This is a genomic window from Janthinobacterium sp. SUN137 (genome assembly GCF_030587265.1).
In the GTDB taxonomy this organism is placed as follows: Bacteria; Pseudomonadota; Gammaproteobacteria; order Burkholderiales; family Burkholderiaceae_D; genus Janthinobacterium; species Janthinobacterium kumbetense.
This window is the reverse complement of record NZ_JAPWHZ010000001.1, coordinates 1,652,136-1,766,804: the sequence shown is the minus strand read 5'-3', so window position 1 is coordinate 1,766,804 and position 114,669 is coordinate 1,652,136. Positions and strand designations below refer to the sequence as shown.

The 114,669-nt window shown below is 62.8% G+C and carries 103 protein-coding genes (2 of these 103 running past the window's edge); 67 read left to right on the top strand and 36 right to left on the bottom strand.

Annotation, left to right across the window (positions count from 1 at the left end; genetic code table 11):
• Positions 1-1,077, top strand: the 3' portion of a protein-coding gene (locus O3298_RS08040) for a long-chain fatty acid--CoA ligase (protein ID WP_099666194.1). Its footprint begins 606 nt before the window's first position; 1,077 of the gene's 1,683 nt are visible here — the last part of the coding sequence; the start codon falls outside the window, past its left edge; its stop codon occupies positions 1,075-1,077.
• A 55-nt stretch (positions 1,078-1,132) separates the two neighbouring features.
• Positions 1,133-2,815 carry a long-chain fatty acid--CoA ligase gene (locus O3298_RS08035; protein ID WP_305058949.1) on the top strand — a complete coding sequence of 561 codons (1,683 nt, stop codon included), beginning with the start codon at positions 1,133-1,135 and terminating at the stop codon, positions 2,813-2,815.
• Here O3298_RS08035 and O3298_RS08030 read toward each other — a convergent pair.
• Positions 2,812-3,984, bottom strand: coding sequence for an acyltransferase family protein (locus tag O3298_RS08030; protein WP_305058948.1), 1,173 nt, complete (start codon positions 3,982-3,984; stop codon positions 2,812-2,814). The genes O3298_RS08035 and O3298_RS08030 overlap by 4 nt on opposite strands.
• A gap of 158 nt (positions 3,985-4,142) precedes the next feature.
• On the opposite strand from O3298_RS08030, the gene O3298_RS08025 reads away from it, so the two are divergent.
• Positions 4,143-5,009: a LytTR family DNA-binding domain-containing protein gene (locus O3298_RS08025; protein WP_305058947.1), complete on the top strand. Its 867-nt coding sequence runs from the start codon at positions 4,143-4,145 to the stop codon at positions 5,007-5,009.
• Here the strand turns inward: O3298_RS08025 and O3298_RS08020 are convergent.
• Both O3298_RS08020 and O3298_RS08015 read right to left on the bottom strand, forming a co-directional pair.
• The gene (locus O3298_RS08020) at positions 5,006-6,598 is read right to left on the bottom strand and encodes an alkaline phosphatase (protein WP_305058946.1); all 1,593 of its coding nucleotides are present in this window, start codon (positions 6,596-6,598) and stop codon (positions 5,006-5,008) included. The two genes, O3298_RS08025 and O3298_RS08020, sit on opposite strands and share 4 nt — an antisense overlap.
• 42 nt (positions 6,599-6,640) lie before the next feature.
• Entirely contained in the window at positions 6,641-7,081 is a 441-nt protein-coding gene (locus tag O3298_RS08015; RefSeq protein WP_052139932.1) for an acyl-CoA thioesterase, read from the bottom strand.
• A gap of 61 nt (positions 7,082-7,142) precedes the next feature.
• On the opposite strand from O3298_RS08015, the gene O3298_RS08010 reads away from it, so the two are divergent.
• From O3298_RS08010 to O3298_RS07960, 11 genes are all read left to right on the top strand, one after another.
• Positions 7,143-8,993, top strand: a complete 1,851-nt coding sequence (locus tag O3298_RS08010) for an ABC transporter ATP-binding protein/permease (protein WP_289912668.1) — start codon at positions 7,143-7,145, stop codon at positions 8,991-8,993.
• A gap of 195 nt (positions 8,994-9,188) precedes the next feature.
• Complete coding sequence (locus tag O3298_RS08005) at positions 9,189-10,145, top strand: amino acid ABC transporter substrate-binding protein (protein WP_099666199.1); 957 nt, start codon at positions 9,189-9,191, stop codon at positions 10,143-10,145.
• A 99-nt stretch (positions 10,146-10,244) separates the two neighbouring features.
• On the top strand, positions 10,245-10,994 hold the full coding sequence (locus tag O3298_RS08000) for an amino acid ABC transporter permease (RefSeq protein ID WP_077409318.1): 750 nt from the start codon (positions 10,245-10,247) through the stop codon (positions 10,992-10,994).
• 1 nt (position 10,995) lies between these two features.
• A complete protein-coding gene (locus tag O3298_RS07995) occupies positions 10,996-11,688 on the top strand; it encodes an amino acid ABC transporter permease (RefSeq protein ID WP_152254769.1) in 693 nt (230 codons plus the stop codon).
• 19 nt (positions 11,689-11,707) lie between these two features.
• Complete coding sequence (locus tag O3298_RS07990) at positions 11,708-12,433, top strand: amino acid ABC transporter ATP-binding protein (protein ID WP_099666201.1); 726 nt, start codon at positions 11,708-11,710, stop codon at positions 12,431-12,433.
• Positions 12,434-12,463: 30 nt separating this feature from the next.
• Positions 12,464-13,912 carry an amidohydrolase family protein gene (locus O3298_RS07985; RefSeq protein WP_305058945.1) on the top strand — a complete coding sequence of 483 codons (1,449 nt, stop codon included), beginning with the start codon at positions 12,464-12,466 and terminating at the stop codon, positions 13,910-13,912.
• Between the two features lie 150 nt (positions 13,913-14,062).
• Entirely contained in the window at positions 14,063-15,115 is a 1,053-nt protein-coding gene (pyrC, locus tag O3298_RS07980; RefSeq protein WP_099666203.1) for a dihydroorotase, read from the top strand.
• A gap of 7 nt (positions 15,116-15,122) precedes the next feature.
• Entirely contained in the window at positions 15,123-15,941 is an 819-nt protein-coding gene (locus O3298_RS07975) for a DUF3025 domain-containing protein (protein ID WP_305058944.1), read from the top strand.
• Position 15,942: 1 nt separating this feature from the next.
• Positions 15,943-16,932: a Gfo/Idh/MocA family protein gene (locus tag O3298_RS07970; protein WP_289912672.1), complete on the top strand. Its 990-nt coding sequence runs from the start codon at positions 15,943-15,945 to the stop codon at positions 16,930-16,932.
• 11 nt (positions 16,933-16,943) lie between these two features.
• Entirely contained in the window at positions 16,944-18,158 is a 1,215-nt protein-coding gene (locus O3298_RS07965; RefSeq protein ID WP_305058943.1) for an MFS transporter, read from the top strand.
• Positions 18,158-18,283, top strand: a complete 126-nt coding sequence (locus O3298_RS07960) for a hypothetical protein (RefSeq protein WP_255206293.1) — start codon at positions 18,158-18,160, stop codon at positions 18,281-18,283. The genes O3298_RS07965 and O3298_RS07960 overlap by 1 nt, the downstream gene beginning before the upstream one ends.
• A 7-nt stretch (positions 18,284-18,290) precedes the next feature.
• On the opposite strand, the gene recG is transcribed toward O3298_RS07960, so the two are convergent.
• Positions 18,291-20,393 (bottom strand): ATP-dependent DNA helicase RecG, encoded by a 2,103-nt coding sequence (gene recG, locus O3298_RS07955; RefSeq protein WP_305058942.1) that lies wholly within the window; start codon positions 20,391-20,393, stop codon positions 18,291-18,293.
• 177 nt (positions 20,394-20,570) lie between these two features.
• On the opposite strand from recG, the gene queA reads away from it, so the two are divergent.
• The 9 genes from queA to O3298_RS07910 all read left to right on the top strand — a co-directional run bounded on the left by queA (position 20,571) and on the right by O3298_RS07910 (position 28,973).
• Positions 20,571-21,626 (top strand): tRNA preQ1(34) S-adenosylmethionine ribosyltransferase-isomerase QueA, encoded by a 1,056-nt coding sequence (gene queA / locus O3298_RS07950; RefSeq protein ID WP_305058940.1) that lies wholly within the window; start codon positions 20,571-20,573, stop codon positions 21,624-21,626.
• A gap of 2 nt (positions 21,627-21,628) precedes the next feature.
• Positions 21,629-22,768: a tRNA guanosine(34) transglycosylase Tgt gene (gene tgt / locus O3298_RS07945; protein ID WP_034745502.1), complete on the top strand. Its 1,140-nt coding sequence runs from the start codon at positions 21,629-21,631 to the stop codon at positions 22,766-22,768.
• 196 nt (positions 22,769-22,964) lie between these two features.
• A complete protein-coding gene (gene yajC / locus O3298_RS07940; RefSeq protein ID WP_077408845.1) occupies positions 22,965-23,297 on the top strand; it encodes a preprotein translocase subunit YajC in 333 nt (110 codons plus the stop codon).
• 97 nt (positions 23,298-23,394) lie between these two features.
• A complete protein-coding gene (secD, locus tag O3298_RS07935) occupies positions 23,395-25,260 on the top strand; it encodes a protein translocase subunit SecD (protein WP_099666209.1) in 1,866 nt (621 codons plus the stop codon).
• Between the two features lie 90 nt (positions 25,261-25,350).
• A complete protein-coding gene (gene secF, locus O3298_RS07930; protein WP_305057968.1) occupies positions 25,351-26,373 on the top strand; it encodes a protein translocase subunit SecF in 1,023 nt (340 codons plus the stop codon).
• A 74-nt stretch (positions 26,374-26,447) separates the two neighbouring features.
• Complete coding sequence (locus O3298_RS07925) at positions 26,448-27,197, top strand: hypothetical protein (protein WP_305057969.1); 750 nt, start codon at positions 26,448-26,450, stop codon at positions 27,195-27,197.
• Positions 27,194-27,895, top strand: a complete 702-nt coding sequence (locus O3298_RS07920) for a YafY family protein (RefSeq protein ID WP_180278668.1) — start codon at positions 27,194-27,196, stop codon at positions 27,893-27,895. The genes O3298_RS07925 and O3298_RS07920 overlap by 4 nt, the downstream gene beginning before the upstream one ends.
• Before the next feature lie 90 nt (positions 27,896-27,985).
• Positions 27,986-28,612, top strand: a complete 627-nt coding sequence (locus O3298_RS07915; RefSeq protein ID WP_305058939.1) for a glutathione S-transferase family protein — start codon at positions 27,986-27,988, stop codon at positions 28,610-28,612.
• Positions 28,613-28,808: 196 nt separating this feature from the next.
• Positions 28,809-28,973 (top strand): hypothetical protein, encoded by a 165-nt coding sequence (locus tag O3298_RS07910; RefSeq protein WP_305058938.1) that lies wholly within the window; start codon positions 28,809-28,811, stop codon positions 28,971-28,973.
• Here O3298_RS07910 and O3298_RS07905 read toward each other — a convergent pair.
• From O3298_RS07905 to O3298_RS07895, 3 genes are all read right to left on the bottom strand, one after another.
• Complete coding sequence (locus O3298_RS07905) at positions 28,970-29,818, bottom strand: HDOD domain-containing protein (protein ID WP_046684532.1); 849 nt, start codon at positions 29,816-29,818, stop codon at positions 28,970-28,972. The genes O3298_RS07910 and O3298_RS07905 overlap by 4 nt on opposite strands.
• A 200-nt stretch (positions 29,819-30,018) precedes the next feature.
• Complete coding sequence (locus O3298_RS07900) at positions 30,019-30,303, bottom strand: hypothetical protein (RefSeq protein ID WP_070220679.1); 285 nt, start codon at positions 30,301-30,303, stop codon at positions 30,019-30,021.
• A gap of 45 nt (positions 30,304-30,348) precedes the next feature.
• Positions 30,349-30,783, bottom strand: coding sequence for a MarR family transcriptional regulator (locus O3298_RS07895; RefSeq protein ID WP_305058937.1), 435 nt, complete (start codon positions 30,781-30,783; stop codon positions 30,349-30,351).
• Positions 30,784-30,915: 132 nt separating this feature from the next.
• Between O3298_RS07895 and O3298_RS07890 the strand changes: the two genes are divergently transcribed.
• The 10 genes from O3298_RS07890 to O3298_RS07845 all read left to right on the top strand — a co-directional run bounded on the left by O3298_RS07890 (position 30,916) and on the right by O3298_RS07845 (position 45,937).
• Entirely contained in the window at positions 30,916-31,860 is a 945-nt protein-coding gene (locus tag O3298_RS07890) for a GlxA family transcriptional regulator (protein ID WP_305058936.1), read from the top strand.
• Between the two features lie 141 nt (positions 31,861-32,001).
• A complete protein-coding gene (gene astC, locus O3298_RS07885; protein WP_099666216.1) occupies positions 32,002-33,243 on the top strand; it encodes an acetylornithine/succinylornithine family transaminase in 1,242 nt (413 codons plus the stop codon).
• A 107-nt stretch (positions 33,244-33,350) separates the two neighbouring features.
• Complete coding sequence (locus tag O3298_RS07880) at positions 33,351-34,382, top strand: arginine N-succinyltransferase (protein WP_289912683.1); 1,032 nt, start codon at positions 33,351-33,353, stop codon at positions 34,380-34,382.
• 13 nt (positions 34,383-34,395) lie between these two features.
• Positions 34,396-35,448: an arginine N-succinyltransferase gene (gene astA / locus O3298_RS07875; protein WP_305057974.1), complete on the top strand. Its 1,053-nt coding sequence runs from the start codon at positions 34,396-34,398 to the stop codon at positions 35,446-35,448.
• Positions 35,441-36,931 (top strand): succinylglutamate-semialdehyde dehydrogenase, encoded by a 1,491-nt coding sequence (astD, locus tag O3298_RS07870; RefSeq protein WP_305058935.1) that lies wholly within the window; start codon positions 35,441-35,443, stop codon positions 36,929-36,931. The genes astA and astD overlap by 8 nt, the downstream gene beginning before the upstream one ends.
• A 9-nt stretch (positions 36,932-36,940) precedes the next feature.
• Complete coding sequence (gene astB / locus O3298_RS07865) at positions 36,941-38,281, top strand: N-succinylarginine dihydrolase (RefSeq protein ID WP_305058934.1); 1,341 nt, start codon at positions 36,941-36,943, stop codon at positions 38,279-38,281.
• A 153-nt stretch (positions 38,282-38,434) separates the two neighbouring features.
• On the top strand, positions 38,435-43,162 hold the full coding sequence (locus tag O3298_RS07860) for an NAD-glutamate dehydrogenase domain-containing protein (protein ID WP_305058933.1): 4,728 nt from the start codon (positions 38,435-38,437) through the stop codon (positions 43,160-43,162).
• On the top strand, positions 43,162-44,193 hold the full coding sequence (locus O3298_RS07855) for a succinylglutamate desuccinylase (RefSeq protein ID WP_305058932.1): 1,032 nt from the start codon (positions 43,162-43,164) through the stop codon (positions 44,191-44,193). Before O3298_RS07860 ends, O3298_RS07855 begins: the two co-directional genes overlap by 1 nt.
• 150 nt (positions 44,194-44,343) lie before the next feature.
• Complete coding sequence (locus tag O3298_RS07850; protein WP_305058931.1) at positions 44,344-45,318, top strand: DUF2167 domain-containing protein; 975 nt, start codon at positions 44,344-44,346, stop codon at positions 45,316-45,318.
• A gap of 109 nt (positions 45,319-45,427) precedes the next feature.
• Positions 45,428-45,937 carry a DUF1993 family protein gene (locus O3298_RS07845; RefSeq protein ID WP_289907259.1) on the top strand — a complete coding sequence of 170 codons (510 nt, stop codon included), beginning with the start codon at positions 45,428-45,430 and terminating at the stop codon, positions 45,935-45,937.
• 109 nt (positions 45,938-46,046) lie between these two features.
• Here the strand turns inward: O3298_RS07845 and O3298_RS07840 are convergent, their stop codons facing one another.
• Positions 46,047-46,619, bottom strand: coding sequence for a glycine zipper 2TM domain-containing protein (locus tag O3298_RS07840; RefSeq protein ID WP_289917795.1), 573 nt, complete (start codon positions 46,617-46,619; stop codon positions 46,047-46,049).
• A gap of 163 nt (positions 46,620-46,782) precedes the next feature.
• Between O3298_RS07840 and O3298_RS07835 the strand changes: the two genes are divergently transcribed.
• Positions 46,783-47,895 (top strand): NADH:flavin oxidoreductase/NADH oxidase, encoded by a 1,113-nt coding sequence (locus tag O3298_RS07835; RefSeq protein WP_305058930.1) that lies wholly within the window; start codon positions 46,783-46,785, stop codon positions 47,893-47,895.
• 47 nt (positions 47,896-47,942) lie between these two features.
• Here O3298_RS07835 and O3298_RS07830 read toward each other — a convergent pair whose 3' ends face one another.
• The 3 genes from O3298_RS07830 to O3298_RS07820 are packed head-to-tail and all read right to left on the bottom strand — an operon-like array spanning position 47,943 to position 50,430.
• Positions 47,943-49,403 carry a DUF3443 family protein gene (locus O3298_RS07830; protein WP_305058929.1) on the bottom strand — a complete coding sequence of 487 codons (1,461 nt, stop codon included), beginning with the start codon at positions 49,401-49,403 and terminating at the stop codon, positions 47,943-47,945.
• Between the two features lie 33 nt (positions 49,404-49,436).
• Entirely contained in the window at positions 49,437-50,003 is a 567-nt protein-coding gene (locus O3298_RS07825) for a DUF2844 domain-containing protein (protein WP_305058928.1), read from the bottom strand.
• Positions 50,004-50,022: 19 nt separating this feature from the next.
• Positions 50,023-50,430: a hypothetical protein gene (locus tag O3298_RS07820; protein ID WP_305058927.1), complete on the bottom strand. Its 408-nt coding sequence runs from the start codon at positions 50,428-50,430 to the stop codon at positions 50,023-50,025.
• Between the two features lie 76 nt (positions 50,431-50,506).
• On the opposite strand from O3298_RS07820, the gene O3298_RS07815 reads away from it, so the two are divergent.
• The 5 genes from O3298_RS07815 to O3298_RS07795 all read left to right on the top strand — a co-directional run bounded on the left by O3298_RS07815 (position 50,507) and on the right by O3298_RS07795 (position 58,129).
• Positions 50,507-52,090, top strand: a complete 1,584-nt coding sequence (locus O3298_RS07815) for an ABC-F family ATP-binding cassette domain-containing protein (protein ID WP_305058926.1) — start codon at positions 50,507-50,509, stop codon at positions 52,088-52,090.
• 254 nt (positions 52,091-52,344) lie between these two features.
• Positions 52,345-52,803: a RidA family protein gene (locus O3298_RS07810; RefSeq protein ID WP_076571881.1), complete on the top strand. Its 459-nt coding sequence runs from the start codon at positions 52,345-52,347 to the stop codon at positions 52,801-52,803.
• A gap of 116 nt (positions 52,804-52,919) precedes the next feature.
• Positions 52,920-54,350 carry an amino acid permease gene (locus tag O3298_RS07805; RefSeq protein ID WP_099666226.1) on the top strand — a complete coding sequence of 477 codons (1,431 nt, stop codon included), beginning with the start codon at positions 52,920-52,922 and terminating at the stop codon, positions 54,348-54,350.
• 289 nt (positions 54,351-54,639) lie between these two features.
• Entirely contained in the window at positions 54,640-56,112 is a 1,473-nt protein-coding gene (locus O3298_RS07800) for an amino acid permease (protein ID WP_099666227.1), read from the top strand.
• A gap of 67 nt (positions 56,113-56,179) precedes the next feature.
• Positions 56,180-58,129 (top strand): S9 family peptidase, encoded by a 1,950-nt coding sequence (locus O3298_RS07795; protein WP_305058925.1) that lies wholly within the window; start codon positions 56,180-56,182, stop codon positions 58,127-58,129.
• 11 nt (positions 58,130-58,140) lie between these two features.
• On the opposite strand, the gene O3298_RS07790 is transcribed toward O3298_RS07795, so the two are convergent.
• Together O3298_RS07790 and O3298_RS07785 are read right to left on the bottom strand one after the other, a co-directional pair.
• The gene (locus O3298_RS07790) at positions 58,141-60,291 is read right to left on the bottom strand and encodes an FUSC family membrane protein (protein WP_305058924.1); all 2,151 of its coding nucleotides are present in this window, start codon (positions 60,289-60,291) and stop codon (positions 58,141-58,143) included.
• Positions 60,292-60,381: 90 nt separating this feature from the next.
• A complete protein-coding gene (locus O3298_RS07785; protein ID WP_305057987.1) occupies positions 60,382-62,070 on the bottom strand; it encodes a M14 family zinc carboxypeptidase in 1,689 nt (562 codons plus the stop codon).
• A 148-nt stretch (positions 62,071-62,218) separates the two neighbouring features.
• Here O3298_RS07785 and O3298_RS07780 point away from each other — a divergent pair, with 148 nt between their 5' ends.
• Positions 62,219-62,800 carry a hypothetical protein gene (locus tag O3298_RS07780; protein WP_305058923.1) on the top strand — a complete coding sequence of 194 codons (582 nt, stop codon included), beginning with the start codon at positions 62,219-62,221 and terminating at the stop codon, positions 62,798-62,800.
• A gap of 68 nt (positions 62,801-62,868) precedes the next feature.
• Here the strand turns inward: O3298_RS07780 and O3298_RS07775 are convergent, their stop codons facing one another.
• From O3298_RS07775 to purB, 6 genes are all read right to left on the bottom strand, one after another.
• Complete coding sequence (locus O3298_RS07775) at positions 62,869-65,022, bottom strand: S46 family peptidase (protein ID WP_099666231.1); 2,154 nt, start codon at positions 65,020-65,022, stop codon at positions 62,869-62,871.
• 306 nt (positions 65,023-65,328) lie between these two features.
• On the bottom strand, positions 65,329-65,598 hold the full coding sequence (locus O3298_RS07770; RefSeq protein ID WP_071075198.1) for a GlsB/YeaQ/YmgE family stress response membrane protein: 270 nt from the start codon (positions 65,596-65,598) through the stop codon (positions 65,329-65,331).
• 173 nt (positions 65,599-65,771) lie between these two features.
• Positions 65,772-66,347 carry a YceI family protein gene (locus O3298_RS07765; protein ID WP_077408818.1) on the bottom strand — a complete coding sequence of 192 codons (576 nt, stop codon included), beginning with the start codon at positions 66,345-66,347 and terminating at the stop codon, positions 65,772-65,774.
• A 142-nt stretch (positions 66,348-66,489) separates the two neighbouring features.
• Entirely contained in the window at positions 66,490-67,044 is a 555-nt protein-coding gene (locus O3298_RS07760; RefSeq protein WP_034778891.1) for a YceI family protein, read from the bottom strand.
• Between the two features lie 103 nt (positions 67,045-67,147).
• A complete protein-coding gene (locus O3298_RS07755) occupies positions 67,148-67,672 on the bottom strand; it encodes a cytochrome b (protein ID WP_046684510.1) in 525 nt (174 codons plus the stop codon).
• A 186-nt stretch (positions 67,673-67,858) separates the two neighbouring features.
• Positions 67,859-69,238 (bottom strand): adenylosuccinate lyase, encoded by a 1,380-nt coding sequence (purB, locus tag O3298_RS07750; protein ID WP_305058922.1) that lies wholly within the window; start codon positions 69,236-69,238, stop codon positions 67,859-67,861.
• A gap of 277 nt (positions 69,239-69,515) precedes the next feature.
• Between purB and O3298_RS07745 the strand changes: the two genes are divergently transcribed.
• Complete coding sequence (locus O3298_RS07745) at positions 69,516-70,130, top strand: glutathione S-transferase N-terminal domain-containing protein (RefSeq protein WP_070290828.1); 615 nt, start codon at positions 69,516-69,518, stop codon at positions 70,128-70,130.
• 58 nt (positions 70,131-70,188) lie between these two features.
• On the opposite strand, the gene bfr is transcribed toward O3298_RS07745, so the two are convergent.
• A complete protein-coding gene (gene bfr, locus O3298_RS07740) occupies positions 70,189-70,665 on the bottom strand; it encodes a bacterioferritin (protein WP_305058921.1) in 477 nt (158 codons plus the stop codon).
• 421 nt (positions 70,666-71,086) lie between these two features.
• Here bfr and O3298_RS07735 point away from each other — a divergent pair, with 421 nt between their 5' ends.
• Entirely contained in the window at positions 71,087-71,767 is a 681-nt protein-coding gene (locus O3298_RS07735) for a Fe2+-dependent dioxygenase (RefSeq protein ID WP_077408815.1), read from the top strand.
• Positions 71,768-71,921: 154 nt separating this feature from the next.
• Here the strand turns inward: O3298_RS07735 and O3298_RS07730 are convergent, their stop codons facing one another.
• Positions 71,922-72,623: an energy transducer TonB gene (locus O3298_RS07730; protein ID WP_305058920.1), complete on the bottom strand. Its 702-nt coding sequence runs from the start codon at positions 72,621-72,623 to the stop codon at positions 71,922-71,924.
• A 17-nt stretch (positions 72,624-72,640) separates the two neighbouring features.
• Complete coding sequence (locus O3298_RS07725; RefSeq protein ID WP_034745611.1) at positions 72,641-72,856, bottom strand: bacterioferritin-associated ferredoxin; 216 nt, start codon at positions 72,854-72,856, stop codon at positions 72,641-72,643.
• A 412-nt stretch (positions 72,857-73,268) separates the two neighbouring features.
• On the opposite strand from O3298_RS07725, the gene O3298_RS07720 reads away from it, so the two are divergent.
• The 4 genes from O3298_RS07720 (at position 73,269) to O3298_RS07705 (ending at position 75,974) form a co-directional block, all read left to right on the top strand.
• The gene (locus O3298_RS07720; protein ID WP_077408814.1) at positions 73,269-73,553 is read left to right on the top strand and encodes a FeoA family protein; all 285 of its coding nucleotides are present in this window, start codon (positions 73,269-73,271) and stop codon (positions 73,551-73,553) included.
• Positions 73,550-75,457 (top strand): ferrous iron transporter B, encoded by a 1,908-nt coding sequence (locus tag O3298_RS07715; RefSeq protein ID WP_369811504.1) that lies wholly within the window; start codon positions 73,550-73,552, stop codon positions 75,455-75,457. Before O3298_RS07720 ends, O3298_RS07715 begins: the two co-directional genes overlap by 4 nt.
• A gap of 9 nt (positions 75,458-75,466) precedes the next feature.
• The gene (locus O3298_RS07710; protein ID WP_289900615.1) at positions 75,467-75,748 is read left to right on the top strand and encodes a hypothetical protein; all 282 of its coding nucleotides are present in this window, start codon (positions 75,467-75,469) and stop codon (positions 75,746-75,748) included.
• A 64-nt stretch (positions 75,749-75,812) separates the two neighbouring features.
• The gene (locus O3298_RS07705; RefSeq protein ID WP_161784184.1) at positions 75,813-75,974 is read left to right on the top strand and encodes a hypothetical protein; all 162 of its coding nucleotides are present in this window, start codon (positions 75,813-75,815) and stop codon (positions 75,972-75,974) included.
• 35 nt (positions 75,975-76,009) lie between these two features.
• Here the strand turns inward: O3298_RS07705 and O3298_RS07700 are convergent, their stop codons facing one another.
• Positions 76,010-77,014, bottom strand: coding sequence for a cupin domain-containing protein (locus tag O3298_RS07700; RefSeq protein WP_369811503.1), 1,005 nt, complete (start codon positions 77,012-77,014; stop codon positions 76,010-76,012).
• A gap of 44 nt (positions 77,015-77,058) precedes the next feature.
• On the opposite strand from O3298_RS07700, the gene O3298_RS07695 reads away from it, so the two are divergent.
• A complete protein-coding gene (locus O3298_RS07695; protein WP_305058918.1) occupies positions 77,059-78,048 on the top strand; it encodes an oxidoreductase in 990 nt (329 codons plus the stop codon).
• 45 nt (positions 78,049-78,093) lie between these two features.
• On the opposite strand, the gene nagZ is transcribed toward O3298_RS07695, so the two are convergent.
• The 4 genes from nagZ to O3298_RS07675 all read right to left on the bottom strand — a co-directional run bounded on the left by nagZ (position 78,094) and on the right by O3298_RS07675 (position 83,599).
• A complete protein-coding gene (nagZ, locus tag O3298_RS07690; RefSeq protein ID WP_289912713.1) occupies positions 78,094-79,635 on the bottom strand; it encodes a beta-N-acetylhexosaminidase in 1,542 nt (513 codons plus the stop codon).
• A 181-nt stretch (positions 79,636-79,816) separates the two neighbouring features.
• Entirely contained in the window at positions 79,817-81,427 is a 1,611-nt protein-coding gene (locus O3298_RS07685) for an FMN-binding glutamate synthase family protein (protein WP_305058917.1), read from the bottom strand.
• A gap of 104 nt (positions 81,428-81,531) precedes the next feature.
• On the bottom strand, positions 81,532-82,545 hold the full coding sequence (locus tag O3298_RS07680) for a M48 family metallopeptidase (protein ID WP_289917758.1): 1,014 nt from the start codon (positions 82,543-82,545) through the stop codon (positions 81,532-81,534).
• Between the two features lies 1 nt (position 82,546).
• Entirely contained in the window at positions 82,547-83,599 is a 1,053-nt protein-coding gene (locus O3298_RS07675; protein ID WP_257218824.1) for a YjgN family protein, read from the bottom strand.
• 163 nt (positions 83,600-83,762) lie between these two features.
• On the opposite strand from O3298_RS07675, the gene O3298_RS07670 reads away from it, so the two are divergent.
• From O3298_RS07670 to O3298_RS07660, 3 genes are all read left to right on the top strand, one after another.
• Positions 83,763-84,434, top strand: coding sequence for a glutathione S-transferase (locus tag O3298_RS07670; protein ID WP_305058916.1), 672 nt, complete (start codon positions 83,763-83,765; stop codon positions 84,432-84,434).
• A 71-nt stretch (positions 84,435-84,505) separates the two neighbouring features.
• Entirely contained in the window at positions 84,506-85,279 is a 774-nt protein-coding gene (locus O3298_RS07665) for a 5'-3' exonuclease H3TH domain-containing protein (RefSeq protein WP_034778849.1), read from the top strand.
• A 50-nt stretch (positions 85,280-85,329) separates the two neighbouring features.
• The gene (locus O3298_RS07660) at positions 85,330-85,737 is read left to right on the top strand and encodes a response regulator (protein WP_034779039.1); all 408 of its coding nucleotides are present in this window, start codon (positions 85,330-85,332) and stop codon (positions 85,735-85,737) included.
• Here the strand turns inward: O3298_RS07660 and mnmA are convergent.
• Positions 85,734-86,855 (bottom strand): tRNA 2-thiouridine(34) synthase MnmA, encoded by a 1,122-nt coding sequence (gene mnmA / locus O3298_RS07655; protein WP_099666243.1) that lies wholly within the window; start codon positions 86,853-86,855, stop codon positions 85,734-85,736. The two genes, O3298_RS07660 and mnmA, sit on opposite strands and share 4 nt — an antisense overlap.
• A 30-nt stretch (positions 86,856-86,885) precedes the next feature.
• Entirely contained in the window at positions 86,886-87,365 is a 480-nt protein-coding gene (locus tag O3298_RS07650; RefSeq protein WP_010401817.1) for an NUDIX hydrolase, read from the bottom strand.
• Positions 87,366-87,777: 412 nt separating this feature from the next.
• On the opposite strand from O3298_RS07650, the gene O3298_RS07645 reads away from it, so the two are divergent.
• From O3298_RS07645 to O3298_RS07635, 3 genes are read left to right on the top strand one after another with little or no spacing between them, the layout of a single operon-like run.
• Entirely contained in the window at positions 87,778-88,890 is a 1,113-nt protein-coding gene (locus O3298_RS07645; RefSeq protein WP_305058915.1) for a Re/Si-specific NAD(P)(+) transhydrogenase subunit alpha, read from the top strand.
• 38 nt (positions 88,891-88,928) lie between these two features.
• On the top strand, positions 88,929-89,243 hold the full coding sequence (locus O3298_RS07640) for an NAD(P) transhydrogenase subunit alpha (protein ID WP_034778841.1): 315 nt from the start codon (positions 88,929-88,931) through the stop codon (positions 89,241-89,243).
• A gap of 8 nt (positions 89,244-89,251) precedes the next feature.
• Positions 89,252-90,706 carry an NAD(P)(+) transhydrogenase (Re/Si-specific) subunit beta gene (locus O3298_RS07635; RefSeq protein WP_099666245.1) on the top strand — a complete coding sequence of 485 codons (1,455 nt, stop codon included), beginning with the start codon at positions 89,252-89,254 and terminating at the stop codon, positions 90,704-90,706.
• Between the two features lie 45 nt (positions 90,707-90,751).
• On the opposite strand, the gene O3298_RS07630 is transcribed toward O3298_RS07635, so the two are convergent.
• From O3298_RS07630 to O3298_RS07610, 5 genes are all read right to left on the bottom strand, one after another.
• Positions 90,752-91,705, bottom strand: coding sequence for a sensor domain-containing diguanylate cyclase (locus O3298_RS07630; RefSeq protein ID WP_077408800.1), 954 nt, complete (start codon positions 91,703-91,705; stop codon positions 90,752-90,754).
• Between the two features lie 115 nt (positions 91,706-91,820).
• A complete protein-coding gene (locus O3298_RS07625; protein WP_305058914.1) occupies positions 91,821-92,963 on the bottom strand; it encodes an FAD-dependent monooxygenase in 1,143 nt (380 codons plus the stop codon).
• Between the two features lie 9 nt (positions 92,964-92,972).
• Entirely contained in the window at positions 92,973-94,295 is a 1,323-nt protein-coding gene (locus tag O3298_RS07620; RefSeq protein ID WP_305058981.1) for an aminopeptidase P N-terminal domain-containing protein, read from the bottom strand.
• Positions 94,295-95,014 (bottom strand): N-acetylmuramate alpha-1-phosphate uridylyltransferase MurU, encoded by a 720-nt coding sequence (murU, locus tag O3298_RS07615; protein WP_305058913.1) that lies wholly within the window; start codon positions 95,012-95,014, stop codon positions 94,295-94,297. Before murU ends, O3298_RS07620 begins: the two co-directional genes overlap by 1 nt.
• A gap of 198 nt (positions 95,015-95,212) precedes the next feature.
• Positions 95,213-96,280: an aminoglycoside phosphotransferase family protein gene (locus tag O3298_RS07610; RefSeq protein WP_289912725.1), complete on the bottom strand. Its 1,068-nt coding sequence runs from the start codon at positions 96,278-96,280 to the stop codon at positions 95,213-95,215.
• A gap of 99 nt (positions 96,281-96,379) precedes the next feature.
• Between O3298_RS07610 and O3298_RS07605 the strand changes: the two genes are divergently transcribed.
• The 4 genes from O3298_RS07605 (at position 96,380) to rsmA (ending at position 102,010) form a co-directional block, all read left to right on the top strand.
• Positions 96,380-98,617: an LPS-assembly protein LptD gene (locus tag O3298_RS07605; protein WP_289907287.1), complete on the top strand. Its 2,238-nt coding sequence runs from the start codon at positions 96,380-96,382 to the stop codon at positions 98,615-98,617.
• Positions 98,618-98,720: 103 nt separating this feature from the next.
• Positions 98,721-100,109: a peptidylprolyl isomerase gene (locus O3298_RS07600; protein ID WP_289912728.1), complete on the top strand. Its 1,389-nt coding sequence runs from the start codon at positions 98,721-98,723 to the stop codon at positions 100,107-100,109.
• 19 nt (positions 100,110-100,128) lie between these two features.
• Complete coding sequence (gene pdxA / locus O3298_RS07595) at positions 100,129-101,178, top strand: 4-hydroxythreonine-4-phosphate dehydrogenase PdxA (RefSeq protein WP_289912730.1); 1,050 nt, start codon at positions 100,129-100,131, stop codon at positions 101,176-101,178.
• 52 nt (positions 101,179-101,230) lie between these two features.
• Positions 101,231-102,010: a 16S rRNA (adenine(1518)-N(6)/adenine(1519)-N(6))-dimethyltransferase RsmA gene (rsmA, locus tag O3298_RS07590; protein WP_076573213.1), complete on the top strand. Its 780-nt coding sequence runs from the start codon at positions 101,231-101,233 to the stop codon at positions 102,008-102,010.
• 14 nt (positions 102,011-102,024) lie between these two features.
• Here rsmA and O3298_RS07585 read toward each other — a convergent pair whose 3' ends face one another.
• Positions 102,025-102,942 carry a LysR family transcriptional regulator gene (locus tag O3298_RS07585; protein ID WP_034778821.1) on the bottom strand — a complete coding sequence of 306 codons (918 nt, stop codon included), beginning with the start codon at positions 102,940-102,942 and terminating at the stop codon, positions 102,025-102,027.
• Between the two features lie 238 nt (positions 102,943-103,180).
• Here O3298_RS07585 and O3298_RS07580 point away from each other — a divergent pair, with 238 nt between their 5' ends.
• From O3298_RS07580 to O3298_RS07550, 7 genes are read left to right on the top strand one after another with little or no spacing between them, the layout of a single operon-like run.
• Complete coding sequence (locus O3298_RS07580; RefSeq protein WP_305058912.1) at positions 103,181-104,284, top strand: porin; 1,104 nt, start codon at positions 103,181-103,183, stop codon at positions 104,282-104,284.
• A gap of 57 nt (positions 104,285-104,341) precedes the next feature.
• The gene (locus tag O3298_RS07575) at positions 104,342-105,364 is read left to right on the top strand and encodes an ABC transporter substrate-binding protein (RefSeq protein WP_305058911.1); all 1,023 of its coding nucleotides are present in this window, start codon (positions 104,342-104,344) and stop codon (positions 105,362-105,364) included.
• A 21-nt stretch (positions 105,365-105,385) separates the two neighbouring features.
• The gene (locus O3298_RS07570) at positions 105,386-106,225 is read left to right on the top strand and encodes an ABC transporter permease (RefSeq protein WP_099666257.1); all 840 of its coding nucleotides are present in this window, start codon (positions 105,386-105,388) and stop codon (positions 106,223-106,225) included.
• The gene (locus tag O3298_RS07565) at positions 106,222-107,001 is read left to right on the top strand and encodes an ABC transporter permease (protein ID WP_035822719.1); all 780 of its coding nucleotides are present in this window, start codon (positions 106,222-106,224) and stop codon (positions 106,999-107,001) included. Before O3298_RS07570 ends, O3298_RS07565 begins: the two co-directional genes overlap by 4 nt.
• A 13-nt stretch (positions 107,002-107,014) precedes the next feature.
• Positions 107,015-108,046 (top strand): ABC transporter ATP-binding protein, encoded by a 1,032-nt coding sequence (locus tag O3298_RS07560; RefSeq protein ID WP_099666258.1) that lies wholly within the window; start codon positions 107,015-107,017, stop codon positions 108,044-108,046.
• Between the two features lie 19 nt (positions 108,047-108,065).
• Positions 108,066-109,010: a nucleoside hydrolase gene (locus O3298_RS07555; protein ID WP_305058910.1), complete on the top strand. Its 945-nt coding sequence runs from the start codon at positions 108,066-108,068 to the stop codon at positions 109,008-109,010.
• A 25-nt stretch (positions 109,011-109,035) separates the two neighbouring features.
• Positions 109,036-110,091 (top strand): adenosine deaminase, encoded by a 1,056-nt coding sequence (locus O3298_RS07550; RefSeq protein WP_289912737.1) that lies wholly within the window; start codon positions 109,036-109,038, stop codon positions 110,089-110,091.
• 1 nt (position 110,092) lies between these two features.
• On the opposite strand, the gene O3298_RS07545 is transcribed toward O3298_RS07550, so the two are convergent.
• A complete protein-coding gene (locus O3298_RS07545; protein WP_305058909.1) occupies positions 110,093-111,475 on the bottom strand; it encodes a short-chain fatty acyl-CoA regulator family protein in 1,383 nt (460 codons plus the stop codon).
• Positions 111,476-111,633: 158 nt separating this feature from the next.
• On the opposite strand from O3298_RS07545, the gene O3298_RS07540 reads away from it, so the two are divergent.
• The 3 genes in view from O3298_RS07540 to O3298_RS07530 are tightly spaced (at most 9 nt apart) and all read left to right on the top strand, a layout consistent with a single transcriptional unit that may run on beyond the window.
• On the top strand, positions 111,634-113,142 hold the full coding sequence (locus tag O3298_RS07540; RefSeq protein WP_251351302.1) for a CoA-acylating methylmalonate-semialdehyde dehydrogenase: 1,509 nt from the start codon (positions 111,634-111,636) through the stop codon (positions 113,140-113,142).
• A 9-nt stretch (positions 113,143-113,151) separates the two neighbouring features.
• The gene (locus O3298_RS07535) at positions 113,152-114,312 is read left to right on the top strand and encodes an acyl-CoA dehydrogenase family protein (RefSeq protein WP_251351301.1); all 1,161 of its coding nucleotides are present in this window, start codon (positions 113,152-113,154) and stop codon (positions 114,310-114,312) included.
• Positions 114,309-114,669: the beginning of an enoyl-CoA hydratase gene (locus O3298_RS07530; RefSeq protein ID WP_305058908.1), read on the top strand. The gene runs 425 nt beyond the window's last position; only the first 361 of its 786 coding nucleotides appear in the window; it begins with the start codon at positions 114,309-114,311; the stop codon falls past the right edge of the window. Before O3298_RS07535 ends, O3298_RS07530 begins: the two co-directional genes overlap by 4 nt.

The window sequence follows — 114,669 nt, the reverse complement described above, 5'->3', positions numbered from 1 at the left end:
AGCGTCCATGACGCTGCCTTCCTGCAATACACGGGCGGCACGACGGGCGTGTCGAAAGGCGCGACCTTGAGCCACCGCAATGTGATCGCCAATGTGCTGCAGAGTGAAGCGTGGTCGGGCGCGGCGCTCGACCAGAACAGCAAGGAACAGATGATCGTCGTCTGCGCCTTGCCGCTGTACCATATCTTTGCGCTGACGGCGTGCGCGATGTGGGGCACGCGGGTGGGCGCCCTGAATATCCTGATCCCGAATCCGCGCGATATTCCGGGCTTGATCAAGGAACTGGGCAAGTACAAATTCAACCTGCTGCCAGCGGTCAATACCTTGTATAACGCGCTGGTGAACCACCCCGATTTCGCCAAGCTCGATTTCTCGGGCTTGAAGATCGCCAATGGCGGCGGCATGGCGGTGCAGCAAGCCGTCAACGACAAGTGGCTGCAAGTGACGGGGGTGTCCATCATCGAAGGCTATGGCTTGTCGGAAACGTCGCCCGTCGCCACCTGCAACCGCGCCGACAGCACGGCGTTTTCCGGCACCATCGGCTTGCCCGTGCCCTCGACCGACATCGCCATCCTCGACGACGACGGCAAGGAAGTGCCGCTGGGCCAGACGGGCGAGATCGCCATCCGTGGGCCGCAAGTGATGAGCGGCTACTGGAACCGTCCCGACGAGACGGCCAAGGTGATGACCCCCGATGGCTACTTCAAGTCGGGCGACGTGGGCATCATGGACGAGCGCGGCTACGTGAAGATCGTGGACCGCAAGAAAGACATGATTCTCGTCTCCGGCTTCAATGTGTATCCGAACGAAGTCGAAGCCGTCATCGCGGCCCATCCTGGCGTGCTCGAGTGCGCCTGCGTGGGCGTGCCGGACGAACACTCGGGTGAAGCCGTAAAAGTGTTTGTTGTGCGCAAGGATCCAAACCTGACCCAGGCAGTGCTGGCCGCGTACTGCAAGGAACAATTCACGGGTTATAAGCGGCCGAAATACATCGAGTTCCGCGATGAACTGCCGAAGACCAACGTCGGCAAGATTTTGCGTCGCGCCCTGCGTGACGAAACAAAGATAGCAGCATAAACAGTGTGGGATGCGCCAGGAGGCGCGTCCCTTTTACAGATAAAGATGAGGCGAGATGGACAAGATTTGGTTGAAGTCGTACCCGGACAGCGTTCCCGCAGAGATTGATTGCACGCAATACCGTTCCGTCACGCATTTGCTGGAAGAGTCGTTCCAGAAATATGCGGACCGCAACGCCTTCGTGTGCATGGATAAATTCCTCACCTACCGCGAGCTTGACCAGCTGTCGCAGCAGATGGGCGCCTGGCTGCAAAGCAAGGGCCTGCAACCGGGTGCGCGCGTGGCGATTATGCTGCCGAACGTGTTGCAGTATCCGGTGGCCATGGCGGCGATCTTGCGCGCCGGCTACACCGTGGTGAACGTCAATCCGCTGTACACGCCGCGCGAATTGCAGCACCAGCTGATCGATTCGGGCAGCGAAGCGATCATCGTGCTGGAAAACTTCGCCACCACGGTGGAACAGGTATTGCCGCACACCCAGGTCAAGCATGTGATCGTCGCCACCATGGGCGACTTGCTCGGTGGCTTGAAGGGCACCATCGTCAACTTCGTCGTGCGCAAGATCAAGAAAATGGTACCCGCGTTTTCCTTGCCGGGCGCCATCGGCTTCAACAAGATGCTGGCCGAGGGTGCCCGTTTGACCTTGACGCCGGTGCAGCAGGGACATGACGATATCGTCTTCCTGCAGTACACGGGCGGCACGACAGGCGTGTCGAAAGGCGCGATGTTGTTGCACCGTAACGTGATCGCCAACGTGCTGCAAAACGAGGCGTGGATGTCGCCCGTGATGACCAAGGAAATGCGCGCGACCTCGATGGGTTTCATGTGCGCCTTGCCCCTGTATCACATCTATTCGCTGACGGTCAGCGCCCTGATGGGCATGCGCCTGGGCGGCATGAGCGTGCTGATCCCCAACCCGCGCGATATTCCCGGTTTCGTCAAGGAATTGTCCAAGCACAAGATCGTCGTCTTCCCGGCAGTTAATACTCTGTATAACGCGCTGCTGAACAATGCCGACTTCGCCAAGCTCGATTTTTCCAGCTATAAAGTGTGCAATGGCGGCGGCATGGCCTTGCAGCGCAATGTGGCCGAACGCTGGCTCAAATTGACGGGCTGCCCGCTGATCGAAGGCTATGGCATGTCGGAAACGTCGCCCGTGGTGACGGGTAACCGCGTCGACATCACGGAATTCACGGGCACCATCGGCTTGCCTTTCCCGTCGACGGAAGTGGCGATTTTGAACGACGATGGCGTGGAAGTGCCGCTGGGCGAACCGGGCGAGATCGCCGTGCGCGGCCCGCAAGTGATGGCGGGCTACTGGCAGCGTCCGGACGAGACGGCCAAGTCGATGACGGCCGACGGCTATTTCAAGACGGGCGACGTGGGCGTCATGGATGAGCGCGGCTACGTGAAGATCGTGGACCGCAAGAAAGACATGATCATCGTTTCCGGCTTCAATGTGTATCCGAACGAAGTGGAAGACGTGGTTGCGTCGTGCCCGGGCGTGCTGGAATGCGCCTGCATCGGCGTGCCGGATGCCAACTCGGGTGAAGCCGTGAAAGTGTTTGTCGTGCGCAAGGATCCGAACCTGACGGTGGAACAGATCCGCGAGCATTGCAAGCATGAGTTGACGGCGTACAAGAAGCCGAAATACATCGAGTTCCGCGATGAATTGCCGAAAACCAATGTCGGCAAGATCTTGCGCCGTCAATTGCGCGACGAAAAGAAAGCGGCTTAACTCGCCGCCAGGGCTGTGTCCGCCGCCACGGCTTGCCGTGGCCGGGCGGGCAAGCCGAAGCAGGGACGCAGCCAGCTCACCTTGCTGATCAGCAGCGACGTGCCCAGCCAGCAGGTCGCCACCGTGCCTGCCAATATCAGCAGCGGCTCGAGCACGGGACCCAGCTGCAACGGCACCAGCCAGTAGGCCAGCAGCACGATCGCGCTCTGGTGCAAGATGTACCAGGGAAAGACGGCCTGGCGCGCCCATGGCAGCCAGGCAAACGGTTTATTCAGCAAGGTGTGCGACCAGCCCAGGATGGCGCAGATGGCCAGCCACATGTACAGGTTGCGCATGGGCCAGGAGCCAAACGAGGCCCAGGTCAGCAGGTTTTCCGAAGCCACCAGGTCAAAACCAAGATACACGGCAAACGCGCAGGGTGCCAGCAGCAGCGCCTGCCAGCGCAAGCGCGCCAGTTCCTGCCACCCTCCCTTGTCATTGCCCAGCCACCAGCCATACAGATACATGGTGAAATAGATGGCGTGCGCGTACCAGTCCTTGAGCAGCGCATGGGTTTCCGGATAGCGCAGCTTCAGGAAAGCCGTTGCCGCCAGCGTTGGCAGGGCGGGCAGGACCAGCAGGCGCCAGCCGCGCAGGCCCGCAAACAGCGGTCTTGCCTTGGCCAGCAGAGGCTGCAAGGCCACCAGCACGATGGTGTACAGCAGCAGGTACACCAGATACCACAGATGGTTCCACGTAAAACTGGTCTTCCAGCCCGTAAATGCGCCGGCCGGCCAGGCATGGCCGCCAAAGTAATGCAGCAGGAATGGTCCATAGCCAGGCTCGACCAGGCCGTTGCTGACGCCCTCGCAATACGGTTGCACGGGGATCACTACCAGCACGCCAAACAGCAAGGGCAGCAACAGGCGCTTGATCCGGCGCCGCAGGAACGCACCGCTGGACGCCTGCGTCATCATGGCGCAAGACACGCCGGAAACAAGGAACACGATTTCCATGCGCCACCGGTTGATAAAGACCATGGGAAAGTTCAATGTTTCCGTCAGGTAAGTACTTTTCATGTGGAACGCGGCGCCATCCAGGTACAGCATGGCCGTGTGGTAGACGATCAGCAGGCTGAAGACAAGAAAGCGCAAGGCATCGATATCGTAACGGCGGGAATCTGTGGTCATGGTCGTGGGGTCCGTCGGTCAGGGAATGCCCCAGCATAGGCAGGCCGCCCGGGGCGAACCAGCGAAAAGTGATCAATCGCGGGCTGTTTGTGACGAGCGGTGGCGCTGGGACGGCTTTGGGACCTTACAATCATGCAACTTATTCACTGTCCGCCGCCATGCGCCTGTCTTCCACCGATTTGTTGCAACGATATCAACGCTGGCGCCAGATCGCCGAGCCAGCTTTCTGGATCGTCCTGTATCTGCTGCAAACGTCGCTCAACTGCTGGATCAGCTGGGCCGACCGCGTGCGCGCCGGGCTCGATACGCCCTTCTGGGAAGTGGCCGTGTGGGAGTGGAGCAGCAACCTGGTGCTGCTGGCGCTGGTACCGGTGGTGATCCTGGCTAACCAGTTTCGCCCCTTGCACCTGGTTTTCCAGCGCCAGAACCTGCGCTGGCACCTGGCCGCGTCGCTCGTCTACAGCCTCGTGCATGTGCTGGCCATGGTGGCCTTGCGCAAACTGGCTTACTGGAGCGCCGGCAGCGACTATGATTTCGGTAACTGGTGGCACGAGTTGCCGTATGAATATATCAAGGATGTACGTACTTACTTCTCCATTTTATTGTTCACGGGCTTTTACCAGTTGCTGCTGATGCGCTGGCAAGGCGAGGCGACCCTGCTGGGCGAACCCGACGAAGGGCCTGCCGTGGAACCGGTGCAGCAGCCGGAACGCTTTCTGGTGCGCAAGCTGGGCAAGGATTTTCTGTTGCCGGCCGTTGAGATCGAGTGGATACAGGCGTGGGGCAATTATGTGAATCTGCATGTGCGCGGCCACGACTATCCGCTGCGCTCGACCATGGCGGCCATCGAGCGCCGCCTCGACGGCAAGCGCTTTCTGCGCGTGCACCGCAGCTATATCGTCAACCTCGATTTTGTGCGGAGCATCGTGCCGCTGGAATCGGGCGATGCGCGCGCGGTGCTGTCCACGGGCGGCGAAGTGCCCGTCAGCCGGCGCTACCGCGACGCCTTGAAAAGCATAGGCTAGACGCGTTGTACGCCAGCCTTGCCGTCCTGGACGGTGAAACTGGCCAGTGTCGCGATGGCCGACGCGCTGTCGCGCACGTTCTCCAAGCCCTGGAACAGGGCCGTGGTTTTCTCCGGTGTGATGTCCAGCAACATATAACCGCGCTTGTCGCTGCGTCCGTAGCGGATATGCGGGTTCATCGCCACGTACTGCTCCGTGCGTGCCTGCGGGCGGGAACTCGACGTGATTGAGGTACCGCAAAACTCGGTGGCCAGCACGGGATTATCCTTGCCGACAGGGCGCATGGCGTTGCGGCTCAGTTCGGTGGCATAAAAGGTGTGCACGTCGCCCGACAGTACCAGCGGATTACTGGCCTTGCTGCTGCGCAAGGCGTCGAGCAAGTGCTGGCGCGCCATCGGATAGCCATCCCAGCCATCGGTCCAGATGCGTTCGTCGCCGGGCCGCAGGATGGGCACCTGGCTCGATTGCGCCATCAGGGTTTGCTGGGCCAAAATGTTCCAGCGCGCGGGAGAATTATCGAGCCCGGCTTGCAGCCAGCGCTGCTGTTCTGCGCCCAGCATCGTGCGTTCGGGCTTGCGCAAGTCGGGACAGCTGCGCGTGGTGACGGAATTCGAGCCGCCGCGGCCCGGCTTGGCGCACGCATGGTAGGCGCGGTATTGCCGGTCGTCCAGCACGTGGAAGCGCGCCAGGCGGCCCCAGTCATAGCGCTGGTAGATGCGCATGTCGACAAAGCCCCGCCGGCCCAGCGGCAGCAGGCGCAGCGGCATGTGTTCATAAAATGCCTGGTAGGCGGCCGCGCGGCGCTGCAAAAAAGCAGGCGTGAGCAATTCGTCGCGGTCATTGCCGTAATCGTTGGCCACTTCATGGTCGTCCCAGGTGACGATCCACGGCGCGGCCAGGTGCGCGCCCTGCAAGTCGCGGTCGCTCTTGTATTGCGCGTAGCGGGCGCGATAGTCGTCCAGGGTAAAACTTTCATGCGTGCGCACGGCCCGGCTCGGGTGCTGCAGCTGGTATGGACCCCATTCGTAGATGTAGTCGCCAAGGAAGGCCACCAGGTCGGGCGCGGCGGAGGCGATGTGCCGGTGCGCCGCGTAGGCGCCGAATTCCCAATGCTGGCACGAGGCGACGGCCAGTTTCAGCGAAGAAGGCATGGCGCCAGGCTCGGGCGCCGTGCGCGTGCGGCCCACGGGGCTGACGGCGTCGCCCAGCATGAAGCGGTACCAGTACCAGCGTCCGGGCGCCAGGCCGCCCACATCGACGTGCACGCTGTGCGCGAGGGCGGGCGTGGCCGTGGCTTGCCCCTTGGCGGCGATGCGCCGGAACGCCTCGTCGTCCGCCACTTCCCAGCGCACGTTCAGGGCGATGGCGGGCGTGGCGCTGGCATGCAGCGGGTCGTAGCAGATGCGCGTCCACAGCACGACGGCGTCCGGCAAGGGCGAGCCGGAAGCGACGCCGAGCGCAAACGGGTAGCCGGCGCCGTTCAGGCGCGTGGCAGCGCTCGCGCTGGAACCGGACAGCACGCTGCCGGCCGCGGCCAGCGCACCGATGCGGGCGGCGCTCTGCAGGAAGATGCGGCGCTGGCTATCCATGCCGTCTGAAAATAAAACGTGGGATTAATGTAACAGCGACAATCAAGGCGACAGCAAGGTCTCGATCGGCGGCACTTTGCGCGGTTTGCGGTCGGAGTCCGTCGCCACGTAGATCAGGGTGGCTTCCGTGACTTTCACGATGCATGCCTGCAGGCGGTTGCGTTCGGCATACACCTCGACATTGACGGTGATCGAGGTATTGCCAACCTTGACGATGTCGGCGTAGAAGGAAAGCAGATCGCCGACGAAGACGGGGTTTTTGAAGACGAAGGAGTTGACGGCGATGGTGGCGACACGGCCGTTGGCGCGCCGCGTGGCCGGCAGGGAACCGGCGATATCGACCTGCGCCATGATCCAGCCGCCGAACACGTCGCCGTACACATTGGCGTCGGACGGCGCGGGCATCATGCGCAATTCCGGCATTTTTCCGGCGGGCAGGCCGGAGGCGAGGCAGTTGTCGGGACGGTCGGGGGAGGTGCTCATCTTTTATTCTCATGAAAGGCTACAATTGCCCCGATTGAACCATAAAAAGCCGACCTTCGCCATGCGCCGTTCCCAGACTCCCCCTCCGCCCCGCTCGCCAGCCTCCGCCAGCCACAGCGATTTCGCCACCATCAAGACCTTGCTGCCGTATCTCTGGGTCTACAAATGGCGGGTGCTGCTGGCGCTGCTATGCCTGGTGGGCGCCAAGCTGGCCAACGTGGGCGTGCCCCTGATCCTGAAAAAACTCGTCGACGCCATGACGATCACGGCGGCCCATCCGCAAGCGCTGCTGGTGTTGCCGGTCGGCTTGCTGGTGGCGTATGGCTTGCTGCGCCTGTCGACCACCCTGTTTACGGAGTTGCGCGAATTCCTGTTCGCGCGGGTCACGCAGCGGGCCGTGCGCACCATCGCCCTGCAAGTGTTCCGCCACCTGCATGCCTTGTCCCTGCGCTTTCACTTGAACCGGCAAACGGGCGGCATGACGCGCGACATCGAGCGGGGCACGCGCAGCGTCGGCTCGCTCATTTCCTACACCCTGTTCAACATCCTGCCGACCCTGGTGGAAATCACCCTCGTGCTCGGCTACCTGGTCTTGCACTACGACATCTGGTTCACCGTGATCACGGCGGTGGCGCTGGTGTCCTACATCGCGTTTACCGTGCTGGTGACGAACTGGCGCACGCATTTCCGCCGCACCATGAACGACCTCGATTCCAAAGCGAATACCAAGGCCATCGATTCGCTGATCAACTATGAAACCGTCAAATATTTCGGTAACGAGGATTACGAGGCGAAGCGCTACGACGAGGGCTTGCAGCGCTATGAATCGGCCGCCGTGAAATCGCAGACTTCCTTGTCCCTGCTCAATACGGGTCAGTCGCTGATCATCGCCACGGCCGTTACCCTGATCCTGTGGCGCGCCACCGTGGGCGTCATCAATGGCACGATGACTTTGGGCGACCTGGTGCTGGTGAACGCCTTCATGATCCAGCTGTACATTCCCCTCAATTTCCTGGGCGTCATTTACCGCGAAATCAAGCAAAGCCTGGCCGACATGGAACGCCTGTTTTCGCTGCTGAACGAGAACCGCGAAATCGCCGATACGCCGGAAGCCAAGCCGCTCGTCACGCGGGGCGCTGCCGTGCGCTTTGCGCATGTGGATTTCAGCTATGAAGCCAAGCGGCAAATCCTGTTCGACGTGGATTTCCAGATTCCCGCCGGCACCACGACGGCCGTGGTGGGGCATAGCGGCTCGGGCAAGTCGACCCTGTCGCGTTTGTTGTTCCGCTTCTATGAAGTCGATGGAGGCGGCATCACCATCGATGGCCAGGACTTGCGCGCCATCACGCAGGATTCCCTGCGCGCGGCCATCGGCATCGTGCCGCAAGATACCGTGCTGTTCAACGACACCATCGAATACAACATCGCCTACGGCAAGCCGGGCGCCAGCAAGGAAGCCATCGTGGCGGCGGCGAAAGCGGCGTCGATCCATGATTTTATTGAAAGCTTGCCAGATGGATACAACTCCATGGTGGGCGAGCGAGGGCTAAAACTGTCGGGCGGCGAAAAGCAGCGCGTGGCCATCGCCCGCACCTTGCTGAAAGACCCGGCTATCCTGATCTTCGACGAAGCTACGTCGGCGCTCGATTCCAAGGCCGAGCAGGCGATCCAGTCGCAGCTGAAGGACATCGCCAAAAACCGCACCACCCTGGTCATTGCGCACCGCCTGTCGACGGTGGCGGATGCCCAGCAAATCCTGGTGCTCGACCATGGCCGCATCGTCGAGCGGGGCACGCATCCGCAATTACTGGCGCTCGATGGCTTGTACGCGCAGATGTGGCAACGCCAGCAGGCAAATATGGATGACGAGGCGCAAGAGGACGAGTTGGCGGGGCTGGCGCCGGCAAAATAAATCGGGAAGGCGAAATCAGTAGGAAAAATGCTACAGCCGCGCCGATTCAGGCGCGCGTATAGCGCCTATTTGCGGGCAATCGCAGAAAACGGCTAGTCCAGCGCTGAAAATGAAATAAAATTAATTCCATTGGTGGCGTCTGCACCACAGTTGTTTCGTTCGGAGTCCATCCGGTTTGTCCGCCCAGGAGAATTTATGAAATTGACCAAAATCATCGCCACGCTGCTCAGCGTCGGTGTCATCAGCAGCATGTCGCCAGTCCAGGCTCAGGAATTGACCGGCACCTTGGCCAAGATCAAGAAAGCCGGTTCCGTCACCCTCGGCGTGCGCGACGGCTCCGTGCCTTTCTCCTATCTCGATGACAAGCAGCAATACCAGGGTTATTCGATCGACCTGTGCATGAAAGTCGTCACGGCCCTGCAAAAGCACCTGGGCCTGAGCGAACTGAAAGTGGTGATGAGCCCCGTCACGTCGGCCAACCGCATCCCGCTGATGGCCAACGGCACCATCGACCTCGAATGCGGCTCGACGACGAACAATCTGGAACGCCAGCAGCAGGTGGCATTCGCCCCCACCATGTTCGTCATCGGCAACCGCGTGCTGTCGAAAAAAACCTCGAATATCAAGACCCTGGAAGACTTGCGCGGCAAGACCCTGGTCGCCACGGCCGGCACGTCGACCATCAAGCAGATGACGATTTTGAACAAGGAAAAAAACCTGGGTATGACGATTGCCGTCGGCAAGGACCACCCTGAATCGTTCCTGATGCTGGAAACGGGCCGTGCGGTGGCCGAAGCCAATGACGATATCCTGCTGGCGTCGCAAGTGGCCAACTCGAAAAACCCGAACGACTACGAAATCACCAAGGAAGCGCTGTCGGTCGAGCCGTACGGCATCATGCTGCGCAAGGGCGATCCCGCCTTCAAGAAAGTGGTCGATGACGCGCTGATCCGCCTGTACAAGAGCGACGATATCAACCGCATCTACGCGAAATGGTTTACCTCGCCGATCCCGCCGAAAAACATCAACCTGAAATTCCCCATGCCGCCGCAATTGAAGGCGGTCTTCACGAATCCGACCGATTCGGGCGACCCGGCTGCGTATGCGGCCGTACCGGAAGCGCAGAAGACCTCGGACAAACGGAAAAAATAACAAGAGTGCGTAACAAATCGGGGGGCGCAAGCCTCCCGTTTTATTTACGGGACGGGTGGCGGACAAGCCGCTTTCCTTGAGCTGCATGGAAGGATGATCATGAATTACAACTGGAATTGGCGCATTTTCTGGGAGATTTCTCCCGATGGCGTGGGCACGTACATGGACACCCTGTGGTCCGGCCTCGTCTGGACCCTGGCCACGGCCGGTGCGGCGTGGATCATGGCGCTGATATTGGGCCTGGTGATCGGCACCATCCGCACCCTGCCGAACAAATGGCTGGTGGGCGTGGCCAATGCCTACGTCGAATTGTTCCGCAACGTGCCGCTGCTGGTGCAGATGTTCCTCTGGTATTTCGTCATGCCGGAGCTGCTGCCGCCTGACCTGGGCGCCTGGGTCAAGTCGCTGCCGAATGCGCCTTTCGTCACGGCCGTGCTGTGCCTGGGATTCTTTACTTCCTCGCGCGTGGCCGTGCAGGTAACGACGGGCATCGAGGCGCTGCCGCGCGGGCAGAAACTGGCCGGCACGGCGCTGGGCCTGACCCTGCCGCAAACCTACCGCTTCATTTTGCTGCCGATGGCTGCGCGTGTCATCATGCCGCCGCTGACCAGCGAATTTTTGAACATCATCAAGAACAGTTCCGTGGCGCTGACCATCGGCCTGATCGAACTGACGGCCAGCGCGCGCGCCATCCAGGAGTTTTCCTTCCAGGTGTTCGAGGCGTTTTCGGCCGCCACCATCATCTACGTCGTCGTCAACCTGCTGGTGGTGGTGCTGATGCACCTGATCGAAAAAAAGGTCGCCATCCCGGGCTTCATCGTCGCCGGCGCCAAGACGGGAGGACATTGACATGTTCGGTAATTTCGACTTCGATGTCATCTCCCGCTCGTGGGTCTACCTGTTCCAGACCGGCATGGTCTTCACCCTGAAACTGACGGCGCTGGCCATGGTCGGCGGCATCGTGCTGGGCACCCTGCTGGCGCTGATGCGCCTGTCCGGCAACCGCATCGTCTCGGGCGTGGCGTCGAGCTACGTCAACCTGATACGCTCGATCCCGCTGGTGCTGGTGATCTTCTGGTTCTACTTCCTGGTGCCGTACATCGCCGCCTGGGTCATCGGCGCGAACGAACCCGTGAAAGTGGGCGCGTTTTCTTCCGCGCTGATCACCTTCATCATGTTCGAGGCGGCCTACTATTGCGAGATCATGCGCAGCGGCATACAGTCGATCCCGCGTGGCCAGGTGTGGGCCGGCCAGGCGCTGGGCATGAATTACCGGCAGACGATGGGCAGCATCGTGCTGCCGCAGGCGTTCCGCAACATGATCCCCGTGCTGCTGACGCAAACCATCGTGCTGTTCCAGGACGTGTCGCTCGTGTACGTGCTGTCGATTCCCGATTTTGTCGGCGCCGCCTCGAAGATCGCCCAGCGCGACGGCCGCCTGGTGGAGATGTACGTGTTTGTCGCCGTCGTGTATTTCGTGCTGTGCTATGCCTTGTCGTTCCTGGTAAAACGCCTGCAGAAACGCGTCGCCATCATTCGCTAACCGTAAAAGAAAGAACAAGATGATTGAACTCAATAACGTCAGCAAATGGTATGGCCAGTTCCAGGTACTCACCGACTGCACCACCAATGTCGCCAAGGGCGACGTGATGGTCATTTGCGGCCCTTCCGGCTCCGGCAAGTCGACCCTGATCAAGACCGTCAACGGCCTTGAGCCGATCCAGCAGGGGCAGATCATCGTCGACGGCATCAGCGTCAACGATCCGAAAACGAATCTGTCGAAACTGCGCGCGCGCATCGGCATGGTGTTCCAGAATTTCGAGCTGTTCCCGCATTTGTCGATCCGCGAAAACCTCACCATCGGCCAGATCAAGGTGCTGGGCCGCAGCGCCGACGAAGCCAATGCCAAGGGCTTGAAATACCTGGACCGCGTGGGCCTGCTGTCGCAGCAGGATAAATTCCCGGGCCAGCTGTCGGGCGGCCAGCAGCAGCGCGTGGCGATCGCCCGCGCGCTGTCGATGGACCCGATCGCCATGCTGTTCGACGAACCCACGTCGGCGCTGGACCCGGAAATGATCAACGAAGTGCTCGACGTGATGGTGGGCCTGGCGCAGGAAGGCATGACGATGATGGTCGTCACCCACGAAATGGGCTTTGCCAAGCGCGTGGCCAACCGCATCGTCTTCATGGATCAGGGAAAGATCATCGAGGATTGCAGCAAGGATGACTTCTTCAACACGACGCGCTCGGACCGCGCGCGCGACTTCCTCGCCAAGATCATCCATTAATTTTTTTGAAGTTGAGTACGAATGCTTGTCATGAAACAAATAGCCGGCGCCATGCTGGCGCTGGGCCTGCTCGCCCATGCCCACGCGGCCGACAAGATCGCCGTTGAAATCGCCCTGCGCGACGCCACCCTGATCGACGTTGCCGGCGGTCGCGCCGTCAACGGCAAGACCGTGCTGCTCAAGGGTGACAGCATCGTCGCCGTCGTTGACGACGCGCAGTTGCGCAGCTATGCGCCGAAGCAGACCATCCGCCTGCCCGGTAAATACCTGATGCCGGGCCTGTGGGACACGCATGTGCACTTTGGCGGCGGCCCCGAGCTGATCGACGAGAACAAGCAGTTGCTGCCCCTGTACCTGGCGCACGGCATCACCACGGTGCGCGACTGCTCGGGCGACTTGCCCGACACGGTGCTGGCATGGCGCCGGCAGATCAACGCAGGTCAGTTGCAAGGGCCGACCATCTTCACGTCGGGCGCCAAGCTCGAAGGCATCAAGCCGTTGTGGAAAGGCACCATCGAAGTGGGCACGCCGCAGGAAGTCACGCGCGCGCTCGACGGCCTGCAGGCGCAGCAAGTGGACTTCGTGAAGATCACGGAAAACACGCTGAAGCCTGAGCTGTACCTGGAAGCGCTGCGCCAGGCGCGCGAACGGGGCATGCGCACCTCGGGCCATATCCCTGTGCAGCTCACACTGGAGCAGATGGCCGATGCGGGCCTGGGAACGATCGAACATCAATCGTATTTGCTGCGCGCCACCACGCCGCGCGAGCAGGAGCTGACGGACAAGGTGGCCGCCGGCACGATGACGGGCAAGGAAGCCATGCACGCAAGCGTGCAAAGCTACGACGAACCGACGGCGCGCAAGGCCTTCAGCTACCTGGCCGCGCGCGGCACTGCCATCGTGCCTACCCTGTGGGGTTCGCGCGTGACGGCTTACCTGGACCGCGAAGACCACACGCACGATCCGGCCCTGCAATACATCGGCAAGGGCTTGCGCGCCACCTACGACTGGCGCGTGCAGCGCGCCGCCAAGGATGGCCCGGAAGCCATCGCCCAGCGCCATGCGCAGTTCGAGCAATCGGCAAAGCTGCTGCCGATCTTGCAGCAGCAGGGCATGAGCATCATCGCCGGCACGGATGCGGGCTTTTTGAATTCCTTCGACTACCCGGGCCAGGCCTTGCACGATGAAATCGGCCTGTACGTGCAGTATGGCTTGACGCCGCAGCAAGCCTTGCAGTCTGCCGTCATCAACGGCCCCCGCTTCCTGGGCAAGCTGGATCGCTATGGCAGCGTGGCGGCAGGTAAGGCGGCCGACCTGCTGGTTCTCGACGCGAATCCGCTGCAGGACATCGGCGCCACGCGCCAGATCCGCCTGGTGGTCAGCCGTGGCCAGGTGTACGACCGCGCCGCGCTGGACCGGATGCTGGCCGATATCCGCGCCTGGGTGGCGAAGCAGGAGCTGGTACCGGCCAAGTCCTGATTCGCATGTGATCCTGCGGTTGAAAACGGCCGGTGCTTACCGACCGTTTTGTTGTCTGCTAGGCCGGGGCACCGGCTTCCCCGGCCTGTGCTGCAGCCTCACGGCTGGTAAAATGGCGCTATTCGCAATGACCGCCTGAGAGCAGCCGCCATGTCCACACTCGATCACACCCCCGCTTCCATCACCATCACCCGTCCGGATGACTGGCATTTGCATCTGCGCGATGGCGCCGTCATGGCCAGCGTGCTGCCGCACAGCGCGCGCCAGTTCGGCCGCGCCATCGTCATGCCGAACCTGAAACCGCCCGTCACCACCACGGCCGATGCCGCCGCCTATCGCGAGCGCATCCTGGCCGCCGTGCCGCAAGGCGTGAACTTCGATCCGCTGATGGTGCTGTACCTGACGAACAACACCTCGCCCGACGAAATCCGCCGCGCGCAGGACAGCGGCATCGTGCAGGCTGTCAAACTGTATCCGGCCGGCGCTACGACGAATTCCGACCTGGGCGTGACGGATTTGAAGAATTGCTACAAGGTGCTCGAAGTGATGCAGGAAGTGGGCATGCCCTTCCTCGTGCACGGCGAAGTGACGGATCCGGAAATCGATATTTTCGACCGCGAAGCCGTCTTCATCGAGCGCGTGATGCGCCCGCTGCGCAGCGCCTTCCCGGCCCTGTCCGTCGTGTTCGAACACATCACCACCAAGGATGCGGCGCAGTACGTGGCCGAAGCGGAAGGTCCCATCGCCGCCACCATCACGGCGCACCATTTGCTGTACAACCGCAACGAGATTTTCAAGGGCGGCATCCGTCCCCATTACTACTGCCTGCCGATCCTCAAGCGCGAAGAGCACCGCCTGGCGCTGATGACGGCGGCCGCCAGCGGCGACGAGCGCTTCTTCCTCGGCACCGACTCGGCGCCGCACGCGCAAGGCGCCAAGGAAATGGCCTGCGGCTGCGCCGGTTGCTACACGGCCCTGCATGCGATGGAAATGTATGCGGAAGCGTTCGAACGGGCCGGCGCGCTTGACAAGCTGGAAGCGTTCGCCAGCTTCCACGGCCCCGCCTTCTACGGCGTGCCGCGCAACACGGACACCATCACCCTGAAGCGCGAAAGCTGGACCTTGCCAGCTTCGCTGCCGCTGGGCGACAGCCATGTGATTCCGCTCAATGCGGGCGAGCAGATCAACTGGAAAATGGTGTAATCACTCCATGCTGCCATCGATAGACTGGACCCGCCCCTGGTTTGCCACGGTGCTGCCGGCGCGACGGCAGCTGGACCTGCAGCGCGACACGGTGATCGCCGCGTTGAACGGCCGGGCACGGGCGCTGGACTTGCGCAATCCCTCCGGCCTGCCGCTGGCTTTCGTGCCGCAAGCGGACCTGCCCGATGGCGTCGCCTACGAGGAGTTCATCGGCGCGACGGGCGGCGTGCCCACGCGCGACAATCTGCACGATTTTTTCAACGCGCTCGTGTGGCTCACCTTCCCGCGCATCAAGCGGCAGCTGAACGCACTGCAGGCGGCGCAGATCGCCCTGTCCGGCGTGGGAAAATCGCGTGGTCCCGCACGCGATGGCGCGACGATTTTTGACGAAAATTCCGCCCTGCTGGTGCTGCGCGACAGCGATGCGGGGCGCGCGCTGGATGCGGCGCTGCGCGGGCATGACTGGCGCAGCGCGTTCATTGCGCAGCGCGACAAGTTTGACGCGGGCGGCGACGCCGAGGTCTGGCTGTTCGGCCACGCGCTGATGGAAAAACTGGTGGTGCCGCGCAAGGCCATCACGGCGCATACGCGCGTGATCTTCGCCGGCGACGCCTATTTCACCCTGGACGATGCGGCACGCCGCGCCTGGCTCGACGAGCGGGTGGCGCAGGATCTGGCGCAACAAGGCCTCACCACGGCGGACTTCACGCCGCTGCCCGTGCTCGGTTTGCCCGGCTGGTGCGAGGGCCAGGACGACGATTTTTACAATGACGCGGCGGTGTTCCGCCCGAAGCGCAAGGTGGCTGGCGCAGAAAGAGAGCAATAGCATGGAAAATACCGTCCGCTGGGGCATCCTCGGCACCGGCAAGATCGCCCGCGCGATGGCCAATGGCTTGCGCGATGCACCCGGTGCGCAACTGGTGGCGGTGGCTTCGCGCAGCGAGGCTGGCGCACAGGCCTTCGGCGCCGAATTCGGCATCGAGCGTTGCCACGGTTCCTACCAGGCGCTGGCCATGGACCCGGACGTGGATGTGATCTATATCGCCACGCCGCACACCCTGCATGCTGAAAATGCCATGCTGTGCCTGACCGCCGGCAAGCACGTCGTGTGCGAAAAACCGTTCACCATGAATGCGCGCGAAGCGCAGGCCGTGGTCGACCTGGCGCGCGACAAAAAACTGTTTTTGATGGAAGCCATGTGGAGCCGTTTCCTGCCCGCCGTGCAGGAAGCGCAGCGCATCATCGCCAGCGGCGAAATCGGCGTGCTGCAGCAGGTGCAGGCCGACATCGGTTTTGTCGCCAATTTCCCGCCCGAGCACCGCATGTTCAATCCGGAACTCGGCGGCGGCGCGCTGCTCGACGTGGGCATCTATCCGTTGTCGATGGCGGCCTTCTTCCTCGGCTCCGTATCGCAGGTACAGGCGCTGGCCGAGATGGGCGCCACAGGCGTCGATGAACAGGTCGTGTTCTCGCTGCGGCACGCGGGCGGGGGCACCTCGTCCTGCGCCTGCAGCCTGCGCGCGCAGACGCCGACGGAAATGACCATTTCCGGCAGCCTGGGGCGGATTCGGCTGCCCAACCGTTTTTACAAACCCGACCACCTGATCGTCGAAACGATGGATGGCGGGCGCCGCGTCGTCGCCATGCCGCACCTGGGCAACGGCTACGCGCACGAGGCGATCGAGGCGATGCGCTGCATCCGTGCCGGCTTGCTGGAAAGTCCCGTCATGCTGCATGCGGACAGCGTGGCGCTGATGCATAACCTTGACACCATGCGTGGCCAGATCGGTCTCGTGTACAGAGCCGACCAGGCGTGAACAGGAATCCCATGACATTGCACTCATCCCGTCCCAGCCTGAAAACTGTCCTCATCGCCAGCGGCGTCGTGCTGACCCTGGCGATGGGCGTGCGCCATGGCCTGGGTTTCTGGATGCAGCCGATCTCGCAAGCGAATGGCTGGACGCGCGAAACGTATTCGCTGGCGCTGGCCATGCAAAACCTGATGTGGGGCGTCTTCGGCCCGTTCGCCGGCATGGCGGCCGACCGTTTCGGCACCATGCGCGTCGTCATCGTCGGCGCCATCAGCTACATGGCGGGCCTGGTGTGGATGGCGCTCGTGACGCAGCCCACGCTGTTCATCGTCGGTTCCGGCATCTTCATCGGCCTGGCGCTGGCTTGCACGGCCTTCGGCGCCATCAGCGGCATCATCGGCCGCAGCGCGCCGCCCGAGCAGCGCTCGTGGGCCTTCGGCATCTCGTCGTCGGCCGGCTCCTTCGGCCAGTTCCTGATGATGCCGGTCGAGCAGCAACTGATTTCCGCCGTGGGCTGGCAAAACGCCTTTTATGTGCTGGCCGCGCTGGTACTGCTGGCCATGATCCCGATGGCCTTCTACTTGCGCGAGCCGCCCGTGTCGCACGCCAGCGGCCCGCAGCAAAGCGTGGGCGCCGCCTTCAGCGAAGCCATCGCCAGCCGTTCGTTCTGGCTGCTGCTGGCAGGGTATTTCGTCTGCGGCTTCCAGCTGGTGTTCATCGGCGTGCACTTGCCGGCCTACCTGAAGGACCAGGGTCTGATGAATCCGAATATCGCCGTCACGGCGCTGGCGCTGATCGGCCTGTTCAACATCATCGGCTCCTACTATGCGGGCAAACTCGGTGGCAAGATCGCCAAGCGCTACCTGCTGTCGGCCATCTACGTGACGCGCGCCGTGGTCATCACCGTGTTCCTGCTGGCGCCTTTGTCGGCGTGGTCCGTGTACCTGTTCGCTGCCGGCATGGGTGTGCTGTGGCTGTCGACCGTGCCGCTGACGAACGGCATCATCGCCGGCATCTTCGGCGTGAAGCATCTGTCGATGCTGGCCGGGATGGTGTTCTTCTCGCACCAGGTGGGCAGTTTCCTTGGCGCGTGGCTGGGCGGCTATCTGTACGAGCACCAGGGCAGCTACCACGTCGTGTGGATGATCACCATCGGCCTGGGCTTGCTGGCTGCGCTGATCAACCTGCCCATCGACGAGCGCGCCGTCAAGCGCGTGGCGGTGGCCGCGTAATGGCCAGCTGGCGCACATGGCTATGGCGCTTGGCTGGCGCCGCGCTGCTGGCTCTCGTCTTCCTGGCCTATCTGCGGCCCGACTTCATGCTGGACCTGGCGAACCGCTTCTGGATGTGCATGTAGGGCGCTCTTAGACTTTCAGGAATTCCTCTTTCCCGCCCAGCCAGCGTGCCAGGTGCGCTTCCACGGTGGCCGCGGCGGCCGTCGTGGTGGCGTGCAGCAGGTCGTGCGCCACGTCGCGCGCCTGATCTACTAACCATTGATCCGTTTCCAGGTCGGCGAAGCGCAGCATGGCCTGGCCGGATTGACGCGCGCCGAGAAATTCGCCGGGGCCGCGGATTTCCAGGTCGCGGCGGGCAATTTCAAAACCATCCGTCGTTTCGCGCATGGTCATCAAGCGCTGGCGCGCCACGCCGCCCAGCGGGCCCTGGTACAGCAGCAGGCAGACGCTGGCCGCCGAGCCGCGGCCCACGCGCCCGCGCAGCTGGTGCAGCTGCGACAAGCCGAAGCGCTCGGCATGCTCGATCACCATCAGCGAAGCGTTCGGCACGTCGACGCCCACCTCGATGACGGTGGTGGCCACCAGCACGTGGATATGCCCGGCGATGAAGGCATCCATCACTTCCTGCTTTTCCGCCGGCTTCAGGCGGCCGTGCACGAGGCCCACCTGCAGCGCGGGCAGGGCTTCGGCCAGCATCATGTAGGTGTCGGTGGCCGTTTGCAGCTGCAGCGCTTCCGATTCCTCGATCAGCGGGCAGACCCAGTACACCTGCCGGCCTTCCAGCGCGGCCGCATACACGCGGGCGATGACTTCGTCGCGGCGGTTCTGGTCGATGGCGCGCGTGACGATGGGACTGCGGCCCGGCGGCAGCTCGTCGATCACCGACACTTCCAGGTCGGCGTAATACGTCATGGCCAGGGTGCGCGGAATCGGCGTGGCCGACATCATCAGCTGGTGCGGCACGGCTGCGCTGTCGCCCTTGTTGCGCAGGGTCAGGCGCTGGCCCACGCCGAAGCGGTGCTGCTCGTCGACGATCACCAGGCCCAGTTTGGCAAACAGCACATTGTCCTGGATCAGCGCATGCGTGCCGATCACCAGCTGCGCTTCACCCGATTCGATCAGGGCCAGCGCTGCCGTCTTTTCTTTTTTCTTCAAGCTGCCCGTCAGCCAGGCCACCTTCACGCCCAGCGGCTCCATCCAGGCAGCGATCTTGCGGAAGTGCTGCTCCGCCAGGATCTCCGTGGGCGCCATCAGCGCGGCCTGGTAGCCGCTGTCGATGGCTTGCGTGGCCGACAGGGCGGCGACGACCGTCTTGCCGCTGCCAACGTCGCCTTGCAGCAGGCGCTGCATCGGATACGGCTGGCGCAGGTCGGCGCGGATTTCCTCGAGCACGCGCGCCTGCGCGCCCGTCAGCTTGAAGGGCAGGGCGGCGCCGAAGGCCTTCGATAAAGTTCCGACGACGGGCAGCGAGGCGGCGCCTTTCGAGCGGCGCGCGCGCTGGGCGCGTTTCAGCGACAGCTGCTGCGCCAGCAGTTCATCGAACTTCATGCGCACCCAGGCCGGGTGCGAGCGGTCCATCAGCGCGCTTTCATCGATATCCTGCGGCGGATAGTGCAGCAGGTGCACGGCGGCGCGGAACGGCGACAGCTGCATGTCGCGCAGCAGATGATCGGGCAAGGTGTCTTGCCAGTCGATGCGGCGCATGGCGTCGGCGATTTCGCGCCGCAGCACGTGCTGCGACAGGCCTTCGCCGGACGGGTACACGGGCGTCAGGGCTGTGGGCAGCGGCGCGCCTTCGTTGACAACTTTATACGTCGGGTGCACCATCTCGGCGCCGAAAAAGCCGTGTTTGAGTTCGGCGCGCGCGCGGACCCGCGTGCCTTCGGCCAGTTGCTTGACCTGGCTGCCATAGAAATTCATGAAGCGCAGCAGCAAATTGCCCGTTTCATCGGCGATCGTCACCAGCAATTGCTTGCGCGGCTTGAAATTGACTTCGCACTTGGTGACGATGCCCTCGACTTGCCACGACTCGCCGCCGCGCAGGCAGGCGTCGCGTATCGTGTAGACCTTGGTTTCGTCCTCGTAGCGCATCGGCAGGTGCAGCACCAGGTCCATATCCGTGCGCAAGCCCAGTTTGGCCAGCCGGCTTTCCGTGCTGATCACTTTTTTGGCGGCTTTCGGCTTCGCGGCGGGCTTGGCTGCGGGAGGAAGATCGGGCTTTGGATCGGACATATGCAAGGTTTTGGTGCCGCTAGCGTAAAATAGAGGGTTGTCCGGCACACCCTGTGCGTACCGCAGTCGTAGTTGTTGCGGCGGATTATTGTAATGCCTGTATAGGCGCACAGTATAGTGCCAGATGTTCCATTGCGCACTCCTAATCATTTTTGACGTACTTTTGAAGCAAAACGCATGTATTCGCTTTCCGATTTCGATTTTAATTTGCCGCAAGAAAACATTGCGCAAACTCCGTTGGCCGAGCGCAGCGCCTCGCGCCTGTTGCATCTGGACGGCGACACCCTGGTTGACCGCAGCTTTGCCGATATCGTCGGGCTGTTGCAGGCGGGCGACCTGCTGGTGATGAACGATACGCGCGTGCTCAAAGCGCGCTTCTTTGGCGTCAAGGAAAGCGGCGGCAAGATCGAGGCCCTCGTCGAGCGCGTGCTCGATGACCGCACCGTGCTGGCCCAGGTGCGCGCCTCGAAGTCGCCGCCGCCCGGTTGCCGCATCCGCCTGGCCGATGCCTTCGACGTGACCGTCGGCCAGCGCGCCGGCGAATTCTTTACGCTGCACTTCGACGCCGACGTGTTCGAGCTGATCGAGGCGCATGGCCGTTTGCCGCTGCCGCCCTATATCGAGCACGATGCGGACGAATTTGACGAAACGCGCTACCAGACCGTGTTCAACAAGGTGCCCGGCGCCGTGGCGGCACCGACGGCCGGCCTGCATTTCGACCAGGCCCTGCTCGACCAGCTGAAAGCGAAGGGCGTCAACTTTGCCTATGTGACCCTGCACGTGGGCGCCGGCACCTTCCAGCCCGTGCGCACGGAGGTGCTGGCCGAACACAAGATGCATACCGAGTGGTACACCATGCCGCAGGAAACCGTCGACGCCGTGCGCGCCGCCCAGCTTGCCGGGCGCGACGTGGTCGCAGTCGGCACGACCAGCCTGCGCGCGCTGGAATCGGCCTCGCAAAGCGGCCAGCTGGTGGCGGGCAGCGCCGATACGGCCCTGTTCATCACGCCCGGCTATGCGTTCAAGACGGTGACGCGCCTGATCACCAACTTCCATTTGCCGAAATCGACCCTGCTGATGCTGGTGTCGGCCTTTGCCGGCTATGAGCCGATCCGCAGCGCCTACGCGCATGCGATCGCGCAGAACTACCGTTTCTTCAGCTATGGCGACGCGATGCTGCTCACCACGCAATCGCGCGCTGCGCTGAACCTTACCCATACCGTGAAAGAATAAGAATGCTGGAATTTACCCTTCTCAAGACCGACACGAGCGGCCTGACCAAGGCACGCCGCGGCACCTTGAAACTCAACCATGGCGTCGTGCAGACGCCGATCTTCATGCCAGTGGGCACTTACGGTTCCGTGAAGGCCATGTCGCCGCTGGAACTCAACGAGATCGACGCGCAGATCATCCTGGGTAACACGTTTCACCTGTGGTTGCGTCCAGGCAACACCGTCATGGAGAAATTCGGCGGCTTGCATGGCTTCATGGGCTGGAACAAGCCGATCTTGACGGATTCGGGCGGCTTCCAGGTGTTTTCGCTGGGCGCCATGCGCAAGATCACGGAAGAGGGTGTGCATTTCAATTCGCCCATCAATGGCGATAAACTGTTCCTCTCGCCGGAAGTGTCGATGCAGGTGCAGCGCGTCTTGAATTCCGACATCGTCATGCAGTTCGACGAATGCACGCCGTACGAAATCCAGGGCCGTCCGGCCACCATCGAGGAAGCGGCCAAGTCCATGCGCATGTCCCTGCGCTGGGCGCAGCGCTCGAAGGATGAGTTCCACCGCGGCGAAAACCCGAATGCGCTGTTTGGCATCGTGCAGGGCGGCATGTTCGAAATGCTGCGCGACGAGTCGCTGGCCAAGCTGGAAGAGATCGATTTCCCCGGCATCGCCATCGGCGGCCTGTCCGTCGGCGAGCCGAAGGAAGACATGATGCGCATGCTGGCCCACGTGGGCCCGCGCTTGCCTGCCAACAAGCCGCATTATCTGATGGGCGTGGGTACGCCGGAAGACCTGGTGGCGGGCGTGTCGAACGGCATCGACATGTTCGACTGCGTCATGCCGACGCGTAACGCCCGCAATGGCTGGCTGTTTACCCGTTTTGGCGACATCAAGATCAAGAACGCCAAGTACAAGGAAGACCAGGCGCCGCTGGACGAGACCTGCAGCTGCTACGCTTGCCGCAATTTCTCGCGCGCGTACCTGCACCATTTGCACCGGTCCAAGGAAATCCTCGGCGCGCGCCTGAACACCATCCACAACCTGCATTATTACCTGGACTTGATGCGCCAGATGCGCGAGGCGCTGGACGAAGACCGTTTCCACGCGTTTACCCTGCAATTCCATGCGGAACGCGCACGCGGAACTTAAGAAAAGCTTAGCTTGAGCCCTGGCTGCGGCATGGCCGGAAGTTTTGTGTATTGGTGCTTGGACTGGGGCGATAAAGCATTGCATAATGCTTTTTTAGCCCCATTTAAAGTTGCCATGCCTGCAATTCGGGTTATGACGTATAGCCAATGCTAGAATACAGCGCTATTTTTTCAAACTGATTAGAACTGGAGTCACCGTGTTTTTCATTTCCAACGCTTATGCGCAAGCCCCAACCGAAGCCCTGGGCCTCGGCGGCAACCTGACCAGCTTCCTGCCGCTGGTATTGATGTTCGTGGTCATGTATTTCCTGATGATCCGCCCACAGCAAAAACGCGCCAAAGAACAACGGGCGATGATGGACGCGCTGGCCAAGGGTGACGAAGTCGTCACCGCCGGCGGCATGCTGGGCCGTGTTTCCAAGGTAGTGGACGCTTACGTCACCATCGAAGTGGCGGCCGGCACCGAAATCACGGTGCAAAAGAGCTCCATCACCACCTTGCTGCCTAAAGGCACCCTGAAGGCGCTGTAATTCCTCGCTGTCATTGCCTTGGCAATGATAGATCCGGGGCGGCTATCGGCCGCCCCTCGCGACGCCTCCGACGCTCAACACTGAACGCTGAATCACTATGAATCGCTATCCTGCCTGGAAATACATCATCATCGTCGTCGCCTTATTGCTGGGCGCACTCTATACGGCGCCCAACTATTTCGGTGAGTCACCGGCGCTGCAAGTAACCAGCGGCAAGTCGACCGTCAAAGTGACGGGCGAGTTGATGACGCAAGTCGAGCAAATATTGACGAAAGAGAACGTCAAGTCGGAAGGTGTCACCATGGATGGTGCCGGCAATCTCGCCTCCGTGCGCGTGCGTTTTGCCGATCCCGATACCCAGTTCAAGGCAAAACTGGTGCTGGAAAAGGATCTGAACCCCGATTCCACCGATCCCGCGTTCATCGTGACGGTCAACCTGCAAGCCAATACGCCGATGTGGATGCAAAAATTGCATGCCTTGCCCATGTTCCTGGGCCTGGATTTGCGCGGTGGCGTGCACTTCCTGATGCAGGTCGATGCGAAAGCCGTACTGAACAAGAAAGTCCAGGGCGTCCAGTCCGCCGCGCGTAGCGTGTTGCGTGACAAGAATATCCGCCACGCCGGCATCGAGCGCGTGGGCGACAGCGTGCAAATCAACTTCCGTGACGCCGAGACGCGCCTGAAGGCAAAAAATGTCCTGTCCGACCAGATGACGGAGCTGGCGTTCGCCGATGCGGGCGAAGGCAGCGATTTGAAACTGAACATCACCCTGAAACCGGCGGCCCTGAAGGCAACCATCGACGAAGGCGTAAAACAGAATATCTCCACCCTGTCCAAGCGCGTCAACGAGCTGGGCGTGGCCGAGCCGCTGATCCAGCAGCAAGGCCCTGACCGCATCGTGGTGCAATTGCCTGGTGTGCAGGACGTGGCCCGCGCGAAGGCCATCATCGGCCGCACGGCCACCCTGGAAGTGCGCCTGGTCGATGAAACCATCGTGCCTGGTACAGAACTGTCGAGCGCCATCCCGTTCAACTCGGAACTGTTCACCGTCGGTAAGGGCGTCCCTGTCGTGCTGGCGAAAGACGTGATCCTGACGGGCGACTATATCTCCAGCGCCACGGCCAGCTTCGACCAGAATCAGCAAGCGGCCGTGTCGATCGACCTGAATGGCGACGGCGGACGCAAGATGCGCGAAGCGACGCGCGAACGCGTCGGCAAGCGCATGGCCATCGTGCTGTTTGAAAAAGGCAAGCCGGAAGTGCTGTCGGTTGCGACGATCCAGCAGGAACTCGGTTCGCGCTTCCAGATCACAGGCATGGGCGGCGCGGAAAACGCGAATGAACTGGCGCTGCTGCTGCGCTCGGGCGCCCTGTCCGCACCGATGACCGTCATCGAAGAACGCACGATCGGACCGCAGCTGGGCGCGGAAAACATCGCCAAGGGCTTCCACTCGACCCTGTACGGCTTCATCGCCATCGCCATCTTCATGATCGCCTATTACATGCTGTTCGGCGCCTTCAGCGTACTGGCCCTGGCCACCAACCTGCTGCTGCTGGTCGGCTTGCTGTCGATGATTCAGGTGACGCTGACCTTGCCAGGTATCGCCGCTATCGCGCTGGCGCTGGGCATGGCGATTGACGCCAACGTGCTGATCAATGAACGTATCCGCGAAGAGCTGCGCGCCGGCAATACGCCGCAAGCGGCGATCGCCGCCGGCTTCGACCGCGCCTGGGCCACGATTCTCGATTCGAACGTGACCACCCTGATCGTCGGCCTGGCACTGCTGGCCTTCGGTAGCGGTCCCGTGCGCGGCTTCGCTGTTGTGCATTGCCTGGGTATCCTGACCTCGATGTTCTCCTCCGTTTTCGTCTCGCGCGGCGTGGTCAACCTCTGGTATGGCCGCAAGAAAAAGCTGACGACCTTGTCGATCGGCACGGTCTGGGTACCGGGCACGAGCAAATAAGCCAGGGCTCCGACTTACCGAATAGCGTCAACAGCGATAGCGTCCTGCGGCCCAGCCGCCGGACGCACAGAATAGAACTCAGAGGATTTCATGGAATTTTTCCGGATCAAAAAAGATATTCCCTTCATGCGCCATGCGTTGATTTTCAACGTCATTTCGGCCGTGACCTTCATTGCCGCCGTCTTCTTCTTGTTCCACAAGGGCTTGCACCTGTCCGTGGAATTCAAGGGCGGCACCCTGATGGAGGTCAAATACCCGAAAGCGGCCAACCTTGAAGGCATACGCGGCACCCTGATCGGCCTCGGCTATGAAGAGCCGGGCGTGACCAGCTTCGATACGGCGCGCGACGTGATGATACGCCTGCCGGTGGAAAAGGGCGTGACTGCCGCGAATACCTCGCAGCGCGTGTTTGAAACGCTGTGCAAGGCCGAGCAAGGCACGACCAAGGGCATCGATACCGTCACCGACAAGGGCGAGCACGTCATCAAGACCGCCTGCGTGGACCCTGCCGGCAACGAAGCGGTAGTACTGCAGAAAGTCGAATTCGTCGGCCCGCAAGTGGGCGAGGAACTGACGCAGAACGGCTTGAACGCGCTGGTGATGGTTGTCGTGTTTGTGATGATCTACCTGGCCGTGCGCTTCGAATGGAAATACGCCGTGTCGGCGATTATCGCCAACTTGCATGACGTGGTGATCATCCTGGGCTTCTTTGCCTTCTTCCAGTGGGAATTCTCGCTGACGGTGCTGGCGGCCATCCTGGCGGTGCTCGGTTATTCCGTCAACGAATCGGTGGTGATCTTTGACCGTATCCGCGAAAACTTCCGCAAGCAGCGCAAGGCTTCCGTGCATGAAGTGATCGACAACGCGATCACCAGCACCATTTCGCGTACCATCATCACCCACGGCTCGACCCAGATGATGGTGCTGTCGATGCTGGTCTTCGGCGGCCAGACCCTGCACCATTTCGCGCTGGCGCTGACCATCGGTATCTGCTTCGGTATTTACTCCTCCGTGTTCGTCGCGGCCTCGATCGCCATGTGGCTGGGCGTCAAGCGCGAAGACTTGATCAAGCCGATCAAGGAAAAAGACGAAACCGACGGCGCCGTGGTGTAAACGCAGGTTTTTGCACAGCGAACCCAAGAACGATCACCCCTCGCGGTGGTCGTTTTTTTTTGTGATGGATGATGATGAAGCGTTTTTTATGGATGGCGGCGATGATGGGCGTGAACGCGCTGGCCGGCGCGGCGGATGTCAGCCGGGTGGCCGGCGATGTCATCGTCCTGCGCGGCGCCATCGCTGGCGGTGATGTGGAGAAGGTGCGGCTGCTGGCCACGCCGGGCACCGTGTTGTTGCGCGTGAATAGCGACGGCGGCGATCCGCAGGCGGCCATGTTGCTGGGGCGCTACCTGCGTCAGCAGCAGTGGGACTTGTCCGTCGACACCGTCTGCGCGGGCAGCTGCGCGCTGTACGTCTTCCCGGCCGCGCGCCATGTGCATATCCCCGCCGGTGCCGTGCTGGCGCTGCAGGAATCGGCGTTCCTGCGCGCGCAGGCTGGCCCGGAGCGCATGCGCCGCAGCCTGGTCGAGGCGGGCGTGCCGGCCGATGCGCTTGACCGTGAAACGGCGACGCTGGCGGCCCAATTGGCAGAGACGGCAGCGCTGGAAACGGCGTTTGCCGCGGAGCTGGGCATCTCGCCCGCCTTTTACCGCGATTTCCGGCAAGTGGCGGAGCAGGCCGAGAGCGTGCGTCAGCGCTTTCCCGACCAGGAGGCGGCCGTCTACTGGTGGCCAGCCGCCGGCCGGCTGCAGCGCTGCTACGGCATCACCGGCGTGCAAGAGGGGACGCGCGCGGCGCGCCTGGCGTCCGACGGCTATCTGTACGTGCCGGCCCTGTCGGCCCTGGTCATGGGCGACCAGGCTTTGCAGGCCTGTCCATGAGCCGCAGCGGCCGCCTGTTCCTGCTGATGGACGCCATGCGCGCCAGGCGCGTGCCCGTCACGGCGGCCCAGCTGGCGCAGCAGCTGGGCGTTTCCGAGCGCACGATTTATCGCGATATCCAGACCCTGGCCGAATTAGGCGCGCCCCTGCAGGGCGAGGCCGGCATCGGCTATGTGCTGCGCCGTGGCGCCTTCTTGCCGCCGCTGATGTTTGGCGCCGATGAACTGGAAGCGCTGGTGCTGGGCGCGCGCTGGGTACGCCGGCAGGGTGATGCGGGCCTGGCGCAGGCGGCCAGCAATGCCTTGGCGAAGATCGCGGCCGCCTCGCCGCGCGACTTGCGCGACAGCATGGCGGAGACCAGCTTGTGGGTACCGCTGGGGCGCCCCGCCGATGGCACGCAGCCTGCCGACCGCTACGTGCAGCCCGTGCGCGAGGCCATCCGCTACGAACAAAAGCTCACCCTGGGCTATCAGGATGAGCATGGCAGCGCCACCTCGCGCACGGTGTGGCCGTTTGCCCTGGCGTTTTTCGAAGGCAAGCGCCTGCTGGCCGCGTGGTGCGAGCTGCGCGGCGATTACCGGCATTTCCGCATCGACCGCATCGCCAGCGTGCAGCAGCATGACGAACGCTATCCCACGCGGCGCCATGTGCTGCTGGATGCCTGGCGCAAGGCGCACGAGATTGATCCGGAAAGCTAGCGCCCCGGAATCCTGACATCCGCTCCTGACAAAAACTGTCAGTGACGGCGACTACGATGGTGGCTTCTTCACTCACCGGAGCCATCTGCCATGCGCCTGTACCACCACCCCATGTCCTCGAATGCCCGCCGTGCCCTGATGACGGCGATCCACCTCGGCCTGCCGCTGGAACTGGCGGAAGTCGACCTGATGAATGCGGATGACCGCCGCCGTCTGTCCGAGTTGAATCCGAACGGCAAGGTCCCCGTGCTGGCCGATGGCGCTTTTCTGCTGTGGGAATCGTGCGCCATCATGCAATACCTGGCCGAGCAGGTGCCGGGCCAGACGATTTATCCGCAGGCGCCGCAAGCCCGCGCCGACGTCAACCGCTGGCTGTTCTGGGCCGCGCAGCACTTCGCGCCCGCCATCAGCGTGCTGGCCTGGGAACGCGCCTGGAAGGGTATGACGGGCAATGGTCCGGCGGATCCGCTGGAAGAGGCGCGCGGCGAGCGCGATCTGCATGAGTGCGCCGTGGTGCTGGACGCGCATCTGGCGGGACGCGGCTGGCTCAGCGGAGAAGAGGTGACCCTGGCCGATTTCGCCGTGGCCGCGCCGCTGATGTACAGCGAGGCCGTGCGGCTGCCGCTGGCGCAGTACCAGCATATCCAGGCGTGGTTTGCCCGTGTGCGGCAGCTGCGCGCCTGGCAGGAAACGGACGTGCAGCTATCGCCGGGATAATCTGCGCGCTAAGTGTGCCAGCGCACGGAGCTGGCGCGGCGCAACGCATAAGATAGGGCTGTCTCTTTCAGGACATCCCTAGCTTTGGACTTTACCCGCTTTCGAGCGGGTTTTTTTTGTCCGGTGTTTGAGGGGGGCTTGATAATTTGATACTTGCTGCACATATGGGGCCTCTCCCACTGCCAGCAGGTACGCTATGTTCATGCCACGCCATCCGAAACCCCTGTTGAGTACCAAGGCGGTCGCCACGCAGGTCGTCCAGCAAAAGCAGGGAACGCAGGCCATGGACAAGCATGTGCTGATCGTCGACACGGTCAAGCCGACGGCACCGCCGCCAGCGGCCAGCAAGCCGGCAGGCTAGTGCACGAGCACCTTCAGCAGCGACTGCACTTCATCGTCCGATTCTTCCATGATGCTCGACAAGGTCGCATCGTCGCCGATCAGGCAATCGATGCTGCGCGCGGCGCGGGCGGCCCGTACGGCGATGGCGGCCGGGCTTTCGTTGAGGGGCGACGAGACGGGCGCCAGGTCATTCGCCAGCAGCAGGGTGTCGCCCAGCGATTCGGGCGGAATGGCGCGCAAGCCTTCCCACAGCGCATCGATGGCGCCCATCACGGCTTCCGGCACCTTCAGTTTGGTCAGGACGCCATGGCCGATGGCTTGTTCGCCATGTTCGACCCAGTCCTCCGGTTCGCCGTCGAGGATGCCGGGGAATTCGGCCGCGCGCGACAGCAGATAAAACCCGCCCACTTCATGCATGATGCCGGCAAACAGGGCCGTATCGGGGTCCACCTTGGTGACGCGGCGGGCCAGTACCTGCGACAGGGCCGCCACATGCGCCGTATGCTCCCACAACTGGTTGGCCTTCGCTTGCAGCACGGGATCGGTGATGGTGCTGCCCAGCTGGCGCACGATCAGCGATGCCACCACCGACTGCAGGGTACGCACGCCGAGCCGCTGCACGGCGTTGCGCACGCTGGTGATTTCATTGCCGGAACGGTTGAACGCCACGGAATTGGCGATGGCCACCGTACGCGCGGCCAGCAGCGGGTCAGCCTGCACCAGTTTGGCTGCGGCTTCGATATGGCAGTCGGGATCGGCCAGCGCCTCTTGCAGCTTGAGCGAAGCGTCCACATTGGCAGGAAAGGTCAGCTCGCCACGAGCGGCTTGTGCGGCGATGCTTTTAAAGGCGTCGAGTCTGTTCATTGAAAAAATTATACTCGCAATATTTCCGTGCGGAACTTTTTAACCATGATCTTTTCGCAAACAGCTTAGCAAAAGGCAAGCAACTGCCCCGTAAACGAAAAAAGGCATGCCCCTATATTGGTGGCATGCCTTTTTTAACGACAGCGATCGTCACAGCGCTGGACAGGACCATCGCGCAGCAGGTCCTGTCGAAAGCGCTGCTACAGAGCTTCGCTGAAGATGGCGTCACAGCCTTCAACCAGCTCGTCGCTGTCTTCCAGTTCATCCGTCAGGCCCAGGTCGAACAATTCCTCGACGGCGTTCATGAAGCTATTGTGCTTGGTGGCGCCGATCAGGCGGTAGATTTCGCCGTCTTCGTTGCGCACGCCGATGATCAGTTTTTCCTGGCGCACCAGTTCCGGCGTGCTGGCGTTGAGCAGCAGGTTGCCGATGATGTGTTTATCGAAATGAGCTGGCTTTTTGCCTTCGAGCAGTGTGGTTTTCAACTTGGTTTCCTTTGTCTTGTTTGAATGTCTGTGCTTGGTGTATGGTCAGCCGTGGCCGTTGGCGATGGCGTGCTTCAAGCCCGCCAGGGTGATTTCCAGGCGCATGAAATCGTCTTCGGTATAGCCGTCGAACAGGCGCTGGCCCTGTTTTGTCAGTTTGGGGAACACGTCATGGAACACGTGTTCGCCCGCGCAGCTCAGGCGCACGTAATAGGAACGCTTGTCGCGTGGACAACGTTCGCGGATCACCAGCCCCTTTTGTTCCAGCCGGTCCACCACGCCCGTCAAGGTACCCTTGGTGATCAGGGTTTTCTGGCCCAGTTCCTTGTAGGACATGCCACAGGTGTTGCCGAGCGTGGCGATGATGTCGAATTGCGCATGCGTCAAGCCGTACTGGCGCACGAAGTCGCCAGAAAACCGCTCGAAGCCTTGCATGCATTCGGCCAGCAGCCGGATACTTTTTAAATATCGTTCACCCATGGGGAGAGATTATATCCTTCCGCCCCGCTTTTTTCCGCCGCGCCAGGATGTGCCCTTGCATGAGGGGCTCGATGGGGCGGAAGTCCGGTATCATGTGGGCAACTCAGCCCTTGCCCCTGGCCCGCCTCGCCGATGTCCTTCGCTAATCTTTCCCGTATCGGCCTCGACAAACCGCTGCGTTTGCTGCTGGTGCATGCCGGCGATGCCGAATCGATTACCTGGGCAGGCCTGGTGCAGCCGCTGCGCCTGTGCGCGCGGGCGCTGGGACCGGACGCCCTGCAGCTGGACGTGCGCACGCCGGAACAGGTGGCCGCGCAGGGCGGCAACTGGCATATCGCACTGCTGGTGGCCGATGAAACGGAGGCGCCGCTTCGCGCCGAGCTGTGCCGGGCCGTGATCGAACGCTGCCGCTCGGCGCCATTCTGGGGCGGCGTGGGTGCTGCCGTGCTGTGGCTGGCCGACGCGGGCGTCATGGATGGCGTGCGCATCGCCTTGCCCTGGGCCTTGTACGCCGATGCGGAAGCGAAGGCCGAACGGGCCATCTTGACGCCGCATTTGTTCGATATCGACGGTCCGCACGTCACCTGCTGCGGCGGCGCGGCCAGCATCGATTTTTCGCTGACCCTGATCGAGACCATCTTTGGCGCCGACGTGCAGGCGCTCGTCAAGGAAGCGTTGTGCGTGGACAAGGTGCGCGGCAAGGAAGAGCGCCAGCGCGTGGCCCTGCAGGCGCGTTTCGGCGTGCTGCAGCCGAAATTGTCCGAAGCGGTGACCTTGATGGAAGCCAATATCGAAGAACCGCTGTCGACCGATGACATCGCCAGCCTGGTGGGCCTGTCGCGGCGCCAGCTCGAGCGGCTGTTCAAGCAATACCTGGGCAGCCTGCCGTCGCGCTACTACCTGGAGCTGCGCCTGCAGCGCTCGCGGCAATTATTGCTTGATACACATTATTCCATCGTGCAAGTTGGCCTGATGTGCGGCTTTTCCTCCGGTTCGCACTTTTCCACGGCGTTTGGCACTTTATTTGGCAACACCCCCCGTGAAGAGCGGCAGCGCAAGCTGATGCCACCGGCCTAGCCCCGCGTCAAGGCAGCTGTGATGAATTGTGAAAATCCTTGTCGCAGATTCAAAAGAGTTTTAGCATCCCGCTTTTTATAATGCAGTACACACGTAGCTGTCGTAGCTGCGGAGTACCTAACATATTGATGGGGAAATGCTATGAATGCCAAGCTTGATTCGACCGTAACGGCTCGTCCAGTCACCCGGGAAACCTTTGACCAGGTCCTCGTTCCTACCTACGCCCCTGCTGCCATGGTGCCCGTGCGCGGTTCCGGCCTGGATCTGTGGGACCAGTCAGGCAAGCATTACCTCGATTTCACCTCCGGCATCGCCGTCAACAGCCTGGGTCATTGCCATCCGGCCCTGGTCGACGTGCTGACCAAGCAAATCAATAATTTGTGGCATTTGGGCAACGGCTACACCAATGAGCCTGTCCTGCGCCTGGCGCTGGCCCTGACGGAAGCGACCTTCGCCGACCGCGCCTTCTTCTGCAACTCGGGCGCGGAAGCCAACGAAGCGGCCCTGAAACTGGCGCGCAAGTATGCGCACACCAAGTTTGGCGCGCACAAGTCGCGCATCATCTCGTGCTTCAGCTCCTTCCACGGCCGCACCCTGTTTACGGTCTCTGTCGGCGGCCAGGCCAAGTACACGGAAGGCTTCGAGCCGCTGCCGCCGTCGATCGACCACATCGCCTACAACGACATCGAAGCGGCGCGCGCCGCCATCGGCGATGACGTGTGCGCCGTGATCGTCGAGCCGGTACAAGGCGAAGGCGGCGTGGTGCCAGGCAATCCGGAATTCCTCAAGGAGCTGCGCGCCCTGTGCGACAAGACGGGCGCCCTGCTGATTTTCGACGAAGTCCAGAGCGGCATGGGCCGCACTGGCGCGTTGTTCGCCTATATGGGCTACGGCGTCACGCCGGACATCCTGACGGCCGCCAAGGCGCTGGGCAACGGCTACCCGATCGGCGCCATGCTGACCACGAATGAACTGGCGCAAACCCTGGCCGTCGGCACCCACGGCACCACCTACGGCGGCAACCCGCTGGCCGCCACCGTGGCCCTGACCGTGCTGGAAACGATCAACACGCCGGCGTTCCTGGCCCGCGTGAAAGAAGCGAGCGTCAACACCATCGCCATGCTGCAAGGCTTGATCACGGATTACCCGCAAGTGTTCTCCGTCGTGCGCGGCAGCGGTTTGCTGCTGGGCCTGGTCGTCACCGATGCCTTCAAGGGCCGCGCGAAAGACATCCAGAAAGCGGCCGAAGCGCAAGGCTTGATGGTGCTGATCGCCGGCATGGACGTGGTGCGCCTGGCGCCGGCCCTGATCGTCTCGGACGAACAGATCGCCGAAGCGGGCCGTCTGCTGCGCGTCGCCATCGACGGCATGCTGAAAGCCTGAGGCTAGCCTAGCTCCCTGTTTGATCACCGGCCCGCCGCTTTGCTGCGGGCCGGCTTGGTTCTACCCGGGTTTTCAGCCCATGTATCGTCAGCATTGAAGGAGTACCCATGTATGTTGTCCGTCCGGTAGAAATTGCGGATATTGCAGCCCTCGAAGCGCTGGCCGCGGTAACCATGCCGGGTGTCCATACCCTGCCGAAGACGCGCGAAAAAATCGCCGCCTCCGTCGAGCGCTCCATCGCCTCGTTTGCCGCCCATGTCGACATCCCCAGCGAAGAATCGTATCTCTTCGTGCTTGAATCCCTGCTCGACAAGAGCATCGCCGGTACGGCCGCCATCTTTGCCTCGGCCGGCTCGAACGGCACCTATTTTTCCTTTCGCAACGACGTCATCCAGCAAGTTTCGCGTGACCTGAATATCAGCCACAGCGTGCATGCGCTGACCCTGTGTTCGGAGCTGACGGCGTATTCGCAGCTGTCCGGTTTCTATGTGCGCAACATGGAGCAGGCGGGCCTGGAAGCGGCCTTGCTGTCGCGCGCGCGGCTGCTGTTTGCCGTGCTGGCGCCGCACCGTTTCGGCGACCGCTTCTTCGTGCCGCTGGCCGGCATCACGGATGCCGACGGCCAGTCGCCGTTCTGGGATGCGCTGGGCCGAAAATTCTTCCAGATGGATTTCCTCGATGCCGAAAAAGTCATCGGCGGTGCCCGCAACCGCACCCTGATCGTCGAACTGATGCCGCATTACCCCGTGTACGTGCCGCTGCTGCCCGGCGACGCGCAGGCGGCCATGGGCCAGATCCACCCGAGCGGCGAACTGGCTTTCAATCTGCTGACGGAAGAAGGCTTTGAAGCCGACGATTACATCGACATCTTCGATGGCGGCCCGATCCTGCAGGCGCACAAGCATGCGCTGCGCTCGTTTACGGGCTCGCTCACGCGCCGCGTCGTCGCAGGCGTCACGCCCAGCCGCACGGGCCTGAAAGTGCATTACGCGGTCGCTTCGGGCGCAGAGCGCAACTTCCGCGCCGTCACCTTTACCTGCGATGCGCTCGAAGCGCAGGACACCGTCGGCTTGCCGCCAGAGCTGCTGGAGGCGCTGGCCGTGGCCGAAGGCGACAGCGTCATTTGCGTGCGCATTTAACCGAGAGAACATTATGCTAGTAGTACGCGCCATCAACGCTTCTGACCTGGACGCCCTGTACGGCTTGGCCAGCCAGGTCGGCACCGGCATGACCACCCTCAAGCCGGATATGAAAATGCTGGGTGACCGCCTGGCCATCGCCTGCGCTTCGTTCGCCGAAACCATCCCGCCCGAAAAGCGCGACTACATGTTCGTCATGGAGGATACGGATACCGGCCGCCTAGCCGGCGTGTGCGCCATCAAGGGCGCCGTGGGCCTGGAAGAACCGTTCTATAACTACCGCATCGGCACCCTGGTCCATTCCAGCCGCGAACTTGACGTGTTTACGCGCATGGAAACCTTGTACCTGTCGAACGACCTGACGGGCAGCACGGAACTGTGCTCGCTGTTTTTGCATCCCGATTACCGCAGCGGCAACAACGGCAAGCTGCTGTCGAAAAGCCGCTTCCTCTTCATCGCCCAGTTCCCCCACCTGTTCACGGAAAAGTTGATCGCGGAGATGCGCGGCTACCAGGCGCCGGACGGCAGCTCGCCATTCTACGAGGGTCTGGGGCGCCACTTCTTCAAGATGGATTTCCACCACGTCGACGACTTGACGAGCCTCGGTAAAAAATCCTTCATCGCCGAGTTGATGCCCCGCCAGCCCATGTACGTGGCCTACCTGCCCGACGAGGCGCAGGAAGTCATCGGCAAGGTGCATCTGAGCACGGCGCCCGCGCGCCGCCTGCTGGAGCAGGAAGGCTTGCACTTCGAAGGCTATGTCGACATTTTCGACGCCGGTCCCGTGCTGCAGGCGCGCGTGTCCGAGTTGCGCGCCATGCGCGACAGCATGCCGGCCGTGCTTGACGCCGAGGCTGCGCCTGAAGTGTGCGGCGATGCCGTCCAGGCCGAGCCTTACCTGGTGTCGAATACCGACCTGAAAGATTTCCGCATGATCGTCACCAGCGCCAATCCGCACAGCGGCAAGATCGCGCTGGACGACGATGAACTGCATTTGCTGCGCTGCCATCACGGCGACACCGTGCGCACCTTGTCACTCAACCCGAGGAAGCATCCCCATGTCTAACGTATTTAATTCGTCTACCGCAGCATCGAACTTCATCAACGGCGCCTGGCTGCCAGGCACGGGCCGCGAACTGCTCACCATCGACCCGTCGAACGGCAAGCAGACCTGGGCCAGCCTGGAAGCGACGGAAAACGAAGTGGAGCAGGCTTGCCAGGCCGCCCGCGCCGCCTTTGAAGCATGGGCCGATACGCCCGTCGAAGAACGCATCGCCATCTGCGTGCGCTTCCGCGAGCTGCTGAAGGAGCACGCCGAAGCGCTGGCGCTGCTGATCTCGGAAGAAGTGGGCAAACCGCTGTGGGAATCGCGCACGGAAGTGGCCACCATGGCCAACAAGATCGATATCTCGGTGCAGTCGTACAACGCGCGCACGGGCATCACGCAAAGCAAGATCGCCGACGGCGACGCCGTGCTGCGCCACCGTCCGCATGGCGTGTTCGGCGTCTTCGGCCCGTACAATTTCCCCGGCCACCTGCCGAACGGGCACATCGTGCCGGCCCTGATCGCCGGTAACACCATCGTCTTCAAGCCCAGCGAATATGCGCCGCGCACGGCCATCAAAACCGTGCAGCTGTGGCAGCAGGCCGGCTTGCCGGATGGCGTCGTCAACCTCGTCAACGGCGGGCGCGACACGGGCGTCGCGTTGGGCGCCAATGCGCACCTTGACGGCGTGCTGTTTACGGGTTCCTGCCAGACGGGCATAAGCCTTCACCGCCAGTTCGGCGGCCAGCCGGGCAAGATGCTGGCGCTGGAAATGGGCGGCAACAATGCCCTCGTCGTGTGGGACGTGAAGGACGTGGACGCGGCCGTGCACCACGCGATTTTCTCCGCCTTTGTCTCCGCCGGCCAGCGCTGCACCTGTGCGCGCCGCCTGGTGGTGCAGGACAACGCCGCCGGTGCCGCGTTTGTCGAGCGCCTGGTGGAAGTGGCCGCGAAACTGGGCATCGGCGCTTCCGACGCGCAGCCGCAGCCATTCATGGGCCCTGTCGTATCGAGTGCCGTGGCCGCGCGCCTGGTACAGGCGCAGGCGGATATGGTCGCCAAGGGCGGCACCACCTTGCTGCAGATGCGCCAGCTCAATCCGCAGGCGGGTTTTGTCACGGCAGGTATCGTCGACGTCACCGATGCCGCCGGTATCCCCGACGAAGAGTGGTTCGGTCCACTGCTGCAGGTGATCCGCGTGGCCGATTTCGATGCGGCCCTGAAGGTGGCCAACGCCACCGAATTTGGCCTGGCCGCGGCGCTCTTGTCCGACGATCCGGCCCTGTGGCAAACTTTTCAAACGCGTGCTCGCGCCGGCATCATCAACTGGAACCGTCCGACGACGGGAGCGGCCAGCACGGCGCCGTTCGGCGGCATCGGCAAGTCGGGCAACCACCGTCCGAGCGCGTATTACGCGGCCGATTACTGCGCCTACCCGGTCGCTTCGATCGAGAACAGCGCGCTGGAAATGCCAGCCAAGCTGTCGCCCGGCCTGAATTTTTAAGGAAATCCCATGCACAGCACGCGCGAATACAACTTTGACGGCCTGGTCGGGCCATCGCATAACTATGCCGGACTATCGTTCGGCAACGTGGCCTCGTTCAGCAATGTGAAAAGCGCTTCGAATCCGAAGCAGGCCGCCTTGCAGGGCCTGGCCAAGATGCGCGCCCTGGCCGCGCGCGGCTTTGCGCAAGCCTTGCTGCCGCCGCAGGACCGGCCGAATTTCCGCCTGCTGCGCTCCATCGGTTTCACTGGGACGGACGCCGAAGTGCTGGCGCGCGCCTACAAGGAGTCGCCTGTCATCCTGGCCTGCGCGTATTCCGCCTCGCCCATGTGGACGGCGAATGCCGCCACGGTCAGTCCGTCGGCCGACACGCAGGATGGCCGCGTGCATTTCACGGCCGCCAACCTGAATAACAAGCTGCACCGCGCCTTCGAGCACGCGCAGTCGGCGCGCAGCCTGCGCGCCATTTTCAGCGACGACAGGCACTTCGCCGTGCACGAGGCGCTGCCCTCGACGCCGGCCTTTGGCGACGAGGGTGCGGCCAACCACACGCGCCTGGGCGCAAGCCACGGCGCGCCATCGGTTGAACTGTTCGTGTATGGTCGCGTGGAGTTCGACCCATCGGCGCCGTCGCCGAAGCGCTACCCGGCGCGCCAGACCCTGGAAGCGTCGCAAGCCGTGGTGCGCCTGCATGGCCTGGATGCGAAGCGCACCGTGTACGTGCAGCAGAATCCTGACGTGATCGACCAGGGCGTGTTCCATAACGACGTCATCGCCGTCGGCAATGGCAATGTGCTGTTCTATCACGAGCAGGCGTTTGCCGATGAAGAGGCAAGCCTGTCGCAGCTGCACCGCGCCGTCGCCGCCACGGGGGCCGATTTGCAGGCGCTGCGCGTGGACACGGGTCAGGTGCCGATCGCGGACGCCGTCAGCAGCTACCTGTTCAACAGCCAGTTGCTGACGAAAGAGGGCGGCAAGATGGCGCTGGTGATACCGCAGGAGTGCCAGGAAAACCGCGCCGTGTCGCGCTACCTGGAAGGCCTGGTGGCTGGCGGTGGTCCCATCGATGAACTGATACATTTCGATCTGCGCCAGAGCATGCGCAACGGCGGTGGGCCTGCGTGCCTGCGTTTGCGCGTGGCCCTGACGGAAACCGAAGCGCGCGCCATGCACCAGGGCGTGATCATGACGGAAACGCTGTACCATCGGCTGGTGCAGTGGGTGGAAAAACACTACCGCGACCATCTGGAACCGGGCGACCTGGCCGATCCGCAACTGGCGCTGGAAGTGCATGCGGCGCTTGAAGAATTGACGATCATCCTCAACTTACCGGGATTGTACGACTTGTAGGCGATAGACAATACACAGAAAAAATCCGAGACAGACTATCCGTAGCACAGACAGAATTGGACGGGCGACCCCCGTCTCTTGACACCGCTGCCGCCCAGCCACAAGCCCGAACGACAGCGTTGGACATTCACATTACCGTAATGGAGATGCAAGATGAATCACACGCCACAAGATTTGCGTACACAAACGCTGGAGCTGATTAACGCGGCTGGCAATGCAGGCAAGGCGGCAGCGCCTGTCGTGCAGCTGGTGCAGGCATGGCTCGACTCGCTCGACGCCGAAGACCTGGCCGACATCGCGCCGGACAGCCTGGCGCCCGTGCTGGTCGACGGCTTCACGCAAGCGGCCAAGCGCACCGGCAGCGGCTGCCAAATCGCCACCCTGCCTTATGCGGATGGCCGTGGCGGCATGGCGAGCGCCTTGCTGATCCTGAACGAAGACATGCCTTACCTGGTCGACTCCATCGTCATGGCCATGCGCCGCCAGCACCTGGCCGTGCGCGGCGTGATGAACACCGTGCTGCCCGTGCGCCGCGCCGCCGACGGCAGCGTGGAAGCGGTGCGCCAGTCGGGCGACCCGCTCGAATCGTACGTGCTGGTGCTGCTCGACGAAGAGCTGGCGCCGGAAGCCCTGGCCGCGCTGGTCGCCGCCCTGGAGACGGTCGCGCGTGACGCCGCCATCGTGCGCCGCGATGCCGCTGCCATGAGCGAGCGCCTGGCCGCCGTTGCCACGGCCGCATCGCAGCATGGCGAAGAAGGCGCGGAAGTGGCCGCCTTCCTGGAATGGGCACGCAGCGGCGGCTTTGAAGTGTTTGGCTACGCCTATTACCGCGTCAAGCCGGGCGTGCGCGAACTCGAACGCGACATTCCGAGCCGCGTCGGCGTGCTGCAGGATACGGCGCACCCCGTGTACGGCACCTGCCTGGCGAACATCCCGGGCGACTTCGACACCCTGGCCAAGCGCGACTCGGCGCTGTCCATCGTCAAGGCCGACGTGGCGGGTACTTTGCACCGCGACCAGCAGCTGGACTTCATCGGCGTGCGCGACATGGATGCGCAAGGCGCGATCCTGGGCGAGCATTGCTTCGTCGGCCTGTTCACCCGCGCCGGCAATTCCACTCCGCTGGCGGCGCTGCCGTTTGCGCGCGGCCGCGTGGCCAAGGTATTGAGCCTGGCAGGCGTGCGCCAGCAAGGCTTCCGTGCCGAGAAATTCCGCGAAATCCTCGAATCCCTGCCGCGCACGGAAGCGCTGGAAGCGGACCTCGACTGGCTGGCGCAAGTGTGCGGCGCCGTCGTCTCGCTGTACAAGCAGCCGCGTACCAAGGTCTTCGCGCGCCGCGACGTGTATGCGCGCCACCTGAACGTGCTGGTCTACCTGCCGCGTGAGCGCTACAGCGCCAGCGTGGCATCGAGCCTGGCAAAAGCCCTGCAAGCCAGTTCCGGCGCCACGCATGTGAGCACGCAGACCCTGGTGGCCGACGGCCCCCTGGCGCGCGTCTACCTGATCGCCCACGCCGCCCGCTACCCGCTGGATCTGGAAACGGATATCGAACAGCCATTGCTGGGCGTGCTCGATGGCTGGCATAACGGCTTTGCGGCCGTGGCCGACGCTGTGCCCGACGTGGCACTGCGTACCAGCCTGCGTAAACTGTGCGCTACTTTGCCGCTCGATTACGTGGCCGCCACCGCGCCGGCCGTTGCCTTCCGCGACCTCGACACCATCCTGCGCAATACCGATCCGGCGCACGTGGCCGTGCGCATCGAAACGGGCGCCGTTACGACGATCCGTTTGTACTCGGCCAACAAGGTGCCGCCGCTGTCGACCATCCTGCCGGCTCTGCACAATGCGGGCGTGGCGATCGACCGCGAACAGGCGTATTCGGTTTCGCTGTCCGACGGCACGCGCTATTTCGTCACCAGCCTGACGGTCGATGCCGCAAGCGCGGCGAAACTGGCGCAGCCATCGGTCGTCGCCGTGGCGCAGGAATTGTTTGCTTCCCTGTTCAACGACACGGCCGAAGATGGCCGCCTGAATGGCCTGGTCATTGAAGGGGGCTTGTCGACGCGTGAAGTGCAGCTGGTGCGCGCCTACACCAGCTACTGGCGCCAGACGGGCAGCCGCTTCTCGGTGCGCTACATTGCCGAAAGCCTGCGCAAGCAGCCGGCCCAGGTCAAAGCCCTGGTCGACGCTTTCCTGCAGCGCTTCGATCCGGCGCTGTCCGACGCGCAGCACGCGCTAGCCCTGGAGGCCATCGCTACCATCAAGGCCGGCCTGCCTTCCGTGAACCACGCCGATACCGAGGAAATCCTCGGCGCGCTGGCCGACCTGATGGCCGCCACGCTGCGCACCAGCTATTTCCAGAACAATCAAGCCGGCGACAAGATCATCTTCAAGTTCGACACCAGCAGCCTGGCGCTGGTACCAGAACCGCGTCCTTACCGCGAGATTTTTGTCTTCTCGCGCCGCTTCGAAGGCGTGCACCTGCGCGGCGGCCCTGTCGCCCGTGGCGGCTTGCGCTGGTCCGACCGCATGGAAGACTACCGCACGGAAGTGTTGGGCCTGGTCAAGGCGCAGATGGTGAAGAATGCCGTCATCGTGCCGGCCGGCGCGAAGGGCGGTTTTGTCTGCAAGATGATGCCGAAGGACGCCGTGCGTGAAACCATCGCGGCCGAAGGCGAAGCCGTCTACCGCCTGTTCATTTCCAGCCTGCTGGAAGTGACGGACAACCGCTCGCTGGGAAATATCGTCCCGCCAGTCGACACCGTGTGCTTCGACGACGCCGATCCTTACCTGGTGGTGGCCGCCGACAAGGGCACGGCCACGTTCTCGGACATCGCCAACGGCATCGCCGTGCAGCGCGGTTTCTGGCTGGGCGACGCGTTCGCTTCGGGTGGTTCGAACGGCTACGATCACAAGAAACTGGGCATCACGGCCAAGGGCGCATTCGAAGCCGTGAAGCGCCACTTCTATGAAATGGACCACGACCTGAACACCACCCCGATCACCATGGTCGGCGTGGGCGACATGTCGGGCGACGTGTTCGGCAATGGCGTGCTGCTGTCGCGCCAGCTGAAACTGGTGGCCGCATTCGACCACCGTCACATCTTCCTCGACCCGACACCGGACGTCGCCGTCTCGTTCGACGAACGCGCGCGCCTGTTCGCCTTGCCGCGTTCCTCGTGGGATGACTACAACAAGGACTTGATCTCGGCTGGCGGCGGCGTGTATCCGCGCTCCGCCCGCACGATCGAACTGTCGCCGCAAATCCGCGCCGCGCTCGATATTCAAGAGACCTCGCTGCCGCCGGAAGAACTGATGCACCGCATCCTGAAGTCGCCCGTGGACCTGTTCTACAACGGCGGCATCGGTACCTACATCAAGGCTTCCACCGAGACGCACGCACAGGTGAAGGACCGCGCGAATGACCATATCCGCGTCAGCGGCAATGAGCTGCGCGTAAAAGTCGTGGCCGAAGGCGGCAACCTGGGTGCGACCCAGGCCGGCCGTATCGAGTTTGCACTGACGGGCGGTCGCATCTTTACCGATGCGATCGACAATTCGGCCGGCGTGGATTGTTCGGACCATGAAGTCAACGTGAAAATCTGGCTGGACGTGGAAGTCAATGCGGGCAAGCTGACGGAAGCCGACCGCAATCGCGAGCTGTATGCGATGACGGACGACGTCGAGCGCCTGGTCTTGCGCGACAACACGCAGCAGACGCATTTGCTGGTGCGCGAATTGCAGGCGCAAAGCGAAAGCGCCGTGCAGGATGGCTATGCCGCGCTGATCGCCAGCCTGGAAGAAGAGGGTGCCCTGTCGCGCGAACTGGAGCAACTGCCGTCGGTGGCCGAACTGGCGCGCCGCAAGGCCGACGGCCGTGGCTTGACCACGCCGGAACTGGCCGTGGTGATCGCCAACGTGAAGAACCGCTTCAAGCGCATCCTCTCAAGCCTGCCGTTGACCGGTGAAACCTGGGCCGAGCCAGTCCTGAAGCCTTACTTCCCATCCTTGCTGGTGGAAACCCGTTCGGCGCTCGACCACCCGCTGGCCAACGCCATCCTGGCGACCGTGCTGGCCAATGAAGTGATCAACCGTTGCGGTCCGCTGATGATCCGCAACCTGGCGGCGGAGCACGGCGTGGACGAGTCCAGCGTGATCCTGGCTTGGGGCCAGGCTTGGGTGGCGCTGAACCTGGCGCCCGTGTTCGACGCGCTCGATGCGGACGCGCTGACGATCCCACGCGACGTGTCGATCAAGGTCGATGCGCAAACGCGCGTGCTGCAGCAGACGATGATCGCCGGCGTGCTGTCGGTGCCTGCCGAACAGTTGCGCGGCGCCGGCCTGGCCGAACTCACGCGCCTGTTTGGCGCGGAATCGAAGCGCGACCTGCTGAAAGCCGTCGGCATCAAGTCGGAAGCGGCGCTGGTGCCGGGCTTGACGCCAGCCTTCGTGCAGGCGTGGGATGCGGTCGATGCGCTGGAAGTCGTCGCCGGCTTCCTGTTCCCGGCCCTGTCCGTGCCCCGTCCTGCGGCGATGGACCTGGCGGCCTTCCTGCAAGTGGGCCTGGCCCTGCGCAGCCAGGCGGGTATCGGCACGCTGGAGCGTGGCTTGAAGCTGGCCGCGCAAGGCAAGTCGCAGGAACAGTTGCGCAACTACGCGCAGCAAGCGCTGCGCCGCACGCAACAGCGTCTGCTGACGCAGGTGCTGGCGCGCGCCGAGCAAGGCAATGCAGGCCAGGCTGTCGATGCGGTGACGGGCGCGCTGGGCCTGTCGGCCTATGTGGCGGCGACGGAACTGGAGCAAGCCATGCTGGACGTGTGGACCTTGTCGGAAGCCGTGAATAAAATCACGGCGAAACCCATAGCGGAAGCGGCGGTGTAATGACGCAAGCAGTAACGCAGGTAGTAACCCAGGTAGTAGCGGGCGCTGGCGGCTTGCCGCCAGCCGTGCAGGCGCTGGCGCAGGCCGATTTCAGCGGCGTGGCGCAGCTGTTCGCCAACGCCGGTTTCACGGTGGCCTTGCCGGCGCCCGGCATGCTGCAAGTCGTCAAGCCGCAGGCCGATGCGGGGCGCGCCAGCGTGGCCGTCTCGGTGGGCGTGCATGGCGACGAAACGGGGCCGATCGAAGTGCTGGCGCATCTGCTCGACGCCCTGTCGCGCGATGCGTCGACGCTGGCCGTCGACCTGCTCGTTTGCGTGGGCAATGTCGATGCGATCCGGGCCGGCAAGCGTTTCATCGACGCCGACCTGAATCGCATGTTCCGTCCCGTGCGGGGGAGTTTGGCGCAAGCGGCGGAAAGCGCGCGCGCCGATGAAATGATCGCTGCGACAGCAGCGTTCTTTGACGCGGCGGGCTCCGTGCGCTGGCACCTGGATTTGCACACGGCCATCCGGCCTTCCGTGTACCCCACGTTTGCCATCGTGCCCGACCTGGTGGCCGACGACGCCAAGGCACAGCTGATCGATTGGCTGGGCCAGGCGGCCATCGGCGCCATCATCATGAACCCGCAGTCGGCCGGCACCTACAGTTATTACTCGGCCGAGCATTTCGGCGCGGCCGCCAGCACGGTGGAGCTGGGCCGCGTGGGTACCCTGGGGCAGAACGATTTGTCCCTGTTCGACGATGTGTCGCGGGCGCTCGATGGCCTGTTGCGCGGCTTGCCTGCGCAGCCGATCAGGGCGCAACCGCACGTGTTCAAGGTGGCGCAGGAAATCATCAAGCACAGCGATGAATTCCGCATGGCGTTTGACCGCAGCACGCAAAATTTCACGTCCCTGCCGCAGCATGCCGTGATCGCCAGCGATGGCGAGCAGGTGTACACGGTGCAGCATGCGGAAGAACTGGTGGTGTTTCCGAACCCGGACGTGCGTGTGGGCTTGCGCGCGGGGCTGATGGTGGTGCGCGTCTCTTGATTGTCCAGTAATCGTCTAGCCTCACAGGCGCCAGCCGGGGAAACCCGCCTGGCGCTTTTTTCATGGGAAAAATGCCGCACGGAAATAATTATCCATTAGGCAATCAGTTGATTTAAAATATTTACCCTTTGCAATTTTTTTGGACCGATCATGTTGAAACGCCTGCTGACAGCCCTGCTGTGCCTGACCCTTTCCAGCCTGACGGCTGCCGCCCCCGCCGAAGAGAAGGCAGCCGCACCGGAAATGACGGCCGAGCAATTTCTTGCCCAGTTGCACCTGCAGCGCGGCAAGATCACCTTGCCAGGCGGCATCGCCACTCTGGATTTGCCCGCCAGCTTCCGTTATTTGTCGCCGGCGGACGCCGAGCGCGTGCTGGTCGATGCCTGGGGTAATCCGCCGGGCATGGAATCGCTGGGCATGATCGTGCCTGCCAAGACCAGCGTGCTCGAACGCGACAGCTGGGGCGTGGTGGTGACGTATGAAAAGGAAGGGCATATCAAGGATGACGATGCGGACAGTATCAAGTACGACGAATTGCTCAAGGATATGCAGGCGTCCGTGCTGGAAAACAATGCGGAACGCAAGAAGCAGGGTTATCCCGGCATCCATCTGATGGGCTGGGCGGAAAAACCCAGCTATGCCAAGGACACGCACAAGCTGTACTGGGCCAAGGACTTGATGGTCGATGGCGGCGAGCACTCGCTCAACTACAACGTGCGCGTGCTGGGCCGCGAAGGCGTGCTGAACCTGAACGCGATCGCCAGCATGCAGCAGATCGAGGCGATCAAGAAAGAGATGCAGCAAGTGACGGCGTTCACGGAATTTACCGAGGGTAACCGCTACACGGATTTCGACAGCAAGACGGACAAGGTGGCCGAATATGGCCTGGCGGCGCTGGTGGCGGGCGGCGTGGCCAGCAAGCTGGGCCTGTTTGGCAAACTGCTGGCGCTGTTGCTGGCCTTCAAGAAAGTGCTGATCCTGGCCGTGGTGGGCGGCGGCGCTGCCATCGTCCGGTTCTTCAGCGGCAAGCGCAAGGAGAAGCCGGCGCCGCAGCCACTGCCGCCGTCAGAGCCGGCGGAACAGCCCGGCCATGCGCCGGATGGCAAGGTGAATCTGGAAAAGTAAGCTGAACTGGGCCGCTCGGTGCGCTGGCGCACAGGAGTGGCATGGTGCGCGCTGCCGGAAGACGGCGCCTCGGGTACACTGGCTCATCGTTCATTCTCAGGAGTCCGCCATGTCCGTGTCCATGTATCAGGCAACCATTCCCGTCTTCATCCGCGGCTTGCGGGTCGTTTCGTCCTTGCTGGAAAAGGCGCAAGCCCATGTGGAGGAAGATGGCATCGTGCCCGAGATTTTATTGGGCGCGCAGCTGGCGCCCGACATGCTGGATCTGACGGCGCAGGTGCAGCGCGCCAGCGATACGTCGAAGATGTCGGTCGAACGCCTGAGCGGCGTACCGGCGCCGAAGTTCGAGGATAACGAAGCGTCGTTCGAGCAGCTGCAGGAGCGCATCGCCAACACCATCGCCTACATCGACAGCGTGAATGCGGGCCAGATGGCGGGCAGCGCGCAGAAGGAAGTGGTGCTGAACTGGACCGACGAGGGCAAGAAATTCTCGGGCGACAATTACCTGCTCAGCTTTGCCTTGCCGAATTTTTATTTCCACGTCTCCATGGTCCACGCCATCCTGAGAAACAATGGCGTGGCCGTGGGCAAGCTCGACTATCTTGGCCCTTACGATTGACAGGCCTGAAAAACCGTCGCGAGCGGCGATGATTTGTGGCCGAGAAGCGCAACTGTGTTGAAGCACAGTGAGCATCGCAGGCCGCAAAGCGCGACGCGCAGCAGGTTTTTTATCGCTGTGGCTGCTGTTGGACCTGGTTCTGCACAGCATTGCCCAGCATGCCGCCGCCGATCACGCCGGCCACCGTCGCCAGCGCCTTGCCGCGACCGCCACCGACCTGATTGCCGATCAAGCCGCCGATGACGGCGCCCGTGCCGATGCCCACGTAGTTCGGTTGTGCCGGCGCCGGTGCAGGCACTGGCTGCGGCTGGCGTACGGGTTCGCGGTAAGCCGTGTCGCGGTAGCCATCATTGTTATCGTTGTAGGCAGGACGCGCCTGCGCCACTTGCGTGTGGTGCACGACGCGCTTGTGCACGACGGGCGCCGGTGCCGGTGCCGGGGCGGCTTGGGCCACGACAGGCGCGGCGAGCGGGGCCGCCACGGGCGCTGCCAGGGCCGCGGCGCTGGCCGGCGTCATGGCGGCCACGTCGGCAGGGATGGCTGGCGTGGCAGGCACATTGGCCCGCGAATTGGGCAGGATGCCGGCGATGGACGCCGCGCCCACCAGGCACAGGACGGTCACGGAAATGGCGGCGCCGGCCATCAAGGGGTGGATGCGGCTGGCGGTAGTCGTCGTGTTCATGTGTTCTCCTGGGGGGCAAGGTGTTGCGCTGTTGTTGATGTGTCCAGATTAACGGTCGCGCCGGCCCAAGGCTAGCCCTTGCGCTGTATCAAACGTAAGCAGGTGTAAGCCGCGCTTTCCAAAGCACAGTAGAATCGGTGCATTCCCTTTTCCGGAGTCCGCCATGAGCCAGTTATTCACGCCATATGCACTGGGGCCGCTGCTCGTGGCCAACCGTATCGCCATCGCGCCCATGTGCCAGTACTCGGCCGACAACGGCAACGCCACCGACTGGCACATGATCCACCTGGGCCACCTGGCCCTGTCCGGGGCGGGCTTGCTGATGACGGAAGCGACGGCCGTCTCGCCCGAGGGACGCATCTCGGCCGAAGACCTGGGCCTGTGGTCGGACGCGAACCAGGCTGCGCTGGCCAACGTGGTGCAGGCGATCCGCCGCCACGCGCCGATTCCACTGGTGGTGCAACTGGGCCACGCGGGACGCAAGGCGTCGAGCCGCGCGCCCTGGCAGGGCGGCGCCTGCGTGCACCTGGCCGAGGGCGGCTGGCAAACGGTGGCGCCGTCCGCCATCGCCCACTCTCCCGGCGAAACCGTGCCGATCGCCCTCGATGAAATGGGTTTGTTGCAGATCAAGGGCGCGTTTGTCGCGGCCGCCCAGCGCGTGCATGCGCTCGGCATCGAAGGCATCGAACTGCATGCGGCGCACGGTTATCTGCTGCACCAGTTCCTCTCGCCCCTGTCCAATCACCGTACCGACGTGTATGGCGGCAGCCTGGAAAACCGCATGCGTTTTCCGCTGGAAGTGTATGAAGCCGTGCGCGCCGCCGTGCCCGACAGCGTGGCCGTGGGCGTGCGCCTTTCCGCCACCGACTGGGTCGAGGGCGGCTGGGAAATCGAACAAAGCGTGCGCTTCGCGAAGGAACTCAAGCAGCTGGGCGCCGACTTCATCCACGTCTCCAGCGGTGGCATTTCGCCACAGCAGCAAATTCCCGTGAGTCCCGGCTATCAGGTGGCGTTTGCCGAGCGCATCAAGCGCGACAGCGGCTTGCCCACCATCAGCGTGGGCTTGATCACGGAAGCGCAGCAGGCGGAAGACATCATTGCGCAAGGTCAATCCGACATGGTGGCGCTGGCGCGCGCCATCCTGTTCGACCCGCGCTGGCCCTGGCATGCGGCGGCCCAGCTGGGCGCGCAAGTGCAGGCGCCACCGCAGTACTGGCGCTCGCAGCCGCGCGAATTCAAGCACCTGTTCGGCGACACGACCCTGGGCCAGCGCTAGGAGTCCCGGCCGGGGGCATCTTTTGTCGGTGGCCGGCGGCTGGAGGGCTAAGGCGTATGCGTAAAGGCGGGTCCCGTGGCGCTCACCCCCACTGCGGAGCGGCCATCGATCAGCATGCCAACCGAGCGGCCAAAGAAGAAGCTCGCCCCCATGTTCAAGGTCAGGTAAGGCGCGCCCACGGCGCCGGCCAAGCCCTCAAACGCATGGGCGGTCGGATGCGCGGTGAACGCGGCCGATGCGTCCACGGTGAGGATGGAGACGCTCGACACCGTGCCGGCGCGGCCGGTGTTCGAGGCCGTGAGCGACAGGGCGCCGCCGGGGCAGAAGAAGGAGGAGATTGCTCCACTGCAGGAGATGAAGTTGCCGCCAGCCGGGAAGAAGTTAATGCTCGAGCCGCTGTCGATGAAGCTGTTGCTCAAGGTACGGCCATTGAAGTCCGACGAAAAGTAGCCGAGATTGGTGGCGCCCAGTACCGAGCTGCCCGCTGGCAGGGCATTGTTCGAGCGGGTTCCCAGGCCGAAGATCAGCATGCCCTCGGCGCGCTCGGCAACGTGGTTCGACAAGGGGGGCAGGATGATGATGTTGCCATTGTTGTCGGCCCCAAAGCCCGTGAGGGGATTGCCAACCTGGTCCGCCAGCGGCACTGGAATTTGGCGGCATGGAACCGAGGAGCACGCGTAGTAGACGGGCGCGGCAAAGACCGTGCACGCGGAGCCGCAGTCTTGCGCGAACAAGCCCACGCCAATGATGCCCTTGGCGCCCACGTCCGCCGCCGTTTTCAGCATGGTGCCCTGGGTTTGGCACGATGCAGGGATGCTGGCAAATTTGGCACCCGGATCGGCGATGATCTGGATGGCCATGTTGGTGGCCAGCTTGCCGCCTTGATTGGTGCCGCCCATGCGGATGTCGGCCTTGCGGACGCTGCCCCAGGTGGTGCCGGAAATGAAGGAAATGCACTGGCCCAACGGTTCACCGCCTGAAGTGGCACTGGCCAGGCTGCCCAGCAGCTGGGAGGGCACGTCGGCGGCAAACACGCGCAGTCCGACCGAGCCGGTGTCAACCAGGACATGGTCGATGACGGCGCAGTTGTTGGTGTTGCCCGGAGCGCAAATTTTGACATCCACAAAGATCGCGTTCGGCGTGTTGCCGTTGCCGTTTGCAGGACCGGCATCGACATAGATAGGCGCGACATTGTCGTCGCCGATGACGGCGGCGACCGGATTCAACGGCGAGCCGCCGGGCTTGTTTTCCGGAGGCTTGATGATGATCGGCGGATCGACGGGGGTGACGGGCGGATTGGTGACGACCGGAGGCTCCACCACCACAGGCGGGCTGACGACGGGAGGCGCCACCACGGGCGGGGTCACGGGCGGGTTAGTCTGCACGGGAGGAGGGGTTGACGAGCCGGACCCGCCGCCGCAGGCGCTCAGGGCGAGGGTGGCGAACAGGGCAAATGCCGCGGACAACAATGGCAGGCGGAAGCGGTGCGCGAAGGAGGGTGTTTTCATGGAATCCTTGAGGGGGTGAATTGGGAGAGGCGCTTAGCGCAGTGTCGCCAGGTCGAAGCCTGCCGGCAGCCGGGAACTCAGGTAGGAGTAGCCCGAATAGGCGCGCAGGTGTCCGCTTGAAACGATGGTCCAGTCGCCGGCGGTGGCATTGAGCAGGCGCGGCGAACGAATCCGCGACGAACGCTGGGCGACCTGGGCGCGATCGAGGGAGGGTTTGTAGGCGCCCAGCAGGGATGCCAGGTCAGGCATGGTCGGGGCGGCCCACGACACGGCGAATACGAAGCCGCCGGCATCCGCAAACTCCGTGGCGACACCGCCATCGGGCAGGACTATCCTGTGGCTGGAATACGGCAAACTCGTCGAGGCCGATGCGTCCAGGACGGTTGAAAAGGAGCGCGCATGCATGGCCCTGGCATCGGCGACGGGCCCTTGGGCCGGCGAGATGATGTCGCCCAGGCCTGCCTGGGCAGCAGGGGAGAAAATACCCAGCAGGCATGCCAGGATGGCGGGACGCATGGCAGGCAGCGCAGGCGACGAAGCGGCTGCCATCGCCAGCTGGTTTGTGCGCCGCGCCGGGCCACTACGTGGATAATTAAACATACCGACACCTCTTCATTTGCTAATCATAAATAATCGCCCCTCTTTTCCGCTTGCATCCTTGCGCGGATTCAGGAAAGGCGTCTCTATTTGGAAATTTCCTCAAGGAAACATGCTGATAAGAAAAGTCCTGCTGCGAAGCCATTGCATGACGCGCGCATAACATCGTCTTGCCATCGAATGCCGCTCCAGCATCGGGTTCCACCGCTGCGATGGGCAGACGATGAAATTCTTGCTTTGCGACAAGATGAAAAATACCGCAGCCGTGGAGAATAAGATTGAATCTGTGCGACAAATGCTGATTGATATGACAAAAATTCCGCGTGACCCGCATCGGGCAATAGCTTTCATCTTCTGCTAAACTCCGGTTTCTTCCACTATTCATTCCGGACACTTCGACATGCGCCATTGATACTGCCGTGCTGTGCACGGCCTCGCCCTTCCCGCCACAGCGCCTTTGCGCCGCGCGGGTTCGCCAGCCCTGTCTGCACGTACAAGGAGTATCCATGCCCGCATTACTACAACTCGACCGTCTTTCCTTCGTGCTGCCCGATGGCCGCACCCTGTTTTCCGATTTGCAATTCGCGTTTGCCCCGCATCGTATCGGCCTCGTCGGCGATAACGGTGTGGGCAAGAGCGTGCTGGCGCGCCTGCTGGCATGCCAGGCGCAGCCGTCTTCTGGTGCCGTGCGCTGTGACGGCGCCGTGCATTACGTGGCGCAGGAACTCGATCCGCAGCGCTATCCCACCGTGGCGGCCCTCGCCGGCGTGGCCAGCTTGCTGGCGGCGCTGGCGCGCATCGCCGAAGGCAGCATCGACGAGGCCGACTACGCCCTGGTGGGAGACCGCTGGGATGCCCATGCGCGCTTGCGCCAGGCGCTCGACGCGCTTGATTTATCTCATGTCGATGCCGACACGCCGACGGCTGGCCTGAGCGGTGGCGAGCGCCAGCGCATCGCCCTGCAAGGCGCCTGGCTGTCGCAGGCGGACTGGCTGGTCCTCGATGAGCCGAGCAATCACCTTGATGTCCATCAACGTGCCCGCCTGGTGGCGCAAATGGCGCGCTGGCCGGGCGGCTTGCTGCTGATCAGCCATGACCGCGGCTTGCTGCAGTACGTCGATGAAATTGTCGAGCTGTCGCCGCAGGGCTTGCGCAGCTATGGCGGCAATTACGCCATGTTTGCGCAGCAGCGCGCGCTGGAGCAGGCTGGCTACGCCGCCGCCCTGCAGGCGGAAAAGGCCGGCGCCAGGCGCGAACAGCGCGAGGCGCAGCAACAGGCAGAACGCCAGCAGAAACGGGTGACGCGCGGTGAGCGCGAGGGCCGCGAAGGCAATCAAAGCAAACTGCTGCTGGACGCGAAAAAGGAGAAAAGCCAGGATAGCCAGGGCAGGCTGCGCGTGCGCGCGCAAGAGGCGCAGCAGGCGCGCCAGCAAAGGGTGATGGACGCCAGCGCCCGCTGCGCGCCCGAGGCCGAACGGCTGCTGCTGGCGCCCGGGAGTGGCGTGCCGAACGGGAAACTGATCCTGGAGCTGCGCGCATTGGTCTTGCCGCATGGCCAGACGCACGCCATCAACCTGGTGCTGAGCGGCCCGCGCCGCCTGGCCGTGACGGGAGACAATGGCAGCGGCAAGTCGACCCTGCTGCGCGTGATCGCGGGACAGCTTGCGCCCGCCAGCGGCGCGCTGCGCTGCCATGCGCAGGTGGCTTGGCTGGACCAGCATGCTGGGCTGCAAGACGGCGAGTGGAGCGCCGTGCAACGCTTGCAGGAACGCAACAGCATTGTGCCGGAAGGCGAGCTGCGCACGCGGCTGGCGCTGCTGGGCATTGCCGGCGCGCGCGCCACCATGCCCAGCCGTTTGCTGAGCGGGGGCGAGCGCATGAAGGTGGCGCTGGCGGCCGAACTGTATGCGCAGACGCCGCCGCAATTGCTGCTGTTAGATGAACCCGAGAATCATCTGGACCTGGCCAGCCTGCAGGCGCTCGAGCAGATGCTGCTGCAATATCAGGGGGCGTTACTTGTGGTTTCGCATGACCGGGCATTTCTGGAGGCGATAAACCTTGACCCGGAGGGCTTGACATTGCACAAGTGACAATTGAATGAAAAAATACACGCTCGATGCCTGGAGAGCATGCTTCATGAACCGATGCTGAATTTTGTTTGATTGTCGGTATAATCCACTGAATAACCGGGCCTATTTGTGAACTAAAACTGCTGGTTCACCAATATGATGACGTTTAATCTGGCACTGTTGTCGGTCACTGCCGCGCTGCCAGGGCGTCATCCTCCGTGCCCTGCCGTGCATGAATTTTGGTTTCGCTTATATTGTTTTCTTGGAGAAATAGCATGTCGTTTTACGAAAAACTCAAAGCCCTCAACATCGAATTGCCAGTCGTTGCCGCACCAGCTGCCGCTTACGTGATGCATGCCCGCACGGGCAACACCGTCTTCCTGTCCGGCCACCTGGCCAAGAAGGATGGCAAGGTCTGGGTGGGGCAACTGGGCAAGGACGTCACTACGGAAGAAGGCAAGATCGCTGCGCGCGGCATCGCCATCGAACTGATCGCCACATTGCAAGACGCGTGCGGCGGCGACTTGAGCAAGGTCAAGCGCATCGTCAAGGTCATGAGCCTGGTCAATTCCACTTCCGAATTCACGGAACAGCACCTGGTGACCAATGGCGCCTCGGAACTGTTCGTCGAAGTCTTCGGCGACAGCGGCAAGCACGCCCGCTCCGCCTTCGGCGTGGCGCAAATCCCGCTGGGCGCTTGCGTCGAGATCGAACTGATCGCCGAACTGGCCTGATCACCTGAGCATGCCGGCGCCTGTCGCCGGCTCGCCTTTTCCTCCTTTCCAGCAAGAGCGGAACCGCCATTGGGGTGGAGGGATCGGTGTATTCAAGAAAAAAACGGAGACACGTAATGAAAACGAGTGAACAAGGCTTGCACCGCGGCCTGGGCGAGCGGCAGATTCGCCTGATGGCGCTGGGCGCCGCGATTGGCGTGGGCCTGTTTTTGGGTTCCGGCAATGCGATCAAGATGGCCGGTCCCGGCATCATGCTGTCGTACATCATCGGTGGCGCGGTCATCTTCATGATCATGCGCGCGCTGGGCGAAATGGCCGTGCACAACCCTGTGGCTGGTTCCTTCAGCCGCTATGCCCAGGATTACCTGGGGCCCCTGCAAGGCTACCTGACGGGCTGGAACTACTGGTTCCTGTGGCTGGTCACGTGCGTGGCGGAAATTACCGCCGTCGCCATCTACATGGGCATCTGGTTCCCCGATGTGCCGCGCTGGATCTGGGCCCTGGCGGCCCTCGGCTCCATGGGTGCGATCAACTTGCTGGCCGTGAAAGCCTACGGCGAATTCGAATTCTGGTTTGCCCTGATCAAGGTGGTCACCATCATCCTGATGATCGTCGGCGGCACGGGCATGATCATCTTCGGTTTCGGCAACGGCGGCGTGGCCATCGGCATTTCCAACCTGTGGACGCATGGCGGCTTCTTCCCGAATGGCGCGCAGGGCGTGCTGATGTCGCTGCAGATGGTGATGTTTGCCTACCTGGGCGTGGAAATGATCGGCCTGACGGCTGGCGAAGCGGCCAACCCGAAGAAATCGATTCCCGACGCCATCAATTCCGTGTTCTGGCGCATCCTGATTTTCTATGTCGGCGCACTGTTCGTCATCCTGTCGATTTACCCATGGAATGAAATCGGCACCACCGGCAGTCCCTTCGTCATGACGTTCGAACGCCTGGGCATCAAGACGGCCGCCGGCATCATCAACTTCGTCGTGCTGACGGCAGCCTTGTCGTCGTGCAATGGTGGTATCTTCAGCACGGGCCGCATGCTGTACAACCTGGCGCTGCAAGGCCAGGCACCGAAGGCGTTTGCGGAAACGACGGCCAGCGGCGTGCCGCGCCGCGCCATCCTGGTATCCGTGTTTGCCCTGCTGCTGGGCGTGCTGCTGAACTACCTGGTGCCGGAAAAAGTGTTTATCTGGGTCACCTCGATTTCCACCTTCGGCGCCGTCTGGACCTGGGGCGTGATCCTCGTCACGCAAATCCAGTTCCGCAAGACCTTGACGCCGCTGGAAATCAAGAACCTGGCCTTCCGCATGCCGTTCGCGCCCTACGGTTCCTGGATTTCGCTGGCTTTCCTGGCGCTGGTGATCGGCCTGATGGCGTATTTCCCCGATACGCGCATCGCCCTGATGGTGGGACCGGCCTGGCTGATCCTGCTGACGGTGCTGTACTACGCGCTGGGCCTGGCGCCGAAAGACCGCCGCGATGACGTGCCGCAAGGCTACGAAGCGGGTTGGCCGCCGGCCGATGTGCCGCACGGCAAGAAGTAATCCAGCCTAGTTGAGCTGAATCAAAAGCGCGCCCCTGCACTTGCAGCGGCGCGCTTTTTCTTTCATATTGGCCATTCCATGCAGCACTAACGCCAGTGCGCGTTTGATGGCGCACGCCTGGCGTTGTTTCCTTGCATCAAAGTTCTGTTTAGCTGAACCGATGAAAGCCCTATAATCGCTTAGTTTTGAAAATGGACGCGATCTTTCCGGTTTTTTGCCAGGTGGGGCCGGAGTGCTATTTGTTTTTACCCGTCATGCGAAAATACGTGTGCCTCATAAAGGAATGCTAGTGAGCCAAACCCTGGTCCAGAAACTTTGCCGCACCAAGCCGATCGATACCACGGTCGAATATGGTGAAGGCCTCAGCAGCAGTGGCTTGAGCCGGTCCATCGGCCTGTTTTCCCTCACCATGATCGGCGTGGGCGCCACCATCGGCACGGGCATTTTCTTTACCATGGTCGAAGCCGTCCCCAAGGCGGGCCCATCGGTCGTCCTGTCTTTCCTGATCGCCGCCATCACGGCCGGCCTGACGGCCCTGTGCTATGCGGAGCTGTCGTTCCGCATTCCCGCCTCCGGCTCCTCGTATTCGTTTGCCTACGCCACCGTGGGCGAGTTCCTGGCCTTCATCATGGCCGCCTGTCTGCTGCTGGAGTACGGCTTGGCGGGCAGTGCCGTGGCCATCGGCTGGTCGTCCTACCTGAACAACTTCCTGGAAAATGCCTTCGGCTGGCACATTCCCGAGATGCTGCGCACGCCGATGATCGTTTCCGGCCCGCATGGCATGGAGTTTCATGCCGGCCACATCAACTTGCCGCCCATCTTCTTGATCTGCATGTGCGGCTTTTTGCTGCTGCGCGGCGCCAAGGAATCGGCCCTGATGAACGCCATCATGGTCATCATCAAACTGGCGATCCTCGTGTTTTTCATCGTCATCGCGTTTTCCGGCTTCAATGCTGACAATTTCTTCCCCTTCTTCAATGCCGACAATAGCAAGGGCTTTGCCGGCATGACGGGCGTGACGGCGGCGGCCGGCACTGTCTTCTTCTCCTTCATCGGCCTCGATACGGTGGCGACGGCCGGTGACGAAGTGAAAAATCCCACGCGCAATGTGCCGCGCGGCATCCTCGGCGCCTTGCTCATCGTCACCGTATTTTATTTGCTGGTGGCCGTGGCCGCCCTCGGCGCGCAACAGGCGAAATTGTTCGAAGGCCAGGAAGCGGGCCTGGCGGTGATCCTGCAAAACGTCACGGGCAAGACCTGGCCCGCACTGGTGCTGTCGGCCGGCGCCGTCATTTCCGTCTTCAGCGTGACCCTGGTGACGATCTATGGCCAGACGCGCATCCTGTTTGCCGTCAGCCGCGACGGCCTGATCCCGAAGTCGTTCCAGAAGATCCACCCGCGCACCTTGGTGCCGGTGAGCAATACCATCATCGTTTGCCTGGTGGTGGCCGTGGTGGCCGGTTCCGTCGATGCCACGTACCTGTGGGACATGGTCAGCATCGGTACCTTGACAGCCTTCATGGTGGTGTCGATTGCCGTGCCCGTGCTGCGCCACAAGCAGGGCGCGAACCGCATCGAAGGCTTCAGCGTGCCGTTCGGGCCGTATGTGATTCCCGGCCTCAGCGTGCTCGCTTGCCTGTACATCATGCGCGATTTGCCGCATACGACGTTTGTCGTGTTCAGTGTGTGGATGGCGGTGACGGTAGCCATTTATTTCCTGTACAGCATGCGGCATTCGCACCTGGGCAAGAAGGCCCGCTAATGCAGTCTGTTCCATCCGAAACCGCCGCACTTGCCGGCGGTTTTTTTTATTTCTAACCGGAATTTACATGATGAAAATAACTGATCTGGCCGCTTGCGGCTTGCTGGCAAGCAGCCTTCTGGGCACCCTGGCACAGGCCGCTTCTGCCACCGAGCCGGCCTTGCGCGATTACCGCGCCGTCGCCCTGTCGGCCAATGGCCAGCGCATCGCCGCCATCGAATCGAGCAGGGCGGGCGAACTGCCGCAGCGCCCGCATGCGGTCATCGTCGTGCGCGACGCCGCCAACGGCGCCGTCGTGCAGCAATTCGATCCGTGCGCCGTGTGTTCCTACGACAAGCCCAGCTGGTCGCCCGATGGCCGGCAGCTGGCTTTTGTCGGCTACGACGCTAAGGCCGGCATGGCGCAACTGTACCTGGCCACGATGACACAGGCGCAAGCCCAGGTATTGACGAGCATCAAAGGTGTGGCCAGTACGGCGCGCTGGTCGCCGGATGGCAAGCAGTTGGCCCTGCTCGCGACGGTGGGTGCGCGCAAGCTGGCCGGCGCCGTGGAAGCGGGTGCGCGCCAGGTGGGCGAAGTGGGCAGCGAAGACGATGCCCAGCGCATCGCCGTCGTGCCGGCCAGCGGCGGCGAGCCGCGTCTGCTGTCGCCCGGCGACACCTATGTATATGAATACAGCTGGACGCCCGATGGCCGCGGCTTTGTCGCCACCAGCGCGCAAGGCAATGGCGACAGCAACTGGTGGGTCGCCAAGCTCAGCCATATTGATGCGGCCACGGGCGCCTTGCGCGTGATCGCGTCGCCGGCCATGCAGCTGAACCTGCCATCGGTCTCGCCGGACGGCAAGACGGTGGTCTTCATCGGCGGCCTGATGAGCGATTTCGGCTCCATCGGCGGCGATATCTACACCGTACCGCTGGCTGGCGGCATGCCGCGCAATCTCACGCCAGACTATCGCGGCACCTTCAATGGCGTCGTCTGGCGCGGCGCCGGCTTGCTGGCAACGGCCCTGATCGACTCGCAGCTGGCGCTGGTGCCCATCGATGCGCAAAGCGGCCCGGCCCGGCCTGTGCTGCTCGGTGAGCTCAGCAGCAGCGGCAGCGATGGCCGCCTGTCGTTCAGCGCCGATGGCCGTCACGCCGCTGCCGCCCAGGAAAATTTCACGCACGCCAGCTACCTGGTGGCGGGACCGGTGGGGCAGTTGAAAAAGATTACGCGCGACAATGACGGCTTTGCGCCGCAACTGACGGTGCAGAACGTGGGCTGGAACAACGAGCAATACAAGGTGCAAGGCTGGCTGCTGGGGCCGTTGAAGGCGGATGCAGGCAAGCGCTACCCGATGGTCGTCAACGTGCATGGCGGCCCGGGCGCTGCCGCCTCGCCCCGTTACGTGGGAGCGAGCACCCTGATCCATGAATTGACGCAAAAGGGTTATTTCGTCTTTCTGCCCAATCCGCGCGGCAGCTTTGGCCAGGGCCAGGCCTTTACGCGCGCCAACATGGCCGACTTCGGCGGCGGCGACTGGCGCGACATCCTGGCCGGCATTGATGCCGCGCAAAAAGTGGCGCCCATCGATGGGGACCGCCTGGGCCTGATCGGCCATTCGTATGGCGGCTTCATGACCATGTGGGGCGTCACGCATAGCGACCGCTTCAAGGCGGCCGTGGCGGGCGCGGGCGTGTCGAACTGGATCAGCTATTACGGCCAGAACGGCATCAACCAGTGGATGATCCCGTTCTTTGGCGCCTCCGCGTATGACAATCCGGCCGTCTACCGCAAGGCTTCACCCATCGAATCGATCAAGGCGGCCAAGACGCCGACCCTGATCTACGTGGGCGAGCGCGACGTGGAAACGCCAGCTGCCCAGTCGCTGGAATTCTGGCACGGCTTGCGCGCCATGGGCGTGCCGTCCAGCCTGTTCATCTACGACGGCGAAGGCCATTCCTTCCGCAAGCCCGAGCATCAGCGCGACTTGCAGAAGCGCACCATCGGCTGGTTTGAGCAGTATCTGAAGTAAGTTGCGCCAGCTTAGCGCGGCGCTACAATATGCACGATCGCCGCGCTATGTATCACGATCTTGTCCGCATCTGCCTGTAACAAGCGGATGCGGCGCTGCACCAGAGGCCAGCCCGACCAGGCCACGTCGCTGACGGGCGGCGCGGCAGGCACTGCCAGCGGGGCGCTGATGGCGGCCTGGTTGTCGAGCTGTTCCAGCGCGCGCGACAGGGTCAGACACACTTGCGTATGGCTGTGGCCAAGCAGGGCGTTGACGGGCGCGACGGGCAGCTGGCTGGCATGCCGGCCCAGGATGGAGCGCAGCGCCGCCACGTGGGCGACCAATAAATAATTTTGCACGATGAACAGGTTGATGTCTTCCACGGCCCGCTGCTTGCTGGCCGGTTCATCGAGCATGCGCACCAGCGCCGAGCTGAGCGCAGCCAGGCTGTCCATCAATCGCTTGCGCTCGATGCGGTAGGCGAAGTCATCGAAACATTTCCCCTGCAGCAGCGCGAAGCTGGCCTGCATATAGCTCACATTCACATTCAGCACCTGGCGCACCAGCCGTGGCAGGCTCTGGTATTCCCAATTGGCCAGCACGAAGCTGAACACGGTCGCCACTGCCGCGCCGATCAGGGTATCGATCAGGCGCTCGCTGACGAGGTTCGGGTTGCTGGGCGCCACCAGGTGCATTTGCAGCAGAATCATCAGGCTCACGGCGATGGCCGTGTAGCGGTAGCGCAAATAGATGAAGGTGGGCGTGGCCACGATGGAGAGGAACAGGATGGCCATCAGCACGATATTGCTGTGCACGAAGCGGATCACGATGGCCGTGATGATGCAGCCGATGATGGTGCCGATGATGCGGTCGGCGCGGCGCTGGCGCGTCATGCTGAACGTGGGGCGCAAGATGATGACGATGGTCAATACGATCCAGTAGCTGTGCGCCGCATATGGCAGCCAGTGTCCGATCAGCAATCCCACCGAGATGGCCATCGAGACGCGCAGGGCGAAGCGGAACACGGGCGAGTCCGGGCGCAGATTCGACAGCAGGGTTTTCAGTTCGTATTTCTGCTGCGACAAGAACGGCGCCATGTCCGCGCCGCTCCAGAACGGCACGTTGTCATACACTTTCTGGCTGGCCAAGTGCAATTCCGCGATCATTTTCAGAATGGCGCGGATCTTGTTGCGCTGCGCGCGCAGGGTGGCCAGCGCTTCCTGCGCAGCATCGCCTTTTGCGTGCAGACGGGCAATTTCCTCTTCGATATCGGCCCATTCCTTGTCGTAACTGATCTGCGCATACGAGGCGCGCTTGCGCGTGACGGCGTAGGCCACGGCTTCGATGTCGCGCGCCGCCTTGTAAGCCAGGTCGTGCAAGGATTTCAGCACGTCGGAGTCCGCCAGGTGCTGGCGCAGCAGCGCGTAATCCGTGTGCGTGGAGAGTATCAGTTCATACAGATCCAGCATGCACACGTGCACCTGCACGACGATAGCATCCTTGCTGTTCTTGTGGCTGCGCAAGATCAAGTCGCGCGATGCCTGCTGGCGGTCGGCCAGGATGCTTTGATGGCGCACAAGCTTGTTGAACTGTTCCGTCAGGTTAAAACGGGTGTCGTAGAAATCGGCCTTGATGTCGATGTAGGCGGCCAGTTCGAACAGGGCTTCGGCCAGCACTTGCTGCTTGATGCGGTGGCGCAAGACCCAGGCGATGGCCATGGCGTAGGCCAGATAGATGAGGCCACCGAGCATGAACAGGCCCGCATGGTGGAACGATTGCTGCCACGTCATCTGGTGCTCCATCGACATGGTCATGATGAACAGGGCGGCCAGCTGCAAGGGCATGGATTTCTTGCCGTACACCACCATCATGCTGGCGAGGAAACTCACGAGCACGAGCACCGTCATCAACAGCCACTGCACGGGGCCGCACAGGCTGATTAGCAAAGTGACGGCGCTGCACAGCAGCACGGAAGCGAGCATCTCATTGAACTTGTGGCGCAGCGGGCTGGGCATGTCCATCAGGGTTGTGCACAGGGCGCCGATGCACACCGTCATGGCGGTATTGCTGTCGCTGATTTCCTGGGTCAGCAAGGCCAGGCCGACGAGACCGATGGCCACGCGCAAGCCCAGGTAAAAATAATGGCTGTAAATAAAGGTGCGCAGGTTCAGTGCGTAGTGCATGGGATTACCTTGTGGGCAGGGCACAGAAAGAGGCGCCGCACCGGGGTCTCCGATGCGGCGCCAGGATGTTGCAGTCGCTACAGCCTTGATTTACATCAGGGCAATCACGGGATATCTACGCCATTCTGGCTCGGCAAAGCGCTGGCAGTGTGCAAAGATGAAATTCAGCACGGCTTCCTGATTGCTCAGCAGGGCCGGATTCGCTGCTTTCCACTCGGCGAATTTGGCGGCCAGCGCCGGCTCGTCGCGCAGCAGCTCGGATGCCATGTCTTCGAACACGTAATCGGAAAACGCTTCTTTCTTCTCCAGCACGCTGTTGAAGAAACCCCAGCGGAAGAAGCTGTCGTGCGCCTGCGGCTCCAGGGTTTCCACGGCGTAGCGGGCGTTGTCCTGGTCCAGGCTGACGACATAATCGCCTGCCTGCACGGTGAACTGGCCCGTACGCGCTTCGAGTTCCACATTGTCGTGGAACATGTGGCCTTCGTAGGCCGTGGCCCGCGTGCCGACGTCGGTGATGTGGTAGTAGCGCGCCGTTATCGTCTGTTCGGTGGTGATGCGGTTCATTTCGACGCCGTTCCAGCGCAGCCGTTCGATGACTTCGCGCCACGCTTGCGGCACGATATAGGCTTTTGGCGCGGCCACGGTGACGTCCGCATCGAAGCGGTTGTAATACTTGATATCGCGTTCCCACGGCTGCGAGCGGTCATACGACAGGCGCTGGTAGTCGCCCAGGATACTCGGCGTGTATTGCGCCGCATAGCCCTTGAAGGGGAAGGTCGACGGCTGTTCTTCATTCATGGCCCAGTGGATCGGCCATGCGGCTTGCGTGCGTCCGGCCGCCTTCGCTTGCGCGCGCAGCTGCTTGATCTGTTCGCCATGTTTGACCGTGAACGCCATGGTGATGTCGAGCAGGGCGCGCATGGATGCGTAGCGGTCGGCAAACGGTTTCAGCATGTGCGTTTCCGGCATGAAACCAATGACGTGATGCAAGGCCGCAAACCCGGTCGAGAAACGGGGCACTTCGAGAAATTCGGCGATGCCGTGGTCGGGACTGTCCTTGACGGGATTCACGTACGGGCAGGTGGGCCAGCCAGCGTTTTCCATCTGGGCAAAGATGTGCGGCAGCATGGTGTCTTGCAGGAAGGGGCCGAGGCCATTGCCCAGCTTATCCGTCTGCGTGTGGATCAGGGTCATCGTGTACGGATAGTCGGCGCCGTTCGACGTGTGCGTGTCGACCATCACGTCCGGGTCCCAGCTGGCCAGCAGGCGGTTGAACACTTGCGCGTTCAGGCTGTCGCACTTGATGAAATCGCGGTTCAAGTCCAGGTGGCGGCTGTTGCCGCGGAAACCGAATTGCTCCGGCCCATCCTGGTTCACGCGCGACGTGTTGGCGCGGTTCAGGCTGCCATCGACGTTGTAGATCGGAATGAACAGCAATACCGTGCTGCCCAGCGCCGCCAGGCGCTCCGGCTGCGTACACAGGTCGCGCACGATGGCCATGCAGGCGTCGATGCCTTCCGGTTCGCCCGGGTGGATGCCGTTATTGTTGAAGAATACGGTGCGGCCTGCGCGCTTGATTTGCTCGCGGTCAAACACGCCGTCCGCGCTGACGACGCCAGCGTGGATGGGCACGCCCGAGTCGGACAGGCCGATCTGTTCGAAGTGCAGCACCTGCGGATAGCGTGCGGCAAGATCTTGATAGAAGGTGATGCATTCCAGCCAGGTCGTGGTCTGGTTGTGGTTACCGAGTTCGTAGGTCGTGCGCAAGTCTGGTGGCATAGCGGTCTGAGTCTGGGAGGGGGAAGGCGCGCTGGGTAAGTACGCCCGCTAGGGGCCAATTGTAGCACCGGCTCTTGCCTTGAGGCGCCGCAAGGGCTGGTTGCCGTACTTGTGTTATGAATACGTTTCACGCGCGAGGGGAGGCGGCATGGGCAAGGCGGCGATGGCAGCGCTGGCGGTGCTGGTGTGGGGGATAGGCCTGGCGGCGCAGGCGGCGCCATTGCGCTTGCCTGCGGGCAAGGAGCTGGTGGCGCAGGGCGGGTCCGTCACGGCCGTCGCGCAGGGCGCGTTGATACGCTACCGGGGCTGGCTGCTCGCCATCGATGGCGCCGTGCCGGAAGAACAGCCTGACATCGTGCTGACGTCGGCGGATGCGCGCCACGCGCCGCTGCTGCAGATCGGCGCTACGCAGCGCACCTTGCCCCTGTGGTCGGCCTTCGAGCTCGTCAAGGGAAGCGCGCGCCTGCGCATCACGGCGCTGCCGGGGCTTGAAGCGCTTCCCGCGCTGCTGCTGGACTTTGGCGACAGCGATTACCGCATCGTGATTCCCGCCGCCCCCATCGAACGGCAAGCCCATCCACTGCTGGCGCAGCGCTTTCCCGGCGCCGACCTGGCCTTGCTGCTGCAGGATGGCCGGCGGGTCATGTTGCCGCTGGGAAGTGGCAGCGCGCAAGTGTTTGGCGCAGAGCAAGCCGTGCCTTACCGTTTTGCGAAAGTGAAAAAACGTTAGGCGAAAAAAAGCCACTCCCGCAGGAGTGGCTCAGGCTAAAGCGCCCGTTGCCGGGTTATTGCTTTTTGTTATTCAGCGCCCATTTCTTTCAGCAGGTTGTCTGCGTGGTCGATGTGTTTCATGTTCCACAGCATGTAGCGCAGGTCGACCTGGATCGAACGGGTGTTGGCCTTGTTGTAGTCCCAATCGGAAATGATCGAGTCCAAGGTGCCGTCGAAGGCCAGGCCGATGAATTCGCCTTTCGAGTTCAGCGCAGCCGAACCGGAATTGCCGCCGGTGATGTCCAGGGTCGCCAGGTAGTCGACCGGCACGGTTTTCAGCTTCGGATCGACGAATTTACCGAAGTCCTTGGCTTTGATCGCGGCCAGTTGATTTGCCGGTGCATTGAACTCGCCCTGGCCCGTGGCTTTGGCCACGACGCCATTGACGGTGGTGAACGCGGTCCAGGTGGTGCCGTCGGCGCCATGGTCACGGCCGGCAACGCGGCCGAAGGTGACGCGCAGGGTGCTGTTGGCGTCAGGATAGACGGCTTGGCCTTTGCTCTTCATGAAGGCAATTTTTGCTTTCATGTAGTTGGCGTAGGCTTGCTGGATCTTGCCGGCCAGTTCTTCGTCTTCCGCTTCGTTTTTCAGCGAATCCGGATACATGGCGACGGCTGCCTGGATGAAGCTGTCCTTGCTGGCCTGGAATTCGGCTGGCGTGCGTTTCAGCCATGCTGCGCGCTCGGCCTTGTCGGCCAGCTTGCTGCCCGCATACAGTTTGTCCAGGGCGGCGGACAGGTCGGCTGGCGACATGCCGTCCTTGATGCCGATGGCGGCGTCAAAGCTGGCGCGGCGCTGTGCTGCCGGTTGCGCGGCGTACTTGGCCAGGCTGTTCAGTACCAGCGCCTTGTCGACTTTTTCATCGTAGGTGCGTTCGACCGAGGTGATGCCCGCTTCCAGGCGTGGCAAGTCGCGCGACTGGTAGCCGGACTTGCGTTCCGTATCGGCCTTGGTGCTTTCGTTGGACAGGCGGTACAGGCTGCGTGCCGTGTTCAGCAGGCGTGGCTGTGCGTAGCCCAGGAAGAAATCGCGCTTGGTGTCGGCATCGCGCTCGGCGATCAGCTTTTCCACTTGCTCGATGTCGCCGGCAAATTCCGCCTTGCGGGCAGCATTCGCGTTGACCCAGGTTTTCAGGGCTTCATGTTCTGCCGTCTTGCGTGCCAGGAAGTCGCTGCCCGCGTACGAATCGAGCATGCCTTGGCGGTTCTTGTAGTAATTGTTCACGCCAGCCACCTGGCCCGCGTATTTCAGGGCAACATCCTTGTTGTCCTTGGTTTCGCGCGCGATGATGGCCAGGGTTTCGCCCGACGCTTTCACGAAGGCCGGGTAGTTCCAGTCAAACGTGAACGCCACTTCCGATGGCAGGCGGTGACGGTTGGTGCGGCCAGGGTAGCCCAGCGCCATCACGAAATCGCCTTCTTTCAAGCCATCCTTGGCCAGTTTCAGCACGTGTTTTGGCTGGTACGGCACGTTGTCCTTGCTGAAGTCGGCAGCTTTGCCGTCCTTGCTGACATAGGCGCGGTAGAAACCGTAGTCGCCCGTGTGGCGTGGCCACATCCAGTTGTCGGTGTCGCCGCCGAACTTGCCCACGCCGGCCGGAGGCGCGTGCACCAGGCGCACGTCGCGGATTTCCAGTTGCTTGATCAGGTAGAACTCCAGGCCGCCGTAGTAGCTCGACACGGTGCAGCGGAAACCCGCTTCTTTTTCGCATTCGGCGACCAGTTTCTTCTGGTTTTTCTCGATCGCGTCGATGCGTGCCTTGCCTTGCAGCTTGGCTACGTCGGCGGTGATGATCTTGTCGCTGACATTGGTCACGGCGGAGGTGACGAAGATGCGGCTGCCTGGGGCGGCCGGTAATTCTTCAGCGAACGTCTTGGCCAGGAAACCGTTGGCCAGCAAATCGCGCTCCTTGGTCGAATTGACCGCTACGCTGTTGTAGACGCAATGGTGGTTGGTGGCAACCAGGCCTTGCGGCGAGACGAACGAGGCCGAGCAACCGCCCAGGCTGACGATGGCGCCCATCGGGAACTCGGTCAGTTTGGTCAGGGTGGTCGGATCGAGTTTCAGTCCGGCCGCTTTCAGTTCCTTGGCTACTTGTGGCAGCTGTTGGGGCATCCACATGCCTTCGTCGGCGTGTGCGAAGTTGCTCAGGATGGCGAGCGCGATTAAAGATTTTTTCATTCGAGTTCTAGTCTTTTACATGAAGGGAAGTCGGAACCAACGTGTACCCAGTGTTTTTTCTCAGCGGGCGACCTAGAGTATCCGCACCGAACTCGCACTAGTCAATCACATTTTCCCGGCGGCATGTTTGTAGTTGCTTGTTTAAATGGCACTATTTTCGGCATCACAGGGGCAGAAAGTGGCTGCCAGCGGGCATTTTCCCGTGCCGCGGCTGTGGTATTGTCCATACAATTGTCCTGGCAGCAATAAAAATGGCCGGGCGCCTGCGCGGCCCGGCCATTTGCGGATGTGCTGCTTTTGGTCTGCTTAGCGTATTTTGCCGCGGCGCAAAAGATTCACGATGCCCAGCAGGATCACGGCGCCCAGGAACGAGACGAGCAGCGAAGACAGGCTGAAATTGTCGCTGTTGATGGTACCCGTGCCGAACAGGGGCGCCAGCAGCCAGCCGCCCAGGAAGGCGCCGACGATACCGACGACGATATTGAGGAAGATGCCCTGTTGCGCATCCGTTTTCATGACCATGCTGGCCAGCCAGCCGATGACACCGCCAATAACGATCCAGATAATGAAATTCATGTAATCCTCCGCGCGATGGATGAGTGGTTGTGCCAGAGCGGTGCGGCCTGCACGTCATGGCAAATTGATACTGATGCCGCACGATAGAAAAGTCCAGCGGATTCGCATGGCGCATGCAAAAGCCCGCCTGGCTGCGGGCAGCGAGGCGGGCTTGTCATGCGGCAAGGCAGTGTTTAATCGGCCTTGATGGCTTCCACCTGGATGGCCAGCTTGACTTCCGGCGAGAACGCCGGCATGCCGTAGTTCAAGCCAAAGTCGCTGCGCTTGAATTCTGCCGTGGCATCGGCGCCGCACACTTCACGCTTGTAGCGCGGGTGCATGATGCACTTGAACTTGCTCACGTTCAACTTGACGGGCTTGGTCACGCCCAGCAGGGTCAGTTCGCCATCGACTTCCACCAGTTGCTCGCCGTTGAACTTGAGCGACTTGCTCTTGTAGGTGATTTCAGGGAATTTCTCGACGTTGAACATGTCCGCTTTCTTCGCGTGCGTGTTCATGGCGTCCAGGCCGAAGTCGATCGAATCGGCATCGATGACGAGGTCCAGGCTGCCCGCCTTGGCGGCGCGGTCCAGGGTGACCGTCCCCTTGGTCTTGTTGAACTTGCCACGCCACACGGACATGCCCATGTGATCGGCTTCGAAGCTGGGGAACGTGTGCGTCGGGTCGAGGTTGTAGGTGTCGGTAGCGGCCATGGCCGAACCCGCGCCGGCGGCTGCCAGCACGGCGATCATCAAGTGCTTAAGTTTCATCAATATCCTAAAAAGAATCGGTTGGTGGTGTGATTTTAATCAGTAGCGATTGAAAAACGTTCAGGGCAAGGCGCCTTGCCGAAGGCAGTACGAATAGTACGACGAGACAAGAGCAACGCAGCCATGGACGTTTTCTCAGGTGTTACTGCGCAGCGACGTGGAACTTGATGGTGACCTCGTCGGCAACCATGCTCGTGTCTTTCCACTCGCCTTCGCCGATGTTGTAGGTCAGGCGCTTGATCGGCAGGGCGCCGTCGAACGCATATTTACCGCCGTCGGCTTTCACCGTCAGGGGGAAGGTCACGTCGGTGGTCTTGCCTTTGATGCTCAGCTTGCCGCTGACCGTCAGCTTGCCCGCGCCGGCGGCCTTGATGCTGCTCGAGACGAAGGTGGCTTTCGGGAACTGGGCCGCGTTGAACCATTCTTTCTTGGCCACTTCCTTGTTGTATTCCGGGTCGCCGATATCGATGCTGGCCGTCTCGATTTCCACCGACGCTTTCGACGCGTCCGGCGTGGCCGGGTTGTAATCGATGGCGATATTGAATTTCTTGAACTTCGCTTCCACGGGCACGTTCATTTGCTTGAACACGGCCGACACGCTGGTCTTGGCGGGATCGACTTTCAGCAGGGTGGCGGCAGTGGCGGCCACGGACAGGCCCAGCAGGGAAGCGAGGACGATGCGTTGGGTGGTTTTCATCTTATTTTTCCTGGAGTTTCAGTGAGCAAAGCAGATTAAGAAGGGCTTGGAACGCCGGACAAAACCGCAAATCGCGACGCGCAGCGGGTTTGGTTCGACGTTCTTATGGCAGCATGCGTTTCAGCACGCCATCGCGGTCGATGAACTGGTGCTTCAGCGCCGCCAGCACATGGGCGGCCACGGCGGCGGCCATCGTCATGTTCAGAACATAATGAATCTCTTTTAAAAGTGGCTTAAGTTCCGGGTTCGGCGCCATGATGACGGGCAGCTGGAACAGGCCCAGGTAGACCACGGGCACGCCGGCGGCCAGGGTGTACAGGTAGCCGGAGACGGGCACGGCGAAGATCAGGATGTACAGCAGCACGTGCATGGCGTCGGCCGCCTTCTTTTGCCAGGCCACCATGCTGGCAGGGTGCGGCGGCGGCACGTTGGCCTTGCGCCACAACAGGCGGATGGCGGCGATGGCCAGCACGGTCACGCCCAGCCACTTATGCCACGAGAAATATTTGAGCTTGGTGGGCGTCAGGCCGGGAATATCGACCATGACCAGGCCCATGACGAAGGCGCTGATGATCAGCAGGGCGGTCAGCCAGTGCAGGATGATGGCGGTGGTGGTGTAGCGTTGCATCGACGGCTTTCTTGAAAGTAGTACGTGTTAGGACTAATTCGGCCTAATATACCAAAGAAAAGCAAATTGCGCTGCGTGCTGCAGATTCTACAAGAAAGATTGCCGGAAAAACCGCGGGGCGGGCAGCATTTGTGTGCTGGCCGCCCCGCGGGAGTGGGATCGTGAGGATCCCCATGTGGAAACTGCTTAGATGGCTTTGGCCAATTGCGCGGCGATACCGATGTAGTTAGCCGGCGTCATGGTCAGGAGCACGTCCTTGGCATCCTGCGGAATGGCCAGGCCATTGACGAAGGTTTGCAGCGCTTCTTTCGAGATGCCCTTGCCGCGCGTCAGCTCTTTCAACTGCTCGTACGGGTTTTCGATGCCGTAGCGGCGCATCACGGTTTGCACTGGCTCGGCCAGCACTTCCCACGTCGCGTCCAGGTCTTGCGCCAGGCGCGCATGGTTCACTTCCAGCTTGTTCAGGCCGCGCAGGCAGCTGTCATAGGCCAGCAGGGTGTAACCGAGGCCCACGCCGATATTGCGCAGCACGGTTGAATCGGTCAGGTCGCGCTGCATGCGCGAGACGGGCAGTTTTTCCGACAGGTGTTTCAGCACGGCGTTGGCCAGGCCCAGGTTGCCTTCCGAGTTTTCGAAGTCGATCGGGTTGACCTTGTGCGGCATGGTCGAGGAACCGATTTCGCCCGCTTTCAGTTTTTGCTTGAAGTAGCCCAGCGACACGTACGTCCAGATGTCGCGGTTCAGGTCCAGCAAGATCGTGTTGGCGCGCGCGAAGGCGTCGAACAGCTCGGCCATGTAGTCGTGCGGCTCGATCTGGATGGTGTACGGGTTGAAGACCAGGCCCAGGCGCTGTTCGATGACGGCCTGCGAGAATGCCGGCCAGTCGAAGCCGGGGTAGGCCGACAGGTGGGCGTTGTAGTTGCCGACGGCGCCATTCATCTTGCCGAGGATTTCCACTTGCTCGATGCGTTTCACGGCGCGCTGCAGGCGGGCCACGACGTTGGCAAATTCCTTGCCCAGGGTGGTCGGGCTGGCCGTCTGGCCGTGCGTGCGCGACAGCATCGGCACGTCCGCATTGTCGTGCGCGATCTGCGTCAGCTTGGCCACCAGGCCGTTCAAGGCCGGCAGCATCACGCCATCGCGGGCCGCTTTCAGCATCATGCCGTGCGAAGTGTTGTTGATGTCTTCCGAGGTGCAGGCGAAATGGATGAATTCCGACGCCGCCACCAGTTCCGGCACGTCCGCCACTTGTTCCTTCAGCCAGTACTCGACGGCCTTGACGTCATGGTTGGTGACCGCTTCGATGGCCTTGATGCGGGCCGCGTCGGCTTCCGAGAAGTCGGCTGCCATCTTGTCGAGCAGGGCGCTCGCTTCTGCCGAAAACGGCTTGATTTCGGTGAAACCGGCTTGCGACAGCGCTTGCAGCCAGGAGATTTCCACTTTCACGCGGTGGTGCATGAAACCGGCTTCGGACAGGATCGGGCGCAGCAGATCGGTCTTGCTGGCGTAGCGGCCATCGAGCGGAGACAGGGCCGACAGCGTGGAATACGGAGTAGTAGAAGTCATGAGAGCGGACGCAAGTTAAAGAAACGGTTGGCGTGTGGCGCGCGGGGAGGGCAGGGCTATTGCAATACAGCAACACTGACGGCGCCACAGTAAAGAGCGATTTTACCACCGCTGGCCGCTGGCCAGCCGTCCGTTGGCCGCCGGCGCAGCGCAATTTGGCCGAATCCGACCCCGATGCGGCGTGCCTGCCACACACGGGGGGCCGCCGGGCGCGTGCTGCCAAACAGCGCTGCCGCCGATGCTATACTGCTTGCTGCTCCCTTACCTTAAAGTACCTATGAAACTGATCGGTTCCCTCGCCAGCCCGTATGTCCGCAAAGCCCGCATCGTGCTGGCGGAAAAAAAGCTCGACTATGTCTTCGAGCTGGAAAACGTGTGGGTGCCGGAAACCCGCATCGCCCAGGCCAATCCCCTGGGCAAGGTGCCTTGCCTGGTGATGGAGGATGGCAGCACCTTGATCGATTCGAAAGTCATCGTCGAATACCTCGACACGCTCACGCCCGTGTGCAAGCTGTTGCCGGCCGGCGGCAATGGCCGCGAGCGGGCCGATATCAAGAACTGGGAAGCGCTGGCCGACGGCATTCTCGACGCGGGTGTGCTGGTGCGCCTGGAGCGCACGCAGCGCCCGCCCGAACAGCAAAGCGCGGCCTGGATCGCGCGCCAGCTGGACAAAGTCACCCTGGGCCTGGCGGCGCTGGAAGCGCGCCTGGGCGAGAGCGCATATTGCGCCGGCAAGAACTACACCCTGGCCGACGTGGCCGTGGGCTGCACCCTGGGCTGGCTCAGCTTCCGTTTCCCGGAAATCGACTGGCGCGCCGATCACCCCGCGCTGGCGCGCCTGTTCGACAAACTGTCCGAGCGGCAATCGTTCAAGGATACCGTGCCGCAGTAAAGGCACGGACGTAAAAAAACCGGCGATTGCCGGTTTTTTTATCTGCCTCGAAGAAAAATTACTCTTCAATCGCCATCTGGCTTTGCAGGTAGTTCTGGATGCCGACTTTGGCGATCAGGTCGATCTGCGTTTCCAGCCAGTCGATATGTTCTTCCGTGTCTTCCAGGATCATCAGGAACAGGTCGCGCGAGACGTAGTCGCCCACTTTTTCGCTGATGGCGATGCCTTCCTTGACGGTGGCGTGCGCGGCGCGTTCCAGCTTCAAGTCGCATTCCAGCATTTCCGGCGTGTTCTCGCCGATCAGCAGCTTGTGCAGCGCTTGCAGGTTCGGCAGGCCGTCGAGCATCAGGATGCGGTCGATCAGCTTGTCGGCGTGTTTCATTTCGCCGATCGATTCTTCGTATTCCTTCTTGCCCAGCTTTTCCAGGCCCCAGTGCTTGTACATGCGCGCATGCAGGAAGTACTGGTTGATGGCCGACAGTTCGTTGGTGAGCTGTGCGTTGAGCATGCGGATGACTTCTTTATCGCCCTTCATGGGATTTCCTTTGTTCTGTGTCGCGTTCGATGATGAAACCGGAGGCTGCTGGCGTTCACTGCCGGGTGGCGCTGGCTGCCTGGTGGCGCGCAGGTTGCCGGTTTCGCTATGCCCGCATGATAGCGCAAAATATGGGCGATTTCGGGCGGTAAACGGCATTTTTCCGTCTTTTTAACGTAAATATCGTGCGAATAAAACCCATTCTCAAATGGATTGGCACATTTTTCCGTTTTTTATTTGTTAAGGAAAATGAAGGCCATTCTCATTCGCGTTCATGCTCCTATTTGGCCGCCGCTGGCGCGCCTGCATGGCCGTGCTGAAAAGGCGGGAAATGTTGCTCCGTTCTTGCTTTTGTGTCTTCTTGGCCGCTGCCGGCGATGCGATAATCAGGCAGCGATATTTACTGAAAAAGGATAGCAAGATGATGCTGCATATACCCGGCGTGCTGACGCCGGAACAGGTCACGCAGTTTCGCCAGCGCCTGGCGCAGACGGACTGGGTCGACGGGCGCGCCAGCGTCGGGGCGCAAGGCGCGCAAGTCAAGCGCAACCGCCAGCTGGCGGAAGGTTCGCCGCTGGCGCTGGAACTGGGCGAGATCGTCAGCCGCGCGCTGATGGCCAACCCCCTGTTCTTTTCCGCCGTGCTGCCGCTGCGCATCCTGCCGCCGTTCTTCAACAGCTATGCGGGCGGCGAGCACTATGGCCTGCATATCGACGGTGCCATCCGCACGCCGAAAAACGGCATGCAATCGATGCGCGCCGACGTCTCGTCGACCGTGTTTTTGAGCGAGCCGGACGAGTACGAAGGCGGCGAGCTGGTGGTGGTCGACGCGTATGGCACGCATGAAGTGAAATTGCCGGCCGGCGACGTGATCGTGTATCCGTCGAGCAGCGTGCATCAGGTACTGCCCGTCACCAGCGGCGAGCGCATCTGCTCCTTCCTGTGGACGCAAAGCATGGTGCGCGAGGATTGGAAGCGCAGCATGCTGTTTGAGCTCGATCAAAACATCCAGAGCGTGCGCGGAGAACACGGCGATTCACCGGCGACGGTGGGCTTGACGGGGCATTATCACAACCTGCTCAGGATGTGGGCGGAGATGTAGAGCGCAAAAAAAAGTCTGCCTGGCCCGGGGATGTAGGCTGGCAGACTGAAACAAGCAGTTGCTTGACTGGTACAGAAAACAGGGCGCAAAAAAGCAAGCAGGGCACAGGGTGCGGTGCTTGCGGGCTGGCAGCGGCGCAAGGGCCGCCGGAAGGCTAGCTCAGTTGGAAGGTCAGCGGTACTAACACGTACACGGGAACAGGCTTGCCGTTTTCGATCATCGGCTTGAACAGCGCGCGCTGGGCTGCCTGGCGGCCTGCCTCATCGAGGTTGCCGTAGCCGGTCGATTTATGGATCAGGATTTGCTCGGGCAAGCCCTTTTCATTGATCAGGATGCGCAACACCACGGTGCCGCTCTCGCCCAGGCGGCGCGACAGATTCGGGTAGATCAGTTGCGGCGCCTTGATGTATTCGACGCTGCTGACGGTGCGCGGCGTCGACGGCGCCGGAGGCGTGGGCGACGGTGTCGATGGCGCTGTCGGCGCGGCGGTGGCAACCGGTGCCGCTTCGGCGCGCGTCGGCTGCGGCGGCGTGATCGTCGGTTCGCTCGGCGCCACGGCGATCAGCGGCAGCGGCGGGATCACGGCGGGCGGCACGGGGGCGCTCAATTCCACGGTTTTCGGTACGGACGGCGCTGGCGGCTTGGGCGGCGCCGGCGGGGCGATGATGCTGATGGTGGTGATGGTCGGCATGGCCGCCGTGACCACACGGCTCAGCAGGCCGCTCTGGATGGCGTAAAAGCCGGCGATGTGCAGGACGACGATGGCCATCAGCGGCGCGAATTTGTTGCGCTTCTTGTCGAAGTCGGCAAATTGCTGCACGGCCTGCACCGTTACGGGCGGGGGCATCATCGTCATGGCGTTCATCGCTTTCTTTAGTTTGTCAGTACAGCTCGCATCAATACGGTTTCTTGCAGCGCCACGGTGGCGTTCAGGTGATCGTTCAGCACTTCCCGCGCGCAGGTGTGGCATTTGCCGCAGCAGGTGGCCACGCCCAGGTCGCGGCGCAGTTCGGCCATGCTGGACAGGCCAAGATCGACGGCTTGACGGATTTCACGATCAGATATGTTGTTGCAGACACATACAATCATTGATACACCTTCTGGCTGGAGGATGAACAGACACTAGTGCTGGAAAGCATTGTTGCTAGTGTTTTAATGAGAATCATTATCATTACGTTTCATTGTCGCGCAAAGCGGGGGACAATGCAAGTGATTTTGATCAAGTGTGCGGCAATTGGCGGCCTGGCGCCGCAGCTTCACAGGCCATGTTTCCGAATGACGCAGCCCTTGATGGGGGCGGCTCTCCGGGCTAAATAAAAACTATTCGCATTCATGTTTATAATGCTGGTATTGTCTCGGACGGTCACCGTCTGGACAGATTGAATGGCCGCTTGTCGGTAATGCGCAACAGTTGCGTTTTACCTCACAAACCTGGAACCGGTGCAAGGCGCCTTGCGCCGTCGCCGGTATCAGGTGTTCTTAATTTGAACGGAATTTGCTCATGACTCTAGTTCCACCCATGATGACGCTCGATGCGCTGGCAGTCGGCCAGAGCGGCACGGTGTTGCATATCACGCCCCACACGGCAGGACAGACGGAGGACGGCGTCGACCTGGCCCGCCGCTTGATGGAGTTGGGATTCGTTCCCGGCGAACGTATCCGCATGCTCAAGCGCGGCATTCCCGGCGGCGATCCGCTGGCCATCAAGGTCGGCAATGCCACGTTCGCACTGCGCCGCTTCGAAGCGGCGCTGATTACGATTCAACCGCTGCTTCAACCGGAATGACCATGGGTGCTGTCGAAACTATCGTGGATGCAGGCGTGCACAAGCCGCCGCATCAGCCACAAATTGCCTTGCTGGGCAATCCGAACTGCGGCAAGACCGCCCTGTTCAACCGTTTGACGGGCGCGCGCCAGAAAGTGGCGAACTACGCCGGCGTGACCATCGAGCGCAAGGAAGGCCATTTCACCTCGCCAGCCGGCAAGCCCGTGCGCCTGCTCGACCTGCCGGGCGCCTACAGCCTGTCGGCCACCACGCCCGATGAAGCCATCACGCGCGACGTGGTGGGCGGCTTGCGCCGCGGCGACCCGCGTCCGGACGCCATCATCTGCGTCGTCGACGCCACCAACCTGCGCCTGAATCTGCGCCTGGTGCTGGAAGTCAAGCGCCTGGGCCTGCCCATGTTGCTGGCGCTGAACATGACGGACGTGGCGCGCAAGCGCGGCATGCTGATCGACACGGTGAAACTGTCGCAGGAACTGGGCATGCCCGTGGTGGAAACCGTGGCGGTGCAGCACGATGGCGAAAAAGCCTTGCTGAACGCCATCGACGCCATGCTGCCGCTGCCGACCGTGGAGGCGAAACCGCTGGCGGCCATCGATGCCGTCAGCGTCGAAGAAACCCAGCGCGAAGTGCGCCGCATCCTGTCCGCCGTCAGCAATGACACGAGCGACAAGGGCAACCTGACGGAAAAGATCGACGACGTGGTGCTGCACCCCGTGTTCGGCCCCATCATCCTGGCCGTGCTGATGTTCCTGATCTTCCAGGCCGTGTTTGCCTGGGCCGCCACGCCGATGGAAATGATCACCGATGGCGTGGGCCACCTGGGTGCCGTGCTGACGGCGAACATGCCAGACGGTCACCTGAAAAGCCTGCTGGTGGAAGGCATCATCGGCGGCGTCGGCAGCGTGCTGGTGTTCCTGCCGCAGATCCTGATCCTGTTCTTCTTCATCCTGAGCCTGGAAGACTGCGGCTACCTGCCGCGCGCCGCCTTCCTGCTGGATCGCCTGATGGGCGGCGTGGGCCTGTCCGGCCGCGCCTTCATCCCGCTGCTGTCGAGCTTTGCCTGCGCCATTCCCGGCGTGATGGCGGCGCGTACCATCCAGAATCCGCGCGACCGCCTGGTCACCATCATGATCGCGCCGCTGATGACGTGTTCGGCGCGCCTGCCCGTGTATGCGCTGATCATCGCCGCCTTCATCCCGGAACGCCAGGTATGGGGCTATCTGAGCCTGCAAGGCCTGGTGCTGTTCGTGCTGTACTTCGCCGGCATCATCTCGGCCATGGCCGTGGCCTGGGTCATGAAACGCGGCATGGGTGTGCGCGGCAACCAGCCGCTGATGCTGGAATTGCCCGCCTATCACTGGCCGCACCTGCGCAACCTGGCCGTCAGCCTGTGGGAGCGCGCGAAGATCTTCCTGACGCGCGTCGGTACCATCATCCTGAGCCTGATGATCATCCTGTGGTTCCTCAGCACCTTCCCCGGCGCGCCGGATAACGCCATCCATCCGCCGATCTACTACAGCCTGGCCGGCATCCTGGGCCGCGGCCTGGAAGTGATCTTCGCGCCCATCGGCTTCAATTGGCAGATCTGCATCGCGCTGGTGCCGGGCATGGCGGCGCGCGAAGTGGCCGTCGGCGCCCTGGGTACCGTGTATGCGCTGTCGCAAACGGGCGACGCGCTGGCCACCACCCTGGAGCCGCTGATCGCCCATTCGTGGTCGCTGGCGACCGCGCTGTCCTTGCTGGCCTGGTATGTGTTTGCGCCGCAGTGCCTGTCGACGCTCTCCGTGGTGAAGCGCGAGACGGGCGGCTGGCGCTATCCGCTGCTGATGGCCGGCTACATGTTCGCGCTGGCGTATGCCGCCTCGTTCATCACGTACCGTGTCGCCCTGATGCTGGGCGCTTAGGAGAAAACCATGTGGCAAACCCTCATCGTCGCCCTGATCGTCGCAGCCGCGCTGCTGCATTTTTCGACCAAGTACCTACCGGCGGGCGTGCGCCGCGCCATCGTGCGGGGCCTCGTGCGCTGCGGCCTCGATGAGGCAAAGATGTCGACCTTCTTCAAGGTGGCGCCGGGCTGCGGTAGCGGTTGCGGTTCCTGCGGCTCGTGCGACAGCCCGCCGCCGCCGTCAAGCACGCCGCCAGCCGATGGCAGCAGCAAGCGCGTGATCCTGATGCAGGTGCAGCGCCAGGACTGATGTACGTCTAGCCACGGGTGCGCCCGTGGGCTACACTGGGCTTTCCACATGGCAAGGAGTGGCAATGGCGATACTGTTGATCTTCATGTTTTTGTTTGCGGTCGCCACCTGGCTGCTGGCCAGCCGGCGCGGCCGCCACGGGGGACTGTGGTTCGGCATCGGCCTGTTTCTCGGACCGTTTGCCTTGCTGGCGGTGGCGGCCCTGCCGCCCGTGCCGGCGCGCTGACCTTGTATGATTAAAACCCGCAAGCGCGGGTTTTTTTACGCCTGTGCATCTGCGTGGCGCAGCCGGTACTGGCGCGGCGAGCAAGCCATGACGCGCTTGAAGGCGTGGCTGAAGGCGCTGTCGGAATCGTAGCCCAGCGCCTGTGCGATCAAGGTGACGGGCGCGCTGCCGTCCTTCAGGCGCCGCGTGGCCAGGCGCATGCGCCAGCGCAGCAGATAGTCGAGCGGCGTCACGCCCACCCGCTTCTTGAAGTGCAAGGCAAAGGCGGAGCGTGACTGCCCCGCGACGGCGGCCAGCTGCTGCAAGGTCCAGCGCCGCGCCGGTTGCGCGTGCATGGCCTCGATGGCGGCGCGCAGCCGGGGATCGGCCAGCGCGAACAGCCAGCCCACCGGGTGCGAGGCCTGCGCTTCAAGATACTGGCGCAGCATTTGCAGCAGCATCATGTGGCCCAGGTGGCGCGTCATCAGCGCCGCGCCGGGCGCCGTCGCCTGCAGTTCCTGCGCCAACCGTTGCAAGGCCCAGTGCAGCACGCTGGCCTGGTCCGTATCGCCGCGCACGTGCAGCAGCGGCGGCAGGCAGTCGAGCAGGATGGCCGCTTCGTCGCCAAAGTGGAAGCGTCCGCCGATGAGGAAGAAATCGTGCTGCGGCGCGCCGTGGCGGGCCACGCCCTGCTGCGTGTGCCGGTACACTTCCAGTGCTGGCGCGGCCGGCAAGCCGGGCGTGCTGGCCAGGGTGAACGCGCGTCCCGGCGCCAGCAGGAAGCAGTCGCCCGTCTGCAGCTGCACGGGAGCGTCGATACCCGCGACCGTCAGCCAGCAAGCGCCTTCGATCACGGCGTTGAACTTGATGCCGTCCGGCGGCGGAAAATCGATGGCCCACTCGCCGCCCGCCTTCAGGCCGGCAAAGTAGGAGCTGCGCGTATCAAACAGCGAGAGTACATCGGAGAGCAAATCCATGGTGGCGGCAATTCTGGACGATGGCGATAGTATTGCGGATTTTACGCCATTCACCGTCCAGAACTGCTCGCGCAAAATACGCATGTCGCCAGCCATCCCGCGCTGGCCACCCACATGCAGAGGCAGACATGACATACGGCGATCACAGGCAAATTCCCCTTCATTCCGGTTTTGGCGCGGCCACGACCGCCAGCGAGGTGCTGGCCGGCCGCGACCTGTCCGGCGTGCAGGCCATCGTCACGGGCGGCGCGTCGGGCCTGGGGCTGGAAACGGTGCGCGTGCTGGCTGGCGCTGGCGCCAGGGTGCTGGTGCCGGCGCGCGACCAGCATCAGGCGCAAGCGGCACTGGCCGGCATGGCTGGCGTGGAGGTCGCGGCGCTCGACCTGCTCGATCCGCAATCGATCGACGCATTCGCGGCCGCCTTCCTTGCCACCGGCCGCCCCCTGCACCTGCTGGTGAACGGCGCCGGCATCATGGCCACGCCCTTGCTGCGCGATGCACGTGGCTACGAGGCGCAGTTCGCGACGAATCACCTAGGGCATTTCCAGTTGACGGCGCGCCTGTGGCCCGCCTTGCGGCAGGCGCAGGGCGCGCGCGTCGTGTGCGTGTCGTCGCTGGGACACCGGCAGGCGGGCGTCGACCTGGACGACCCGCATTTCCTGCGCCAGCCGTACGACAAATGGCGCGCGTATGCGCAGTCGAAAAGCGCCAATGCGCTGTTTGCCGTGGAACTGGACCGACGTGGTGCGGAACACGGCGTGCGCGCCTACTCGCTGCATCCGGGCGCCATCCTGACGCCGCTGGTGCGCCACCTGGACCAGGATGATTTGCGCAGGGTGGGAGCGCTTGACGATGCGGGCCAGGTGAATCCGCCGCCGCAGTCGGGTTTCAAGAATGTGGCGCAGGGAGCGGCCACCACCGTCTGGTGTGCTACCAGCGCGCAGCTTGAGGGCATCGGTGGCGTGTATTGCGAGGATGGCGATATCGCCCCCTTGGTGGAGGACGACAGCATGGGGCCGGGCGTGCGGCGCTGGGCCATCGATCCCGGGCAGGCAAGCCGGCTATGGACGCTGAGCGAACAGATGACGGGCGTGCGCTTCGATTGCGACGCGGCATAAAAAATGCCGGGCAAGGCCCGGCATGTGCAGGAGGGTGGCGTGGCTTTACGCCTTGCCCGCCAGTTTTTCCACCACTGGCACCAGCGCGGCCGGACGGCAGCCGAAGGCGGCCAGGCGGCCTTGCGCATTCGGCGCCAGGTCCAGGTCATACGGCAGGCGGCCCGCCACCAGCCACAGTTTATCCTGCGGCAGGGCGTCGACGAGGCGGCGCTGGCCGTCGACGAACATGGCGTTATACGTTTGCAGCACGATCTGCTGCGCGCCTTGCGCAAAGGCGATGGCTGCATTGACTTCGTCGTCCAGCGCCTCGGCCGACAAGGCGTACTCGCGCACGTCCAGGCCTGCTTCGAGCAGCGCCGGCAGCATCGAACTGCGCGCTTCCTTGTTGCGGCCCAGCGCCACTTCGTCGATTTCGCTGCGCGAGCGCACTTCCACCGTCAGCAGGGTCACGGGCAGGCCCGCGTCGAGCGGGCGGTAGTCGCCCTGCACGCGCAAGGCGGCCTTTTGCAGCAGCTGCGACAGGGCCATCGCGGCCGGCTGCATCAGCGCCGGCGGCGTGAGCGGACGCGCGCGCCAGTCGCGCACGGCGCGGTTGCGCTTGAGTTCAGCCACGCGGGCACAGGCCGCGTCGATGCGGGAGAGCGCGATGTCGCCGCGCTCCACGGCGGCGATGACGGCGTCGATGGCCGCCGTCTGCTGTGCTTCGCGGTGCGAAATGAGGACGATGTCGGCGCCTGCCTGCAAGGTAGCGATGGCGCCCTGGGCGATGCCGATGCCGTCGGCGATGGCCGCCATTTCCAGGCAGTCGGTAATGACGACGCCCTGGTATTTCAACTCGCCGCGCAGCAGGTCCGTCAGCACGCCTTTCGACAGGGTAGCCGGCACGCTGGTGTCGGCCTCGAAGGCGGGGAAGACCACGTGCGCCGTCATGATGGCGTCCACGCCGCCGGCAATGGCCGCGCGGAAGGGCGCCAGTTCCACGGCGCGCAGGCGTTCCTTGTCGTGCGGGACCAGGGCCATGGCGTAATGCGTGTCGATGGCCGTGTCGCCGTGGCCGGGGAAGTGCTTGGCGGTGACGGCCATGCCGCTGGCGCGCTGGCCGCGCATGGCCGCCATGCCGTAGTCGATGACGGTGGCGGCATCCTCGCCATACGCGCGCACGCCGATGACGGGGTTGTTGCGGTTGTTGTTCACGTCCAGCACGGGGGCGAGCAGCAGGTTGATGCCCACCTGGCGCATTTCATCGCCGCTGATCTGGTTCATGCGTTCGCAGTCGTCGATGGAGCCGGCCGCCTGGAAGGCCATCGCGGCGGGAATCGGCGTGACGCCCTGCTCGATGCGCATCACCATGCCGCCTTCCTGGTCGATGGAGATCAGCAGCGGAATGTCGGACACTTCCGCATTGATCTCCTGCAGCTCGCGGCACAGGGCGGACACTTGCGCTGGCGTGTGCACGTTGCGGCGGAACAGGATCACGCCGCCCACCTTCTTGTCGCGTATCAAGGTCTTGATATGCTCGTCCGCCTGCAGGGCGTCGAAGCCCACCATGAATAGCTGTCCTACTTTCTCGCGCAAACCCTGCTCCATGCTGCAACTCCTCCGGTATTCATTCTGATGACGACAAGTCCGTATTGTGGCCCGCGGCGGCGCAATGGAGCGCTCACCGGAAAGCTGCCTTGGTTTTGACCTTATTTTGGTATTGTATTGGATTTGGGTTTTTGCGCAAGTGGTTATTAAGTGGTATTGCTCCACTTGCGCAAGGCCGGGTTCAATCCAGGCGCTGGAACGATGCCGATTGCGCCTTGGGCCAGTACAGGCCGAACACGGGCGGCAGCTGCGGCAGCTGGCTCGGGTCGAGCAGCTGGCCCGCTTCCAGGAAGGGCAGCAGGGCCGAGGCCAGTTTCACCTGGTTTGGCGAGATGCGCCGCACCAGGTGGTGCGGGCGCAGTTCCTGCGGATGCGCCAGGCCGGCGGCGGCGATCAGTTCGGCCAGCGCTTTCATGGTGTTCTGGTGGAAGTGCGCCACGCGGGAGATCTTGTCCGACACTACCAGCGCGCGCTGGCGCTGCGGGTCTTGCGTGGCCACGCCCGTGGGGCAGCGGTCCGTGTGGCAGCTTTGCGACTGGATGCAGCCCAGCGCGAACATGAAGCCGCGCGCCGAATTGCACCAGTCGGCGCCCAGCGCCAGCAAGCGGGCGATGTCGAAGGCCGTGATGATCTTGCCCGAGCAGCCGATCTTGATTCTGTCGCGCAGGTTGGCGCCCACCAGCGTGTTATGCACGAGCACCAGCGCTTCCTGCAGCGGCGTGCCCACATGGTCCGTGAATTCCAGGGGCGCGGCGCCCGTGCCGCCTTCGCTGCCGTCGACGACGATGAAGTCGGGCGTGATGCCCGTTTCCAGCATGGCTTTGACGATGGCGAAGAATTCCCACGGGTGGCCGATGGCCAGCTTGAAGCCCGTCGGCTTGCCGCCGGAGAGCGTGCGCAGGCGGTCGATAAAGTGCAGCATTTCCAGCGGCGTGGAAAAGGCGCTGTGCGCGGCCGGCGAGACGCAATCCTCGCCCACCATCACGCCGCGCGTGGTGGCGATTTCGATCGTCACTTTCGGGCCGGGCAGCACGCCGCCGTGGCCCGGCTTGGCGCCCTGCGACATCTTCAGCTCGATCATTTTCACCTGCTCCGAGCTGGCGTTGGCGATGAAGCGTTCCTCGGAAAACGTGCCGTCCTGGTTGCGGCAGCCGAAGTAGCCGGAGCCGATTTCCCACACCAGGTCGCCGCCGTTTTCGCGGTGGTATGGGCTGATGCTGCCTTCGCCCGTGTCGTGCATGAAGCCGCCGCTGCGCGCGCCGCCGTTCAGGGCCAGGATGGCGTTGGCCGACAGGGCGCCAAAGCTCATCGCCGAGATATTGAAGACGCTGGCCGAATACGGTTTTTCGCGCGGGCAGTCGGGATGGTTGCCGATGTCGATGCGGAAGTCGTGGCCCGTCACCTTGGCGGGGGCGATGGAATGGTTGATCCATTCATAGCCTGCTTCATACACGTCGAGCTGGGTGCCGAACGGGCGCTTGTCCGTCTGCTCCTTGGCGCGCTGGTAGACGATGCTGCGCTGGCTGCGCGAGAACGGCGTCGCCTCGCTGTCGCTTTCCAGGAAATACTGGCGGATTTCGGGGCGGATGCTCTCAAAAAAGAAGCGGAAATGCGCGAGGATGGGGTAATTGCGGCGCAGGGCGCGCTTCGTTTGCAGCAGGTCGCTGATGCCGACCAGGGTCAGCGCGCCGGCCAGCACGGGCAGCCAGTAGTGATCGTAGTAAAACAGGGACAGGACAAAGATGGCTGCCGTCGCAATGAAGGTCAGGTAGCGAAATGGTACTAGGTGCATGGGCACTCCGGTGAAGTCAGACTGATAACTGATGAGTCTACCTTCGATTCGCGGAACGTGCTGGCTGGAAAGAACGCGGCGCCCGCCGGACGCCGCGTGGGTGCTTAGGGTTGTGCAGCGCGGATGCGCTCGACCCGTTCGGTGCTGGCCGGATGGCTCGACAGGTACGGCGTGCCGTGGTCCAGCTTGCCCAGGGCGACAAACACTTGCGCCAGGTGTTCCAGCGGGATGCCGTTCTGGCGCAGCATGGCGATCGCGTAGTCGTCCGCATCGCGTTCGACATCGCGCGAATACTTCAAGTCCAGCAGCAGCGGCGGCAGGGTCGCCACCACCGTCGACACGTCGCCGAACAACAGCGCGGCGCCGGCACCCACGGCCGAGGTCTGGATGATGCGCCGCGTCAGGTGGCGCTGCTGCAAATGTCCCAGCTCATGCGCCAGCACGCCCATGATGGCCTGGTCGTCCGGCAGCAGTTCGATCATTTCGTCGGTCAGCACGATGTCGCCGGACGGCAGGGCAAACGCGTTCGGGCCGATCTTGCTCTTGCGAAACACGATGCGGTGCTCGGGCGTGCTGTCGCCGGGCGTGGCCAGGCGGGCGAACTGGGCGCGCAAGGCTTGCTGGCGCGCGCCATCGAGCTGGCTGGGCGCGAATACATGGCGGTCCAGCATGTCGAGCACGCCCTGGCCCAGCTGCCGTTCGACCGACTGCGGCAGGGCATACGCGATACCCTTGGCCGCCAGCGGCAGCAGGTATTGATAGCTGAGCCACAGGGCCACGATGGTGGCCACCGTAGCCAGCAGGGCGCCGCGCCAGCTTTGCTGCAGCCGCACCACCCAGCCGTCGCGGTGGCCCGTGTCGTGCAGCAGGCTGTTGAAGGCCGCCTGGTCGGCGATTTCCAGGTAGGCGCCGTCGGCAAAGCTGACCTTGCGCACGGCGTGGCTGCTGCGTTCGGACACGTGCAGCTCGCCCAGCGGGCAGCTGCGCTCGATATCGCCGGCCAGCACGGCCTGGCCATCGCGCACGCTGAGCGTGACGTGGTACAGGCGCGAGGTCTGGCCGTCGAAATAGCGCGCGGGCACGGGGGCCGCGCCCGGCGCGTGGTGATCGAGCGTCATGCTACAGCGACAGGTCGAAGTCCAGCAGGTCGACCACGCCTTCGCCCGTGGCCGACACTTGCTGGCCCGTGGCGGCGACAAATTCGTCCAGGCTGCCGTGCACCAGCATGGACGTCGCTTCCAGGCGGTACTTCAGCCAGCGCACGTGGGCGAATGGCGTAAACAGGCCCAGGGTGACGACGATGCCCAGCAGGTTGCTCAGCATGACGAAGGTGGTGCGGCCCCACGTCAACTGCGACTGGAACTGGTGCTGCTGCAGGCGCGTGTGGTTCCAGATCAGGTTCTGGATCATGGTCAGGAACAGCGGCAGCACGGTGAACGCCCACAGGTACAGGGCGCCGATGGCAAACAGCAGGCTGCCAACCTTGGTCTTGTCATTCGCATTGGCCGCAAACGAGGCGAACACGCTGCCGAAGACGACGAAAATCAGGACCAGCAAGCCGCCCAGCAGCAACGCGAAGAACAGCAAATAGGTCTTGTAGAAGCTGCCGACCGTGGCGTCAAAGCTGAAATGGGTGGCGCCGAAACGGCTTTGCGTGTGCTGGAAGCGCTTCAGGCGCTGGTGCAGGAAAGGCGTCATCAGGCCGCCCGTGAAGGTATTCAGGATGGGCAGCCACAGGAAGTACTTGTAGGCTTCCTTGGCGCTGCCGCCAAAGCCGAAGCGGATGCCGCGGTAGCTGGTGTTGTACAGCTTGAATTGCAGGCTTTTCCAGACCAGCCAGGGCAGGATGGCGGCCAGCAGCACGAACATCAGCAAGCCCACGACGGGCGAGACCTGGAAGGCGATGTTGTAGCCGGCGATCAGCACCACGGCGGCGATACGGCCTTTCAGGATGGCGACGGCGTTGCCGTGGTATTCGAAGCTGCCGCCCGCCAGGTGGGTGCTCGAGTAAAAGTAGCGGTTGCGGCGCACCTTGGCCCAGGCGGAATAAATGCCCAGGGTGACGATGCTCAGCAGCAGGTTGACGATCCAGATACGGAAGTATTCGCTGCCGGTGGCACTGAAGGTGATGGCTTCTTGTCGGGGAGTAGTGTTGTTTGCGTCGAAATCCACAGGGGTTTCCTTACTTATTGGAAACAAAACAAGATAAGGGATTATTGAAAAGTTATCAATTGAAAATACTGTTTTTCGCAATTTTTTCGTCGATTCGCTTGCGCTGACCCGAGCCGGCCATCCCCGGCTATACTGGAACTCAACCATTGTTACCGGGAAAACCATGATCGTCGTCCACCATCTGAACAATTCGCGCTCGCAGCGCGTGCTCTGGCTGCTCGAGGAACTGGGCCTCGACTACGAGGTCAAGCGCTACCAGCGCGACCCGAAGACCATGCTGGCGCCCGCTTCGCTGAAGGCCGTGCATCCGTTGGGCAAGTCGCCCGTGATCACGGATGGCGCCAACACCATCGCCGAATCGGGCGCCATCATCGACTACCTGGTCGAGCGCTACGGCAATGGCCGATTGATCCCGGCGGCCGGCACGCCGGACAAGCTGCGCTGGACCTACTGGCTGCATTTCGCGGAAGGCTCGGCCATGCCGCCGCTGCTGCTGAAGCTGGTGTTCGACAAGGTCGAATCGTCGCCGATGCCGTTTTTCGTCAAACCCATCGCGCGCGGCATCGCCAGCAAGGTCAAGAGCAGCTTCATCATGCCCAATATCAACAGCCAGCTGGCCTACATGGAAGCGGAGCTGGAAAAAACCAAATGGTTTGCCGGCAATGAATTCACGGCGGCCGACATCCAGATGAGCTTTCCGCTGGAAGCGGCGGCCATGCGCGGCGGACTCGACGAGCGCCTGCCGAAGCTGACGGCCTTCCTGCAGCGCATCCATGCGCGCCCGGCCTACCAGCGCGCGCTGGAAAAAGGCGGGCCCTACGATTTCGCCAAATAAGCGGCATTCAAGCCCGATGTGCGGGGAACCATACGGTAAAATGCCCGATTCAACCAGTATCCACTTACCGCATGGCCAGACTCCTCGCTATCGACGGCTTGAATATCGTACGCCGCGTCTACGAAGCCAGTCCTGAACCCGATTCCGACCTGAAGGCGGAGATCGCGCTGCGCCATGCGCTGTCGTCGTTCCGCACCCTCATCAACGACCACGAGCCGACGCATATCCTGCCGGCCTTCGACTTTGGCGGCCCCACCTGGCGCCACGCCCTGTATGCCGGTTACCGCGAGGGGCGCCAGCCCATGCCGCAGGTGCTGCGCGACGCCTTGCCCGGTTTCTATGCCACGCTGGCCAGCTTCGGCATGCACGTCGTCAGCATTCCCGAGGTCGAGGCCGACGACGTGATCGGCACGGCCGTCATGCGCTGGCTGCACGAGGGGCGCGGCGCGGCCGTTATCGCCACCACCGACAAGGATTTGCACGGCTTGATCGCCCACGGCGCGCTTGTGTGGGACCATTTCAAGGGCGTCTGGCACGACCACGCCTGGGTCGAGAAAAAGTTCGGCGTGCCGCCGGAACTGCTGCCCGACCTGCTGGCGCTGATGGGCGACGTCACCGACAGCATCCCCGGCGTGTCGAAGATCGGCCTGAAGACGGGCGCGAAACTGTTGCGCGCCTACGGCAATATCGATGCCGTGATGGCCGGCGCGGGCATTTTGCCGGGCGCGCTGGGCGAAAGCCTGCGAAAAGAGCGGGAAATACTGTATCTTTCAAGAAAGTTAGTGGCGCTGAAAACGGATGTCACGTTAGGCGTGACCTGGAACAAGCTCGTGTGGGAAAAATAGAGCTCTTTTGGCCAGAACACGGAATAAATCAAGCAAGGAAAGTAATCATGATGTTAAAGACAGTCCTGATCGATAGCAGCGCCGTGGCGCGCGGCCTGCTGAACACGGTCCTGACCGATGGCGGCTACGATGTCTGCGGGCAGACGCATACCAGCGCGCTGGGGCTGGCGCTGCTGGTCAAGCACCATCCGCATTTCGTGTGCATCGCGCGCGAGCAGGTGGAAGACGGGAGCAACGTGGTGCAGACCATCCGCGCCCAGTATCCGAAGACGCTCATTTTCATGGTTTCGGGCGGCATCGACGCCGCCTCGCTGCAGGCGGCCCACGCCATGGGCGTGTCGGGCTTCATCGTGAAACCGTTCATGGCCGACACGGTCCTGAAAACCGTGCGCAATACGGTGATTGCCATGGTGCGCAAGCAGCAAGCCTTGGCCGCCGCCGCGCAAGGCAATTCCTAGACACCGCTCAGGCCTGTGGCGCTGGCGATGATGCCGCCGCCGAGGCACACGTCGCCGTCATACAGCACGGCCGACTGGCCCGGCGTGACGGCCCATTGCGCCTGGTCAAACGCCAGGCTGAAGTGTTCATTCCCGTCCGGCAGCAGCTGGCAAGCCACGTCGGCCTGGCGGTAGCGCGTCTTGGCGCTCAAGGCGCCCGCCTGCGGCGCGCTGCCTGCCACCCAGCTGGCCTGGTCGGCCGTCAAGGATGGCGACAGCAGCCACGGGTGGTCATGGCCCTGCACCACCCACAGGGTGTTGTTGGCGATATCCTTGCGCGCCACATACCAGGCGTCGCTGCTGCCGTCCGCGTTCTGGTACGACTTCACGCCGCCGATGCCGATGCCCTTGCGCTGGCCCAGCGTATAAAAACTCAGTCCCACGTGTTCGCCCACGGTCTTGCCGTCGGCCGTCTTCATGGGACCGGGCTTGTACGACAGGTAGCGGTTCAAGAATTCGCGGAACGGGCGTTCGCCGATGAAGCAGATGCCCGTCGAATCCTTCTTTTGCGCGTTCGGCAGGGCCAGTTTCTCGGCGATCTGGCGCACTTGCGTCTTCGGAATTTCACCGAGCGGGAACAAGGTCTTGGACAGCTGCGCCTGGTTCAAACGGTGCAGGAAGTAGCTTTGATCCTTGCTGGCGTCGACGGCTTTCAGCAGCTCGTAGCGGCCCGCATCGGTGGGCGCCTGGCGCACGCGCGCATAGTGGCCGGTGGCGATCAGGTCGGCGCCCAGGGTCATGGCGTGGTCGAGGAAGGCCTTGAACTTGATTTCGGCGTTGCACAGCACGTCCGGGTTCGGCGTGCGGCCGGCCTGGTATTCGCGCAAAAAATCGGCGAACACGCGGTCCTTGTATTCGGAGGCGAAATTGACGGCTTCGATATCGACGCCGATGACGTCGGCCACGCTGGCCGCGTCGATCCAGTCCTGGCGCGTGGAGCAGTATTCCGAATCGTCGTCATCTTCCCAGTTTTTCATGAACAGGCCGATGACTTCATAGCCTTGTTCCTTCAGCATCCATGCCGCGACCGAGGAATCGACCCCGCCCGACATGCCGATAACGACTTTCTTCTTGCTCATCTTGCTTTCCAGTTACTTTTAATAATATTGCTATGCGCTATTGAAAACGGACGCATGCGTGTGCAGCAGGGCCAGCGGCGCGCGCCGGCCAGCCAGGTATTCGTCCACGCACTGCAGCACCAGCGGGCTGCGGTGGCGTTCCTGGCACGCCGCCAGCTCGTCGCGCGTCATCCACAGGGTGCGGATGATGCCTTCGTCCAGCGGGCGGTCGTGCTCGGCGCCGGCCGTGCCGCAAAAAGTGAAGCGCAAATAGGTCACGTCCTCGCCCGTGCGCAGTGACTGATAGCGCGACATGTACATGCCGACCAGTGCCGTGGGGATGAAATCGTAGGCCGCTTCTTCCAGCGTTTCGCGGATCACCGCCTGTTCCAGCGACTCGAACGGGTCGAGGTGACCGGCCGGCTGGTTGAGCTTGATGCCTTCGCTGGTCTCTTCTTCAATCAGTAAAAACAGGCCGTCGCGCTCGACGATGGCGGCAACGGTGACAGAGGGTTTCCAGATTCTCGGCATGATTCCATCCTTGAAAGAGCCGACATTTTATCTTGTTCTGCGCGCGCGGTTTGAACCCGGCCTTCTGTTGCGCGGACATATTGATAAATGACAACGTTTTAGCAAATAGCGGTGGGAGGTACTTACGTCTTTCCCGGGGAGCGCACTAGCATGGGGGCTTAGGCGGCAAGATGGCAGGAAACGCCCGCTAATATAGGCTTTACCGGTGGTCAAAACAAGCGCGCACGCACGCTCGACTGTGGTGAGATTGACACACCTTTCCCACAATATGGGCGCCGCGCCGCATGGTGAAACGAATCGTGGGATGCTGGTGAAATTAGTGTCGTACGACTAAAAGTTGCTGGTTCACAAACGTTTAACGCGCTGCTTTCCGTGTTAGATTCTAGTCAGTTTATCAATTAGCGGAGGCATCATGAGGATAGGCATACCGGCCGAAACACGGCCTGGTGAAACACGGGTGGCAGCAACGCCCGAGACAGTCAAGAAGCTGGCAGCCAAACATCAGATCGTCGTGCAATCGGGAGCGGGCTTGCAAGCGTCGATTCCCGACGACGCGTATGCCGCCGCCGGCGCGCAGATCGGCACCGCCCAGGAAGCCTATGGCTGCGCCATCGTGCTTAAGGTGCGCGCGCCCGATGCCGATGAACGGGCCCTGATGTCCAGCGGCACGGTGCTGATCGGCATGTTGAACCCGTTTGACGCGGACAATATCGCCGCCATGGCCGCGGCCGGCCTGTCCGCCTTTGCGCTGGAAGCCGTGCCGCGCATCACGCGCGCGCAGTCGATGGACGTGCTGTCGTCGCAGGCGAACATCGCCGGCTACAAGGCCGTGCTGGTGGCCGCGAATACCTATCAGCGCTTCATGCCGATGCTGATGACGGCGGCCGGCACCGTCAAGGCGGCCCGCGTGCTGATCATGGGCGTGGGCGTGGCAGGGCTGCAGGCGATCGCCACGGCCAAGCGCCTGGGTGCCGTCATCGAGGCGTCCGACGTGCGCCCGCCCGTCAAGGAACAAGTGGAGTCGCTGGGCGCCAAGTTCCTCGACGTGCCTTTCCTCACGGAGGAAGAAAAAGAGATCGCCAAGGGCTCGGGCGGCTATGCGCGCGCCATGCCGGCCGACTGGATGCGCCGCCAGGCCGAACTGGTGCATGAACGGGCGAAACTGGCCGACATCATCATCACCACCGCGCTGATTCCCGGCCGCGCCGCGCCCGTGCTCATTTCCGAAGAAACGGTGAAGGCCATGAAACCCGGTTCCGTCATCGTCGACCTGGCCGTGGAGCAGGGCGGCAATTGCCCGCTCTCGGAACTGGGCAAGACGGTGCTCAAGCACGGCGTCTACATCGTGGGCGAACCGAACCTCGCGACCCTGGTGGCGGCCGACGCGTCGGCCCTGTATGCGCGCAACGTGCTGGACTTCTTGAAGCTCATCATCGACAAGGACGACCAGTTGCTGATCGACCGCGAGGATGAAATCATCAAGGCCAGCCTGGTATGTGCGGGCAGCGAAATCTTACGTAAATAAGTTACAAAAACAACGCGGCACCGGGAGAGAACCACATCATGGAAATCAGTCACACCATCATTAACCTGATCATCTTCGTGCTGGCCATTTATGTCGGCTACCACGTCGTCTGGACCGTCACGCCGGCGCTGCATACGCCGCTGATGGCCGTTACCAATGCCATTTCCGCCATCATCATCGTCGGCGCCATGCTGGCGGCCGGCCTGACGCAAGGCCCGCTGGCGCAGGCGGCCGGCACCCTGGCCGTGGCCCTGGCCGCCGTCAACGTGTTTGGCGGCTTCCTCGTCACGCAGCGCATGCTCGAGATGTTCCGTAAAAAAGAACCGAAAGCCAAGCAAGGAGCAAAAGAATGAGTCATGCCATGAGCTTCGTCACCCTGAACCTGGTGACGATGATGTACCTGATCGCCTCGGTGTGCTTCATCCAGGCCTTGAAAGGCCTGTCGTCGCCCTCGACGGCGCGCCGCGGCAATGCCTTCGGCATGAGCGGCATGGCCATTGCCGCCGTCACCACCGTGGCGCTGATCCTGAAACTGAAGGAGCAGCAAGCGGGCGGCATGGGCCTGACCCTCGTCATCATCGGCATCGTCACGGGCGGCGCCATCGGCGCCTACCTGGCGAAAACCGTGGAAATGACGAAGATGCCGGAACTGGTGGCGGCCATGCATTCGCTGATCGGCCTGGCGGCCGTGTGCATCGCCGTGGCGGCCGTCTCCGAGCCGTGGGCCTTCAATATCGCCAAACAGGGCGAGGCGCTGCCCATCGGTAACCGCTTCGAGCTGTTCATCGGCACCTTTGTCGGCGCCATCACCTTCTCCGGTTCGGTGATCGCCTTCGGCAAGCTATCGGGCAAATACAAGTTTCGCCTGTTCCAGGGCGCGCCCGTCAGCTTCAAGGGCCAGCACATGCTCAACCTGGTGCTGGCGCTGGTGATGATCGCGCTGGGCCTGGTGTTCTGCTTTGCCGACGGCGCCGAGCCGGCCTGGACGCCGTTCATCGTCATGGCCGTCATCGCCTTTGCGCTGGGCGTGCTGATCATCATTCCCATCGGCGGCGCCGACATGCCGGTGGTGGTGTCCATGCTCAACAGCTACTCGGGCTGGGCTGCGGCCGGCATCGGTTTTTCGCTGAATAACTCGATGCTGATCATCGCCGGTTCGCTCGTCGGCTCGTCCGGCGCGATCCTGTCGTACATCATGTGCAAGGCCATGAACCGCTCGTTCTTCAACGTCATCCTCGGCGGCTTCGGCGGCGATGCGCCGGCCGCCGGCGTGGCGGGCGCGCAGGAACAGCGTCCCGTGAAATCGGGTTCGGCCGACGACGCCGCCTTCATCATGGGCAATGCGGAAACCGTCATCATCGTGCCCGGCTACGGCCTGGCCGTGGCGCGCGCGCAGCACTCGCTGAAAGAACTGGTGGAAAAGCTCACGCACAAGGGCGTCACCGTCAAGTATGCGATTCACCCCGTGGCGGGGCGCATGCCGGGCCACATGAACGTGCTGCTGGCCGAGGCGGAAGTGCCATATGACCAGGTCTTCGAGATGGAAGACATCAACGGCGAATTCGGCCAGACGGACGTGGTGCTGGTGCTGGGCGCGAACGACGTGGTCAACCCGGCGGCGAAAGACCCGAAATCGTCGATCGCCGGCATGCCGATCCTGGAAGCCTACAAGGCCAAGAGCATCATCGTCAACAAGCGTTCGATGGCGTCCGGCTATGCGGGCCTGGACAACGATTTGTTCTATCAGGCGAACACGATGATGGTGTTCGGCGACGCCAAGAAGGTGATCGAGGATATGGTGAAGGCAATCGAGTAAAGTCTCCCGGTGCAGGAGGAGCGGCCCGCCTTGCGCGGGCCGTTTTTATTGGCCGGCCGCTGCCGCGACGACCTGGTTGCGTCCCTGGTGCTTGGCGACATACAGGGCTTTGTCGGCATCCGACATGGCCGCATCCAGGCTGGCGCCCTGCACCAGCGGCGCCACGCCGATACTGATGGTGACGTGCAGCGGGGAACCGTCGGGCAGCACGGTGACCGCCGCCGCCACGGCTGCGCGGATGCGTTCGGCCACCTGGTGTGCCTGCTGCAGGCTGGCGTCGGGGAACAGCAGGCCGAACTCCTCGCCGCCGAGGCGCGCCGCCACGTCGGTGATGCGTCCCGTGTCGCGCAGCGCCTGCGCCACCGTGCGCAGCACGGCGTCGCCCACGGCATGGCCATAGCGGTCGTTGATCTTCTTGAAGTGGTCGAGGTCGGCCACGCCCACGCTCAGGGCGGCGCCGCTGCGTGCCGCGCGCGCCATCGCCTGCTCGGCTTGCGCTTCATAGGCGCGCCGGTTCGGCAGCGACGTCAGCGCATCGTGCAGCGCCTGCTGTTCCAGCTGCGCCAGCAGGCTGGCGTTTTTCGCCGCCAGTTCGCGCCGTTCGCGCACGTCGAGCAAGAAGGCGCCGAAATAGCGCATGCCGTCGACCACGCCCAGGTCCATCGCCTTCATTTCGATGGGGATCATTTGCGTGTCGCGGTGGCGGATGGCGAATTCGCGTATCTTGCCCAGCACACTGGAGGTGCGCGAGCTGCGGATGTAATTGAGCACGTGGTTGTCGTGCTGCGCGCCGACGGCGTCAGGCAGCAGGCCGTTCAGGGTCTGGCCCAGCAATTCCCCGCTGGCATAGCCCGACAGCGTTTGCATGGCGCCATTGATATAGCGGATGCGGCACTGCTCGTCGATGATGATGACGGCGTCGAGGGCGTCTTCCAGCAGGCGGGAAAAGAGGACTTCGGGAAGAGCGGCAGGCGGTGCTGCGGGCAATGCATCTGTCATGGAACGGTCGCCAAAAGCCAGGTGACAGCCATTGTCGCATCCGCGGGCCGTTTACTCCATGCCGGATCGCCCGCCTGTTTCTTTTTCGCCCGTGCCCTTTCCTTATTGCTAAGACTTAGCGGCGGCCGTACATCATCAGCTCGGCCAGCGTCTTGCGCGCAGGGGGAAATGCGTCCAGCAGGCCCAGCGACAGGCCCAGCAAGCCTTGCGTGGGCGCGCTGCCCGTGAAGATGCGCGCCATGGTGTCGGTGACGCGCACGGTCAGCCCCCGGTCGGCCTGGCGCAGGCTGGCGTAGCGCTCCAGCCCGGCCGGGCTGCTGTCCTGCGCCAGCACGCGGGCCAGCACGGCGGCGTCGCGCAAGCCCAGATTCAGGCCTTGTCCCGCCACCGGATGCAGGGTTTGCGCTGCATTGCCGATGGCCACCGTGCGCGCCGTGCCGCCCGCCTGGGCGTTCAGGCCCAGCGGATACGCCAGGCGCGGCGTCGTGTGGGTAAACCGCCCCAGGCGGCTGCCGAAGGCGGCGCCCAGGCGCGCCAGGAAGGTTACCTCGTCGAGCGCCAGCAACTGTTCCGCGCGCGTGGGCGGCACGCACCAGACCAGCGCGTAGCCGTCGTCCTGCGGCAGCAGGGCCAGCGGCCCTTCATCAGTGAAGCGTTCGTACGCGCGGTGGGCGACGGGATCGCTGGTACGCACGTGGGCAATGATGGCGCTTTGACCATAATCGCGGCTGACGGCGCGTTCCGGCTGCTGGCCGAACAGGCCGCCCTCGGCCTGCACCAGCAGGCTGGCGCGCAAGCTCGACGCGGCGCCGTCCTGTTCCAGCTGCACGCTGACGCCATCGGCGTCTTCCACGCTGCCCGTGACCAGGGCCGGGCGCAAGCTGGCCACGCCCAGGCGTTCGCAGACGTCGGCCAGCGCGCTGACGACGGCGCCGTAACGGGCCACATAGCCGAGCGCCTCGACGCCATGCTCGCCGCGGTCTATCAGGCTGCGCCCGAACCTGCCGCGGCGCGAAACGTGAATCTGGTGAATCGGGGTCGCTGCCACGGGCCAGGCGCCCGCTTCTTCGAGAATCTGGCGGCTGCCCTGCGACAGGGCGATGGTGCGCGGGTCGCGCCTGGCTTGGTCGAGGGATTTTGCGTCGAGCATGGCGATGCCGGCGGCGCGGCAGCCCCGTTGCACCAGCAGGGCGGCCAGCGCCATGCCGACGGGGCCGGCGCCGCAGATGGCGAGATCGAAAGTGGACGGTGTATGCATGCGGCGGCGTTAATCCTGTGACATCAGTTGTTCGATTTCAGCGACGCCCTTGGGCGCCGTGCTGAAGACTTCATGGCCTTGCGGCGTAACCAGCACATCGTCTTCGATGCGGATGCCGGTATGCCAGAACTGCTCCGGCACGCCCGCGCCGGGGCGCACATAGATGCCCGGTTCCACCGTCAGCACCATGCCCGGTGCCAAAGCGCGCCATGGCTTGCCGGGCGCGTCCGTGTCACGGTAGGCGCCCACGTCGTGCACGTCCATGCCCAGCCAGTGGCTGGTGCCGTGCATGTAGAAGGGCATATACGCCTTGTCGGCGATGACGTCCTGCGCGCTGCCGCTTTTCTGCCGGTCCAGCAAACCCAGGTCCAGCATGCCCTGCGCCAGCACCTGCACGGCCGCCTCGTGGATGGCGCTGTGCGGCAAGCCGGGGCGGACCATGTCCAGCGACGCCTGTTGCGCGGCCAGCACCAGTTCATACAGGGCACGCTGCGGGCCGCTGAAACGGCCGTTGACGGGCCAGGTGCGCGTGATGTCGGAGGCGTAGCCATCGAGTTCGCAGCCGGCGTCGATCAGTACCAGCTCGCCGTCCTGTAATACCGCGTTGTTGGCGCTGTAATGCAGGATGCAGGCGTTGTCGCCGCCGGCCACGATGGAGGAATACGCGGGGAATTGCGCGCCGCTGCGCCGGAATTCGTACAGCAGCTCCGCTTCCAGCGCGTATTCGTGCATGCCGGGTCGTGTGGCGCGCATGGCGCGCGCGTGGGCCGCGCTGGAAATGGCGGCCGCGCGGCGCATCAACTGCTGTTCCTGCGTATCTTTCAGCAGGCGCATGGCGTCGAGCATGCCATGGATGTCATGCGCGATGGCGGGCGCCGTGACGCCGCTGCGGGCCTTTTGCCGCACGTTGTGCCGCCAGACCTTGACCTGCGCATCGAGGCTGCCGCCCAGCGCATAGTAAATGGCGGGGACGTCGGCCAGCAGGCGCGTCATTTCCACGTCGAGTTCCTCGATGGGGAAGGCGGCGTCGAAGCCGAAGCTGGCGCGCGCCGCCTCGGGGCCGTGGCGGAAACCGTCCCAGATTTCGCGCTCCGTATTCTTGGCGCGGCAAAACAGGATGGCGCGCGCCGGCGCCGTGGCGCTGGCGGCCACGAGGGCCACGGCGCTGTCGGGCTCCGTAAAGCCGCTCAGGTAATAGAAATAGCTGTCGTGGCGGTACGGATAATCGCAATCGCTGTTGCGCGGCACTTCGGGCGCCGTGGCGAGGATGGCCACGCTGCCCGGCAGCATCTGCGCCAGCAGCGCCGCGCGCCGTGCCGCGTGGTTGGCCATCATGTTGCGCTGGCCTTGGCCGTGACGCCGTTGAGGGCGTCGAGCTGTGCCGGCGTGCCCACATTGGTCCACTCGCCCGGATAGACTTCGCCGCCCACGCGGCCTTGGTCCGCGTACTGGCGCAGCAAATCGCCCAGTTTGGCGTGGCTGCCGGGCGCGATGCCGTCGAACATCTCGGGACGGTACACGCCGATATTGGCGAAGGTCCACTTGGTGTCGTCCGTATTGTTGATCGCGAACAAGGTCAGGCCGAAGTCGCCTGTGGGATGGAAGTCGGGATTGGGCACCAGGTACGTCCAGGCGATGTCGCGCTGGTCGGCCGGATACGGCGTGCCCAGCACGTCCTTGTCGGCCAGCACGTCGAGTACTTGCTTGAAATCAAAGTAGGGGCAATAGATGTCGCCGGAAATGGCGAGGAATGGTTCCTCGCCCAGCAGGTGGCGCGCCTGGGCGATGCCGCCCGCCGTTTCCAGCGGCGTGCTCTCGGGCGAATACGCGATGCGCGCGCCATACGCGCTGCCGTTGCCCAGGGTTTCCTCGATCAGGTGGCCCAGGTGGGAATGGTTGATGACGATGTCCGTGATGCCGGCGCGCACCAGGTTCAGCACATGCCAGACGATCAGTGGACGGCCGCGCACTTTCAGCAGCGGTTTGGGGCAGGTATCGGTAAGCGGACGCATCCGTTCACCGCGGCCTGCGGCAAAGATCATGGCTTTCATGGGTAGGACTCGTTTTCTGTTTTGTTCGGTAATTGTTGCGTGGCGTGAGCCGCACAATAAGTTAATTCTGCAGTAGCGACACCTGACAAAACCGTAGCGAGCGGCAGTGCTTTGTGGCCGAGAAGCGCAACCGTACTGCAGTACGGTGAGCATCGCCGGCCGCAAAGCGCGACGCGCAGTAGGTTTTGGCGGGTGTCATCAGAAGGTATAGCCGACTTGCGGCGTCTTATTCTCCAGGGCATCGAGCAGACGCACCAGCGGCTTGAGTTCCGTATAGCGGTTGGCCGTCTTGCGCACGTAGTCGAGCACGGTTGGCAGGTCGCCCATATACAGATCCTTGCCGTCGCGGTAATTCAGGCGCGCGAACAGGCCGAGGATTTTCAAATGGCGCTGCAGGGCCGTGAATTCGAAATCGCGGTAGAAGGCGTCGATGTCGGGATTGACTGGCAAGCCCAGCTGCTTGGCGCGCTGCCAGTAGCGGATCACCCAGTCGAGCACCAGTTCCTCGTCCCACTGGAGATACGCATCGCGCAGCAGCGAGGCGATGTCGTAGGTGACGGGGCCGAAGACGGCGTCCTGGAAATCGAGGATGCCGGGATTGGGAATCGAGCCATCGTTGATGTGCATCAAATTGCGCGAATGGTAGTCGCGGTGCATGAAAACTTGCTGCTGCGACAAGATATTCGCCGTGATGGCTTCGAAGACCTTGTCCAGCTGGGTTTGTTGCACATCCGTCAAGGTGGCGCCCAGGTGCTTGCCAATAAACCATTCCGGGAACAGATTCATTTCGCGCAGGATGAAGGCGCGGTCGAATTCGGGCAAGACGTCCGGCTGGCTGGCCAGCTGGATTTTCATCAGCGACTCGAGCGCTTCCGCGTACAGCACGCTGGCATTGTCGTGGTTCAGGGCGTCGAGGTAGGTGGTCGTGCCCAGGTCGGAGAGCAGCAGGAAGCCATTCTCCAGGTCTTGCGCGATGATCTCGGGCACGGACACGCCGGCGCCTTTCAGCAAGCCGGCCACCTTGACGAAGGCGGGCACGTTTTCGCGCTCGGGCGGCGCATCCATGGCAATCAATGTACTTCCTGGCAATGTTGTATTGCCTGGCAGCACATCGAGACGGTAGTAGCGGCGGAAGCTCGCATCGCTGGAAGCGGGGCGGGCGGAATCGGGCGCAACGAGGTTCAGCGGGGCCAACCAGGCTTTCAACAGGGTCAGGCGAGCGTCGGCGGAGGCCGGCGCGGCAGGGGAATTGGGGGAGAATGACATTAAGCGGCCTGTGGAATCGGGTTGATGGTGCAGATTCCCATATAATAAGGGATTCAAATCAAAAAATCGCCTGTCAATGGTGCTTGCCCCTTCCAATTCATGAGCTGGTTTTCGGCCTCCCCCCCTTCGCAGCGCTGGGCTTTCGCCATCAGCGCGCTTGTCGCCGCCACGACGGTGCCTGTCCACGCCCAGAAAGCGCCGCGTCCGGTTCATGTGGAAGATCCCGACGCGCCCACCGTCATGACGGCAAACAGCATGAAGGGACGCCCCGAAAGGGAGCTCAATCTCGATCAAAATGTCGTGATCGAGCGCGGAAAAACCACAAAAATGACGGCCGATACAGCTTGTTACAAACAAGTTGAAGATGAGTTCGACGCCGAGGGCCATATCAAGATGTGGCGTTTCGGCGATTACTACACGGGCGACGTCCTGAAGCTGAACATGGAGACCGGCAAGGGTTTCCTGCTCAACCCGACGTATCGCTTCGAAGTGGGCGGCGGCCAGGGCAAGGCCGAGCGCGTCGACTTCATCAACCCCGATGAAGCCAATGTCATCGACGGTACCTACAGTACCTGCGAAGGGCCGAATCCGGACTGGTACCTGAAATCGAGCACCTTGAACCTCGATACGGGCCGCGACGTGGGCACCGGCAGCAAGACCATCATCTATTTCAAGGACGTGCCGATCCTGGGCACGCCGGGCATCTCGTTTTCGCTGTCGGGCGCGCGCCGGTCGGGCTGGCTGGCGCCCACGCCGGGCTTTGCCTCGAAGAACGGTTTCGAGCTGCTGATGCCGTACTACCTGAACATTGCGCCGAACCGCGACCTGACCCTGTACCCGCGCTACATCCAGCGGCGCGGCATCCAGCTCGGTGCGACGGGCCGCTACATGGGCGAAACGGATGCCGGCCTGTACCAGGGCGAAACGTCGTTTGAATTCTTGCCTAACGACAAGCAAACCAAGACCAACCGCTACATGATCAAGTCCAAGCATGAGCAGGCGCTGGCCAAGGGCTGGAGCTACAGCTGGGATTTGCGCGAAGCGTCCGACAATAATTACCCGAACGATTTTTCGAAAACCGTCGCCACCGCCACCGAGCGCCAGTTGCTGCGCGAATTGCGCACCGATTACCGCACCGAGGACTGGAGCCTGACGGCGCGCGTGCAGAATTACCAGGTGCTGCAGGATCCCGATCCCACGGTGACCGTGTCGCGTCCGTATGACCGCTTGCCGGCGGTGAACTTCCACGCTGGCAAATATGACGTCTGGGGCGGCTTCGACTGGACCTTCGACGCGGAAGCGACGCGCTTCGCGCACCCGACCCTGGTGCAAGGGTCGCGCCTCGTGGCTGTGCCGCAAGTGAGTTTCCCCATCATGCGCCCTGGCTACTTCATCACGCCCAAGCTGATGCTCAATGCCAGTGCTTATCAGCTTGATAATGATGCCAGGACCAAGGCGCTGTTCCCGACGACCTCGTTTACGCGCGCCGTGCCGACCTTCTCGGTCGACAGCGGCCTGGTGTTTGAACGCGACACGAATCTGTTTGGCGCCAAGGGCGGCACGCAAACCCTGGAGCCGCGCCTGTTCTATGTCTACACGCCGTACCGCGACCAGACGCAGTTTCCGAATTTCGATACGGCCGACGGCACCTTCAACCTGACGCAGATCTTCACGGAAAACCGTTTCGTCGGCAGCGACCGCATCGGCGACGCCAATCAGGTCACGGCCGCCCTGGTATCGCGCTTCCTGCAGGCGGACGGCACGGAGCGCATGCGCCTGACCTTCGGCCAGCGTTTCTATTTTGCCGACCAGCGCGTGCAGCTCAATTCGACCACGCCCGTCAACCAGTCGCGCTCGGATATCCTGCTGGCCGCAACGGGCCGCGTGTCCGAGACTTGGACCGCCGACAGCCTGGTGCAGTACAATCCCAGCGATCGCCGCTTGATGAGCTATAACTACACCTTGCAATATCAGCCAGGCGCCAAGAAAGTATTGAATTTCAGCAATCGTTTCCAGCGCGGCAGTTTGCGCAATGCGGAAGTGTCGACGCAATGGCCGTTGACGGACCGCCTGTATGGCGTGGGACGCATCAGTTACTCCATCAAGGATCGCAGCATGCTGGAAAGCCTGATCGGCCTGGAATACAAGGGCGACTGCTGGGTGTTCCGCATGGGCGCGCAGCGTTTCGTGACGACGTCCAATACCGTTTCGACGCCGATCTTCTTCCAGCTGGAATTGACGGGCTTGTCGAATGGCCTGGGCCTGGGCGCGAATGGCTTGGAAACTTTTACAAAAACCATCCCTGGTTACCAGACACTGAGCCAGCCACTCCGTTAAGATAGGCACCGTTGCCGCCGCCGGTGTTCCCGGCGCTGGCACAAACCGGTTTTTTTATTCACCTGAACTCATGAGCGCTCTACACATTATGCGTAATGCCAGTATGCACCAACTCAAAATTGCAACGGTTTTGTTGTGCGCCATTTCCGGCGCCACGACCAGTAGTGTCTGGGCGCAACAGGCTGCGTCAGCGCCTGTCGCCAAGCCCGCCGCCGCGGCACCGGCCAAGGGGTTCACACCACCGGCCTCGAGCAGTGGCCAGACCATCGACTCCATCGCCGTCGTCGTCAATGACGAGGTGATTACGCGCAATGAAGTGGCGGCCCGGATCAAGAGCGTGGAGCAGCGCATGAAGGCGCAGAACGTGCCCTTGCCCGATCCTGCCGACCTGCGTCGTCAATTGCTGGAGCGCATGATTGTCGAGCGCGCCCAAATGCAACTGGCCAAGGAAATGGGCGTGCGCGTGGATGACCTGACCCTGGACCGCGCGATTGGCCGTATTGCTGAACAGCAAAAAATGACGGTACAGGAACTGCGCAACCAGATGGAAAAGGAAGGCACGCCGTTTGCGACTTTCCGCGAAGAAATTCGCGATGAAATCATCATGCAGCGCCTGCGCGAGCATGAAGTCGATGCCAAGATCCAGATTTCCGATTCCGAAGTGGATAACTTCCTGGAAGCGGAAAAAGCGGCCGCCAGCGAACAGGTGGAACTGAACCTGGCGCAGATTCTCGTGCGCATTCCGGAAAATTCCAGCCCCGAACAGATCGCCGCGCGCCGCGCGCGCGCCGAAGAAGTCAGCCGCCAGTTGCGCACGGGCGCCGATTTCGCCAAGATGGCCGCCACCTATTCCGACGCCAGCGATGCGCTGAGCGGCGGCGATATCGGCTGGCGCCATAGCGACCGCGTGCCGCCCCTGTTCACGGAACAGCTGCTGAAACTGAAGCCGGGCCAGATCACGCCTATCATCAAGAGCAACACCGGTTTCCACATCCTCAAGCTGGTGGACCGCCGCAGCGCGGCCGAAGCGCAAGCCGTCGCTGCCGTGCAGCAGACGCATGCCCGCCATATCTTGCTGAAAGTAACCCCGACCTTGTCGGCTGCCGAAGCCAAGCGCAAATTGCTGGAATTGAAAGAGCGTCTCGATAACAAGGCCGCCAAGTTCGAAGACCTGGCCCGCTTGTTCTCGAACGACGGTTCCGCGGCCAAGGGCGGCGACCTGGGCTGGCTGTATCCAGGCGACACCGTGCCGGAATTTGAAACGGCGATGAATGCGCTGAAACCGGGCGAAGTGAGCCAGCCGATCGAGTCGAGCTTTGGCTTCCACCTGATCGAAGTGCTGGAACGCAAGAGCGATGACGTCTCGAAAGAGAAACAGCGCGCCGCCGCACGCAATGCCTTGCGCGAACGCAAGCTGGAAGAAGCGACGGAAAACTGGGCGCGCGAAGTGCGCGATCGTGCCTACGTCGAATTCCGCGCGGACGACCAGTAATGCTGCTGATTCATTGCGCATGAGTAACTTGCCCCTTGCACGCCGCCCGGCCATCGCCATCACTTGTGGCGAACCGGCCGGTGTCGGCCCGGAAATCTCCATACGCGCGGCCTGGGCCATGCGCAATGAAGTCAACTGCATCCTGCTGGGCGACGCTGCCTTCCTGGCGCTGACGGCCAGCCTGATCGACCCGGACATCCGCCTGGCGGCGCTGTCGCTGCAAGCCGTGCGCAACAGCGGCTTGCCCCAGTTCGGACCGGGCCGCCTGGCCGTGATCGATATTCCCACCGTCAACAATGTCATCCCCGGCGTGCTGGACAAGGAAAACGGGCGCTCCGTGCTCGCTACCCTGGACGCGGCCGTGGAAGGTATCCAGGCCGGCTGGTTTGGCGCCATGGTCACGGCACCCTTGCAAAAGAGCACGATCAACGACGCCGGCGTGGCCTTTTCCGGGCATACGGAATACCTGGCAGAAAAAACCGATACGCCGCAGGTGGTGATGATGCTGGCCGGCGAACCCGGCCATGGCGAACCGACCCTGCGCGTGGCGCTGGCCACCACGCACCTGCCCTTGAAGGACGTGTCCGCCGCCATCACGCTGGACAGCCTGGCCGTCACCCTGGACATTATCCAGCGCGACCTGCAACAGAAATTCGGCATCGCCGCGCCGCGCATCCTGGTGACCGGCCTGAACCCGCACGCGGGCGAGGGCGGCTACCTGGGACGCGAGGAAATCGATGTCATCGCTCCGGCGATTGCCGCGGCGCAAGCGCGCGGCATCGATGCGCGCGGACCGTATCCGGCCGACACCTTGTTCCAGCACAAATACCTGGCCGATGCCGATTGCGTGCTGGCCATGTACCACGACCAGGGCTTGCCCGTGCTGAAATACGCGACCTTCGGGCGCGGCATCAATGTCACGCTGGGCCTGCCGCTGATCCGCACCTCGGTCGACCACGGCACGGCGCTGGACCTGGCCGCGCAAGGGCTGGGGCTGGCCGATGGCCACAGCATGGAGCAAGCCCTGCAAACGGCGCTCGCCATGCTGCGCGCCAGCACCCGCGCCTGACCGCCCACCGGTTTTACCCCGCTTCACCGCCTCTAGAATAGAAAAACAGAATATGAAACACGTTGCCCGCAAACGCTTTGGCCAGAACTTCCTGCATGACCGCTTCGTCCTCGACGACATCACGGCCGCCATCGCGCCGCAGGCGGACGATGCCATGGTCGAGATCGGCCCCGGCCTGGGCGCCATGACGGAGCAGCTGCTGCGCCATTTGAAACAGATGCATGTGGTCGAGCTGGACCGCGACCTGATCGTGCGCCTGGAAAAGACCTTCAATCCCGCCAAGCTGACGATCCACTCGGGCGATGCGCTGAAGTTTGATTTCGCGCAAATTCCCGTGCCGGCCGGCCAGAAGCTGCGCATCGTGGGCAACTTGCCGTACAACATCTCCAGCCCGCTGCTGTTCCACCTGGCGGACTTCGCGCCGTTGGTGCAGGACCAGCATTTCATGCTGCAAAAGGAAGTCGTCGAGCGCATGGTGGCCGAACCGGGCAGCAAGGCGTATGGCCGTTTGTCCGTGATGCTGCAATGGCGCTATGACATGTCCTTGCTGTTCATCGTGCCGCCGACGGCCTTCGACCCGCCGCCGAAAGTGGAATCGGCCATCGTGCGCATGATCCCCGTGGCCGAGCGCCTGGCGTGCGACCAGGCGACCCTGGAAGCGGTGGTCATGAAAGCCTTCTCGCAGCGCCGCAAGGTGATCCGCAACTGCCTGGCCGGGATGTTTACGGAAGAACAGATCAAGGCGGCCGGCATCGACCCGACCCTGCGTCCGGAAACCGTGGGCCTGGAGCAATATGTTGCCCTGGCGAACTTGCTGAAGGCGCCGGCCTAAGCCCCCGGTTTAACTCAAAACCACTGGTCGACCTGTTGCAGATCTTGCCGCAACGCTGAAAAGCAATCGTCGACATGGTGGTTGCGGCTGATTTCATTGCGCCGCATCAAGGCGATCTTGCGCTTGCAGGTGGGCTGGCGCAACGGCGCCACGTGCAAGTCCTCGTCATTGAGGAAAGTCGTGTATAGGCTGGGCATGATGCCCACGGCGATGCCGGCGCGCACCACGCCATACAGCGACTCGCTGTGGATCATCTGGTACAGGCTCGACGGACTCAAGCCATGCTGGCGCAGCGCGCTCGAGGCGAACTCCCAGATGCTGCCCTTGGTAAATACGACGATTTCCTGGCCCGCCAACTGTTCCCAGCGCACTTCCTTGAGCGGCGCCAGCGCATGGCGTCCCGCCGTCACCAGCACCAGCTCGTCCTCGAACAGGCCCACGCTTTCCAGCGACACGGAGCCGGGCACCTCGATGCCTACGCAAAAGTCCAGCTGGCCCGAATGCAGCGCGTGCAGCAAGCCATCGTTGGGCATGTCCGACAGGACGATTTCCACTTCATCGCCATGCTGTTCGCAGTAGCGCGCCACCACCACGGCCGTCATCGCCATGGCCGAGGGGATGGCGCCGATGCGGATGCGGTGGCGGCCGCTGCCGATGGCGCGCTGGATATCGGCAAAGGTATTGCTCGCCGTATTCAATAAATGCGTGGCGTAATCGAGCGCCAGCTTGCCTTCGCGCGTCAGTTCCAGCTGGTGGGTTGTGCGGTTAAACAACTTTTTTCCCAGTTGATTTTCCAGCAGCTTGATCGATGCGCTGAGGGCCGGCTGGGTCACGCACAATTCCTGTGCAGCCTTGCTGAAGCTGTTTACCCGGGCTAAGGTGGCAAACGCTTGCAAATGTCGTAAGGAAATCTTCTTGCTCAACTCATGCATGGTTTTGCTTATTAGAAAAAGTAATGGATTTATAAAAATAAACAAATTTTCTTATCCCGCAATTTACCATATTCTGGACTGGTCTTTACTTGTCTTGAATGCAACAATATTCGGGAGAAGAGCCTGGAATGCGGCGCCGGCACTCGCGGCGGTGCGCCAGGCAAGGGACGCATCAATAAAATAATTCCAAAAAAACTCAGGGTTTATTCTTTTTAGGGCGGCGGCGATGAACAAATGGATGACTGGAACGATGGTAGTTGGGGGCTTGCTGGCGGCGCAGGGCGCGGCGCAGGCGCAAAGCAGCGTGCAAGTGTATGGCTTGCTGTCGGCCGGTATCGGCTATGTATCGGATGAGGGTAACGGCAGCCGCACGCATGCGCTGAGCGGCACGAACCAGAATCCCCGCATCGGTTTCCGCGGCCAGGAAGACCTGGGCAACGGCACCAAGGCCGTCTTCGCGCTGGAAAACGGTTTTAACGTCATGACGGGCACGGCCTCGCAAAGCGGCCGTCTGTTCGGTCGCCAGTCGTATGTGGGCCTGTCGAGCAACGACAAGGGCACCCTGACCCTGGGCCGCCAGTACGAAGCCGTCAAGGACTTGCTGGGTCCGGTGGTCATCGCCAGTAACGGCGTGCACATCGGCGACAACGACAATGGCTACAACAACCTGCGCGTGCAAAATGCCGTCAAGTACGTCAGCCCGAACATCAGCAACCTGTCGTTTACGGGTTTGTACGGTTTCAGCGAAAATCCGGAAGATTCCAACCGCAACCGCGTCTACAGCATGGGCGCCGGCTACAAAGTCGATGCCTTCAGCTGGGCCGTCGCCTACACCAAGATGGATCGCCCGAACAGCCCGGACGCGCCGAATGGCGCCATCGGCAACGACTATGGCAGCTCCCTGTTGATCTTCAACAAGAGCGCCGTCAAGGGTGCGGGCGTGGACAGCCAGGCCATCGCCGGCACGGGAGGCTTTTATAATGTGGGCAGGACCAAGTTTGGCGCGCTGTACACCAACGTGCGCTACCACTACCTGGACCAAAGCAACCTGACCTTGCAAAACGTGGACTTGAACGTGAACCACAAGCTGACGGAAGCGTTGAACCTGGGCGCATCGTATTTCTTTACCACTGGCAAATATGATGTGATCAACAAGACGCCGAAATGGCATCAGGTCAACTTCCAGGCCGATTACTTCCTGTCCAAGCGCACCGATGTCGCCATCACCTGGAGCTACCAGAAAGCGGCCGGCGATGCGACGTTCGCGCGCGTGTTCGGCTTTGGCGCCTCGGGCGGCAAGACGCAAAGCGTGCTGATCGTCGGCATGCGACATTATTTCTGAGTCTGATTCATCTTTACAGGCGCTGTCCCGCAGCGCCGTCCCCTGAAAGGAAGCATCTTGAAAAATCACCTCATGTTGGCGTTGAGCCTAGGCTTGCTGGCCAACGCCGCCCACGCGGAAAAACGCGAGCTGGTCATTTCGGCCTACCCGATTGCCCAGCCCTTGTTCATGAAGTATGTGTACGAGCCGTTCAAGGCCAAATGCGGTTGCGATATCAAGGTGGAAACGGGGAATAATGCGGACCGCATCGCCAAGCTGGTGGTGCACAGCAAGAACCCGGTGATCGACCTGGTCTTGCTGTCCGATTCTGGCATGCTGGAAGCGGCGCAAAAGGGCGTGATCCAGCCCATGGATTACTCCAAGCTGAGCAATTACAAGGCCCTGTACGACGTGGCGAAAAACCCCATCGGCGGCAACTACGCCGTCGGCTATACCCTGTATTCCGTGGGACTGGTGTACCGCAGCGACAAGATCGCCCCGCTGACGTCCTGGAAGGACCTGTGGCGCCCTGAACTGAAGGGCCGCGTGGCCTTCCCCGACGTGAGCACCACGCAGGGCCCGTTGATGCTGCGCATGGCCGATGCGGCCTGGGGCGGCAAGACGGACGATTACGCCACCGGCTTTGCGAAGATCGTCGGCATGAAGGGCAACGTCGTCACGTTCTCGAAAAACAGCGCGCAGCTGGCCGCCCTGTTTGCCCAGGATGAAATCTGGGCTGCGCCCGTGGCGCGCTTCACCTGGTCGCAAATGCTCAAGACGGGCCTGCCCCTGAAATGGAGCATCCCGGCCGAAGGCCAGGCGGCCGGCATGAACGTGATGGGCATCGTGGCCGGTTCGAAGAATGCGGACCTGGCGTACCAGCTGATGGATTTCTGGCTGTCCAAGGAAGTGCAGACGCAGCTGGCGACCAACCTGGTCGACTCGCCCGTCAACAAGGACGTGCGCCTGTCCGTGGCCGCCGCGCAATTCAACACCTATGGCGCCGACCAGATCAATTCGCTGAAATTCGTCAAACCGGAAACCATCATCAAGCAGCGCAGCAACTGGATGACGCAGTGGAACAAGGCCATGAGCAAATAGTGGTGACGAGGAGAAAACACCATGTTTGCTGATCCAAAAAAGCGCCTGGGACTGCTGCTGGTCCTGCCGGCGCTGATCTTTATCGTTGTCTGCTTCCTGCTGCCCGTGCTGGCCTTGCTGGTCGACGCCTTCCGCGTCGGCGACGGCATGCAGTGGGGTGTGGACCGCTTCGTCGAATTCTTTTCGCAAGAGTTCAACCGCACCATCTTCTGGCGCACGCTGCGCATCGCCGCGCTGGTGACGCTCGCTTCCATCATCCTCGGCTACCCGGCCGCGCAAGCCGTGGCGCGCGTGTCGCCGAAGTGGCGCGGCCTGGTGGTGGGCATGATGATCCTGCCGCTGATGGTCTCGCCGATCGCGCGTACCTACGCCTGGATCGTGCTGCTGGGCCGCAATGGCGCCGTCAACGCGGCGCTGGTCAACATGGGCTTGACGGAAGAGCCCCTGCGCCTGCTGTTCAGCGAGTTCGCCGTGTTTGTCGGCCTGCTGCAACTGCTGCTGCCGCTGATGCTGATGTCGCTGGCGGGCGCGCTGGAAAACCTGCCGCGCGACGTGGAACCGGCTGCCGCCACCCTGGGCGCCAATCCATGGCAAGTGTTCTGCAAGGTCACCCTGCCGCTGACGCAGGAAGGCCTGGTCGTCGGCGGCACCCTGGTGTTTACGGGCTGCGTGACGGCCTATGTGACGCCGGCCCTGCTGGGCGGCACCAAGGTGCTGATGCTGGAGACCCTGCTGTACCAAAAGGTCAGCGTGGAGAGCGATTTCGGCGCGGCGAACGTCATCGCCGTCATCCTCGTCTGCATGACCTTGCTGGTGAATGCCGGCCTTAAACGTATTTCCTCGAGCCGGAGTTCCGTATGAAAGAAAGCCTGTTTTCACGTGCCGTTTTATGGCTGGTATTCCTGTTCCTGCTGGGGCCTTTCGCCATCGTCGTGCTGGCCGGTTTTTCCGGCGGCGAAACCCTGGCGTTCCCGCCCGAGTCGTATTCGCTGCGCTGGATTCTTGAAGTGTGGTCGGCGCCCGAGTTCCGCCGCGCCTTCCAGACCAGCCTGGAAATCGGCCTGATCGCCACCGTCATCGCGCTGTTGCTGGGCATTCCCGTCGCGTATGCGTTTTCGCGCATGCCGCCGCCGGGCATCGGCGCCATCCGGCAGATACTGACGTCGCCGCTGATCATTCCCGCCATCCTCGTGGGCCTGGGCTTGCTGCACCACCTGGTCCTGACCATCAATGCGCCCGTCTACGTTGGACTCTTGATCGGCCATATCGCGCTGCTGATTCCGTACTCGGTGCGCGTCGTGTACGCCAGCCTGGTGAACCTGCGCGTCGATATCGAGGATGCCGCCATCACGCTGGGCGCGTCGCGTTTGCGCGCGTTCTTCATGATCGTGCTGCCGAATATCCGCAACGCCGTGATCGCCGCCTTCTTCCTCGCCTTTGTCACCTCGTTCAACCAGGTGCCCGTCTCGCTGTTCTTGACGGGACCCGGCATCAGCACCTTGCCGATCGAGATGCTGGGGCATATGGAAAACAGCTTCGATCCGTCGATCGCTGCCCTGTCGACCTTGCTGGTCTTGTTCACCATGGCCTTCGTGATGGTGACCGAGAAGGTGCTGGGCATTTCTAAATACATGTAAGAGGCAACACACCATGAGTTATCTGGAACTGCACAAGCTGAACCTCGGCTACGCCAAGAACACGACGTCCGTGAAAGACCTGGACCTGCACGTCGAGCAGGGCGAGCTGATTTCCCTGCTGGGCCCCAGCGGCTGCGGCAAGACCACCACCATGCGCGCCATCGCCGGCCTGATGCCGCTGCAGTCGGGCCGCATCGTGCTCGACGGCCGCGAAATCGGCAAGCTGGCGCCGAACAAGCGCAATATCGGCATGGTCTTCCAGTCGTACGCGCTGTTCCCGCACTTGAATGTATACGACAACATCGCTTTCGGTTTGCGCTTGCGCAAGGTCGCGCCAGCTTTGCTGAAAACGAAGGTGGAAGCGGTGATCGCCGCCGTCGGCCTGACGGGTTTTGAAACACGCCTGCCGGCGCAGATGTCCGGTGGCCAGCAGCAGCGCGTGGCGCTGGCGCGCGCCATCGTCGTCGAGCCGGCCCTGCTGCTGCTCGACGAGCCGCTGTCGAACCTGGACGCCAAGCTGCGCGTGCAGATGCGTGCCGAACTGCGCCGCATCCAGCGCGAGCTGGGCATCACCATGCTGTATGTGACGCACGACCAGGAAGAAGCGCTGGCCCTGTCCGACCGCATCGTCGTCATGAATGGCGGCCGCATCGAGCAATTGGCCGCGCCGGAAGCCGTCTTCAATACGCCGTCGACGCGCTTCGTTGCCAACTTCATGGGCTTCGAGAACCTGTTCGACTACCGCGACGGCGCGCTGCACCACGCGGGCGCCAGCCTGCCGTACACGTCGCCCGTCGCGGCCGGCACCACGGTGCTGGGCTGGCGTCCGGACAAGGTGCGCGTCTGCGCGCCCGACGACGCGGCGGGCCAGTATCCGGGTACCGTGCTGGCACGGGGCTTCCTGGGCGACACCGTCGAATACCTGCTGCAAACGCCGCTGGGCCAGGTCAAGGGCATTTGCGCGGCCGGCGGCGCCGCCTGGCGCGAAGGCACGGCCGTCTCCTTCGTGCTGCCGTCCGACAGCGCCCTGTGGCTGGGCGCGTAATTTCTTACTGGAAAGCATCATGACCCAATCCTTGAAAAAGATCTGGCTCGATACCGATCCCGGTTTCGACGACTGGCTGACGATGTTGCTCTTGGGCAGCAATCCCGATATCGAGTGGCTGGGCGTGAGCGTGGTGGCGGGCAATGCGCCCGTCGATATCACCTACGACAACGCCTTGCGCATCAAGGCCCATGATGGTTTGACGGTGCCGATTTACCGCGGCTGCGAAGAGCCGCTGGTCGGCGTCATCGAAACGGCGCAGCGCATCCTCGGCGACAGCGGCATGCCGACGACGGGCGAGATCCTGCCGCCCGGTGCCGCCAGCGACGCTGCCGGCCACGCCGTCGACGCGCTGATCGCCGCCGTGCGCAAGTATCCTGGCCAGATCACCATCATGGCGATTGCGCCGATGACCAACCTGGCGACGGCCTTGAGCCGAGCGCCGGACATCGCGGAAAAAATCGTCGAAATCATCCTGATGGGCGGCTCGACCGACCAGGGCAACCACACGGCGGCGGCGGAATTCAATATCTATGCGGACCCGGAAGCGGCCGCCCAGGTGTTCCAGGCGGGCATCCCGCTGCGCATGTTCGGCTTGAACCTGTGCCGCCAACTGCTGGTGACAAACGTGGAAGTGGAGCAGCTGCGCGCCATCGGCACGCCGCGCGCGCAGCGTCTGGCCGGCTACCTGGAAGCGTATGTGCGCATCCGCAGTGCCGACGGTTCCGTGCCCATGCCGATGTACGACCCCGTGGTGGCCCTGTACCTGGAAGCGCCGCAGCTGTTCCAGTTCCAGAGCGCCCACGTGGCCATCGAATTGACGGGCGAACTGACGCGCGGCATGACGGTATGCGAATTCCGCGTGCCGCGCCGCGCACCCATCAACACGCAAGTGGCGATGCTGGCCGACGGCCCGGCCGCCATCGAGCGTCTGATGCGCCGCTTGGCCGCCATTCTCGTCTGACCCACTTCACTACGAAACGAGCTTCATGTCTAATTCCCCCCTGAGCATCGAACAGTTTTTACGCGCCATGCCGAAAGTGGAGCTGCATTGCCACCTGTTCGGCACGGTGCGGCAAGCCACTTTCCGTGCGCTGGCCGCCAAGACGGGCAATGTCGTCACTCCCGAGGAAATCGACGCGTTTTACACGCGCGGCGACAAGCCCGTCGGCGTGCTGCGCGTGCTGCGCGCGCTCGACGCGCACCTGATCGTCTCGCCGACGGACCTGTATTGCCTCGCCTACGAATACCTGGAAGACGTGCATGGCCACGGCGTGCGCTACGCGGAATTCTTTTGGAACCCCACCGGCACCGTGCGCGTGTCGGGCATCCGCTATGACGCGGCGCAAGACGCCATCGTGGCCGCCATCCGCGACGCACAGCGCGATTTCGGCGTGGTCGGCCGCCTGATCCCCAGCATCGACCGCGAAGCGAGTCCCGCCGAAGCCGTGCAGATGGTGGAATGGATGAAGGCTTACCGCGCGCCGGAAGTCATCGGCATCGGCATCGATTACCGCGAAAACGACCGCCCGCCAGAACTCTTCATCGAAGCCTACCGCGCCGCGCGCGAGGCCGGCTTCAAGTGCACGGCGCACGCGGGCGAATTCGGCATGCCGTGGATGAACGTGGAGACGGCCATCGAGCAGTTGCAGGTGGACCGGGTCGACCATGGCTACACGATTGTTGATAATCCTCAATTGGCGCAGCGCTGCGTGGAGCGGGGCCTCGTATTTACGGTCGTGCCGACCAATTCCTACTATCTGCGCACCCTGGCGCCCGAGCGCTGGGCACTGGACCATCCGATCCGCGCCATGGCCAAGCTGGGCCTGAAACTGCATCCGAACACGGACGACCCGACCCTGCACCACGTGACGCCCACCGGTGCCTGGATGATGATGCGCGAATTCGGTTTCGGCCTGGACGACATGCGCGGCTTCATGCTCAATGGCCTGGACGCGGCCTGGATAGCCGAATCCACGCGGCGCGACTGGCGCGCGGAATTTGCGCGTGAATTCGACGCGCTGCGCGCCCGGGTCGTCGAGTAAGTCAGGCGGACGCTGGCGGCGGTGCCAGCAGCGATGGAAACGCCCGCTGCGGGCAGCTTTGCCGCTCGCACACCTTGCAGCCCGTGCCGATGGGCGTGGCGCTGGTGGGGTCGTGCAAATCGAGACCCTTCGAATAGATCAGCCGGTGCGCCTGCGAGATGTCGCAGCCCAGCGCCACGGCAAAGGTCTTGCCGGGCGCGCGGAAGCCCGGCGACGCCGTGCTGACCTGGCGCGCGATCCACAGATAGGTGCAGCCGTCCGGCATGCTGGCCACCTGCGTCAGTACCTGTCCCGGATGGCTGAAGGCGTCGTAGACGATCCACAGCGGACACGTGCCGCCCACCCTGGAAAAATGGAAGTCCGTGGCTGACTGGCGCTTCGAGACATTGCCGGCGCGGTCGACGCGCACAAAGAAGAATGGCAGTCCCGCCGCCTCGGGGCGCTGCATGGTGCTCAGGCGGTGGCATACGGCTTCGAAACCCACGCCAAACTGGTGCGCCAGGCGCTCGATATCGTAGGCGCGCGTCTCCGCCGCCTGCAAAAAGCGCTGGTACGGCATCAGCAGGGCGCCAGCGAAATAATTGGAAAAGGCCAGGCGCGCACTCGTTTGCGCGGCCGCGCCGGAGAATCCCGCCGTCAGCACGAGGGCGTCGATCAGTTCGCTATGTTCGAGCAGGCTGATCTGCGCCGCCATCTGGAAGGCGCGCTGGCCGCCCGTCAGGGTATCGGGCAGCCACAAGAGCTGTTGCTGGGCGTCATAGCGGTGCTTGCGCACCATGCCCGCGTCGCCATCGGACAGTTGCACCCGGATGCCGTGGCGCTCCAGCAAGCGGCCTTGCAGCGCATCGAGCGTGCGCAGGGACGGATCGAGTTCGCCCGCCACCCGCTCCGCGGCCCGGTCCAGCTCATCGATGTAGTTTTGCCGCCGGTTCAGGTATTCGCGCACTTCCTCGTCCGTGGACGGCGCCGCCGAACTGGCGCCGCGGCTGCCGTCGTCGAGGCGCGCGGCCAGCGTGTCGGCCCGCTCCGCCATGACGCGGTAGCGCCGCTGCAGCAGCAAAATCGAGCGCGCCAGTTCCGGCATGTTTTCCACCAGCATTTTCAATTCCGCCATCGAGGTGGGCGGCGCGTCGGGCAATTCGCCGAACACGTCGCGCACGTCGGCCACCAGGCTGGCGCTGTCGTGTTCGGAAAAGATTTGCGGATCGACCCCCAGCACGCTGCCGATGCGCAGCAAAATCGGCACCGTCAGCGGGCGCTGGTTGCGCTCCATCTGGTTCAGGTAGCTGGGCGAAATGCCCAGGGACTTGGCCAGCGCCACCTGCGTCATGCGCCGTTCCTCGCGCAGGCGCTGCAGGCGCACGCCCATGAAAACCTTTGCCATCGCGTTTCCTCTTCCCCGGTTTGTGGAGTCTGCAAATTTACAATCTTTGCAGATTAACAGATTCAGCTTTGCATTATCTCGCATTTTCACGCCTTGTTTGCGGCCCGTATTGTGCGAATAATGCAAACAGACCTATACCCCCAATGAGGAGACACCGAGTGACCACGCAAACTTCCATCCCTACCGTTCCACTGCTGATCAACGGCGAGTGGGTCGAATCGACCACCACCGTCTGGCGCGACGTCGTCAACCCTGCCACGCAGGAAGTCCTGGCCCGTGTGCCGTTCGCCACGCCGGAGGAAGTCAATGCCGCCATCGCCTCGGCCCAGCGCGCCTTCAAGACCTGGCGCAAGACGCCGATCGGCGCCCGCGCCCGCATTTTCCTCAAATTGCAGCAGCTGATCCGTGAAAACATGGCCGACCTGGCCGCCACCCTGACGATGGAACAGGGCAAGACCCTGCTCGACGCGGAAGGCGACGTCTTCCGCGGCCTGGAAGTGGTGGAACATGCGGCCAATATCGGCACCCTGCAAATGGGCGAATACGCGCAAAACGTGGCCGGCGGCGTCGATACCTACAGCGTGATGCAGCCGCTGGGCGTGTGCGCGGGCATTACCCCGTTCAATTTCCCCGCCATGATCCCCCTGTGGATGTTCCCGATGGCGATTGCCTGTGGCAATACTTTCGTGCTGAAACCATCGGAGCAAGATCCGCTGGTGACGGAAAAACTCGTGCGCCTGGCCTTGCAGGCGGGCATCCCTGCCGGCGTGCTGAACGTGATTCACGGCGGCGAAGACGTGGTCAATGCCCTGTGCGACCATCCGGACATCAAGGCCATCTCGTTCGTGGGTTCGAGCAAGGTGGGCACGCATGTGTACCAGCGCGCCAGCCTGAACGGCAAGCGCGCGCAGTGCATGATGGGCGCCAAGAACCACGCCGTCGTCTTGCCTGACGCAAACAAGGAACAGACCCTGAACCAGTTGCTGGGCGCGGGCTTCGGCGCGGCCGGCCAGCGCTGCATGGCCGCGTCCGTCGCCGTGCTGGTGGGCGAAGCGCGCGACTGGCTGCCGGAACTGGCGGCCAAGGCGCAAACCCTGACGGTGGGCGCGGGCAAGGACAATCCGGACTTGGGCCCTGTCATTTCCTGCGCAGCCAAGGATCGCGTGCACAGCCTGGTCGCCAAGGGCATCGAGCAGGGTGCCGTGCTGACCCTGGACGGCCGCGACGTGAAGGTCGATGGCTATCCGAACGGCAACTTCGTCGGACCGACGATTCTGTCCGGCGTGAAACCCGGCATGGTCGTATATGACCAGGAAATCTTTGGCCCCGTCCTGATCGTCGTCGAAGTCGATACCCTGGATGAAGCGATTGCCCTGGTGAACGCAAATCCGAATGGCAACGGCACGGCCCTGTTCACGCAAAGCGGCGCGGCCGCGCGCTATTTCCAGGAAGAAATCGACGTGGGCCAGGTCGGCATCAACGTGCCCATCCCCGTGCCCGTGCCCCTGTTCAGCTTTACAGGCTCGCGCGGCTCGAAACTGGGCGACCTGGGCCCGTTCGGCAAGCAAGTCGTGCTGTTCTATACGCAGACGCAGACGATTACCCAGCGCTGGTTCACGGACGCGGCCTCGGTGGGCAAGGTCAACACCACCATCAGCCTCAAATAAGGAGCTGGCATGGACTTTGAACTGAGCGACGAGCAGCGCGAGTTCCAGCAGGCGGCGCGCGCGTTTGCCGAAGGCGAACTGGCGCCGCACGCGGCGCATTGGGATGCGGAATCGATTTTCCCGGTGGAAACCATCGCCAAGGCGGGCGAGATGGGCTTTTGCGGCCTGTACACGCCGCAGCGCTGGGGCGGCCTGGGCCTGTCCCGCCAGGATGCGGCCATCGTCTTCGAGGAGCTGGCCGGCGGCTGCACCTCGACCACGGCCTACATCACGATCCACAACATGGCCACCTGGATGCTGTCGCGCTGGGGGCAGGAAGCCCTGTGCGACGAGTGGGTGCCGGCCCTGGCGGCCGGCCAGAAGCTGGCCAGCTATTGCCTGACGGAACCGCAATCAGGCTCCGACGCGGCCTCCCTGCGCACCAAGGCAGTGAAAGAGGGCGATTTTTATGTGCTCGACGGCACGAAGGCCTTCATTTCCGGCGCGGGCCAGACGGATATGCTGATCGTCATGGCGCGCACGGGCGGCGAGGGCGCGGCCGGCATTTCCGCGTTTGCCGTGCCGGCGAATTTGCCCGGCATCGTGTATGGCAAGAAGGAAGAAAAGATGGGCTGGAACAGCCAGCCCACGCGCATCATCAGCTTCGACCAGGTGAAAGTGCCTGTTGGCAACTTGCTGGGCGCGGAAGGCGAAGGCTTTGCCATTGCCATGAAGGGCATCGATGGCGGACGCATCAATATCGCCGTGTGCTCGGTGGGCACGGCGCAGGCGGCCCTGACGCGGGCGCAGGCGTACATGAAGGAGCGCACGCAGTTCGGCCGCGAGCTGGCGCAATTCCAGGCCCTGCAATTCAAGCTGGCCGACATGCTGACGGAACTGGTGGCGGCGCGCCAGATGGTGCGCCTGGCGGCCTGGAAACTCGACCAGGAAAGCCCGGACGCCACGGCATATTGCGCCATGGCAAAACGCTTCGCCACGGATGTGGGTTTCAATGTGGCCAACGATGCGCTGCAATTACATGGCGGCTATGGCTACATCCGCGAGTATCCGCTCGAGCGCCACGTGCGCGACACGCGGGTGCACCAGATCCTGGAAGGGACGAATGAAATCATGCGCCTGATCGTCGCGCGAGCGATTTTGAAAGATGGCGCCACGGAGACCTTACGATGACCAAAGTGTATACCAATCTGCTGCTGGAACGCCGTGGCCATACGGCCCTGGTAACCCTCGACAACCCGCCCGCCCACACGTGGACCCTGGCCAGCCTGAACGCGCTGACGCAGCTGGTGGCCGACCTGAATCTTGATCCGGACGTGTATGCGCTCGTGATCACGGGCGGCGGCGCCAAGTTCTTCTCGGCCGGCGCCGATTTAAAGGTGTTTGCCGACGGCGACAAGGATATGGCGTTCGCCATGGCCGCCGCGTTTGGCGAGGCGTTCGAGGCGCTGTCAGCGTTTCGCGGCGTCAGCATTGCCGCCATCAATGGCTACGCCATGGGCGGCGGCCTGGAATGCGCGCTGGCGTGCG

Coding starts and splice junctions, on each gene's coding strand:
- O3298_RS08035 (WP_305058949.1), top strand. CDS start 1,133: ATGGACAAGATTTGGTTGAAGTCGTACCCGGACAGCGTTCCCGCAGAG.
- O3298_RS08030 (WP_305058948.1), bottom strand. CDS start 3,984: ATGACCACAGATTCCCGCCGTTACGATATCGATGCCTTGCGCTTTCTT.
- O3298_RS08025 (WP_305058947.1), top strand. CDS start 4,143: ATGCGCCTGTCTTCCACCGATTTGTTGCAACGATATCAACGCTGGCGC.
- O3298_RS08020 (WP_305058946.1), bottom strand. CDS start 6,598: ATGGATAGCCAGCGCCGCATCTTCCTGCAGAGCGCCGCCCGCATCGGT.
- O3298_RS08015 (WP_052139932.1), bottom strand. CDS start 7,081: ATGAGCACCTCCCCCGACCGTCCCGACAACTGCCTCGCCTCCGGCCTG.
- O3298_RS08010 (WP_289912668.1), top strand. CDS start 7,143: ATGCGCCGTTCCCAGACTCCCCCTCCGCCCCGCTCGCCAGCCTCCGCC.
- O3298_RS08005 (WP_099666199.1), top strand. CDS start 9,189: ATGAAATTGACCAAAATCATCGCCACGCTGCTCAGCGTCGGTGTCATC.
- O3298_RS08000 (WP_077409318.1), top strand. CDS start 10,245: ATGAATTACAACTGGAATTGGCGCATTTTCTGGGAGATTTCTCCCGAT.
- O3298_RS07995 (WP_152254769.1), top strand. CDS start 10,996: ATGTTCGGTAATTTCGACTTCGATGTCATCTCCCGCTCGTGGGTCTAC.
- O3298_RS07990 (WP_099666201.1), top strand. CDS start 11,708: ATGATTGAACTCAATAACGTCAGCAAATGGTATGGCCAGTTCCAGGTA.
- O3298_RS07985 (WP_305058945.1), top strand. CDS start 12,464: ATGAAACAAATAGCCGGCGCCATGCTGGCGCTGGGCCTGCTCGCCCAT.
- pyrC (WP_099666203.1), top strand. CDS start 14,063: ATGTCCACACTCGATCACACCCCCGCTTCCATCACCATCACCCGTCCG.
- O3298_RS07975 (WP_305058944.1), top strand. CDS start 15,123: ATGCTGCCATCGATAGACTGGACCCGCCCCTGGTTTGCCACGGTGCTG.
- O3298_RS07970 (WP_289912672.1), top strand. CDS start 15,943: ATGGAAAATACCGTCCGCTGGGGCATCCTCGGCACCGGCAAGATCGCC.
- O3298_RS07965 (WP_305058943.1), top strand. CDS start 16,944: ATGACATTGCACTCATCCCGTCCCAGCCTGAAAACTGTCCTCATCGCC.
- O3298_RS07960 (WP_255206293.1), top strand. CDS start 18,158: ATGGCCAGCTGGCGCACATGGCTATGGCGCTTGGCTGGCGCCGCGCTG.
- recG (WP_305058942.1), bottom strand. CDS start 20,393: ATGTCCGATCCAAAGCCCGATCTTCCTCCCGCAGCCAAGCCCGCCGCG.
- queA (WP_305058940.1), top strand. CDS start 20,571: ATGTATTCGCTTTCCGATTTCGATTTTAATTTGCCGCAAGAAAACATT.
- tgt (WP_034745502.1), top strand. CDS start 21,629: ATGCTGGAATTTACCCTTCTCAAGACCGACACGAGCGGCCTGACCAAG.
- secD (WP_099666209.1), top strand. CDS start 23,395: ATGAATCGCTATCCTGCCTGGAAATACATCATCATCGTCGTCGCCTTA.
- secF (WP_305057968.1), top strand. CDS start 25,351: ATGGAATTTTTCCGGATCAAAAAAGATATTCCCTTCATGCGCCATGCG.
- O3298_RS07925 (WP_305057969.1), top strand. CDS start 26,448: ATGAAGCGTTTTTTATGGATGGCGGCGATGATGGGCGTGAACGCGCTG.
- O3298_RS07920 (WP_180278668.1), top strand. CDS start 27,194: ATGAGCCGCAGCGGCCGCCTGTTCCTGCTGATGGACGCCATGCGCGCC.
- O3298_RS07915 (WP_305058939.1), top strand. CDS start 27,986: ATGCGCCTGTACCACCACCCCATGTCCTCGAATGCCCGCCGTGCCCTG.
- O3298_RS07910 (WP_305058938.1), top strand. CDS start 28,809: ATGTTCATGCCACGCCATCCGAAACCCCTGTTGAGTACCAAGGCGGTC.
- O3298_RS07905 (WP_046684532.1), bottom strand. CDS start 29,818: ATGAACAGACTCGACGCCTTTAAAAGCATCGCCGCACAAGCCGCTCGT.
- O3298_RS07895 (WP_305058937.1), bottom strand. CDS start 30,783: ATGGGTGAACGATATTTAAAAAGTATCCGGCTGCTGGCCGAATGCATG.
- O3298_RS07890 (WP_305058936.1), top strand. CDS start 30,916: ATGTCCTTCGCTAATCTTTCCCGTATCGGCCTCGACAAACCGCTGCGT.
- astC (WP_099666216.1), top strand. CDS start 32,002: ATGAATGCCAAGCTTGATTCGACCGTAACGGCTCGTCCAGTCACCCGG.
- O3298_RS07880 (WP_289912683.1), top strand. CDS start 33,351: ATGTATGTTGTCCGTCCGGTAGAAATTGCGGATATTGCAGCCCTCGAA.
- astA (WP_305057974.1), top strand. CDS start 34,396: ATGCTAGTAGTACGCGCCATCAACGCTTCTGACCTGGACGCCCTGTAC.
- astD (WP_305058935.1), top strand. CDS start 35,441: ATGTCTAACGTATTTAATTCGTCTACCGCAGCATCGAACTTCATCAAC.
- astB (WP_305058934.1), top strand. CDS start 36,941: ATGCACAGCACGCGCGAATACAACTTTGACGGCCTGGTCGGGCCATCG.
- O3298_RS07860 (WP_305058933.1), top strand. CDS start 38,435: ATGAATCACACGCCACAAGATTTGCGTACACAAACGCTGGAGCTGATT.
- O3298_RS07855 (WP_305058932.1), top strand. CDS start 43,162: ATGACGCAAGCAGTAACGCAGGTAGTAACCCAGGTAGTAGCGGGCGCT.
- O3298_RS07850 (WP_305058931.1), top strand. CDS start 44,344: ATGTTGAAACGCCTGCTGACAGCCCTGCTGTGCCTGACCCTTTCCAGC.
- O3298_RS07845 (WP_289907259.1), top strand. CDS start 45,428: ATGTCCGTGTCCATGTATCAGGCAACCATTCCCGTCTTCATCCGCGGC.
- O3298_RS07840 (WP_289917795.1), bottom strand. CDS start 46,619: ATGAACACGACGACTACCGCCAGCCGCATCCACCCCTTGATGGCCGGC.
- O3298_RS07835 (WP_305058930.1), top strand. CDS start 46,783: ATGAGCCAGTTATTCACGCCATATGCACTGGGGCCGCTGCTCGTGGCC.
- O3298_RS07830 (WP_305058929.1), bottom strand. CDS start 49,403: ATGAAAACACCCTCCTTCGCGCACCGCTTCCGCCTGCCATTGTTGTCC.
- O3298_RS07825 (WP_305058928.1), bottom strand. CDS start 50,003: ATGTTTAATTATCCACGTAGTGGCCCGGCGCGGCGCACAAACCAGCTG.
- O3298_RS07815 (WP_305058926.1), top strand. CDS start 50,507: ATGCCCGCATTACTACAACTCGACCGTCTTTCCTTCGTGCTGCCCGAT.
- O3298_RS07810 (WP_076571881.1), top strand. CDS start 52,345: ATGTCGTTTTACGAAAAACTCAAAGCCCTCAACATCGAATTGCCAGTC.
- O3298_RS07805 (WP_099666226.1), top strand. CDS start 52,920: ATGAAAACGAGTGAACAAGGCTTGCACCGCGGCCTGGGCGAGCGGCAG.
- O3298_RS07795 (WP_305058925.1), top strand. CDS start 56,180: ATGATGAAAATAACTGATCTGGCCGCTTGCGGCTTGCTGGCAAGCAGC.
- O3298_RS07790 (WP_305058924.1), bottom strand. CDS start 60,291: ATGCACTACGCACTGAACCTGCGCACCTTTATTTACAGCCATTATTTT.
- O3298_RS07785 (WP_305057987.1), bottom strand. CDS start 62,070: ATGCCACCAGACTTGCGCACGACCTACGAACTCGGTAACCACAACCAG.
- O3298_RS07780 (WP_305058923.1), top strand. CDS start 62,219: ATGGGCAAGGCGGCGATGGCAGCGCTGGCGGTGCTGGTGTGGGGGATA.
- O3298_RS07775 (WP_099666231.1), bottom strand. CDS start 65,022: ATGAAAAAATCTTTAATCGCGCTCGCCATCCTGAGCAACTTCGCACAC.
- O3298_RS07770 (WP_071075198.1), bottom strand. CDS start 65,598: ATGAATTTCATTATCTGGATCGTTATTGGCGGTGTCATCGGCTGGCTG.
- O3298_RS07765 (WP_077408818.1), bottom strand. CDS start 66,347: ATGAAACTTAAGCACTTGATGATCGCCGTGCTGGCAGCCGCCGGCGCG.
- O3298_RS07760 (WP_034778891.1), bottom strand. CDS start 67,044: ATGAAAACCACCCAACGCATCGTCCTCGCTTCCCTGCTGGGCCTGTCC.
- O3298_RS07755 (WP_046684510.1), bottom strand. CDS start 67,672: ATGCAACGCTACACCACCACCGCCATCATCCTGCACTGGCTGACCGCC.
- purB (WP_305058922.1), bottom strand. CDS start 69,238: ATGACTTCTACTACTCCGTATTCCACGCTGTCGGCCCTGTCTCCGCTC.
- O3298_RS07745 (WP_070290828.1), top strand. CDS start 69,516: ATGAAACTGATCGGTTCCCTCGCCAGCCCGTATGTCCGCAAAGCCCGC.
- bfr (WP_305058921.1), bottom strand. CDS start 70,665: ATGAAGGGCGATAAAGAAGTCATCCGCATGCTCAACGCACAGCTCACC.
- O3298_RS07735 (WP_077408815.1), top strand. CDS start 71,087: ATGATGCTGCATATACCCGGCGTGCTGACGCCGGAACAGGTCACGCAG.
- O3298_RS07730 (WP_305058920.1), bottom strand. CDS start 72,623: ATGACGATGATGCCCCCGCCCGTAACGGTGCAGGCCGTGCAGCAATTT.
- O3298_RS07725 (WP_034745611.1), bottom strand. CDS start 72,856: ATGATTGTATGTGTCTGCAACAACATATCTGATCGTGAAATCCGTCAA.
- O3298_RS07720 (WP_077408814.1), top strand. CDS start 73,269: ATGACTCTAGTTCCACCCATGATGACGCTCGATGCGCTGGCAGTCGGC.
- O3298_RS07715 (WP_369811504.1), top strand. CDS start 73,550: ATGACCATGGGTGCTGTCGAAACTATCGTGGATGCAGGCGTGCACAAG.
- O3298_RS07710 (WP_289900615.1), top strand. CDS start 75,467: ATGTGGCAAACCCTCATCGTCGCCCTGATCGTCGCAGCCGCGCTGCTG.
- O3298_RS07705 (WP_161784184.1), top strand. CDS start 75,813: ATGGCGATACTGTTGATCTTCATGTTTTTGTTTGCGGTCGCCACCTGG.
- O3298_RS07700 (WP_369811503.1), bottom strand. CDS start 77,014: ATGCGTATTTTGCGCGAGCAGTTCTGGACGGTGAATGGCGTAAAATCC.
- O3298_RS07695 (WP_305058918.1), top strand. CDS start 77,059: ATGACATACGGCGATCACAGGCAAATTCCCCTTCATTCCGGTTTTGGC.
- nagZ (WP_289912713.1), bottom strand. CDS start 79,635: ATGGAGCAGGGTTTGCGCGAGAAAGTAGGACAGCTATTCATGGTGGGC.
- O3298_RS07685 (WP_305058917.1), bottom strand. CDS start 81,427: ATGCACCTAGTACCATTTCGCTACCTGACCTTCATTGCGACGGCAGCC.
- O3298_RS07680 (WP_289917758.1), bottom strand. CDS start 82,545: ATGACGCTCGATCACCACGCGCCGGGCGCGGCCCCCGTGCCCGCGCGC.
- O3298_RS07670 (WP_305058916.1), top strand. CDS start 83,763: ATGATCGTCGTCCACCATCTGAACAATTCGCGCTCGCAGCGCGTGCTC.
- O3298_RS07665 (WP_034778849.1), top strand. CDS start 84,506: ATGGCCAGACTCCTCGCTATCGACGGCTTGAATATCGTACGCCGCGTC.
- O3298_RS07660 (WP_034779039.1), top strand. CDS start 85,330: ATGTTAAAGACAGTCCTGATCGATAGCAGCGCCGTGGCGCGCGGCCTG.
- mnmA (WP_099666243.1), bottom strand. CDS start 86,855: ATGAGCAAGAAGAAAGTCGTTATCGGCATGTCGGGCGGGGTCGATTCC.
- O3298_RS07650 (WP_010401817.1), bottom strand. CDS start 87,365: ATGCCGAGAATCTGGAAACCCTCTGTCACCGTTGCCGCCATCGTCGAG.
- O3298_RS07645 (WP_305058915.1), top strand. CDS start 87,778: ATGAGGATAGGCATACCGGCCGAAACACGGCCTGGTGAAACACGGGTG.
- O3298_RS07640 (WP_034778841.1), top strand. CDS start 88,929: ATGGAAATCAGTCACACCATCATTAACCTGATCATCTTCGTGCTGGCC.
- O3298_RS07635 (WP_099666245.1), top strand. CDS start 89,252: ATGAGCTTCGTCACCCTGAACCTGGTGACGATGATGTACCTGATCGCC.
- O3298_RS07630 (WP_077408800.1), bottom strand. CDS start 91,705: ATGACAGATGCATTGCCCGCAGCACCGCCTGCCGCTCTTCCCGAAGTC.
- O3298_RS07625 (WP_305058914.1), bottom strand. CDS start 92,963: ATGCATACACCGTCCACTTTCGATCTCGCCATCTGCGGCGCCGGCCCC.
- O3298_RS07620 (WP_305058981.1), bottom strand. CDS start 94,295: ATGGCCAACCACGCGGCACGGCGCGCGGCGCTGCTGGCGCAGATGCTG.
- murU (WP_305058913.1), bottom strand. CDS start 95,014: ATGAAAGCCATGATCTTTGCCGCAGGCCGCGGTGAACGGATGCGTCCG.
- O3298_RS07610 (WP_289912725.1), bottom strand. CDS start 96,280: ATGTCATTCTCCCCCAATTCCCCTGCCGCGCCGGCCTCCGCCGACGCT.
- O3298_RS07605 (WP_289907287.1), top strand. CDS start 96,380: ATGAGCTGGTTTTCGGCCTCCCCCCCTTCGCAGCGCTGGGCTTTCGCC.
- O3298_RS07600 (WP_289912728.1), top strand. CDS start 98,721: ATGCACCAACTCAAAATTGCAACGGTTTTGTTGTGCGCCATTTCCGGC.
- pdxA (WP_289912730.1), top strand. CDS start 100,129: ATGAGTAACTTGCCCCTTGCACGCCGCCCGGCCATCGCCATCACTTGT.
- rsmA (WP_076573213.1), top strand. CDS start 101,231: ATGAAACACGTTGCCCGCAAACGCTTTGGCCAGAACTTCCTGCATGAC.
- O3298_RS07585 (WP_034778821.1), bottom strand. CDS start 102,942: ATGCATGAGTTGAGCAAGAAGATTTCCTTACGACATTTGCAAGCGTTT.
- O3298_RS07580 (WP_305058912.1), top strand. CDS start 103,181: ATGACTGGAACGATGGTAGTTGGGGGCTTGCTGGCGGCGCAGGGCGCG.
- O3298_RS07570 (WP_099666257.1), top strand. CDS start 105,386: ATGTTTGCTGATCCAAAAAAGCGCCTGGGACTGCTGCTGGTCCTGCCG.
- O3298_RS07565 (WP_035822719.1), top strand. CDS start 106,222: ATGAAAGAAAGCCTGTTTTCACGTGCCGTTTTATGGCTGGTATTCCTG.
- O3298_RS07560 (WP_099666258.1), top strand. CDS start 107,015: ATGAGTTATCTGGAACTGCACAAGCTGAACCTCGGCTACGCCAAGAAC.
- O3298_RS07555 (WP_305058910.1), top strand. CDS start 108,066: ATGACCCAATCCTTGAAAAAGATCTGGCTCGATACCGATCCCGGTTTC.
- O3298_RS07550 (WP_289912737.1), top strand. CDS start 109,036: ATGTCTAATTCCCCCCTGAGCATCGAACAGTTTTTACGCGCCATGCCG.
- O3298_RS07545 (WP_305058909.1), bottom strand. CDS start 111,475: ATGGCAAAGGTTTTCATGGGCGTGCGCCTGCAGCGCCTGCGCGAGGAA.
- O3298_RS07535 (WP_251351301.1), top strand. CDS start 113,152: ATGGACTTTGAACTGAGCGACGAGCAGCGCGAGTTCCAGCAGGCGGCG.